Origin of the sequence: Nonomuraea wenchangensis, assembly GCF_900111685.1 — a bacterium.
Lineage (GTDB): Bacteria > Actinomycetota > Actinomycetes > Streptosporangiales > Streptosporangiaceae > Nonomuraea > Nonomuraea wenchangensis.
In genome coordinates, this window is record NZ_FOHX01000004.1 from 1 (window position 1) to 108,784 (window position 108,784).

At 70.2% G+C, this 108,784-nt stretch carries 115 protein-coding genes, 2 tRNA genes and 2 riboswitches (1 of these 119 cut by a window edge); of the genes, 55 read left to right on the forward strand and 62 right to left on the reverse strand.

Annotated elements, in window-relative coordinates; genetic code table 11:
- Positions 1-294, reverse strand: a 294-nt coding sequence (locus tag BMW85_RS12330) for a hypothetical protein (RefSeq protein ID WP_143082238.1), incomplete at its 3' end; no start/stop codon positions are given.
- 306 nt (positions 295-600) lie between these two features.
- Between BMW85_RS12330 and BMW85_RS12335 the strand changes: the two genes are divergently transcribed.
- Positions 601-1,158: a hypothetical protein gene (locus BMW85_RS12335; RefSeq protein WP_143082239.1), complete on the forward strand. Its 558-nt coding sequence runs from the start codon at positions 601-603 to the stop codon at positions 1,156-1,158.
- Between the two features lie 252 nt (positions 1,159-1,410).
- Here BMW85_RS12335 and BMW85_RS12340 read toward each other — a convergent pair whose 3' ends face one another.
- A complete protein-coding gene (locus tag BMW85_RS12340; RefSeq protein WP_091080769.1) occupies positions 1,411-2,034 on the reverse strand; it encodes an FMN-binding negative transcriptional regulator in 624 nt (207 codons plus the stop codon).
- Between the two features lie 25 nt (positions 2,035-2,059).
- On the opposite strand from BMW85_RS12340, the gene BMW85_RS12345 reads away from it, so the two are divergent.
- Positions 2,060-3,397, forward strand: a complete 1,338-nt coding sequence (locus tag BMW85_RS12345; RefSeq protein ID WP_245774749.1) for an aminotransferase class I/II-fold pyridoxal phosphate-dependent enzyme — start codon at positions 2,060-2,062, stop codon at positions 3,395-3,397.
- Between the two features lie 24 nt (positions 3,398-3,421).
- Here the strand turns inward: BMW85_RS12345 and BMW85_RS12350 are convergent, their stop codons facing one another.
- The 4 genes from BMW85_RS12350 to BMW85_RS12365 are packed head-to-tail and all read right to left on the reverse strand — an operon-like array spanning position 3,422 to position 7,212.
- On the reverse strand, positions 3,422-4,018 hold the full coding sequence (locus BMW85_RS12350; RefSeq protein ID WP_091080775.1) for a GTP-binding protein: 597 nt from the start codon (positions 4,016-4,018) through the stop codon (positions 3,422-3,424).
- A complete protein-coding gene (locus BMW85_RS12355; RefSeq protein ID WP_091080776.1) occupies positions 3,999-4,397 on the reverse strand; it encodes a DUF742 domain-containing protein in 399 nt (132 codons plus the stop codon). The genes BMW85_RS12350 and BMW85_RS12355 overlap by 20 nt, the downstream gene beginning before the upstream one ends.
- Positions 4,394-4,825 carry a roadblock/LC7 domain-containing protein gene (locus BMW85_RS12360; RefSeq protein ID WP_091080779.1) on the reverse strand — a complete coding sequence of 144 codons (432 nt, stop codon included), beginning with the start codon at positions 4,823-4,825 and terminating at the stop codon, positions 4,394-4,396. The genes BMW85_RS12355 and BMW85_RS12360 overlap by 4 nt, the downstream gene beginning before the upstream one ends.
- Positions 4,825-7,212: a sensor histidine kinase gene (locus BMW85_RS12365; protein ID WP_245774750.1), complete on the reverse strand. Its 2,388-nt coding sequence runs from the start codon at positions 7,210-7,212 to the stop codon at positions 4,825-4,827. Before BMW85_RS12365 ends, BMW85_RS12360 begins: the two co-directional genes overlap by 1 nt.
- Positions 7,213-7,393: 181 nt before the next feature.
- On the opposite strand from BMW85_RS12365, the gene BMW85_RS12370 reads away from it, so the two are divergent.
- Both BMW85_RS12370 and BMW85_RS12375 read left to right on the forward strand, forming a co-directional pair.
- Positions 7,394-8,677 (forward strand): FxsB family cyclophane-forming radical SAM/SPASM peptide maturase, encoded by a 1,284-nt coding sequence (locus BMW85_RS12370; RefSeq protein WP_091080780.1) that lies wholly within the window; start codon positions 7,394-7,396, stop codon positions 8,675-8,677.
- On the forward strand, positions 8,674-10,008 hold the full coding sequence (locus tag BMW85_RS12375; protein WP_245774751.1) for an HEXXH motif domain-containing protein: 1,335 nt from the start codon (positions 8,674-8,676) through the stop codon (positions 10,006-10,008). Before BMW85_RS12370 ends, BMW85_RS12375 begins: the two co-directional genes overlap by 4 nt.
- Before the next feature lie 22 nt (positions 10,009-10,030).
- Here the strand turns inward: BMW85_RS12375 and fxsT are convergent, their stop codons facing one another.
- The gene (gene fxsT / locus BMW85_RS12380) at positions 10,031-12,574 is read right to left on the reverse strand and encodes an FxSxx-COOH system tetratricopeptide repeat protein (protein WP_245774752.1); all 2,544 of its coding nucleotides are present in this window, start codon (positions 12,572-12,574) and stop codon (positions 10,031-10,033) included.
- A gap of 283 nt (positions 12,575-12,857) precedes the next feature.
- Between fxsT and BMW85_RS12385 the strand changes: the two genes are divergently transcribed.
- On the forward strand, positions 12,858-13,043 hold the full coding sequence (locus BMW85_RS12385) for an FxSxx-COOH-like cyclophane-containing RiPP peptide (RefSeq protein WP_143082240.1): 186 nt from the start codon (positions 12,858-12,860) through the stop codon (positions 13,041-13,043).
- Positions 13,044-13,079: 36 nt separating this feature from the next.
- Here BMW85_RS12385 and BMW85_RS12390 read toward each other — a convergent pair whose 3' ends face one another.
- Positions 13,080-15,032: a tetratricopeptide repeat protein gene (locus BMW85_RS12390; RefSeq protein WP_091080789.1), complete on the reverse strand. Its 1,953-nt coding sequence runs from the start codon at positions 15,030-15,032 to the stop codon at positions 13,080-13,082.
- Positions 15,033-15,245: 213 nt separating this feature from the next.
- Between BMW85_RS12390 and BMW85_RS12395 the strand changes: the two genes are divergently transcribed.
- Together BMW85_RS12395 and BMW85_RS12400 are read left to right on the forward strand one after the other, a co-directional pair.
- Positions 15,246-17,345 (forward strand): P-loop NTPase fold protein, encoded by a 2,100-nt coding sequence (locus BMW85_RS12395; RefSeq protein ID WP_143082241.1) that lies wholly within the window; start codon positions 15,246-15,248, stop codon positions 17,343-17,345.
- A 47-nt stretch (positions 17,346-17,392) separates the two neighbouring features.
- Entirely contained in the window at positions 17,393-18,664 is a 1,272-nt protein-coding gene (locus BMW85_RS12400) for a polysaccharide biosynthesis C-terminal domain-containing protein (protein WP_143082242.1), read from the forward strand.
- Here BMW85_RS12400 and BMW85_RS12405 read toward each other — a convergent pair.
- Genes BMW85_RS12405 through BMW85_RS12420 form a run of 4 tightly spaced genes read right to left on the reverse strand, consistent with a single transcriptional unit; the run spans position 18,649 to position 24,041 of the window.
- On the reverse strand, positions 18,649-19,806 hold the full coding sequence (locus tag BMW85_RS12405; RefSeq protein WP_091080795.1) for an NAD(P)/FAD-dependent oxidoreductase: 1,158 nt from the start codon (positions 19,804-19,806) through the stop codon (positions 18,649-18,651). The genes BMW85_RS12400 and BMW85_RS12405 overlap by 16 nt on opposite strands.
- A gap of 38 nt (positions 19,807-19,844) precedes the next feature.
- On the reverse strand, positions 19,845-21,599 hold the full coding sequence (locus BMW85_RS52520) for an amino acid ABC transporter permease/ATP-binding protein (RefSeq protein WP_091080798.1): 1,755 nt from the start codon (positions 21,597-21,599) through the stop codon (positions 19,845-19,847).
- Positions 21,600-21,636: 37 nt separating this feature from the next.
- Entirely contained in the window at positions 21,637-22,605 is a 969-nt protein-coding gene (locus BMW85_RS12415; RefSeq protein WP_091080799.1) for an ABC transporter substrate-binding protein, read from the reverse strand.
- Complete coding sequence (locus BMW85_RS12420; RefSeq protein WP_091080802.1) at positions 22,605-24,041, reverse strand: MmgE/PrpD family protein; 1,437 nt, start codon at positions 24,039-24,041, stop codon at positions 22,605-22,607. Before BMW85_RS12420 ends, BMW85_RS12415 begins: the two co-directional genes overlap by 1 nt.
- 134 nt (positions 24,042-24,175) lie before the next feature.
- On the opposite strand from BMW85_RS12420, the gene BMW85_RS48340 reads away from it, so the two are divergent.
- The 3 genes from BMW85_RS48340 to BMW85_RS12435 all read left to right on the forward strand — a co-directional run bounded on the left by BMW85_RS48340 (position 24,176) and on the right by BMW85_RS12435 (position 27,784).
- Entirely contained in the window at positions 24,176-25,216 is a 1,041-nt protein-coding gene (locus BMW85_RS48340; RefSeq protein ID WP_177240644.1) for a TetR/AcrR family transcriptional regulator, read from the forward strand.
- Between the two features lie 141 nt (positions 25,217-25,357).
- Positions 25,358-26,962, forward strand: a complete 1,605-nt coding sequence (locus BMW85_RS51915) for an N-acyl-D-amino-acid deacylase family protein (RefSeq protein WP_091080806.1) — start codon at positions 25,358-25,360, stop codon at positions 26,960-26,962.
- A gap of 63 nt (positions 26,963-27,025) precedes the next feature.
- On the forward strand, positions 27,026-27,784 hold the full coding sequence (locus BMW85_RS12435; RefSeq protein ID WP_091080809.1) for a class I SAM-dependent methyltransferase: 759 nt from the start codon (positions 27,026-27,028) through the stop codon (positions 27,782-27,784).
- 116 nt (positions 27,785-27,900) lie between these two features.
- Here BMW85_RS12435 and BMW85_RS12440 read toward each other — a convergent pair whose 3' ends face one another.
- Complete coding sequence (locus BMW85_RS12440) at positions 27,901-28,251, reverse strand: winged helix-turn-helix transcriptional regulator (RefSeq protein ID WP_091080811.1); 351 nt, start codon at positions 28,249-28,251, stop codon at positions 27,901-27,903.
- A gap of 48 nt (positions 28,252-28,299) precedes the next feature.
- Here BMW85_RS12440 and BMW85_RS12445 point away from each other — a divergent pair, with 48 nt between their 5' ends.
- Positions 28,300-29,190, forward strand: a complete 891-nt coding sequence (locus tag BMW85_RS12445; RefSeq protein WP_091080814.1) for an NAD(P)-dependent oxidoreductase — start codon at positions 28,300-28,302, stop codon at positions 29,188-29,190.
- Here BMW85_RS12445 and BMW85_RS12450 read toward each other — a convergent pair.
- Both BMW85_RS12450 and BMW85_RS12455 read right to left on the reverse strand, forming a co-directional pair.
- Positions 29,187-30,437: a hypothetical protein gene (locus tag BMW85_RS12450; protein WP_091080816.1), complete on the reverse strand. Its 1,251-nt coding sequence runs from the start codon at positions 30,435-30,437 to the stop codon at positions 29,187-29,189. The genes BMW85_RS12445 and BMW85_RS12450 overlap by 4 nt on opposite strands.
- 4 nt (positions 30,438-30,441) lie before the next feature.
- Positions 30,442-31,530, reverse strand: a complete 1,089-nt coding sequence (locus BMW85_RS12455) for a HesA/MoeB/ThiF family protein (protein WP_091080819.1) — start codon at positions 31,528-31,530, stop codon at positions 30,442-30,444.
- Positions 31,531-31,778: 248 nt separating this feature from the next.
- Here BMW85_RS12455 and BMW85_RS12460 point away from each other — a divergent pair, with 248 nt between their 5' ends.
- Both BMW85_RS12460 and BMW85_RS12465 read left to right on the forward strand, forming a co-directional pair.
- Positions 31,779-34,664 carry an AfsR/SARP family transcriptional regulator gene (locus BMW85_RS12460; protein WP_091080820.1) on the forward strand — a complete coding sequence of 962 codons (2,886 nt, stop codon included), beginning with the start codon at positions 31,779-31,781 and terminating at the stop codon, positions 34,662-34,664.
- Between the two features lie 59 nt (positions 34,665-34,723).
- Positions 34,724-35,062 carry a VOC family protein gene (locus tag BMW85_RS12465; RefSeq protein ID WP_091080823.1) on the forward strand — a complete coding sequence of 113 codons (339 nt, stop codon included), beginning with the start codon at positions 34,724-34,726 and terminating at the stop codon, positions 35,060-35,062.
- Here the strand turns inward: BMW85_RS12465 and BMW85_RS12470 are convergent.
- Entirely contained in the window at positions 35,059-35,454 is a 396-nt protein-coding gene (locus BMW85_RS12470; RefSeq protein WP_091080825.1) for a cupin domain-containing protein, read from the reverse strand. The two genes, BMW85_RS12465 and BMW85_RS12470, sit on opposite strands and share 4 nt — an antisense overlap.
- Before the next feature lie 52 nt (positions 35,455-35,506).
- Here BMW85_RS12470 and BMW85_RS12475 point away from each other — a divergent pair, with 52 nt between their 5' ends.
- Positions 35,507-36,523, forward strand: coding sequence for a GlxA family transcriptional regulator (locus tag BMW85_RS12475; RefSeq protein WP_091080827.1), 1,017 nt, complete (start codon positions 35,507-35,509; stop codon positions 36,521-36,523).
- On the opposite strand, the gene BMW85_RS12480 is transcribed toward BMW85_RS12475, so the two are convergent.
- Positions 36,453-37,109 (reverse strand): GNAT family N-acetyltransferase, encoded by a 657-nt coding sequence (locus BMW85_RS12480; protein WP_091080830.1) that lies wholly within the window; start codon positions 37,107-37,109, stop codon positions 36,453-36,455. The two genes, BMW85_RS12475 and BMW85_RS12480, sit on opposite strands and share 71 nt — an antisense overlap.
- Before the next feature lie 7 nt (positions 37,110-37,116).
- A riboswitch (SAM riboswitch) is annotated at positions 37,117-37,208 on the reverse strand.
- Positions 37,209-37,244: 36 nt separating this feature from the next.
- Positions 37,245-37,904 (reverse strand): TetR/AcrR family transcriptional regulator, encoded by a 660-nt coding sequence (locus BMW85_RS12485; protein ID WP_091080832.1) that lies wholly within the window; start codon positions 37,902-37,904, stop codon positions 37,245-37,247.
- Positions 37,905-37,981: 77 nt separating this feature from the next.
- Between BMW85_RS12485 and BMW85_RS12490 the strand changes: the two genes are divergently transcribed.
- Positions 37,982-38,455, forward strand: a complete 474-nt coding sequence (locus tag BMW85_RS12490) for an anthrone oxygenase family protein (protein WP_245774753.1) — start codon at positions 37,982-37,984, stop codon at positions 38,453-38,455.
- 7 nt (positions 38,456-38,462) lie between these two features.
- Here BMW85_RS12490 and BMW85_RS12495 read toward each other — a convergent pair whose 3' ends face one another.
- From BMW85_RS12495 to BMW85_RS12515, 5 genes are all read right to left on the reverse strand, one after another.
- Positions 38,463-39,302 (reverse strand): CU044_5270 family protein, encoded by an 840-nt coding sequence (locus tag BMW85_RS12495; protein ID WP_091080837.1) that lies wholly within the window; start codon positions 39,300-39,302, stop codon positions 38,463-38,465.
- Entirely contained in the window at positions 39,295-39,867 is a 573-nt protein-coding gene (locus tag BMW85_RS12500; RefSeq protein ID WP_091080840.1) for an RNA polymerase sigma factor, read from the reverse strand. Before BMW85_RS12500 ends, BMW85_RS12495 begins: the two co-directional genes overlap by 8 nt.
- 103 nt (positions 39,868-39,970) lie before the next feature.
- Positions 39,971-40,624, reverse strand: a complete 654-nt coding sequence (locus BMW85_RS12505; protein WP_091080843.1) for a DUF3626 domain-containing protein — start codon at positions 40,622-40,624, stop codon at positions 39,971-39,973.
- A complete protein-coding gene (locus BMW85_RS12510) occupies positions 40,621-41,070 on the reverse strand; it encodes a hypothetical protein (protein ID WP_091080845.1) in 450 nt (149 codons plus the stop codon). Before BMW85_RS12510 ends, BMW85_RS12505 begins: the two co-directional genes overlap by 4 nt.
- Before the next feature lie 37 nt (positions 41,071-41,107).
- Positions 41,108-42,325, reverse strand: a complete 1,218-nt coding sequence (locus tag BMW85_RS12515; protein WP_091081851.1) for a benzoate/H(+) symporter BenE family transporter — start codon at positions 42,323-42,325, stop codon at positions 41,108-41,110.
- Between the two features lie 112 nt (positions 42,326-42,437).
- On the opposite strand from BMW85_RS12515, the gene BMW85_RS12520 reads away from it, so the two are divergent.
- Positions 42,438-42,980 carry an XRE family transcriptional regulator gene (locus BMW85_RS12520; protein WP_091080848.1) on the forward strand — a complete coding sequence of 181 codons (543 nt, stop codon included), beginning with the start codon at positions 42,438-42,440 and terminating at the stop codon, positions 42,978-42,980.
- 28 nt (positions 42,981-43,008) lie between these two features.
- Here BMW85_RS12520 and BMW85_RS12525 read toward each other — a convergent pair whose 3' ends face one another.
- Together BMW85_RS12525 and BMW85_RS12530 are read right to left on the reverse strand one after the other, a co-directional pair.
- Positions 43,009-44,439 carry a CLIPPER-2 domain-containing protein gene (locus BMW85_RS12525; protein WP_091080850.1) on the reverse strand — a complete coding sequence of 477 codons (1,431 nt, stop codon included), beginning with the start codon at positions 44,437-44,439 and terminating at the stop codon, positions 43,009-43,011.
- Positions 44,440-44,727: 288 nt separating this feature from the next.
- Positions 44,728-46,230 (reverse strand): Ig-like domain-containing protein, encoded by a 1,503-nt coding sequence (locus BMW85_RS12530; RefSeq protein WP_143082244.1) that lies wholly within the window; start codon positions 46,228-46,230, stop codon positions 44,728-44,730.
- Positions 46,231-46,402: 172 nt separating this feature from the next.
- Here BMW85_RS12530 and BMW85_RS12535 point away from each other — a divergent pair, with 172 nt between their 5' ends.
- The gene (locus tag BMW85_RS12535; protein ID WP_091080854.1) at positions 46,403-46,714 is read left to right on the forward strand and encodes a hypothetical protein; all 312 of its coding nucleotides are present in this window, start codon (positions 46,403-46,405) and stop codon (positions 46,712-46,714) included.
- 138 nt (positions 46,715-46,852) lie between these two features.
- Positions 46,853-47,281 (forward strand): hypothetical protein, encoded by a 429-nt coding sequence (locus BMW85_RS12540; RefSeq protein WP_091080857.1) that lies wholly within the window; start codon positions 46,853-46,855, stop codon positions 47,279-47,281.
- Positions 47,282-47,379: 98 nt separating this feature from the next.
- On the opposite strand, the gene BMW85_RS12545 is transcribed toward BMW85_RS12540, so the two are convergent.
- Entirely contained in the window at positions 47,380-47,730 is a 351-nt protein-coding gene (locus BMW85_RS12545; protein ID WP_091080860.1) for a hypothetical protein, read from the reverse strand.
- Between the two features lie 141 nt (positions 47,731-47,871).
- Between BMW85_RS12545 and BMW85_RS12550 the strand changes: the two genes are divergently transcribed.
- Positions 47,872-48,351: an HIT family protein gene (locus tag BMW85_RS12550; RefSeq protein ID WP_245774754.1), complete on the forward strand. Its 480-nt coding sequence runs from the start codon at positions 47,872-47,874 to the stop codon at positions 48,349-48,351.
- Positions 48,352-48,371: 20 nt separating this feature from the next.
- Here the strand turns inward: BMW85_RS12550 and BMW85_RS50330 are convergent, their stop codons facing one another.
- Positions 48,372-48,629: a VOC family protein gene (locus BMW85_RS50330; RefSeq protein ID WP_218155754.1), complete on the reverse strand. Its 258-nt coding sequence runs from the start codon at positions 48,627-48,629 to the stop codon at positions 48,372-48,374.
- Positions 48,623-48,778: a hypothetical protein gene (locus tag BMW85_RS50335; protein WP_218155755.1), complete on the reverse strand. Its 156-nt coding sequence runs from the start codon at positions 48,776-48,778 to the stop codon at positions 48,623-48,625. The genes BMW85_RS50330 and BMW85_RS50335 overlap by 7 nt, the downstream gene beginning before the upstream one ends.
- Before the next feature lie 55 nt (positions 48,779-48,833).
- Between BMW85_RS50335 and BMW85_RS12560 the strand changes: the two genes are divergently transcribed.
- On the forward strand, positions 48,834-49,280 hold the full coding sequence (locus BMW85_RS12560; RefSeq protein ID WP_218155756.1) for a MarR family winged helix-turn-helix transcriptional regulator: 447 nt from the start codon (positions 48,834-48,836) through the stop codon (positions 49,278-49,280).
- 44 nt (positions 49,281-49,324) lie between these two features.
- Here the strand turns inward: BMW85_RS12560 and BMW85_RS12565 are convergent, their stop codons facing one another.
- On the reverse strand, positions 49,325-49,630 hold the full coding sequence (locus tag BMW85_RS12565; RefSeq protein ID WP_091080863.1) for a hypothetical protein: 306 nt from the start codon (positions 49,628-49,630) through the stop codon (positions 49,325-49,327).
- Between the two features lie 393 nt (positions 49,631-50,023).
- Between BMW85_RS12565 and BMW85_RS50340 the strand changes: the two genes are divergently transcribed.
- Positions 50,024-50,362, forward strand: coding sequence for a hypothetical protein (locus BMW85_RS50340; protein WP_218155757.1), 339 nt, complete (start codon positions 50,024-50,026; stop codon positions 50,360-50,362).
- A complete protein-coding gene (locus BMW85_RS52525) occupies positions 50,362-50,535 on the forward strand; it encodes a hypothetical protein (RefSeq protein WP_218155795.1) in 174 nt (57 codons plus the stop codon). The genes BMW85_RS50340 and BMW85_RS52525 overlap by 1 nt, the downstream gene beginning before the upstream one ends.
- Before the next feature lie 110 nt (positions 50,536-50,645).
- On the opposite strand, the gene BMW85_RS12575 is transcribed toward BMW85_RS52525, so the two are convergent.
- From BMW85_RS12575 to BMW85_RS12595, 5 genes are all read right to left on the reverse strand, one after another.
- Positions 50,646-51,044: a DMT family transporter gene (locus tag BMW85_RS12575; protein WP_091080864.1), complete on the reverse strand. Its 399-nt coding sequence runs from the start codon at positions 51,042-51,044 to the stop codon at positions 50,646-50,648.
- A gap of 40 nt (positions 51,045-51,084) precedes the next feature.
- The gene (locus BMW85_RS12580; protein ID WP_091080867.1) at positions 51,085-51,405 is read right to left on the reverse strand and encodes a DMT family transporter; all 321 of its coding nucleotides are present in this window, start codon (positions 51,403-51,405) and stop codon (positions 51,085-51,087) included.
- Positions 51,402-51,926 carry a nucleoside deaminase gene (locus tag BMW85_RS12585; RefSeq protein ID WP_218155758.1) on the reverse strand — a complete coding sequence of 175 codons (525 nt, stop codon included), beginning with the start codon at positions 51,924-51,926 and terminating at the stop codon, positions 51,402-51,404. Before BMW85_RS12585 ends, BMW85_RS12580 begins: the two co-directional genes overlap by 4 nt.
- Before the next feature lie 2 nt (positions 51,927-51,928).
- Positions 51,929-52,564, reverse strand: a complete 636-nt coding sequence (locus BMW85_RS12590; RefSeq protein ID WP_218155759.1) for a DsbA family oxidoreductase — start codon at positions 52,562-52,564, stop codon at positions 51,929-51,931.
- Positions 52,565-52,643: 79 nt separating this feature from the next.
- A complete protein-coding gene (locus tag BMW85_RS12595) occupies positions 52,644-53,078 on the reverse strand; it encodes a MarR family winged helix-turn-helix transcriptional regulator (RefSeq protein ID WP_218155760.1) in 435 nt (144 codons plus the stop codon).
- 775 nt (positions 53,079-53,853) lie between these two features.
- Here BMW85_RS12595 and BMW85_RS12600 point away from each other — a divergent pair.
- Positions 53,854-54,633 carry a DUF8453 domain-containing protein gene (locus BMW85_RS12600; protein WP_091080874.1) on the forward strand — a complete coding sequence of 260 codons (780 nt, stop codon included), beginning with the start codon at positions 53,854-53,856 and terminating at the stop codon, positions 54,631-54,633.
- A 265-nt stretch (positions 54,634-54,898) separates the two neighbouring features.
- On the opposite strand, the gene BMW85_RS12605 is transcribed toward BMW85_RS12600, so the two are convergent.
- The 3 genes from BMW85_RS12605 to BMW85_RS12610 all read right to left on the reverse strand — a co-directional run bounded on the left by BMW85_RS12605 (position 54,899) and on the right by BMW85_RS12610 (position 57,328).
- Positions 54,899-55,405, reverse strand: a complete 507-nt coding sequence (locus BMW85_RS12605) for a restriction endonuclease (protein WP_177240647.1) — start codon at positions 55,403-55,405, stop codon at positions 54,899-54,901.
- Between the two features lie 37 nt (positions 55,406-55,442).
- Positions 55,443-56,378, reverse strand: coding sequence for a PDDEXK family nuclease (locus BMW85_RS48350; RefSeq protein WP_143082245.1), 936 nt, complete (start codon positions 56,376-56,378; stop codon positions 55,443-55,445).
- Positions 56,379-56,899: 521 nt separating this feature from the next.
- On the reverse strand, positions 56,900-57,328 hold the full coding sequence (locus tag BMW85_RS12610) for an ATP-binding protein (RefSeq protein WP_177240648.1): 429 nt from the start codon (positions 57,326-57,328) through the stop codon (positions 56,900-56,902).
- Between the two features lie 173 nt (positions 57,329-57,501).
- Here BMW85_RS12610 and BMW85_RS12615 point away from each other — a divergent pair, with 173 nt between their 5' ends.
- The 9 genes from BMW85_RS12615 to BMW85_RS12650 all read left to right on the forward strand — a co-directional run bounded on the left by BMW85_RS12615 (position 57,502) and on the right by BMW85_RS12650 (position 64,860).
- The gene (locus tag BMW85_RS12615; RefSeq protein ID WP_020547016.1) at positions 57,502-57,810 is read left to right on the forward strand and encodes a putative quinol monooxygenase; all 309 of its coding nucleotides are present in this window, start codon (positions 57,502-57,504) and stop codon (positions 57,808-57,810) included.
- A 2-nt stretch (positions 57,811-57,812) separates the two neighbouring features.
- Positions 57,813-59,009 (forward strand): helix-turn-helix domain-containing protein, encoded by a 1,197-nt coding sequence (locus tag BMW85_RS12620; protein ID WP_245774811.1) that lies wholly within the window; start codon positions 57,813-57,815, stop codon positions 59,007-59,009.
- Positions 59,010-59,332: 323 nt separating this feature from the next.
- Positions 59,333-59,662, forward strand: coding sequence for an SCO3933 family regulatory protein (locus tag BMW85_RS12625; RefSeq protein ID WP_177240649.1), 330 nt, complete (start codon positions 59,333-59,335; stop codon positions 59,660-59,662).
- Positions 59,655-60,989: an FtsK/SpoIIIE domain-containing protein gene (locus BMW85_RS12630; protein WP_091080883.1), complete on the forward strand. Its 1,335-nt coding sequence runs from the start codon at positions 59,655-59,657 to the stop codon at positions 60,987-60,989. The genes BMW85_RS12625 and BMW85_RS12630 overlap by 8 nt, the downstream gene beginning before the upstream one ends.
- 25 nt (positions 60,990-61,014) lie before the next feature.
- Positions 61,015-61,650: a DUF2637 domain-containing protein gene (locus BMW85_RS12635; RefSeq protein ID WP_091080885.1), complete on the forward strand. Its 636-nt coding sequence runs from the start codon at positions 61,015-61,017 to the stop codon at positions 61,648-61,650.
- 14 nt (positions 61,651-61,664) lie between these two features.
- A complete protein-coding gene (locus tag BMW85_RS48355; protein WP_143082247.1) occupies positions 61,665-61,931 on the forward strand; it encodes a hypothetical protein in 267 nt (88 codons plus the stop codon).
- A 130-nt stretch (positions 61,932-62,061) separates the two neighbouring features.
- The gene (locus tag BMW85_RS12640) at positions 62,062-63,396 is read left to right on the forward strand and encodes a replication initiator (protein WP_091080888.1); all 1,335 of its coding nucleotides are present in this window, start codon (positions 62,062-62,064) and stop codon (positions 63,394-63,396) included.
- Positions 63,386-63,568 carry a helix-turn-helix transcriptional regulator gene (locus tag BMW85_RS12645; RefSeq protein WP_091080890.1) on the forward strand — a complete coding sequence of 61 codons (183 nt, stop codon included), beginning with the start codon at positions 63,386-63,388 and terminating at the stop codon, positions 63,566-63,568. The genes BMW85_RS12640 and BMW85_RS12645 overlap by 11 nt, the downstream gene beginning before the upstream one ends.
- Entirely contained in the window at positions 63,568-64,860 is a 1,293-nt protein-coding gene (locus BMW85_RS12650; RefSeq protein WP_218155761.1) for a site-specific integrase, read from the forward strand. The genes BMW85_RS12645 and BMW85_RS12650 overlap by 1 nt, the downstream gene beginning before the upstream one ends.
- Before the next feature lie 43 nt (positions 64,861-64,903).
- Here the strand turns inward: BMW85_RS12650 and BMW85_RS12655 are convergent, their stop codons facing one another.
- The 4 genes from BMW85_RS12655 to BMW85_RS50350 all read right to left on the reverse strand — a co-directional run bounded on the left by BMW85_RS12655 (position 64,904) and on the right by BMW85_RS50350 (position 66,474).
- Entirely contained in the window at positions 64,904-65,395 is a 492-nt protein-coding gene (locus BMW85_RS12655) for a hypothetical protein (RefSeq protein ID WP_143082248.1), read from the reverse strand.
- Positions 65,396-65,520: 125 nt separating this feature from the next.
- Positions 65,521-65,593 (reverse strand) — tRNA-Ala (locus BMW85_RS12660).
- Positions 65,594-65,610: 17 nt separating this feature from the next.
- Positions 65,611-66,339, reverse strand: coding sequence for an HAD-IA family hydrolase (locus tag BMW85_RS12665; RefSeq protein WP_091080895.1), 729 nt, complete (start codon positions 66,337-66,339; stop codon positions 65,611-65,613).
- Positions 66,340-66,354: 15 nt separating this feature from the next.
- Positions 66,355-66,474 (reverse strand): DLW-39 family protein, encoded by a 120-nt coding sequence (locus BMW85_RS50350; RefSeq protein WP_020542320.1) that lies wholly within the window; start codon positions 66,472-66,474, stop codon positions 66,355-66,357.
- Between the two features lie 477 nt (positions 66,475-66,951).
- On the opposite strand from BMW85_RS50350, the gene BMW85_RS12670 reads away from it, so the two are divergent.
- The 3 genes from BMW85_RS12670 (at position 66,952) to BMW85_RS12680 (ending at position 70,394) form a co-directional block, all read left to right on the forward strand.
- Positions 66,952-67,167 (forward strand): heavy-metal-associated domain-containing protein, encoded by a 216-nt coding sequence (locus tag BMW85_RS12670; protein WP_091080897.1) that lies wholly within the window; start codon positions 66,952-66,954, stop codon positions 67,165-67,167.
- 275 nt (positions 67,168-67,442) lie between these two features.
- Positions 67,443-68,162, forward strand: a complete 720-nt coding sequence (locus BMW85_RS12675; RefSeq protein ID WP_342743400.1) for a DUF8832 domain-containing protein — start codon at positions 67,443-67,445, stop codon at positions 68,160-68,162.
- A 30-nt stretch (positions 68,163-68,192) separates the two neighbouring features.
- The gene (locus tag BMW85_RS12680; RefSeq protein ID WP_091080901.1) at positions 68,193-70,394 is read left to right on the forward strand and encodes a heavy metal translocating P-type ATPase; all 2,202 of its coding nucleotides are present in this window, start codon (positions 68,193-68,195) and stop codon (positions 70,392-70,394) included.
- Here BMW85_RS12680 and BMW85_RS12685 read toward each other — a convergent pair.
- Both BMW85_RS12685 and BMW85_RS12690 read right to left on the reverse strand, forming a co-directional pair.
- Complete coding sequence (locus tag BMW85_RS12685) at positions 70,377-71,603, reverse strand: MFS transporter (protein ID WP_091080903.1); 1,227 nt, start codon at positions 71,601-71,603, stop codon at positions 70,377-70,379. The two genes, BMW85_RS12680 and BMW85_RS12685, sit on opposite strands and share 18 nt — an antisense overlap.
- A complete protein-coding gene (locus BMW85_RS12690) occupies positions 71,600-72,049 on the reverse strand; it encodes a carboxymuconolactone decarboxylase family protein (protein ID WP_091080905.1) in 450 nt (149 codons plus the stop codon). Before BMW85_RS12690 ends, BMW85_RS12685 begins: the two co-directional genes overlap by 4 nt.
- Before the next feature lie 67 nt (positions 72,050-72,116).
- On the opposite strand from BMW85_RS12690, the gene pdxR reads away from it, so the two are divergent.
- The gene (gene pdxR, locus BMW85_RS12695) at positions 72,117-73,523 is read left to right on the forward strand and encodes a MocR-like pyridoxine biosynthesis transcription factor PdxR (RefSeq protein WP_091080907.1); all 1,407 of its coding nucleotides are present in this window, start codon (positions 72,117-72,119) and stop codon (positions 73,521-73,523) included.
- Here the strand turns inward: pdxR and BMW85_RS12700 are convergent.
- A complete protein-coding gene (locus tag BMW85_RS12700; protein ID WP_177240650.1) occupies positions 73,479-73,997 on the reverse strand; it encodes a universal stress protein in 519 nt (172 codons plus the stop codon). The genes pdxR and BMW85_RS12700 overlap by 45 nt on opposite strands.
- A gap of 97 nt (positions 73,998-74,094) precedes the next feature.
- Positions 74,095-74,811, reverse strand: a complete 717-nt coding sequence (locus tag BMW85_RS12705) for a hypothetical protein (RefSeq protein WP_091080912.1) — start codon at positions 74,809-74,811, stop codon at positions 74,095-74,097.
- 37 nt (positions 74,812-74,848) lie between these two features.
- Between BMW85_RS12705 and BMW85_RS12710 the strand changes: the two genes are divergently transcribed.
- Entirely contained in the window at positions 74,849-75,442 is a 594-nt protein-coding gene (locus tag BMW85_RS12710; protein ID WP_091080915.1) for a cadmium resistance transporter, read from the forward strand.
- Here BMW85_RS12710 and BMW85_RS12715 read toward each other — a convergent pair.
- Complete coding sequence (locus BMW85_RS12715; RefSeq protein ID WP_091080917.1) at positions 75,426-76,760, reverse strand: hypothetical protein; 1,335 nt, start codon at positions 76,758-76,760, stop codon at positions 75,426-75,428. The two genes, BMW85_RS12710 and BMW85_RS12715, sit on opposite strands and share 17 nt — an antisense overlap.
- A 153-nt stretch (positions 76,761-76,913) precedes the next feature.
- Here BMW85_RS12715 and BMW85_RS12720 point away from each other — a divergent pair, with 153 nt between their 5' ends.
- The 6 genes from BMW85_RS12720 to BMW85_RS12745 all read left to right on the forward strand — a co-directional run bounded on the left by BMW85_RS12720 (position 76,914) and on the right by BMW85_RS12745 (position 81,970).
- Positions 76,914-78,710, forward strand: a complete 1,797-nt coding sequence (locus BMW85_RS12720) for a flavin-containing monooxygenase (RefSeq protein WP_177240651.1) — start codon at positions 76,914-76,916, stop codon at positions 78,708-78,710.
- A gap of 28 nt (positions 78,711-78,738) precedes the next feature.
- Positions 78,739-79,536: an MBL fold metallo-hydrolase gene (locus BMW85_RS12725; RefSeq protein ID WP_091080919.1), complete on the forward strand. Its 798-nt coding sequence runs from the start codon at positions 78,739-78,741 to the stop codon at positions 79,534-79,536.
- Positions 79,537-79,608: 72 nt separating this feature from the next.
- Positions 79,609-80,175: a PadR family transcriptional regulator gene (locus tag BMW85_RS12730; protein WP_091080922.1), complete on the forward strand. Its 567-nt coding sequence runs from the start codon at positions 79,609-79,611 to the stop codon at positions 80,173-80,175.
- 117 nt (positions 80,176-80,292) lie between these two features.
- Complete coding sequence (locus BMW85_RS12735; RefSeq protein WP_091080923.1) at positions 80,293-80,685, forward strand: SgcJ/EcaC family oxidoreductase; 393 nt, start codon at positions 80,293-80,295, stop codon at positions 80,683-80,685.
- A complete protein-coding gene (locus tag BMW85_RS12740; protein WP_177240652.1) occupies positions 80,682-81,017 on the forward strand; it encodes a hypothetical protein in 336 nt (111 codons plus the stop codon). The genes BMW85_RS12735 and BMW85_RS12740 overlap by 4 nt, the downstream gene beginning before the upstream one ends.
- 11 nt (positions 81,018-81,028) lie before the next feature.
- Positions 81,029-81,970 (forward strand): GNAT family N-acetyltransferase, encoded by a 942-nt coding sequence (locus tag BMW85_RS12745; protein WP_091080926.1) that lies wholly within the window; start codon positions 81,029-81,031, stop codon positions 81,968-81,970.
- 9 nt (positions 81,971-81,979) lie between these two features.
- Here BMW85_RS12745 and BMW85_RS12750 read toward each other — a convergent pair whose 3' ends face one another.
- Positions 81,980-82,384: a hypothetical protein gene (locus tag BMW85_RS12750; protein WP_091080928.1), complete on the reverse strand. Its 405-nt coding sequence runs from the start codon at positions 82,382-82,384 to the stop codon at positions 81,980-81,982.
- 84 nt (positions 82,385-82,468) lie between these two features.
- On the reverse strand, positions 82,469-82,681 hold the full coding sequence (locus BMW85_RS50990) for a DUF397 domain-containing protein (protein WP_245774755.1): 213 nt from the start codon (positions 82,679-82,681) through the stop codon (positions 82,469-82,471).
- A 195-nt stretch (positions 82,682-82,876) separates the two neighbouring features.
- Between BMW85_RS50990 and BMW85_RS12760 the strand changes: the two genes are divergently transcribed.
- Positions 82,877-85,939: an NACHT domain-containing protein gene (locus tag BMW85_RS12760; RefSeq protein WP_091080929.1), complete on the forward strand. Its 3,063-nt coding sequence runs from the start codon at positions 82,877-82,879 to the stop codon at positions 85,937-85,939.
- A gap of 22 nt (positions 85,940-85,961) precedes the next feature.
- Here BMW85_RS12760 and BMW85_RS12765 read toward each other — a convergent pair whose 3' ends face one another.
- Both BMW85_RS12765 and BMW85_RS12770 read right to left on the reverse strand, forming a co-directional pair.
- Complete coding sequence (locus BMW85_RS12765; protein ID WP_091080932.1) at positions 85,962-87,041, reverse strand: Rv3169 family protein; 1,080 nt, start codon at positions 87,039-87,041, stop codon at positions 85,962-85,964.
- A 97-nt stretch (positions 87,042-87,138) separates the two neighbouring features.
- Positions 87,139-87,639: a hypothetical protein gene (locus BMW85_RS12770; protein WP_143082249.1), complete on the reverse strand. Its 501-nt coding sequence runs from the start codon at positions 87,637-87,639 to the stop codon at positions 87,139-87,141.
- Positions 87,640-87,795: 156 nt separating this feature from the next.
- On the opposite strand from BMW85_RS12770, the gene BMW85_RS12775 reads away from it, so the two are divergent.
- Together BMW85_RS12775 and BMW85_RS12780 are read left to right on the forward strand one after the other, a co-directional pair.
- Positions 87,796-88,332 carry a peptidylprolyl isomerase gene (locus tag BMW85_RS12775; RefSeq protein ID WP_091080938.1) on the forward strand — a complete coding sequence of 179 codons (537 nt, stop codon included), beginning with the start codon at positions 87,796-87,798 and terminating at the stop codon, positions 88,330-88,332.
- Between the two features lie 62 nt (positions 88,333-88,394).
- Positions 88,395-89,267 carry a rhomboid family intramembrane serine protease gene (locus tag BMW85_RS12780; protein WP_091080940.1) on the forward strand — a complete coding sequence of 291 codons (873 nt, stop codon included), beginning with the start codon at positions 88,395-88,397 and terminating at the stop codon, positions 89,265-89,267.
- Between the two features lie 55 nt (positions 89,268-89,322).
- On the opposite strand, the gene BMW85_RS12785 is transcribed toward BMW85_RS12780, so the two are convergent.
- Positions 89,323-89,568: a cell division protein CrgA gene (locus BMW85_RS12785; RefSeq protein WP_091080943.1), complete on the reverse strand. Its 246-nt coding sequence runs from the start codon at positions 89,566-89,568 to the stop codon at positions 89,323-89,325.
- Positions 89,569-89,712: 144 nt separating this feature from the next.
- Between BMW85_RS12785 and BMW85_RS12790 the strand changes: the two genes are divergently transcribed.
- From BMW85_RS12790 to BMW85_RS12800, 3 genes are read left to right on the forward strand one after another with little or no spacing between them, the layout of a single operon-like run.
- Entirely contained in the window at positions 89,713-90,336 is a 624-nt protein-coding gene (locus BMW85_RS12790; protein ID WP_091080945.1) for a class E sortase, read from the forward strand.
- A gap of 7 nt (positions 90,337-90,343) precedes the next feature.
- Positions 90,344-90,502 (forward strand): hypothetical protein, encoded by a 159-nt coding sequence (locus BMW85_RS49520; protein WP_091080947.1) that lies wholly within the window; start codon positions 90,344-90,346, stop codon positions 90,500-90,502.
- Positions 90,499-91,071, forward strand: a complete 573-nt coding sequence (locus BMW85_RS12800) for an anthranilate synthase component II (RefSeq protein ID WP_091080949.1) — start codon at positions 90,499-90,501, stop codon at positions 91,069-91,071. Before BMW85_RS49520 ends, BMW85_RS12800 begins: the two co-directional genes overlap by 4 nt.
- A gap of 142 nt (positions 91,072-91,213) precedes the next feature.
- Here BMW85_RS12800 and pknB read toward each other — a convergent pair whose 3' ends face one another.
- The 7 genes from pknB to BMW85_RS12835 all read right to left on the reverse strand — a co-directional run bounded on the left by pknB (position 91,214) and on the right by BMW85_RS12835 (position 99,917).
- Positions 91,214-93,070, reverse strand: a complete 1,857-nt coding sequence (gene pknB, locus BMW85_RS12805; RefSeq protein ID WP_245774756.1) for a Stk1 family PASTA domain-containing Ser/Thr kinase — start codon at positions 93,068-93,070, stop codon at positions 91,214-91,216.
- Between the two features lie 82 nt (positions 93,071-93,152).
- On the reverse strand, positions 93,153-94,532 hold the full coding sequence (locus tag BMW85_RS12810) for a serine/threonine-protein kinase (protein ID WP_091080955.1): 1,380 nt from the start codon (positions 94,530-94,532) through the stop codon (positions 93,153-93,155).
- A gap of 21 nt (positions 94,533-94,553) precedes the next feature.
- On the reverse strand, positions 94,554-96,014 hold the full coding sequence (locus BMW85_RS12815; protein WP_091080956.1) for a peptidoglycan D,D-transpeptidase FtsI family protein: 1,461 nt from the start codon (positions 96,012-96,014) through the stop codon (positions 94,554-94,556).
- Positions 96,011-97,393, reverse strand: coding sequence for an FtsW/RodA/SpoVE family cell cycle protein (locus tag BMW85_RS12820; protein ID WP_218155762.1), 1,383 nt, complete (start codon positions 97,391-97,393; stop codon positions 96,011-96,013). The genes BMW85_RS12815 and BMW85_RS12820 overlap by 4 nt, the downstream gene beginning before the upstream one ends.
- A complete protein-coding gene (locus BMW85_RS12825; RefSeq protein WP_091080960.1) occupies positions 97,394-98,692 on the reverse strand; it encodes a Stp1/IreP family PP2C-type Ser/Thr phosphatase in 1,299 nt (432 codons plus the stop codon).
- Positions 98,689-99,159, reverse strand: coding sequence for an FHA domain-containing protein FhaB/FipA (locus BMW85_RS12830; protein WP_091080963.1), 471 nt, complete (start codon positions 99,157-99,159; stop codon positions 98,689-98,691). Before BMW85_RS12830 ends, BMW85_RS12825 begins: the two co-directional genes overlap by 4 nt.
- Before the next feature lie 17 nt (positions 99,160-99,176).
- A complete protein-coding gene (locus BMW85_RS12835) occupies positions 99,177-99,917 on the reverse strand; it encodes an FHA domain-containing protein (RefSeq protein WP_091081864.1) in 741 nt (246 codons plus the stop codon).
- Between the two features lie 201 nt (positions 99,918-100,118).
- On the opposite strand from BMW85_RS12835, the gene BMW85_RS12840 reads away from it, so the two are divergent.
- Positions 100,119-100,201 (forward strand) — tRNA-Leu (locus BMW85_RS12840).
- A 229-nt stretch (positions 100,202-100,430) separates the two neighbouring features.
- Here the strand turns inward: BMW85_RS12840 and BMW85_RS12845 are convergent.
- Both BMW85_RS12845 and BMW85_RS12850 read right to left on the reverse strand, forming a co-directional pair.
- Complete coding sequence (locus BMW85_RS12845; protein WP_177240653.1) at positions 100,431-101,456, reverse strand: hemolysin family protein; 1,026 nt, start codon at positions 101,454-101,456, stop codon at positions 100,431-100,433.
- Positions 101,453-102,838 carry a hemolysin family protein gene (locus tag BMW85_RS12850; protein WP_091080968.1) on the reverse strand — a complete coding sequence of 462 codons (1,386 nt, stop codon included), beginning with the start codon at positions 102,836-102,838 and terminating at the stop codon, positions 101,453-101,455. Before BMW85_RS12850 ends, BMW85_RS12845 begins: the two co-directional genes overlap by 4 nt.
- A gap of 293 nt (positions 102,839-103,131) precedes the next feature.
- On the opposite strand from BMW85_RS12850, the gene BMW85_RS12855 reads away from it, so the two are divergent.
- On the forward strand, positions 103,132-104,448 hold the full coding sequence (locus BMW85_RS12855) for an LCP family protein (RefSeq protein ID WP_245774757.1): 1,317 nt from the start codon (positions 103,132-103,134) through the stop codon (positions 104,446-104,448).
- 30 nt (positions 104,449-104,478) lie between these two features.
- On the opposite strand, the gene BMW85_RS12860 is transcribed toward BMW85_RS12855, so the two are convergent.
- A complete protein-coding gene (locus BMW85_RS12860) occupies positions 104,479-105,135 on the reverse strand; it encodes a GOLPH3/VPS74 family protein (protein ID WP_091080973.1) in 657 nt (218 codons plus the stop codon).
- Between the two features lie 70 nt (positions 105,136-105,205).
- On the opposite strand from BMW85_RS12860, the gene BMW85_RS12865 reads away from it, so the two are divergent.
- From BMW85_RS12865 to BMW85_RS12875, 3 genes are all read left to right on the forward strand, one after another.
- Positions 105,206-106,084 (forward strand): Fpg/Nei family DNA glycosylase, encoded by an 879-nt coding sequence (locus tag BMW85_RS12865; RefSeq protein ID WP_091080975.1) that lies wholly within the window; start codon positions 105,206-105,208, stop codon positions 106,082-106,084.
- 39 nt (positions 106,085-106,123) lie between these two features.
- On the forward strand, positions 106,124-106,447 hold the full coding sequence (locus tag BMW85_RS12870; protein WP_091080978.1) for a rhodanese-like domain-containing protein: 324 nt from the start codon (positions 106,124-106,126) through the stop codon (positions 106,445-106,447).
- Between the two features lie 64 nt (positions 106,448-106,511).
- Positions 106,512-106,628, forward strand: a riboswitch (TPP riboswitch).
- The gene (locus BMW85_RS12875) at positions 106,619-107,962 is read left to right on the forward strand and encodes a purine-cytosine permease family protein (RefSeq protein WP_091080980.1); all 1,344 of its coding nucleotides are present in this window, start codon (positions 106,619-106,621) and stop codon (positions 107,960-107,962) included. It overlaps the preceding riboswitch by 10 nt.
- Here the strand turns inward: BMW85_RS12875 and BMW85_RS12880 are convergent.
- Entirely contained in the window at positions 107,928-108,497 is a 570-nt protein-coding gene (locus BMW85_RS12880) for a methylated-DNA--[protein]-cysteine S-methyltransferase (RefSeq protein WP_091080982.1), read from the reverse strand. The two genes, BMW85_RS12875 and BMW85_RS12880, sit on opposite strands and share 35 nt — an antisense overlap.
- Positions 108,498-108,584: 87 nt before the next feature.
- Here BMW85_RS12880 and BMW85_RS12885 point away from each other — a divergent pair, with 87 nt between their 5' ends.
- Positions 108,585-108,784, forward strand: the start of a protein-coding gene (locus tag BMW85_RS12885; RefSeq protein ID WP_091080985.1) for a sensor histidine kinase. Its footprint extends 1,669 nt past the window's final position; the window shows 200 of its 1,869 coding nt (coding positions 1-200); its start codon is at positions 108,585-108,587; its stop codon lies off the right edge, out of view.

Here is a 108,784-nt window from a genome sequence, read left to right on the forward strand (position 1 = left end):
CGGCGGCTCGAACCGGTGATCGCGGAACGACAAGGACATGGTCCCCGAGAAGTCCTCGATCGGACTGATCTCTTCGAAGATCTCTTCGAGGCCCGACTGGGTCGGGACGTCCCTGCGCCCGGCCTGGCGAGCCGCCTCTACCCGGGCCTTCCACTTGTCGTTGCCGAGCAGCCAGTCGAAAGACTCGGTCTGCAGAGCGAGAAGGTCAGGAACTTCGAGCGGCTCCTGGATACGCGCGAAAGACACGCGACGGGGACCAGCGGGTACGGCGGAGGCGTTGCGCGAGGCTGCCAACAGATGTCCTTCCGAGGGCTCGCGGCGGACTGACTACACGCACGCCAGACGACCTCGGGATGCGAGCGGGCAGCACGAGGCGTCACAAGGGGAGCGTGGAAGCATGAGCGTACTCGCTCAGTCCAATTTTGTCCACGCTAACGCAGACCCATCCAGCCGGTCGCATCTTCAGGATGACGGATGAGGGTGCGCTTGTCAACCCTCAAATCGAGAATCCGGATGTGCGGGTTCGGTGCGGAGGCGGTGAAAGTCCTGATCAGACGGTGGTGCGAGAGGAAGCGGGGCTGGGACGATCCGGTCGTGCGGATGTCCGTTCTCATGGCCGTACTGGGATGGGTGTTCCTGGTCGCGGCGAGCTGGCTGCAGATTCCCCTCCACCGGGAGATGGGGTGGTTCGGGGCGCTGCTCGTCGTGGCGTTCGGCTGGATGTGGGGCGGCTTGTGGACCTTCATCGCGGTCCTGCTGCGCCTGTCCGTGCGGGCGTACGCGCGGGCGGCGGTGGTGCTGGTCGTCGCGAGCGTGGTGGGGGCCGGGGTGTGGGCGGTGGATTGGCGGGCCGCGTTCGTCGACGGCGTCGTGTGGGCGCGGCGGGACACGTTCGCCGAGCTGGCCGCCGGATACCGGGACGGCCGGCCGATCGAGCCGCCCTGGTGGATGGCGTACGTGTCGGTCGGCGGGGAGGGCCGGGTGCTGGATCGCGGGCTTTATCTGCCGGTTCTCGTGGACGAGTGGCGGGCGGAGAGCGGTGCGGGGATCGCGTACCTCGGGCCGTCGCCGGGTGCGGATCGGCTCGTGCCGACGGCGGAGGGAGACATGGGGCGGCCGGTCCGGGATCTGGGTGACGGGTGGTGGTGGGTGGAGTAGGCAGGCGGGCGTCGTCCACAGGCTGTGTACGGACGAGCTTGCCCGGAAAGTGCGGCGTGGAAAGGGGTTCGGCGCGGTGTGCCGATCATCCTGTGGATAGCCACACGTCCGGTCTGTACTGGGAGGACGTGCGTGCGGAGCCGGTTTTGGGTGCGGTGGGCCGGGGTGGGGGGTTGGCTGGGGATGCGGCGTTACGGGGAGTGGTTATCCACAGGAAGGGTGAGTTATCCACAGTGTGTGGGAAAGCTCACCCTACTGCGCGCCCATCCTCCTGAGCTGGTGCGCCCGCGCGCCCGCGTCGCCCGGCAGGTCGCGCTCGGCCAGCCCGGCGGCGACCCGCTCGCGGAGCTCGACCGGCTTGTGGCTGTCGTACTTGAACTTGGCCCGGACGCCTGTCACCTGAAGCCGTAGTCCCCGGATGGCCGACAACATCTTCCGGTACGGCCCCTCGTCGGCGGCGACCACGCCGTAGCCGCCGTCCGGCTCGTGGTGGGCGAGCTGGCGGCGCAGGATGTCGGCCTTGCCCTCCTTGTCGTCCACGATCCGGGCCGTGCAGGTGAGCTGGACCGAGGCGTAGTAGCTGGTCGGGACGCCGGTGCCGGGGGAGTCCGCGCGCCAGGTGGACGGGATGAAGGCGTAGTCGTCGTGCACGCTCATCACGACGGCCGGGTTGGCCTCCAGCGCCGCCCAGATCGGGTTGGGCCGGGCCAGGTGCAGCACGATCTCCTCCCCGGCCTCCAGGAGGAAGTGGGTCGGCACCACCACGGGCGGGCCGCCCCGCACGCCGTTCGCGGTCAGCAGGCCGAAGTCGCGCGTACGCAGCCAGGACCGCCACTCGTCCGCGTCGAGGGCCGCGTCCCAAGGATGAATGAGCACCCAAACTCCTTTGTATTAGTACATAATGACTTTTGTGCTAGAAAAATATCGGATCGTCGGCGAGACGGCCAGTGAGTTGGCCGCCGGGGTCGAGACCGCCGTCTCCGAGGGACGGCTGTCGCCGGGCGCGCCGCTCCCCCCGATCCGCGAGCTGGCGCGGCAGGCCCGGGTCAGCCCCAGCACGGCGGCGGCGGCCTACCGGCTGCTGCGCGAGCGCGGCGTGGTCGAGACCGCCGGGCGGCGCGGCACCCGCGTCCGGCCGCGCCCGGCCAGCACCTCCCGCGAGGACATCCGCATCGAGGTGCCGCCGGGCGTACGCGATCTGTCCCAGGGCAATCCCGACGCGTCCCTGCTGCCGCCCCTGCACGACGCGCTCGCCGCCGCCGCCCGCGCCCATGAGGAGCGGCCCGCGATGTACGGCACCCACGACGACGCCGACCTGCTCGCCCTGGCCGCCGCCCGGCTGCGCCGCGACGGCGTGCCGCCCGGCGAGCTGGCGATCACCTCGGGCACCCTCGACGCCGTCGAACGGGTCCTCGCCACCGCCCTGCGCCCCGGCGACCCGATCGCCGTCGAGGACCCGGGCTGGTCGTCGCTGCTCGACCTGGTCGCGGTGCTCGGCCTGCGGCCGGTGCCGGTGGGCGTGGACGACGAAGGGCCGCTCCCCGACGACCTCGGCCGGGCGCTGCGGGCCGGCGTACGGGCCGTCGTGGTCACCGCCCGCGCCCAGAACCCGACCGGCGCCGCCGTCACCGCCGCCCGCGCCGCCGCCCTGCGCGAGCTGCTGGCCGCCCACCCGGACGTGCTGCTCGTCGAGGACGACCACGGCGACGGCTTCGTGGACGTGCCCCTGCACCCGCTGGCCGGGGTCACCACGCGATGGGTGCTGGTGCGTTCGACGGCCAAGGCGTTCGGCCCTGACCTGCGGCTGGCTCCGGTCACCGGCGACCGGGCCACACTGGACCGGCTGCGCGGGCGGCAGCGGCTGGCCGTCGGCTGGGTGAGCCACCTGTTGCAGCGGGCGGTGGCGCATCTCTGGCGTACGGGGGCTGTGGACACGGCAGCCGTGGCGGCGTCGTACCGGGAGCGGCGGGACGGCCTGGTCACGGCGCTGGCCGGGCGGGGCGTGCGGGCGCACGGCCGGACCGGGCTCAACGTGTGGGTGCCCGTCGCGGACGAGTCCGCCGCGATCACCCGCCTGCTGGCCCGGGGCTGGGCCGCCGCGCCGGGAGCGCGCAACCGGGTGCGCACACCGCCGGCGATCCGCGTCACCGTCTCCACGCTGCGCCCGGCCGACCTCGCGCCGCTCGCCGCCGACCTCGCCGCCGCCGTCGAGGCCCCTTCGCGCGGCCGGTACGGCTAGTCGCTCCAAGGCCGGCCGGTACGGCTAGGAGCCCGGCGTCGCCTGCCGGGAGTGCGCCGCCATCAGGTGGTCCACGAGCGCGAGCAGCACGTCACGGCTCGCCCTCCGGTCGCGGGCGTCGCACAGCACGAGCGGCACCTGCGGGTCGAGGTCGAGCGCCTTGCGGATCTCCTCCGGCGCGCGGTCCCTGACGCCGTGGAAGCAGTTCACGCCCACGACGAACGGGATGCGGCGGCTCTCGAAGAAGTCGATCGAGGCGAAGCTCACGTCCAGCCGCCGGGTGTCCACCAGGACGACCGCGCCCATCGCGCCGTTGACGAGGTCGTTCCACATGAACCAGAACCGCTCCTGGCCGGGCGTGCCGAACAGGTAGAGGACCACCTCGCGGCTGATCGTGATGCGGCCGAAGTCCAGTGCGACGGTGGTGCTCGTCTTGCCGTTGAGCCCGTCCAGGTCGTCGACGCCGACGCTGGCGTGGGTCAGGTACTCCTCCGTGCGCAGGGGCGCGACCTCGCTCACCGCGCCGACCAGGGTCGTCTTGCCGACCCCGAAACCGCCGGCGACGAGGATCTTCACTGCCAGGGGAGCGGTGTCCCCGTGGTCAGAGTTCGCGTAACCCATCCCGCACCGCCTTGAGGATTTCCATGTCGGGAAGGCCGTTCGCGTGCGCGAAGGCCATGGGAGGCCGGGCGCGCAGTTGCCCGGTCTCGATCAGATCGCCAATGAGGATCTTGGTGACGGACACCGGCAGGTCGAGCGCGGCGGCCACCTCGGCCACCGCCATCGGCCGGCGGCACAGGACGGCGATCCGGCGGTGCTCCGGCTGGAGCCGGCGCGGGCCGCGGCCGGGCTCGGGGAAGGCGTCGGACACCGTCGTCACCAGGGTGATCAGCGCGAGGTCGTCCCGTTCGGGAGTGGTGCGCCCGCCGGTGATCGTGTAGGGGCGGACGAGGGTTTCGTCGGCGTCGTCGTCGTCGAAACCCTCCGTCCAGTGTTTCATCCGTGGCCCCCGATGTCGCGGGCCTCCGGAGCGCGGGCGTCGGTGCCGAGCTTCTGGCCGACCTGCTGGATCAGGGTGTGCATGGCGACGCTCATCAGCTCGGCGTCGACCTCCTGGGAGGCGACCACGGCGAGGTGCGTGCCGCGTCCCGCCGCCGTGATGAACAGCCACAGCTCGGCCATCTCGATGATGACCTGATGCACGGGGCCGCCGCTGAAGAGCTGCCCGACGCCGCGGGCGAGGCTCTGCTGGCCGGTGGCGATGGCGGCGAGGCGCTCGGCGTCCGCCCGCTGGATGGACCGGGAGCGGCTGATCACCAGGCCGTCGTCGGACAGCACGATGGCGTGCCGGGTGCCCGCGACTCGATCGACCAGGCCGTCCAGCAGCCAGTCCAGGTCGGCGTTGGTGGCGGTGGTTCGCTGCGTCATCATCGATCTTCCGTCGTAGGGGAGCCGGGGCCGGGGGATCCGTTCGGCCGGTGCGGTGAGGTGTCGTCGTCGCCGCGGCGCAGGCGGGACTGCCTCTGGAAGGCGCCGATCGCGGCGCCGGATCGGCTGGGTCGGTCGCCCCAGGCCCAAAGCTGCTGTTCGTCTGATTCGTTCGGGTCCGGGGTGGCCGGTGTCCTGAGCTCGTCGGCCAGATTGGCCTGGCGTACGCGCTGCGGCAGCGGACGGCGGGCCGAGCCCGAGCCGGAGTCCGGGTCCGAATCCGGGCCGGGCGGTGGGGGCACGGGCGAGGCCGCCACGTTCGCCAGCGCGCGGCCCCTGGTACGGCTCGGCAGGCCGCCGCTCCCGACAGCCGCGTCCTCCCGCGCGGCCTCGTCCTGGGGGCGGGCCCGGGGGCCGGTCGCCGCCGGGCGGGGCTCGGGCTCGGCCGGCTCGGCGCTCTCCTGTGGCCGCTCCACCACCAGCGTCTCCGGCACCAGCACGATGACCCGGGCGCCGCCGAACGCCGACGGCCGGAACTCCACCCGCAGGCCGAGGCCCGCGGAGAGCCGGGCGACGACGTACAGGCCGAGGCGTACGTCGTCGGCGTGCGTCATCACGTCGAGCTGCGGCGGCGACTTCATCAGGGCGTTGGCGGCGGCGTACTGCTCGGGCTCCATGCCGAGGCCGCGGTCCTCGATCTCGACCGCGACGCCGCGGCTGACCGGCGAGGCCCGCACCTCGACGGGCGTCAGCGGCTTGGAGAAGGCGGTGGCGTTCTCCATCAGCTCCGCGAGGACGTGGACCAGCGGCCCGACCGCGCGCTCGGCCACCCAGGGCTCGCCCTCGACGTCGATCGTGATCCGCCGGTAGTCCTGCACCTCGCCCTGCGCGGCCCGCAGCACGTCGAGCAGTTGCACCGGCCGGCGCCAGCGGCGCTGCGGCTGCCCGCCGCCGAGGATGACCAGGTTCTCCTCGTAGCGGCGCAGCCGGGCGGTGAGGTGGTCCAGGTCGAACAGGCCCTCCAGGATCTCCGGGTCCTCGTGCCTGCGCTCCAGCTCGTCGAGCTTCTTGAGCTGGAGTCCGATGAGGATCTGCGTACGCCGGGCGATCCGCTGCAGCATGCGCTGGAAGCCGCGGTGCTGCTCGGCCTGCCGGACGGCGGTCACGATCGCGCTGCGGCTGGCCAGGTTGAGCGCCTCCCCCAGCTCGCCGAGCTCGTCGGGGGTGGGCTCGACCAGATGGACCTCGGCGTCCACGTCGACGTCCTCGCCGCGCTCCAGCCGGGCGACCACCTCGGGCAGGCGCTCCTGGAGCTCCTGGGCCTCCTCGCGCAGGCGGAGGATGCGCCGCCGCAGGACGGAGGTGAGCCGCCAGCTCGTGAAGATGACCAGGCCCAGCGCGAGCAGGCCGACGCTGCTGATGCTGATGAAGACCACGAACAGCATGCGGGCGTGGCCGTAGCCGACCTCGCGGACGTTCTCCAGCCGGAGGGCGAGGAGGTCCATCACCTGGGCGGTGACGGCGTCGGCCGACGTACGCCAGCCGGCCGCGTCGCCGCGCACCGCCACCTGGCCGCTCGTGTCGTCGCCGCCGGTGGCCAGGCGCGCTTCCTGGGCCACCATGGCGTTCCACGCCGGGCTCGTCATCAGTGAGCGGTGCCGCAGCTCGTCGCCGGTGAGCGCGGGCATGATCCTGGACTCCAGGAGATGCTTACGGGTCCCGACCGCGCCGGTGACGACGGCGTACTCGTCCCTGGTCAGCCGGCCCGTCTTCCAGGCGCGGGCCAGCACGGCGTCCTCGCGGCCGATCGTGTCCACGACCCAGAACAGGTCGATCATGATCTCCGAGCGGCTGTTCACCTGGCCCTCGTCGGTGTGGCCGAGCGCGGTGAGCACGCCGAGGTCCGCCTGCAGGAGGCCGCTGTAGTAGTCGAACGCCTTCCTCGCCGTGGACGTGCCGGTGTCCACGGCCCGCCGCTCCGCGCCAAGGGAGCCGAGCACGCGGTCGGCGCCGGCGACCGCCTCGGCCAGCCCCTCCTGAGCGTTGGCGAAGTCCAGGCCGGTGAGCGCGCGGAAGGCGCGTACGGACTCGTCGGTCGCCGCCCGCTGCTTGACAAGCTGGGCGCGGACGCCCGGCTCGGCGGCGGCCTGCAGCTCGGCGGTGAGCCTGCGCTCCTTCTGCAGGTTGAGGAACAGGGCCCCCGTGGGTCTGCCGACGGTCTCGGTCGCGAGGTCGAGCTGGGCCCGCTCCGCCCGCCACTGGGAGGAGAGCTGGTACATGCCCGAGGCCAGCAGCGGGGTGAAGGTCAGACTCGGCACGAAGACGATGATGAGCAGGACCGTACGCAGAGGGAGCCGGCGCGCGCCGGCCCTGCCTAATTCAGCCACGTGCCGGACTCTCCTCACACTTCGGATTGGTGCTCGATCGTAGCTATGTGACAGGTGTGGCGAAAAGCCCCGCCGTCAAGGGCTTGACACGGCCCGCGTGTAAGGGCCCCGACGCCTGCCCGTGAGCGCTAGGATCGCGGCGTTCCGCAGGTGCTCGAAGCTCCCCAGGGAAAGGGTGGGCGTGAGTTCGCAGTCCGAAGAGACGCGGCCCGAATGGCCCTCGGGGCTGGACATCGGCGCTCTGCTGGAGAGCGGCTGGCGCCCGACGCCCTTCCAGCAGTTCGTCCTCAAGATCCACAGTAGGTGCAACCTCGCCTGCACCTACTGCTACATGTACGAGATGGCCGACCAGGGCTGGCGGCGTCAGCCCCGGCGCATGTCGCAGGCCACGATCGACGCGGCCGCGACCCGGATAGCCGAGCACGCCAGGATGAACCGTCTGTCCCAGGTCGAGGTGATCCTGCACGGCGGCGAACCTCTGCTCGCCGGCGTCGACCGCCTCCGCTACGCGGTCAACGCCGTGCGCGCCGCGGTCGATCCCGGCGTGACGGTGAACGTCCAGGTGCAGACCAACGGCGTGCTGCTCGATCCCGCCTTCCTGGAGCTGTTCGACGAGCTCGGCGTCCTCGTCGCGGTCAGCCTCGACGGCGACCGCGAGGCCAACGACCGCCACCGCCGCGGACCGGCCGGTCAGGGCAGCTTCGACCGGGTCGACGCCGGGCTGACCAGGCTCGTCTCCCCCGCCTACCGCCACCTGTTCAGCGGGCTGCTGTGCACCGTCGACCTGCGCAACGATCCGGTGGGCACGTACGAGGCGCTGCTCGCGTACGGGCCGCCGGCGGTGGACCTCCTGCTGCCGCACGGCACGTGGGAGACCCCGCCGCCGGGCCGCCGGCCGGACAGCGCGGACACCCCCTACGGCGACTGGCTCGTCGCCGTCTTCGACCGCTGGTACCACGCGCCCGAACGGGAGACGCGGCTGCGGCTGTTCGACGAGATCATCCGGCTGCTGCTCGGCCGCCCCTCGCGCAGCGAGACCGTCGGGCTCTCCGCGGTCGCCGTCGTCGTGATCGAGACCGACGGCGGCATCGAGCAGGTCGACAGCCTCAAGTCGGCCTACGACGGAGCCACCCGGACGCCGCTGCACGTCGGCGACGCCGACGCCTTCGACACCGCGCTCATGCTGCCGACGATCGCCGCCCGGCAGATCGGCGAGCGCGCGCTCGCGCCGGAGTGCCAGGCGTGCGAGATCAGACGGGTGTGCGGGGCCGGGCTCTACCCCCATCGCTACCGTCCGGGCACCGGGTTCGCCAATCCCAGCGTCTACTGCCGCGACCTCTTCCGGCTCATCAAGCACGTCCAGCACGCCGTGAGCGACGACCTCGCCGCCGTACGCGAGCGCCGCCGGCGCCGTCAGGCGTCCGCGCAGCTCACCGATCCGCAGAGAGGCCACTCCACGTCATGAGGCTGACCCCGCACATGCTGCCCAAAGAGGTGTTCGCCGAGCTCGCCTCGGGCGGGGGCGGCCGTGACGCCGTCGGCCGCCTGTGGGCGGCGCAGGACAGCAAACGCCTGCTGCTCCTGCGCGGGGTCCGCGACCTGGCCCCCGAGGACGTCGCCGCGCGGGTCCGGCGGGCCTACGACCTGCTCGCCGACATCCAGGAGGCCGCGCCGGAGGTCACGCGGGCGCTGCTCCGCTACCCGACCGTCGGGTCCTGGGGGCTGCGTACGCTCCAGGCCCTCGCGGGCGAGGCGCCGCCGGCCGCCTGGCAGGATCCGGCGGCGATGGCGTCACTGGCGGCGGTCGCGGCGATCCGGGCCGGGCGCACCGCGACCGTCGAGGTGCCCGTGCTGGACGGCGCGGTCGTGCTCCCTTCGCTGGGGCGGGCGCTGGTGCCCGGCGGGGAGCGGACCGCCGTCGTACTGACCGCGGACGGCGAGGCGGAGATCAGCGTGGGCGGCGTCACCGTACGCGTCGGCGATGACCCCTCGTGGGAGGGGCTGCGCCGGATCCGCGCCGAGCATCGCGGGGTGGCGGTCGAGTTCGTCGTGGACGACGTCGATCCCGGCCGGATGCCGGGCGCGCAGCGGACGGAGGAGCGGCTGAGCGAGACCGACCTGCGGCGATGGGCCATGATTCTCCAACCCGCCTGGGAGATCCTCGTCGAACGGCATCCGCTGGCGGCTGAGGAGATCGACGCCGTGGTCACGGTGCTGACGCCGCTGATAGAGCCGGACCACGGCACCGCGAGTGCCACGTCCAAACTGGCCCTTGGCAACATCGGCATCTCGATGCAGCCGGATCCGCACTCGTTCGCGGTGACCCTGGCGCACGAGTCCCAGCACGCGAAGCTGAGCGGCCTGCTGGACCTGATCCCGCTGACGGAGCCGGACCACGGCGGCCGCTACTACGCCCCGTGGCGGAATGATCCGCGCCCGCTGGGCGGCCTGCTTCAGGGCGCCTACGCGCACTTGGGCATCGCCGCGTTCTGGGAGGTCGAACGCCATGAGCCGCATCCGGAGGAGCTGCTGCTCCGTGCCCATACGGAGTTCACTCTGTGGCGCGACGGCACGGAGGCGGTGATCCGCACGCTGCGGGCAAGCGGTCGGCTCACCCGAGAGGGTGAGCTGTTCACTGCCGAGATGGCAGACACGGTGGCCGCGATGGGCGAGAAGAACGTCCCGGCCGAAGCCGCTCGCCGGGCACGCCGCTCGGCCGGATGGCACCTGGCCGGGTGGCGCGAGCGCAACGGTGAGCCGCCGTCCCACCCGGTGCCGTCACTCACCGACTCGTAGCTCCAGGGCACCCGGCGCCGGATCAGATCGGTGGTGGGTCGAAGTCGAGGTCCAGGTGCCGTTCCTCCAGGAAGGCGATGGCGTCGGGGTGTTCGAGACCGAGCTGTTGCGCGTACCGGTCGTGAGTGTCCTCGCGCAGCCTCTCCGCCTCGGCCAGGGCTTCTGACGTGCCGAGCTGTCTGAGGTCGGCGGCGAGGTTGGCGGCGCAGGCGAGCGCCACCGGATGGCTCGGGCCGACGAGCTCCGTCAGCCGGCGGTGAGTGTCGCGGCCTCGTTCGACGGCCGCGTCGTGGTGACCGAGCGCGGCGAGGTCGCTGGCCAGGTTGGTCGCCACGGTCAGGTAGTAGTGGTGGTCGCGCCCCAGATGCTGCTCGATCGCGTCCAGGGTCTGTTCGTTGAGGGCGCGCGCTCTCTCCGGGTCCTGGCAGGTGCGGTGCAGGAGCGCCAGGTTGCCCGTGCAGGCGAGGATGTACGGGTGGTTGGTGCCGTACACCCGCGGGTAACGGGCGACGGTGTCGGCCGCCAGCTTCAGCCCTTCCTGTTCTTGGCCGTTGTTGCGCTGCACGTTGGCGAGCGACATCGCGGCGGCGAGTGTATCGGGATGGTCGAGACCGTACCTTCGTACGTAGCGGCCGTGCACCTCGGTGCACATGTCCAGCGCCCTTTCGAGCTCGCCGAGCCGCCGCAGGGCGATGGAGAGGTCCTTGGCAGTCGAGAGGTAGGCGGGGTGCTCGCCGCCGAGGTATTCAAGGCCGTAGGCGAGAGCCTCCTCGCCCAGGTCGCTCGCTTCGGCGTAGTCGCCGGTGAGGCGGACAGAGCGGGCGAGCGCGTTCCAGTGGAGCAGGACGGTCGCCGCGCCCGCCTGGGCGTCCTGGAGTCCGATAAAAGCGATTTCGTGTAGCTCTCGCGCCCGCTGGAAGCTGCCCGTGAGGCTGTAGTCCAGGCCCAGGTTGTTCTTTGCGCGCAGGGTCCGCGGGTCGTCCGGGCCGAAGGCGGCCTCATGGCGGCGTACCGATTCCTCGTCGTGCTGCAGGGCCGCGTCGAAGTCTCCTCGCGCGCGCAGATCGCCGCCGATGCCGCTGACCAGGAGCAGCAGTTCGTCGTCGCGAGTTCCCGCTTGCTGCATCTTGGAGAGAGTCTTCTGGTTGAGCTCGTAGACCTCGTTGTACTTGCCCAGCTGACGCAGGATGTTGCCCAGCTCCCGATATGCCCTGAGCACGTGGGGGTCGAGTGGGCCGGAGTCCTTCTCCCACTGGCTGATGAAGAGGTTGACGAACTCCTGGGCATATTCGTCACCTGACATGTACAGGTAGCGTGCCAGGTTCAGGGCAAGATCACGGACCTGCACGTCGCGGCTCTCCTGGACCCGGGAGGGCACGATGTGCCCCAGGATGCTGCTGTAACGGCCCCAGTTGACCGACTCTTCCGGGTTGCCAAGCTGGTGACCGGTCAGCAGGCGGTGGACGTCATTGAGCTGCTGAGTTCTCTCCTCGGGTTCGAGTTCGTCGCGTACGAGGGCTTGGATCAGTCGGTGCACCTGGATGGTCCGGTTGCCCGGATCGACGCGCGCGAGAGCGAAACGGCCGAGTTCTCCCACCGACCGGCTCAGCTTGATCGGGTTGGCGAGCAGCTCGGTGAGCTGCGGGCTCAGGCCGCGGACGCGCTGGCTGAACACATCGCGCGGGATCGGCTCAGGGCCGAAGAACGCGCAGCACCGCAGCAGGTGGATGGCTTCGGGGCGCCGCTCGCTCAGCCTGCTCACCGACAGGTTCCAGGCCGCCGTCATCGAGATCGGGTATTCCGTCGGCCTGCCCTCGTCGAGGAGCTGGGCGGTGTGCTCGTTCAGCAGCTCGATGTACTCGTCGACGCGCATGCCCGTCTCGGCCTGGAGCGCGCCGGCCTGTTCCAGCGCCAGGGGAAGATCTCCCAGCTGCTCGGCGAGCCGATCGGCGTCCTCGGGTGCGATCGCTCTGCGGACGCGCTTGCTGAGGAAGGCGATGCTCTCCTCGCGGGTGAAGACGTCGACCGGTACGGCTTCGACGACGTCCTCCCATCGGTGATTACGGGAGGTGATGAGCACGTGTCCCGGCCCGTCCGGGATGACGTCCCTGATCTCCTCCGGCTCGTCGGCGTTGTCGAAGATCAGCAGCCAACGGTCGTACGGCTCGCCGCGCCGCAGAGCGTCCAGCGCGGCGTTGGCGGCATCCTCGACCCCGATCGTCGCTGCCGTCGGCAGATCGAGATGGGGGGCCAGGGTCGCCAGCGACGAGCGGATGAGCACCCGCTGGTCGGCGGAAATCCACCACACGAGGTCGTACTCGTTGCCGTACCTGTAGGCGTACTCCACCGCCATCTGTGTCTTGCCCACGCCTCCCAGGCCGTGAAGGGCGTGGGGAAGCACTTGGGGGAGCACGACCGTGACCTGACCGCTGGTGCCGGCGGTCATCCCGGCGCGCAGTTTCTCGAGCAGCTCTTTCCGGCCGGTGAAGTTCTTGTTCCGAGGCGGGATCTTGCCCCACACCTGGGGGGCCGACCGTCGTACTTCACTCGGGTGGGTACCGGTCATAAGGCCACCTCCGGATCGCGGATTGCAATCCCAACGTTGAACAACGTGTCGATACAGTCAATGGCTCACCCGTACCAAGCCACTTCATATCCAACTCATCGCATAGATATAGAGAGCTAGCAAGGGCTCCTCAGCCTAAGGCAGCGGCAGGGTATTCGCGTCTCGGAACGGTAACCCTTCCCAAAGTATGGTCTGTCGAGTCGCCCCTATTACCCGAGGTGGACACGTACCTTGTATGCTGGCCCGGACACTGGACCAGGGTGCATCGAGCTGGGAGTCGGCCATGGAGTTGCAGAAGAGCGAGCTAGCAGGTCAGCTGCTTGATTGTTCGGATCTGTCTCTCCGTGATCTTGATGAGCTCGACGACTCTGTCTTCGCTTGGGCGATGAGAAGCCTGATGTCGCCCGACCGCCGTGACGCCGACCCTATCGCCCGGTTCAGTAACTCGGTTCCTCTCGCCGGCGATTGAGACATATCTCCACAACTGGGCATAAAACGCCCTTTATCACTGCTTCCTTATGATTTTCTCGGCCTGCCGCCGATGGTGGCTCGACAGGCATGGATTCCTCGCAAGGAGGGCTTCCTCGGCGAGTTCCGCCGCGAGGTCGCGGTTGCCGTTCCTGTGCGTCGTCTGAGCGAGGTACAGCAGGACCAGGCCATGAGAGCGCCCCTCCTCGCGAAGATCTTCGATCTCCCCCCGCGTGACGGGGACGTTGGCCGCCAGGATGTACGCCGCACGGGCTGACGGCGGCGCGGAGATGGCGACACTGCTCAGGTCGCGCACCGCTTGTTGTGACTTGCCCCAGTCCGCGTAGATCTCTCCGCGGATGCGCAAGGCCTCGCAATGCGTCGGGTCTCGCTCCAGTATGACGTTCAGTTCCTTGACCGCCGCCTGATGCCGGTTCGTTCGCCAGAAGGACTGCGCCACCTCCAACCTGGCGATGAGCTCCGCCGTCTGGTTCACCCGGCTGGCGCGGGCGACGCCGAGCGCGCGTTCCATGTCCCCCTGGAGCAGGTGGAGACGGGCAATCGCGGCGTACAAGTACGTGACAGTGGGAGACCCGGCGTCCACCAGCAGTTCGATCTCCAGCGCCTTCTCGTAGGCCTGGCATGCCGCGCTGTGATCCCCCAGCATGTAAGCGGCATCACCGAGAGTGATCCGGGCGGAGACATGAGCATCGCTGCGTGCCTTCCCTGCCGCGGCGAGCGCCGCTCGCGCGTACTTCTCCGCGAGCTTCGGATTGCTCGCGGTCATCGCCTCCTCCGCTTCGCGTAGCAGGTCGTCGGCGGTGGGCTCGGGCTGCGCCACGGGTGACTCGCCGAGCCGCTGGAGAGCCCGCGCCAGGAGCGGATGCTGAAGCTGAAGACCGTCCTCGTCCGGCAGTCGACAGTACTTCAGCAGGTGCCGGTCCTCCACCGCGCGGACCACCGCGTCTGTGACCTCCTTCGGTCGGGCGCTCCGGGGCGCCGGCACGGCTTCGTGCGGGGACGTCTCGTCGGGTGACCTGGTGAAGGTCCGCCGCATCCACCCGCCGATCTCGCAGGTCGGCAGCCCGTGGTCGCTGGTCAGCGTATACAGCGTTCGGGTGCAGAAGTCGGCCAGTGTGGCGTCCACGTCGTCGAGCACCCTCTTGGCGGCGGCGGACAACGTCCCGCCGCCGTGCAGGCCGGCCAAGAGTTCGGCGCACAGCATCTGCAGCAGGACGGGCTCCACGCGCGGGCCGCCCGGCGTGCCGTGCTCGACCTTCAGGACGTCGACCAACTGCTCCGCCACTTGATGGTCGAACTGCAGAGGGGTGCCGAGCAGGGGGCGAGTGAGCGCTTCGATCGCGGACGGCCGGTCGAGAGGCGACAGGTCGTACCGCGCGGGGGTTTCGTTGAGCGCCACACAGAGATCGAGCGCCGCCTTGACGGCGTCCGGCCGGATCGCGAGCAGCAGATGGACGTCCGGGAACGCCCGCAGAGCGGCTTCCAGCTCCGCGCGCAGGCGGCGGTGCTCCGGCTCAGCGGCGGTCGGGCGACGGAGCATCCGCTCGGCGCCGTCGATGGCCACCAGGAGCGGCGTGCCGCGCCCCGCCTTGCCGATCTTGCGCTTGAAGAACTCCTGGATCGTCAGCCCGATGCTGCGGGTGGGGTCCTCCGCGGGCTGCCATGAGGACAGGAGCGCGAAGAGGGGACGGCCGCGGGCCGTGATCAGAGGGGCGGGCAGGGACCTGCGATAGCTGAGGTCGCCTACGGGCACCACCTGCGCCCCGCTCGCGACCGCGTACGGAGCCGCCCCGGCATGCAGCAGGGACGTCTTCCCCACGCCGGAGTCGCCGACCAGCAGGGTCAGCCGATGCCTGGTCCAGAGCTCGGCCACCGCGCGCTTCTCGGCGTCGCGTCCGAAGAACCTGGCGTAGTCCTGCCTGCCGAAAGGCCGGAGACCGACCCAAGGGCCATCTTCGTACGCGGTCATGATCTCCCGTAACCTGTTGCCGCCTCCAGTCGAATCCGTAGTTTGCCTGGAGGTAGCGTGGCTCGAAAACCGGCTGGGTAATGCCGTAATCATCCAAGAAAGTCTTCTATCATGCTATGTCTAGCGTTAGAAGTCTCTGGAGGAGAAAATTTAAGGCGTACGAAACGTCTTTTGTCCTCCGACTCGCATCTGCATTTGTGGTGACCCAAATCGGTGTTACCGATCACGCCGGTGGGGGTGGCGATGGATGGCAAGAACGACCGGCTGTCCTCCGAGGAGTTGGAGCAGGTCGCACGCGAACTGCTGGAGAACGACGCCGAGATGGAGTACGACGCGGGCCTCCATCGCGAGATACTCGACAAGGTCCGGCTGAGATCCGGTCAGCTCTCCACGCTGCTGAGCGAGGAGATCGCGGTGGTCGACGAGGCCCGCCGCGCGATGCGCCGTTTCTGGGTCGTCGCCGCCCTCGCCCTCCTGGCGGCGGTCCTCTTCATCGCCGGGGCCGCCTTGTGGAGCGACGGCATGCCCTTCGCGTCGCGCACGGCCAACGTCACGTTCGCGTCCGGCCTGGCCGTGCTCGGGACGATCGCTGTCGCCGCGCGCTGGGTCGCGATCCGGCGGCGCGGCGTGAACGCCGCCCGCGAGCTGCGGACGGCGCTGCTGGCGCCGCTGCGCGCCCTCATCCGGCTCGTCATCAGCGAGCTGCAGGACGACGAGGTGCGCTGGGGCGGCACGCTGCGCACGTCCGAGGCTCCCGCGCTGGTGGAGCTCCACCTTCAGGACACCATCCCGTCGCGCACCTACGAACGGCTGCGCACCTTCATCGGCGAGCACGAGTCCTCCGCCGTCGGCCTGGCGGGCGCGCGCGGCTCCGGCAAGACGACCCTGATGCGGCAGCTAAGGCTGGACAAGGAGCTGGACTGCCACGTAGCCCTGGTCAGCGCGCCAGTGCAGTACTCCGCCGTGGAGTTCACCCGCCTCATCCACAACGAGCTGGCACAGGTTGGGCTCAAACCCGGCGAGGCGGCGCTCATCCGTCACCGCATGGTGGCGCCGACGCTTCGCGTGGTGCTGCGGACGCTGCTCGCGTCCGTGGTGCTGTTCTTCATGATCACGTTATGGATCTACGACAAGAACCGTCCCGTGCCGGACGCGCTCGACCTCGGCTGGACGGGCTTCGCCGCGGTCGTCCTGGGCGCCCTGATCATCGGGTTCATGCTCAGCCGGGGCTGGGTCCTGTTCCAGACCCGGACGAGACTGACGGTCCCGCCCCGGACCGTCCGTGAGCTCTGCTTGCAGCAACTGGAGTTCCTGCGCTGGTCCACGACGGTCGAGCGGAGCGCGAGCACCGCGCTCAAGATAGGCGGCACCGGCTTCGACGGCGGCGGCAAGCTCTCCAGGACCGAGCGGGAGATCACCCACGCCGAGTCGGTCCAGGCGCTGCGGCAGTTCATCGACCAGCTGCTCGCGCTCAGCAACAAGCCCGTGGTCATCTGCGTGGACGAGCTGGACAAGCTGGCGAACCCGGCCGAGGCCGTCGAAGCGATCAACGGGCTCAAGGACCTGTTCCACGTCGCCAAGGCGCACTTCGTCCTCTCGGTCTCCACGGACGCCATGCACAACTTCGCCGCGCGGGGGGTGCCGGTGCGGGACGTGTTCGACTCGGCGTTCGACACCATCATCGGCGTCGGCCCGCTGTCCATGAAGGAGTCGCAGACGCTGCTGTCCCGGCGGGCGCGGGACTTCTCCACCGTGTTCATGCTGTTCTGTCACGCCTGGTCCGGCGGCCACGCCCGCGACCTCATCAGGACCGCCCGCGCGTGCGTGGAGCTCAAGCGCGAGCTCAAGGACGGCGAGGAGGCCACCGTCGCGCTGCTGTCCCGGCGGGTGCTGCGCGCGGACCTGCGCGAGGTCGTGGACGCGACCGTCGAGAAGCTGCGCGGCGACCACGGCGCGGACGACCGGGTGGACGACCGGGGCAGGGACCTGCTGGACCAGGTGCTGGCCTTCCAGGAGTCGCTGGAGGACGAGTCCGCGCCCCTGCGCGACCTCGTCGAGGCGAGCACGTTCCCGTCGGACGCGGGACCGGTGGCGCCGGAGGCCCAGCCGGCTGCCACCCTGGCGTGGTACGCGCGGATCGCCGGCCTCTGCGAGCGCCTGTTCGCCGTCGCCCGCCCGCCGGCCGCCTGGCAGAGCGAGGCGATGGGCCAGGCCGTCGTCGCCCTGGCGGAGGCCCGGTCCTCGCTCGGCCGCCACCCGCGGGTGATCGAACGACGGCTCAAGAGAGCTGTGGACGCCTGCGACCGGGTGTAAAATGATCAGTGTCCCGAGCGGCGAGGCCGCCCGGGATTCTGCTTTTCATGCCTTCCCCTCATCGCACGATCCTGCGCGCCGCCGTTCCCCTGTTCGGGACCATGAGCGCCGGGATCGTCGCGCAACTCGTCGGCACGTCGCTGCTCGGGCACCAGGCGACCGCCCAACTGGCGGCGTTCACGCTGGCCGGCGCGGTGCTCAACCCGGTCACGGCGGCGGTCGCCGGAGGGCTGCGCGGGGCGGCGCCGTTCGTCGCCGTCCACCGCGACCGTCCGGCCGAGGCGGTCGGCGTGCTGAAGGACGCGCGGTGGCTCGCGCTCGGGCTCGGCGCGGCGGGCGCCGGGGTCATGCTCGCGGTGCCGTCCATCGCGAGGGCGGGCGGGGCGCCGGACGAGGCGGTGGCGGAGCTCGGCCGGCTGCCGCTGCTGCTGGCGCTCCACGTGCTGCTGTACGCGGCGGGGAGCGGCGCCAACGGGGTGCTGGTCGCGCTCGGACGCAGCCGGCTGGTGCTCTGGTCCGGCCTGGCGGGCACGGGCACGCAGGTCGCCCTGTCGCTCGCTCTCGTGCCGAGGATGGGGGTTCAGGGCGTCGGCGTCGCGTTGCTGGGGTCCACCGCTGTCGCGGTCGCCGTCTCCAACGGGGTGCTGTCGCGGCTGACGGGCTCGTCGCCGTGGCCGGGGCGGCCACGAGCGCGGCTGATCGTACGGATGGCCAGGGTGGGCGTCCCCATGTCCGCCACGCTGGTGATCAAGTTCACGGTCATGGGCGGGGTGGCGTACACCGCCGCCAGGACCGGGGTCCAGGGGGCGGCGGCGCACGCGATCCTCATCGCGCTGGACGGGTTCCTGGGGCTCGCGGCCTTCGCGGCGGCGCAGGCCGCGACGCCGGAGATCGCCAGGGCCGCCTCGCCTCGGGACGCCCGCCGGGTCAGCGGGGCGGCCGTCACGATCGCGGCGGCCGGGGTGCTCGTGGGCGGGCTCGTGCTGCTGCTCCCGGGCGGGGCGGTGCTCGGTGCGTTCACGCCGGACGCCGCCGTGCTCGGCCTCGCCGGTGGGCTGGTGCCGCTGCTGCTGGCCTTCTCCCTGGTGGGCAACTGCGGGATCGTGGTGGCGTACGGGCTGGTCGGGCTCAGGCGCTCGACCTGGCAACTGGCCTCGGCCGGCACCGGGTACGGCCTGCTCGCCCTCACCATGACCCAGGCGACCGAGGCCGGAGGACTGGCGGGGTTGTGGACGGCGATGGTGGCGAGCGCGGTGCTCATCGGCGCGATGCAGGTCGCCGGGTTCGTACGGTACAGCGCCCGTCAGTCGTCGCCGTAGCCGTACGGGGGGTCGATCGGGCGGCCCTGGGCGAAGCGGTCGGGGGTGAAGGGGGAGATGTCCACCGTGTGCGGCTCGCCCAGAGCCAGTTCGGCGAGGGCCCGGCCGACCGCCGGGCAGATCTTGAAGCCCATGCCGGAGAAGCCGGCCGCCACGATCAGTCCCTCGATGCCGGCCACCGGGCCCAGCATCGGCCGGGCGTCGGGCGACATGTCGTACACGCCGGTCACGCCGCGGCTGATGCCCGACTCGGCGAGCGCGGGAACGCGGCGCGCGGCCCGCCCGACCAGCTCCACCACGCTCTCCTCGCCCGGCGTCTGGGGGAAGTCGTCGGAGTCGATCCCGTCGCGCGGGCCGATGAAGTCGCCGAGCAGCAGACCGCCGCCCTCCGGCCGGAAGTACGTACGGGTCCCCGAGTCGATGCAGGCGATCCTGGACGCCGGCCCGCCGGGCCCGTCCCGCAGCACCGCCACCTCGTGGTACTCCGGCTCGATGGGCAGATCCACGCCCACGGCCAGGAGCAGCGGGCGGGTCCAGACGCCGGCGGCCAGGACGACCAGGTCGGCCATGAGGTCGCCCGCAGCGGTACGGACCCCGCGCACCCGGCCCCCGGCGTCGGTGAGCAGCGAGCGCACGGGGGTGTTGGGCCGGTAGGCGACGCCCAGCTCCCGGGCGCGGGACAGGAAGTCGCCCGCCACGACCGCGCCGTCGCCGTAGCCGGCGCGCGGCTCGTACGCGGCCGCGACCACGTCGTCCACCCGCCAGCCCGGCTCCAGCTCCAGCACGTCGGCCGCGCCGATCACCTCGGCCTCGGCCCCGCAGGCCCGCTGCATCTCGACGTTCTTGCGGAGCAGGTCGGCCTCGCCGGGCTGGACGACCCGGACGAACCCGCACTCGCGGAGCACAGGGGGCCGTCCGACCCGCTCCGGCCACTCGCGGAAGAAGGCGAGGCTGTCGACCGCGAGACGTACCTCCTGCTCGTACGTGTAGTGCATCCGGACGAGGGCCGACGAGCGGCTGCTCATGCCCTCCCCGGCGTGCCGGGCGTCGACGACCGTGACGGACCGCGCGCCGCGTTCGGCCAGGTGGAACGCGGTGGACGCGCCCATGACGCCGGCGCCGACGACGATGACCTCGGGCACTGCTCAAACCTCCGGGAGACGTGATGACGGGCGGGGGGTCAGGCGAGGACCTTCGACAGGAACGCCTTGGTGCGCTCCTCCTTCGGCGCCACCAGGCATTCCTCCGGCGGGCCCGACTCGATGACGACGCCCCCGTCGAGCATGGCGACGGTGTCGGCGACCTCCTTGGCGAACCCGATCTCGTGGGTGGCCACGATCATGGTCATGCCCTGCCTGGCCAGGTCCTTCATGACGTCGAGCACCTCGCCCACCAGCTCGGGGTCGAGCGCCGAGGTCGGCTCGTCGAACAGCATGACGTGCGGCTTCATCGCCAGGGCGCGCGCGATCGCGACCCGCTGCTGCTGCCCGCCGGACAGTTGCGACGGGTAGGAGTCGAGCTTGTCGCGCAGGCCGACCCTGGTCAGCAGCCGCTCGGCCTCCGCCTCGGCCTGCGCGCGGGACAAGCCCAGCACGCGCCGGGGACCGAGCGTGACGTTCTCCAGCGCGGTCATGTGCGGGAACAGGTTGAACCGCTGGAACACCATGCCGATGCGGACCCGCTGCCGGCACAGCTCGGCCTCGGTCAGCTCGTGCAGCCGGCCGCCGGCCTCGCGCAGCCCGACCCGGCTGCCCTCCACCTCGACCAGGCCGGAGTCCAGGCGTTCCAGGGCGTTGACGCAGCGCAGCAGGGTGGACTTGCCGCTGCCCGACGGCCCGAGCAGGACGAGCGTGCGCCTGGGGCGGACGGTGAGGTTCACGCCCCGCAGCACGTCGGTGGAGCCGAACCACTTCCACGCCTGCTCCACGCGGATGATGGGCTCGCGGTCGTCCACGGTCTCCCGCGCGGTGTCCGGCACGAGCGCGGGCGAGGGCTCGGCCTTGGCGCGGGCGGCGGCGCGCCGCCTGGCCCGTCGTTCGGCGGCGGCCGAGGGCTTCGCGCCGAACCCGCGGCCGAAGTAGCGCTCCACGTAGTGCTGTCCGACGCTGAGGACCGAGGTCAGCAGCAGGTACCACAGCGAGGCCACGACCAGCAGCGGTATGATCTTGAGGTTCTGCTGGTAGATCTGCTGCACGCTGGTCATCAGGTCCCGCCCGGAGATGACCGAGACCAGCGCGGTCATCTTCAGCATCGAGATGGCCTCGTTGCCGAGCGTCGGGATCAGCACCCGCATGGCCTGCGGCAGGATGACGAAGCGCATCCTGCGCCCCGAGGACATGCCGAGCGACATGGCCGCCTCGCTCTGCCCGCCGTCCACCGAGATGATGGCCGCGCGGACCAGCTCGGCGCAGTACGCGGCCTCGTTCGTGGCCAGCGCCAGCACCGCCGCGGTGGCCGCGCCGATGACCGAGCTCGTCGGCACCGAGCCGAACACGACGCCGGTGAGCGGGATCCCGAGGAAGAGGTTGGGGTAGAGCGCGCCCAGGAAGCCCCAGAAGATGATCTGGACCAGCAGGGGAGTGCCGCGGAAGAACCAGATGTAGCCCTTCGCGACGCCGGACAGCACCGGGTTGTCCGACAGCCGCATCACCGCGAGCAGCACGCCGCCGACGACGCCGATCACCATGGCGACGAGGGTCAGCTCGATGGTGACGGCGAGGCCGTGCAGGATCGAGGGCGCGAACAGGTACTGCCGGATCGAGGCGAGGTCGAGGTTGGGGTTGTGCCACAACGACCAGCCGAGGGCGAACAGGACGTACGCCACCAGTGCCGCCGCCGCCCAGCGGCCGTACCGGCGGACCGGCACCACGGCGACGGGAGGCGGCCGCTGCCCGGCCGGGGCCGAGGTGGCGTCGGCGGATGTCAAGGAGGTCATGACACTTCTCCTTCTCGCGGGTGCCCTGGTCGGTTCCCTAGTCGGTCCCCTGGTCGATCTCCGCCTTGGTCAGCGCGATGTTCTCCACGCCGTACCGGGAGAGGATCTGCAGGTAGGTCCCGTCGTCCATCAGCGACTGGAGCGCCTTCTGCAGCGCCGTACGGAGCTCGGTGTCCGCCTTGGGGACGCCGATGCCCTCCATGCCGCCGCCGAACTCGGCCGTGATCGAGGGCGACTCGACCAGCTCGAACGCGTTGCCGTCCTCGAAGGTCTTCGCGGCGTACGCCGCCGCCGAGGTCGCCTGCACGCGGGCCATCGCCTTGCCGCTCTTGATCGCCAGGAACGCCTCGCTGTCGCCGGGGAAGGCGAGGACCGTGACGCCCGGCTTGCCCTCCGACTCGAACCGCTTGCTCAGCTTGCTCAACGCGGCCTCCTCGGAGGTGGAGCTCTGCACCGCGACGGTCTTGCCCGACAGGTCGGCGACGTCCTTCATCCCTTGGGGGTTGCCCTTGACGACCAGCAGGGAGTAGCCGTCCTTGGCGTAGTCGACGAAGCTCAGCGACTCGCGCCGCTTGGGGGTGTCGAAGATGCCCGCCATGACGATGTCGGCCTTGCCGGCCAGGAGGGCGGGGATCATGCTGTCGAAGGCCGTCTGGTCGAAGGACGCCTTCACGCCGAGCTTGGCGGCGAGGGCCTGGGAGAGGTCGTAGTCGATGCCCGTGGGCTGCTGACCGCCCACCGTCGTGTACATCTCCCAGGGCGGATAGGGAATGTTGCTGGCCACCCGGATGACGCCGGCCGACTTGATCCGCTCGGGCAGCAGGTCGTGCAGTGCGGGGTCGGCCGCGGGCGTCGCGGCGGCGGGCGCGGAGGTGGGGGCGGCGCTCTCCTGGCCGCCGACCTCGGGGGCGGGCGGGTCACTGGCCAGGGCGCAGCCGCCGAGCGCGACGACCATCGCCACCACGCTCAGGAACGTCGACCGGCCGCGCGGGCGAAGTGCTCTCATCAGTTGGCTCCAACCGGTGTCAGGGACGACGCCAGGTCCCGTACGAGGACGGAGGCGTCGTCGGCGGATTCCACGCCCGCCAGGGCTTCCAGCAGCCGGGGAACCGACTCGGGCGCCACCCGGCCGGCGGCCAGCCAGGTGAACTTGTCCCGCATCTCGTCCAGGGTCCAGCCGGGCTCGGGGTAGAGGATGTGGTCGACCCGGCCCGACGACAGCACGGTGCCGTCGGTCAGCGTGACGGTGACCACGGCGGAGTCGCTGCCCTCCGGGTCGTTGACCTCCGAGAGGTAGTAGCGGCGGGTGAGGTCGTCGGTGACCACCACCTCGATCCGCCGGGACAGCTCGATGATCTCGGGCGCGCCGAGGCGGGCGTCCGCCATCTGGTCCGGCCCGACCCGGCCGTCGGCCAGCAGCGCCGCGACCGGCCAGGCCAGGTTGAACTGGGCCTCCTCGGTGGTCTCCGGCAGCCGGGTGCCGAGCCTGGCGGCGTCGGGGTAGGTCTCGATGACGACGCGGGCGATGTCCGCGGGCGGCAGGGGGTGCCCGATGCGCAGCTTCTCGACGGCGAGCAGGGCGGGGTGGGTCCAGGCGCAGCTGGAGTACCGCTTCCAGGTGATGCCGCGGGGCAGGTAGTAGTCGGCGCCCAGGTCGTCCACGTACGGGCGGAACCGAGCGAGGTCGAGGCCGGGCTCGATCCCGGTGAAGCCGCGCCGGGCGAGGTCGGCCGCCAGCAGCCCGGTGAGCGCGCCGAAGCCGACGCCGTGCTTGACCATGCCGGGGGTGTCGATGGCGCGCATCATCGGCAGGTCGGGGGAGTCGTACTCGGCGATGCCCAGCGCGTGCCGCGTGGTGGTCTCGTCCAGCCCGTGGACGTGGCAGGCGATCGCGGCGCAGGCCACCGCGCCCCACGAGCCGCAGGCCCGGTAGGTGCGGTCGGCCGAGTGGACGGCGCTCTGCTCGTGGTTGACGCAGCGGCCGGCGCGGAAGGCGATCTCGTAGCCGACGACGATCGCGGTGATCAGCTCGCGCCCGCTGAGGCGCAGCTCCTCGGCCAGGGCGAGCGCGGTCGGCACGACCTGGGCCCCGGGATGGCCCCAGGTGTAGATGCCGCAGTCGTCGATGTCCACGGCGTTGGCCGCGACCGCGTTGGCGAAGGCGGCGCCGCCGGTGGCCAGCGGGCTCCCGCTGACGATCGAGGTCGCCGGGCCGGTGGGCCACCAGGCGCGGGCGAGGTCGTCGGCCACGAGCGCGGACCGCGACGCCCGGCCGGCGAGCACGGCCGCGAGCGTGTCGATCAGGCACATCACGGCCCGGTCGATCACCTCACGCGGTAACCGCTCCCAGGTGAGCCCGGTGATGAAGGCCGCCGCCGGCGAATCGCCGCTCGTCCAGGCCGTGGGCGCGCTCCGGAGATCGTCACGAAACGGCGCCGCCATTTGTTTCTCCCATGTTTCTGCAGGTATATCTTTGGTGCCGGAAACAATTCCATTCGCCGCGATGCCTTGTCAAGGAACGTTCTGCCTTGTATTTACAGAGAGCCGGAAGTGTGAAAATACCTGGAGAAGCAAGTATGGAAGCGATGGCCACCGACCGGGAGGAGGCCGCGCTGGCGCTGCTCTGGAGCTCGGTCCACGCCCCCGACGGCCGGACGCCGCACTGCCGCCGGTGCGCGGCCGACCGGTCGTTCCACCGGGTCTCGCGGCGGCGGGCGTACGCCTGCGACAGTTGCGGCGCGCACGTCTACCCGGCCTCGACCACGCCTTTCGCCGGCTCCCCCGTGCCGCTCGCCGCCTGGCTCGACGCCGTCGTGCTGGTGCTGGACTCCCCCGGCAAGGCGCGCCCCAACCGGATCGCCGGGGCGCTCGGCGTCGACTACCGGCGCGCCTGGCGGATGACCCGGCGCATCGACGACGTGCTCCAGGCCGGCGGCGACGACGCCGACCTGCTGCGCAGGCTGGCCGGCCGCTGGAGGGAACAGGGCAGCACCGGGCCCGGCCTGACCCCCGACCCCGGGAGCCCCGAGGACCGCATCCGCGTCGCCGCCTGCCGGCTCATGGCCCAGCACGGCATCGAGGCGACCCGCATCGCCGACATCGCCCGCGAGGCAGGGGTGTCGAACGCCAGCATCCACTATTACTTCAGGAGCAAGGACGAGGCGCTGCTGGCCGCCTTCCGCTGGGCCGGCGACCAGTTGCACCTCACCCTGCAACGCCTGCTCGACGAGAACGTCAGCGCCATCGGCCAGCTGCGCCACCTGCTCGAACTCAGCATCCCCGGCGACCAGGGCACCTTCGAGGAATACCTGCTGTGGCTGGAGATGTGGGCGCGGGTCAGGCGGCACCCGGCCTTCCTCGACGAGTGCGTACGCATGTCGCGGCGGTGGGCCGACGCGGTGATGGGGGTGTTCGCCGCGGGCGTCGCGGACGGCACGTTCACGCCGGTCGCGCCGCTCACGGAGGTGTGCGAGCGGTACGTCGCCATCGCCGAGAGCCTGGCCGTGCGCAACACCCTCGGCTACAGCGACATGTCCGCCGAGACGGCGCGGGGCCTGCTCGCCCGCTTCACGGCGGAACAACTCGGCGTGCCGGCCGGACTGCTGCCGTCGCGCTGAGCGGGCGTACTTGGCTCGGGGGTCATTCTCCCGTCGCACAATACGACTTGCGCGCCCTGAGCTTTGCTTTTCTTGACAGCGCTTCGCCGCCGTGCCGACAATCCTGCAATTACCCCCGGACACCTCGGAACGGAAAATCGCATGCCTGATTCACCCCACGGCCCGGCGGACGTCGTCGTGCTCGACGCCACCGTGCTCACCATGGACCCGGCGCGGCCGCGCGCGGCGGCGCTGGCGATCACCGGGGGCAGGATCAGCCAGGTCGGGGACTGTGCCGAGGTGGCCGCGCTCATCGGACCCGGCACCGACGTGATCGAGGCGGGCGGGCGGGTGGCGTGTCCCGGCTTCGTCGACATTCACACGCACACCGATCTCGACCTGTTCCGCGATCCCGGGCACCTGCTGTTCAAGAATTACCTCATGCAGGGCATCACCACGGTCCTCGCCGGTAATTGCGGAATGGCGGAAATGGCGCCGGGCGAGCTTCTCGGCCGCCTGGACCAAGCCCCTCCCGCGGTCAATTTCGGCACGCTCGCCGGGCACGGGTACGTACGCGACGCCTGTGGCGTCCCCGCCGGTGCCGAGGAGCTCTCCGGCGAGCAGATCGACGCCATGCGGGACCTGCTCGGCAAGGCGATGGCGGACGGCGCGTTCGGCATGTCCACCGGGCTCGAGTACGTCCCCGGCCTGTCCTCCCGTACGGCGGAGCTGATCGCGTGCGCCGCCGTCGTCGCCGAGCACGGCGGCTTCTACGCCAGCCACATGCGCAGCGAGGGCGACCACCTGCTCGCCGCCGTCGAGGAGGGCATCAGGATCGGCCGTGACTCCGGCGCCCGCGTCCAGCTCTCCCACCTCAAGACCGACGGCGTGTGCAACTGGTGGAAGACGGACGCGGTGATCGGCGCGATCGAGGCGGCCCGCGCCGACGGCATCGACGTGGCCGGCGACCAGTACCCGTACACGTTCTTCGGCTGGAACCCCTCCATCTTCATCCCCGGCGAGCACCTGGCGGCCGGCCGGGCGACGCTGCTCGACACCTACCTGACCGACCCCCGCCACCGGCTCCGGATCAAGGAGGGCATCGTCGACCGGATCGTCCGCTACCACGGCGGCGACGGCGACCTGGTGGTGGTGTTCGACTGGACCGACGGCGACGGGCGCCGGTGGCAGGGGACGACGCTGGCCGGCATCCTGACCGCGCGCGGCCTCACCCCGGGCCCGGAGGCCGAGGCCGAGCTCATCCTGGAGATGCTGCCCGACGAGCGCTCCGACGCCGTCATGGGGAGCGACCTGAGCACGAGCGACGACGCCGTCCGGCGCTACCTGTCCCTGCCGTACGTCGCGGTCTGCACCGATGGGTTCAACCAGCCGTGGCTGGCCCCGTGCCATCCGCGCAGCTACGGGGCCTTTCCCAAGGTGCTGGGCGAGTACGTGCGGGAGAAGCGGGCGCTGCCGCTGGAGACGGCGGTCATGAAGATGACCTCGCTGCCCGCCTCGCTGATGGGGCTGACCGACCGTGGCGTGCTGCGGGCCGGGGCGTGGGCGGACGTGGTGGTGTTCGACGAGGCGACCGTGGGGGAACGGGCGACGTTCGACGCACCGGCGGCGCCGGCCGGCATCGACTTCGTGCTGGTCAACGGGGTGGTCGTGGTCGACAGGCGAGCGTCGGGCGACGGCTTCCGCCTCGACGCCGGCGCGTCCGGCGCGCTTCCCGGCAGGGTGCTCCGCCGCGGCCTTGCGGGGTGACGTCGCGCGGCATATCGTCGCGATGTATCGGGTCGATATATCGAGCGAGCACGGGGAGCCGCGATGAGACGGATCGACTACGACAGGGAGCAGCACCAGCACTACGCCCGCGGCCGGGCGCTCACCGAGCGGCAGCTCAAGGTCTGGATCGACGCCTTCGCGGCCGTGCTGCCCGGCCGCCGCCCCCTGACCGGCCTCGACGTCGGCTCGGGGACCGGCCGCTTCACCCCGGCGCTGGCGGGCGCGTTCGGCCCGGTCACCGGCGTCGAGCCGTCCGTCCGCATGCGCGAGGTGGCCGAGGCCCAGCCCGCGCGGCCCGGCGTGCGCTACGTGGAGGGCCGCGCCGAGAGCCTGCCGGTGCCGGCCGCGAGCGCCGACTACGCCCTCATGTTCCTGTCCTGGCACCACGTGGCGGACAAGCCGCGGGCCGTCCACGAGCTCGCCAGAGCGCTCCGCCCCGGCGGACGCCTCCTGCTGCGCGCGAACTTCAGCGACCACCACCCCCGGCCGTGGTGGCTGGACCACTTTCCCCGGGCCCACGAGATCGAGACCGCGCTCTTCCAGCCGCTGCACGAGGTCATCGCCATGTTCACCGCGACCGGCTGGCGCGTCACCGACTTCACCACGGTCACCGAACCCTCCTCCGGCACCCGCCGCGACGTGCTCGACCGGCTCCGCCTGCGCACCCTGTCGTTCTTCGCCCACCTCACCCCTGACGAGCAGGAGATCGGCCTGCGCAGCCTGGAACGGGCCGTCGCCGAGGACCCCGACGCCCCGGCCCCCGTGTTCGCCGAGCCGCTGCTCACGCTTGAGCGGGGATGACACGGGATAGCCACCTTTTTGTGGGTACTTGTCGGCCGGGCCCGGACGGGGCGAAGCTTGGTCGTGCGGGCCGGAGGGGTCCGTACAAGCAGGTGAAGCGGGGGGTCGGCGGTGGTTCAGGAGGCTGGGCGCGACTCGGCCAGCTTCTCCAGGCGGCGGTGGCCCCAGTCGGAGAGCGGCTCCAGGGCCTCGGAGAGCTCGCGGCCGAACGGGGTCAGAGAGTAGACGGTCTTCAGCGGGCGCACGTCGTGCACCTCCCGGTGGACCAGTCCGTCGGCCTCCATCTCGCGCAGCGTCTGGGTCAGCACCTTCTCCGTGAGCCCCGGCAGCAGCCGGCGTAGCTCGCCGGGGCGGTGCGGGCCGGACTCCAGCAGCCAGAGCAGCATCGTCTTCCACTTGCCGTCGATCACGGCGATCGCGGCGGTCACCCCGCAGACGTTCGGGTCCCGGGCGCGGCTGCGCGTCATCGTCGTCCCCTTTTTCATCTTTTATTGCTCATTTTGAGGAGCTGAGGCATGACCTCCAACACCCAACAGTCTGCCGTCACCGTGCTCGGCCTGGGGCCGATGGGCCGGGCGCTGGCCGGCGCCTTCCTGGCCGCCGGCGTACGGACGACCGTGTGGAACCGTACGCCGGGCAAGGAGCGGGAGCTGGTCGAGCGGGGCGCGGCCGTCGCCCGGTCGCCGGAGGAGGCGGCCGGCGCGAGCCCGTTGACCGTGATCTGCGTCGTCAACTACGACGCGGTGGACGCCGTCGTACGGCGGCCCGAGGTGGCCGACGCGCTCAAGGGACGCACGCTGGTGAACCTGACCGCCGACACCCCCGACCGGGCCAGGGACACCGCGGCCTGGGCGGGCGACCACGGCATCGGCTACCTGGACGGCGCCATCATGACGCCGACCCCGACCATCGGCACCCCGGCCGGGGTGTTCCTGCACAGCGGTCCCGAGGAGCTCTACCGCGCGCACCGGCCGACGCTGGACGCCCTGGGCGGCACCCACACCCACCTCGGCGCGGACGTCGGCAGGGCGGCCGCGTACGACATCGCCCTGCTCGACATCTTCTGGACGGCGATGGCCGGGTACGCGCACGCCCTGGCGGTGGCCAGGGCCGAGGGGATCAGCGCGCGGGAGCTGGCGCCGTTCGCCCAGGGGATCGGCGCGATCCTCCCGCCGCTCTTCGAGGAGGGCGCGGCGGACGCGGACAGCGGCACGTACTCCGGCGAGGGGAACCCCATCACCTCGGCGGTGTCGTCCATGGCCCACATCGTCCACACCTCCGAGGCCCACGGCATCGACGCGAGCGTGATGCGCGCGGCCGAAGGGCTGGCCCGCCGCGTCATCGGACAGGGCCACGGCGACGACGGGTTCCTCCGCGTCACGGAGCTGCTCAACCCGAGCGCCTAGCGCCGCACGCGCTCCCGTACCGCCAGGAAAAGGGCCAGCACGTACGGCCCGAGCAGCAGGGCGGCACACAGCAGCGCGTACCAGAACCGTGGCTCGAACGGCCCCAGCACGAGCCGGTCGGCCGTCCACGCCAGCGTCGCGACCACGACAGGGAGCACGAAGAAGACGAACCAGGCCAGCACCCCGGCGAACCCGGCCAGCCACACCCACCGGAACCACCGCCCGGCCCGTAGGTCGGCCGGCCCGGCCGCGACCAGCTCCGCGGCCTGGGCCGGGGTGAGCCGGCCGAACGCCCGCCGCAGCAGCAGGGTCTTGACCCGCCACAGGTCGCGGCAGCCGAGCGCGTTGACCAGCACCGCGTACAGATCGGTACGCAGGAACACCATGCACTGCCACAGCAGGCCCGCCAGCTTCACGAACACCCACACCGCGAGCGTCGCGTCCACGGCGGGAGCCGGCGACCACACCCCCTGCCGGATCAGCAACCGGGCGGTCAGCAGCAGGCTGAGCACGACCACGTCCACCGCGATCCCGCCGAGCAGCGGCCCGTAGCGGAGGCGGCGCGGCACCGTCCAGAGCTGGGAGAGGTCGGTCTCCAGGACGAGCAGCATCATCCGCCGGTCCACCCCGAACCGGGACCTGAGGCCGATCGCGCGGGCGGCCAGCCAGTGCCCGCCCTCGTGCAGAGCCGTCGAGACCAGGACGAACGGCATGAGCAGCAGCACGCTCAGCCCGACGTCGTCGAGCAGGAACGCGTCCCGTTCCGGGCTCGGGAACAGCGACGGTGAGGTGACGAAGACGGCCAGGCAGAACAGGGCGAGGGCGAGATAGCAGGCCCAGGCCGCCCGCCCGAAGAACGGGCGGGCGGCGCGCCGGCTCACCCCAGCGATCCAGCGCCGCATCTGGATCGGCGCGGTACGCACGGCCTGGCGTTCCGCGCCCGCCCGACCGTCGCCGGGTGGGACGTCGCCGGGCCGGTCGTCGCCCGGTCGGTCGTCGAGGAAGCCCAGCTCGGCGAGCGTCGCAACGAACGACGGCAGATCCACGGGCTCACCGGCGAACGCCTCGGCCTCGGCGGCGGCTTCCTCCTGGCTCGCGCCGCGCAGCAGCGCCGAGATCACCACTCCGCCCACGGCGGGCATGGCGACGAAGGTGCCGGTGGCGGGGTCGCCGACCAGGGCCTCGTCCCCCTCCTCGACCACGGTGAGCGGGCGCAGCCGTACCCCGCCGGTCATGGGGCCGGTCATGGGGTCACCGCCGGGCCAGCGCGCACGCCGGGCAGTCCGGGTCGCGGGGGAACGGCTGCCACACGGGGACGAGCCCGTTCAGCAGGTCGAGCACCACCCGGGACCCGGCCGCGCGCGGCGGCTCGACGCCGGTCAGGTAGCGCATGACCTCGTAGGCGACCAGCGACCCGACCTGCATCGCCATCGGCCCGGTGAGGCCGTTGGCGAGCCGCAGTCCGCGGCTGAGCCGCTGCGCGACCGCCGCGCTCGTACGTCCGTCGGCCGGCGGCAGGTCGGACTCGTCACAGAGCAGGCAGGCGCTCCGGCCCGGGTCCACGGAGAAGTAGATGAGCTGGGTCCGGGTCATCCCGCCGGCGACCAGCGGGACGCCGGCGCGCAACGCCGCCTCGTTCACCCACAGGTTCGCGTCGGGCGCGCCGTCGAGGCCGCCGGCGATCACGTGGACGTCCTCGGTCAGGTCCTTGAGGTCGTCGGGGCCGGAGATCCACCGGTCCACGGCGCGTACCTGGATGTCCGGGTCGTACTCGCGCACCCATTCTGCGGCGCGGTCCACCTTCGACCGGCCGACGTCGGCGTACCGGTAGAGGAACTGGCGGGCGAAGTTGCGCGGCGCGATGTCGTCGCGGTCCACCAGCGTGAGCGCGCCGACGCCGAGCCCGGCCAGGCACTGCACCAGGGCCGAGCCGCCGCCGCCCGCGCCGAGCACGAGGACGTGCGAGTCGCGCAGCCGCCGGACGAACTCCGCCCGCGACGTGTCCAGCCGGGCGAAGGCCCCGAAGAACGTCAGATTGGAGAAATGCCGCTCGTTGGCGTCCGGTTCGCTGAGGAATCGTTCTGCGGCGTCCTCGACCAGGCCGAGCGAGTCGAGCCCGGCGAGCCCCGCGCGGACGTCGTCCCCCGTGACGGCGACGCCCCGCGCGGCCAGCCGCGCGCTCAGCTCCTCGGCCGTGGCCGGCCCGCGCGCCAGCTCGTCGAGGAGCGCCGCGATCCGCCCGTCGGGATCGGCCAGCGTGTACGCCTCGCGCGGGTCGTGGACCACCACCAGCTCGTCGCCCAGGGGCTCCCAGGCGCACTCCTTCAACATCACCTGCATCGCGCTGTCCGCATCGTTCGTCGGGCCGGGGACTGGCCGGGAGGCGGCAGGACCGCCTCCCGGCCGACTGGGAGGCGGTGCCTCAGGTCATGAACTGGGTCGCCTTGACGGCCTCGACCTTGCGAACCTCGATCTTCACCGCGTTCACCTCCTTCCGTCGTTTCCGATCAACCTCCTCCACCGGCCCACACAAACCGCATAGGGTCGCCATAGAAGGACAGAACCGCTGATCGTGCCGGGAGACGAAGGTGGACTTCGCGATCCTCGGGCCCGTCCAGGTCACCGACGCGCGGCGGCCCGTCCGGCTGGCCGCCAAGGCGCGCGCGGTGCTCGGCGTCTTCCTGCTCCACCCCAACACCGTCCTGACCAGGGACCGGCTGATCGCCTCGGTGTGGGACGACCCGCCCCGGTCCGCGCTGCCGAACCTGCAGACGTACCTCACCGCGCTGCGCCGCGCGGAGATCGAGGTCGAGACCGTGCCGCACGGCTACCGCCTGTGCCTCGGCCCGGACCGGCTCGACGTGCTCGCCTTCGAGGAGGCCGTACGTGAGGCCAGGCTGGAGGCGGCGCGCGGGGAGCCCGCCACGGCGAACCGGCTGTTCGCGCGGGCGCTGGCGCTGTGGCGCGGCCGGCCCGCCGAGGACGTGACGCTGGCCGCGACGATGCAGGCGCGCATCGCCGAGCTGGAGGAACGCCGGGAGAGCGCCCGGCTCGGCTGGATCGACGTGCGCCTGCGGCTCGGCCTGTACGACGAGCTCGTCGGCGAGCTGACCGCGCTGGTGGAGGCCGCGCCGTTCAACGAACGCCTGTGGCACCGGCTCATGCTGACGCTGCACCGGGCGGGCAGGCGCGCCGAGGCGCTGGAGGCGTACCGGCGGGCCCGCGCGGTCCTCGTCGCCGAGCTGGCCCTGGAGCCCGGCCAGGAGTTACGCGAGCTGCACGCGGCGGTCCTCGACGACGCTCCCGTTCCCGCTCCCGAGCTGGAGACGGTACGGGAGCCCGCGTGGACGGGGATCTGCCTGCTTCCCGCCGACATCGCCGACCTGGCCGGGCGCGAGCGCGAGACCCGGGACCTGGTCGCCGCCCTGGAGGTCTCCGACGCGGCGGGCGGCAGGGCGCCGGCGATCGTGACGGTGTCCGGGCCGCCCGGGGTCGGGAAGACCACGCTGGCGGTGCACGTCGCGCACCTGGTCAGGGAGCGGTACCCCGACGGCCAGCTCTTCGTCCGGCTGCACGGCGCGTCAGCCTCGCCCCGCGACCCGTCCGACCTGCTCGCCGAGCTGTTGCGGGCGCTCGGCGTGGACTCGGCCGGGGTGCCCGCCTCCACCGAGGAGCGGGCGGCGACGTACCGGGCCATGATCGCCGACCGCGCGGTGCTCGTGCTGCTGGACGACGCGGCCGGCGAGGCCCAGGTGCAGCCGCTGATCCCGGGCACGCCGGGCTCGGCCGTCGTCCTCACCTCGCGCGGGCCGCTGCCGGCGCTGCCGGGCGCGGTGACGTACGCGCTGGACGTGCCCACGCCGGCCGAGGCCCGCGCGCTGCTCGCGGGCGTGGCCGGGGCGGACCGGGTGGCGAGCGACCCGGCGGCGGCGGAGGCGATACTCGACGCCTGCGGGCGGCTGCCGCTCGCCCTGCGCATCGCCGGGGCGCGCCTCGCCACCCGCCCGGCCTGGCCTGTGGCCGAGCTGGCGCGCCGGCTCGCACAGGGATCAGGACGGGGCTCGGCGCTGAACGAGCTGCGCGCGGGCCATCTGGACGTCCGGGCCACGTTCGAGGCGAGCTACGCGACGCTGTCGCCGCCCGCGCGGCGCGCGTTCCGGCTGCTCGGGTCGGTGGCCGCCGACGGCGTGGCGGCTTGGACGGTGGCGGCGCTGGCGGGGACGAGCGCGTACGACGTGGACGGCTCCCTGGAGGAGCTGGCCGTCGCCGGGCTGATCACCGCCGGCGCGGCCGACGCCGCGGCCCAGCCCCGCTACCGCATGCACGACCTGCTGCGCGGCTTCGCCGGCGAGCTGTTCCGCGCCGAGGAGAGCGGCGAACGCGGGACAGCCGCCCTGCGCCGGGTCGCCGCCGAGGCCCGCGCCCGCGCCGCCGGCGCCGCTGCCGAGCTGCCCCTCGCCTTCGCGCCGCCGCCACCGGACGTGCCGCCGAGGACGCCGCCCTGTCCGGAGGGCGGCGCCTGGCTGGCGGCGGAGCGCGGCGTGCTCGTCGCCGTGGCCGAGGCCGCCGCGCACGCCGGGCTGGTGCGGGAGGCGGCCGGTCTCGCGTACGCGCTGGCGCCGTTCCTCGTCGTGCGCGGCTTCCACGACGAGGCCGTACGCCTACTGGGAACGGTCGCGGGCGCCGCCGCGACGGCGGGGGACACCGGCACCGAGACGCGCCTGCGGCTGGTGAGCGCCGACGCCGAGGTGGACCGCCGGCGCGCCGGCACGGTCGCGGACGAGTTCCGCCACCTGCTCGGCCGCTGCTCGCGGGCGGGGGACCGGCACGCGGCGGCGTACGCGCTGCTCGGGGTCGCCGCCACCCTGGAGCACGACCTGGGCTCCGCGCTCACCGCCGCCACGCTGGCCGCCGAGCGCTTCCACGCGCTGGGCGACGGGCACGGCCTGCTGAGCGCGTGGTCCGAGATCGCCGGGATCCAGTTCTACCTGGGCCGGCACGACGCCGCCGGGGCGACCTGCCGCCGGGCCCTCGCCCACCTCGACGGCCACAGCGCCCTCCATCGGGCCCGTTTCCTGCGCGCCCTCGGCATCGCTTGCTACGAGACGGGCCGCGTCGAGGAGGCGATCGGCCACTACCGGACCAGCCTCGACCTCTGCCGCGAGCTGCGATGGGAGACCGGCGAACGGCTGTCGCTGCACCGGCTGGCCCAGGCCGAGGCCGCGCTGGGCCGCCACGACACCGCCGTCGTCATGCTCGCCCGGTGCGCGCAGCTCTTCGTGAACGCGGGGGACACGCGGGGGCAGGCGCTGATCTCGTACACGTTGGGCGAGATCAGCCGGTGGCGGGGCGACGAACGGGTGGCGCTGGCCCACTTCACCGCCTGCCTCGACCGGCTGGACCCGCTCAACGAACACCTCTGGTCCGCCCGCACCCGCGACCAGATCGCCCGCTCCCGCGCCGTGCTCCGATGAATCCCAGGCTCGGACGTGGTCTCCCTTTCGAGACGACCGAACTCATGAGGAGCGTTCCCGTGGACATGCACAGCGTGGTGTGCGTACGTGACCGGACAATCTCCCTGAAGTGGTACGAAGCCTTCTTCGGCCGACCGGCGGACGAGATCCTCGGCGAGGAACACCTGTGGCAGACCGGCGAAAACGCCTGGCTCGTCATCGACGACCGGCCGGTGCGGGCCTCCCGCGTGGGCGGCACCATGATCACGTTCGGTGTGACCGACCTCGACGACATCCTGGCCCGCCTGGCCGCGTACGGCATCGAGCACGAACCGGTGGAGACCTACTCCAACGGGGTGCGCCACGTCGAGATCATCGACCCCGACGGCAACAGCATGTCGCTCGCGCAGCTCTCCTAGAGACCGAGCGGGTGCCCCGTCGTCGCGTCGACGTGGCCGGGGACCTCGGCGTGGCGGTCGCCGACCGACGACGTCCCGGTGGGCTCGAACATGAGGATCGCCGCCCCGCCGGGCGCGGACGGCCGGTGCTCCGTGCCGCGCGGAACGGTGAACACCGAGCCCGTGGGGAGCCGGACCGTACGCTCCCCGCCGGGCTCACGCAGGGCGATGTCCAGCTCCCCTTCGAGCACCAGGAAGAACTCGTCGGTGTCGTCGTGGACGTGCCAGACGTGCTCGCCCTCGACCTTGGCGACGCGTACGTCGTAGTCGTTGACGCGCGTGACGATGCGAGGGCTCCACAGGGCGTCGAAGGAGGCCAGGGCCTGGCTGAGGGCGATGGGTTCGAGGTTCACGAGTGCATCCTGGCCCACCGGACCCGCACGGCGTGAGTGCTAGGAATAGCACATGGCGCAAGAATCCTCGCACAACGCCCGAGCCGGGGGCGCGCACCGGGTCGTCGTGATCGTGGACGAGAACTCCAACCCGTTCGAGCTGGGCTGCGCGACCGAGGTCTTCGGCCTGCGCCGGCCTGAGCTCGGCCGCGACCTGTACGACTTCCGCCTGTGCTCCCCCGAGCCGCGCACCCCGATGAGGGACGGGTTCTTCACCCTCACGGGCGTCGCTGGCCTGGAGGCGGCCGAATCGGCGGACACCCTGATCGTCCCGAACCGTCCCGACGTCGAGGTGCCCAGAAGAGCCGCCGTGCTCGACGCCATCCGCCGGGCCCACGTGCGCGGCGCCCGCCTGGTCGGCTTCTGCAGCGGCGCCTTCACCCTGGCCGAGGCCGGGGTGCTCGATGGGCGCCGGGCCACCGCGCACTGGCAGTGGGCGGACTCCTTCCGGGCCCGCTTCCCTTCGGTCCGGCTCGAGACGGACGTGCTGTTCGTGGACGACGGCGACATCCTCACCGCCGCGGGGAGCTCGGCCGCGCTCGACCTCGGCCTGCACCTCGTCCGCCGGGACCACGGCGCGGAGGTCGCCAACTCGGTGAGCCGCCGGCTGGTCTTCGCCGCCCATCGCGACGGCGGGCAACGGCAGTTCGTGGAGCGGCCCGTGCCCGAGGTGCCCGACGAATCGCTGGCGCCCGTACTCGCCTGGGCCCAGGAGCATTTGGACGCCCCGCTCACGGTGTCCGACCTGGCGGCGCGCGCCTCGGTCAGCGCGGCCACCCTGCACCGCCGCTTCCAGGCGCAACTGGGCACCACCCCGCTGGCGTGGCTGACGGGCGAACGCCTCGCCCTGGCGTGCCGGCTGATCGAACGGGGCGAGTCCCGCTTCGAGACGGTCGCCCGGCACACCGGCCTCGGCACCGCCGCCAACCTGCGCGCGCTGATGCGCCGCAGGATCGGCCTCACCCCCCTGCAGTACCGCCACCGCTTCGGCCCGGGCCAGGCATCGACGCCGAGGCCAGCCGGGTCGTGAGGACCTGCCGGACAGCCGGCCATTCGCCCGAGACCACCGCGAACATCGCCGAGTCCCGCAACATCCCCTCCTCGCCGGGCGCCCAGGACATCGACCAGTTGCGAAGGACACCCTCGAAGCCGATGCCGAGCCGCTCCAGCGCACGCCGGCACCGGTGGTTGCGGGCGTCGGTCTTCAGATCGACCCGCGCGACGCCGATGCTCTCGAACGCATGCCCCAGCAGCAGCAGCTTCGCCTCGGCGTTGATCCCGGTGCCCTGCGCCGACGCCGCGAGCCAGGTGAAGCCGATCTCGATCGCCCGCAGGGAGCCCGGCCGATCCGGCCAGGGCCGCGGATCCCAGAACGCGGTGCACCCCACGGCTTTCCCGTCACGTACGCGGATCTGCGCGAACGGCGTCAGCCCGCCCCTGGCCAGCTGCGCCGCGACATATCCCCGCATCCCTCGCCCATCCGGAACCAGCGTGAACCCGTAGGACGCCCTGTCCTCCTCGGCGGCCTCCGCCAGGTCCGCCACGTGGTCCGTCGTCAACGGCTCCAGCCGTACCAGGGAGCCGGCGAGCACGGGAACGTCGAGCCGGATGCTCATCAGACCTTCCTCATCGTTCCTGGCGTTGGCACCTTGCCCGAGCTGGGCAGGTTGCCGGACCGTCACAGGGCCAGGCCCCTCGGATCCTCTGGATGATCGTCGAAGATCGATCCTCCCCAATGACCGCCGGCGGCGTCAACCCTGGAGGAGGGTGGCCGCGAGGATCCCGGCGAGCCATTCCTCGTACTCGGCCTCGGTCCATGCGCAGACCTCGGTCAGCTTCTCGAAGTTCTCCGTCGAGGTGAGGACGTAGATCTGCTCGGCCGCCCTGGCCGGAGTGAGGCCCGGCCGCAGGGCCCCGAGCGCGTGCAGGTGGTGGGCCGGGCCGTGGCTGCCCTTCAGCCGCTCGCGTTCGATGTCGGCCAGGACCTCCTGGAGCCCCGCGTCGGCCGGGGAGGCGGCGGCGGCCGAGCGCAGGACGCGGTGCACGGGCTGGACGCGCCGCAGGATCCCGGTGGCCATGGCGGCGTACCGGGCCAGCTTGCGTAGGGGATCGGGTTCGTCGATGATCGCCTGCACCTCGGGGCGGTCGCTCTGCGGCAGGGGCCGGGCGTCGCCGGCCAGCGTGATGTCGTAGACGAGCTTGGCGAGGGCGGGCTTGCCGCCCGGGCAGGACGTGTACAGCGTCTGGAGCGCCACCCCCGCCTCCCGGGCGACCTCGGCCATGGTCGTGTCCGCGTAGCCCTTCCTGATCATCAGCTCCCGCGCCGCGCCCGCGATCCTCTGCCGCGTGGCCTCGGCCTGCCCCTGCCGTAGAGCGCTGGAGTAGGGGCGGCGCTTCTTCTGCTCAGTCATCGCCAGCCATGATTCCAGAACCATATTGACTAGAAGCTCTTCTAATGAAAGCGTCTGATTCTAGTCGAATTTTGGAGATGCCGGTGTCTGTGGTGCTGACCGCGTCCAGGACGCTCGCGCTGCTGCTGATCGGCCTGTACGCGGGCGGCGTCGTCTTCGTCGTGCTCGCCCCGTCCGTGGCCCGCCTGCCGGGACCTGCGTACGTCAGGTACTGGCAGGCGCTCAACGTCGACTACGGCAGGGCCATGCCGCCGCTGCTGCTGGTCGGCATCGCGGCGCTGGTCGTCGCCGCGGCCCTGTCGTGGCGACGCGGATGGTTCGCCTTCGGCCTCACCGCGGCCGCCCTGATCCTGGTGATCCTCACCGTGGCCCTCACCCTGACGGGCCTGGAGCCCCTCAACCGGCTGGCAGACGCCTGGGACCCCGACCTGCTGCCCGCCGACTGGGAGGAGAGCCGCCGGCGGTGGCTGAGCCTGCACCTCGTACGGACCGCGCTCGCGCTCGCGGCGTTCGCCTGCCTGCTCACCGTCCAGACCTTCGACCGCACCTGAACGCGTATCAGCGCGGGAGCTCGTCCGTCCACTCGGTGGTCACCGAGATGTACGACTTGCTCAGCGCCGCGCCTCCTTCGGCGGTCAGCAGGATGTTGGCGCGCGCCACCCGGGCGGTCTCAGGATCGACGACCATTCTGATCTCCAGCTCCCCGGAGAGCGGGATCAGCAGTTCCTGCCCGCCCTCGACCGGCCCCGCGTTCCTGACCCCCGGCGTCGTGGCGAGAGCCTCGAACGCCGCCGAACGCACCTGGGCGGGCGTCGGCAGCTCCGTGATCAGGGTGATCAGCGGAGAGACGAGACCGCCTTCCCGGTCGGCGGGAAGCATGGAGCTGTCATGGCGGGGCAGCCCGGCGATGCGCTCCTTCAGCTTCTCCGGATCCGTCGGAAGCCCTTCGAGCTCCTCGAACCCGATCTCGGCGCCCATCAGTCTGAACGGTGCCGGGTCCTCGACGACGGATTCGGGCGTGGCGTACTGCTCGTTCCTGGACCAGCGGCGGCCGTCGCGGGCGGTCCAGCTCTCCTGCGCACTGGGCCCGTCCGGGACCTGCCACGTACGGGTGACGTGCCAATAGGTCCCCGTGCCCTGGGGGATGTGCTCGGCGCTGGCCGCCGCCATGAGCAGGACGTCCCTGCCCGAGACCGGCGCCGTGGCGGGCTGGAACACACTGGTGACGATCACGGCGGCGGTCACCGCGGCGGCCACCGCCATGCCCAGCACCGGCAGGCGCCGGCGAGCGCGGCCCCGCCTCATCCTGTCCTGAAGACGTTCCCTGCTGCGGGCGACCGCCTCGGCGGGCGGTTCGGGCTTGGCGAGAAGGGTCGCGACGGCGTCCAGGTCATCCACGGGCGTTCTCCTTGTCCATGAGGGCGATGATCTTGCTGCGGGCCCGGCTGAGCCGGGAGCCCACGGTGCCGACGGCGACGCCGAGCGCCTGAGCCACTTCGTCATAGCTGAGCTGGCCCAGGGCCACGAGCAGCAGCACGTCACGCTCGCCGCCGGACAGGGCGGCCAGCGCCCTGGCCAAGTGCGGCTGCATGCGCTCGGCGGCCACAGAGGTGACGACCCGGTCCTCGTGGCCTTCCACGACGGGCTCGGGCCCCAGCCTGGCCAGCGCCTTGTAGTGGCGGGTCTCCTTGCGGCGGTGCCTGGCGATCAGGTTGGTGGCGATGCCGAACAGCCAGGGCCGAAGGTCGCCGCGTTCCGGGTCGTACCGGTCGCGCCGGTCGAAGGCCAGCAGGAACGTCTCGGCGGCGAGGTCCTCGGCGATCTGCGTGTCCAGGCGGCCCGCGACGTACAGGTAGATGTCGCGGTAGTAGCGGTCGTGGACGGCGGTGAACAGGTGGGGGTCGCGCCGGTACCGGGCGACGAGCTCGGCGTCGGTCACCTGCTCGCTCGCTTCGGCGCTCACGTTCTTGTCTCCGGCATGCGGTCTGCCTTCTGGGTCTGCGGTCTCGATCACCCATCCTTCGCCGCAGGCCGGAATCGTCTTCCCGCACGCACCTGAAAAGCCGTCACCGCCGGGTCGGGTGCTGAGGCGAGCCGAAGCGCGCCAGGCAGTGCCAGACCTTCTTCAGCGCCTGGAGGTCGTAGTGCCCGGTGCGGGCGGCGTCTCCGATGATCCGCGGATCGAGCAGGCCGTCGACCGCGATCTCCGCGCCGAGCGCCACGTACTCCTGCCCCCGGTAGTCAGGGTGGCGCCGCAGCCGCTCGACCGTGAGACGGAAGCCGGCATGCCATTCCACCGGGCACGGAAGCCGGCGGGCCGCGTCCTCCACGGCCGTGCCGCGATAGCCGGGGTCGAGGACCAGGGCCTCCACGTCCCGATCGAGCCTGACCGGCCCGTGCACCTGGGCCTCGATGTAGTCGTCCAGGAGGTCCGGGTCGTCGGCCTCGGCCAGCTCGATCAGCGCCATACGGGACGCGACGCCGAACGCCGAAGGCTCGCAGAAGCTGTCCGGGTAGCAGAAGGTGGTCCGGCGAAGAGTCTCGGCCGTCAGCCTGAAGTGAGCGGATCCGAACCGTGGCGCGGCGCGGTCGCCGACCAGGCGGTCGGGGTGGAAGTTGAGCGTCACCCGTAACCGGGGTTCGAGCGGGTCCCCTGACGACAGGGCTTCGACATGGCGAAGGGCTCGCTCCTGCGCCGATGTGACCGGGTCCACGCTCATCGGCGCCGCCTGCCTTTCACGGGGGCGGTCCGCGGATCGTAACCGGACCATCGCCACAAGACGATGGAGAGACCCACGAGGGTCGTGAACCCGCCGGAGGCAAGGGCCAGAAATGCCATGAACGACTCGCCGTCCGGATCGCCGAGACCGGAGGGGCGTCCGTCGACCCAGCTCATCGTGGGCAAGGCCTGAGTGGCCACGAGCACGCCGAACGCGGCGGTGATCGTACCCAGGACATAACCAGGGGTACGGCTCCACCGGCCCGTGGCGGTGAGCACGAAGCCGACCACCAGCCCGACGGAGACACCTACGAACTGGCCCATGTCCAGCGCCATCAGGGCCGCGAGCCGCGCGTGCTCGAAGCCTTCGCCGCGTTGGATCCACAGGAGCGGCACCGCGATCACACCGCTGAGCAGGCCGACCGCCAGTGAACGGAGCATCGCCACCTACAACATGATCACCGTCGATGCTCGGCCACGTCCACTACGAAGCCTGATCGGCCGGCACGCCGGCGCGTTCCGCCGGGGTTGTGGACGGCGATCGCTGTTCCACCGCTGGTCGCCGGTGCAGCAGGAGCGCGGTCAGGCCGCCCGCGACCAGGCCCCAGAACGCCGCGCCGATGCTCAGGATCGTCATCCCCGACGCGGTGACCACGAAAGTGACCACCGCGGCCTCCCGCCCCTCCGGCTCGGTCACGGCCTGGGCCAGCGACGAGCCGAGCGCCGACAGCAACGCGAGGCCGGCCACCGCGGTGACCAGCACGGGCGGGGACAGCAGCACCAGAGCCATGGCCAGGCCGGCGCCGAGGCCGAGCGCCAGCTGTCCGGCGCCGAGCGCCACCGTCGCGATCCATCGGCGGCCGGGGTCAGGGTGGGTGTCCGGGCCGGCGGTCATCGCCGCGGTGATCGCGGCCAGGTTGACGGCATGGCCGCCGAACGGCGCCGCCGCCGCGCTCGCCAGGCCGGTCACGACGAGGAGCGGACGCAAGGGTGGCGTGTACCCGTAGGTCGCCATGACGGCCATGCCGGGGACGTTCTGCGCGGCCATGGTGACGAGAAACAGCGGGACGGCGATGCTCACCACCACGGACGGGTTCAGCGTCGGGGTGGTCAGCTCGACCGCGGGCCGCAGCGCGGCGCCGGCCAGGCCGTCGCCGGTCCCGTGCAGCGCGATCGCGATGACCGCCACCACGAGCGCGCCGGGAACGGACCACTGCCGCAGGTACCGCTGCAACACCGCCCAGGTCAGGACGACGGGCACGGCCAGCAGCGGGATGTCGACGACGGCACGGACCGGTGCGGTGCACAGGCTGAGGATGACGCCCGCCAGCATGGCGCCGGCGATCGGACGCGGGATGGCGGCGATCGCCCGGGCCGGCCAGGGCGAAAGGCCGGCCAGGACGATGAGCGCGGCGCAGACGATGAACGCGCCGACCGCGGCCGGGAAACCGCCGGGCACGGGGCCGGTCGCCACCAGCAGCGCCGCGCCGGGGGTCGACCAGGCGATGCTGATCGGCATGCGGTGCCGCAGCCCGAGGAAGATCGCCGCCACCCCGACGCCGCAGCAGAGGGCGAGCAAGCCGGAAGCGGCCTGCCCCGGCGTCGCCCCGACGGCCCGCAGCCCGGCGAGCACGACGGTGAACGAACTCGCGTAGCCGACCACCGCACTGACCAGCCCCGCCATGACGGCCTGCAGCCGCATGCCCACCCCTCGATCCGTCCAGCGGCCCCGACGATCGTTCCGTTTACGGAACGAACCATAACCAGGTGGCCACCGCGGGACAAGCCCGGCGGAGGAATGCAAGGATTGCCGGGTGCACGGCCGTGAGACGGATATCGGGAGCCGGCTGCGGCGACTGCGGGAGGCCCGTGGCATCTCCCTGTCAGCGCTGGCCCGCAGCGCCGGCATCGGCAAGGCCACCCTGTCCGGCCTGGAACTGGGCACCCGCAACCCGACGCTGGAGACGCTCTACGCGGTGGCGGGAGCCTTGGGCGTGCCGTTGACGGCCCTGGTCCTGGAGCCCGGCGCGCCGCCCGCGGAGGCCGTCCACGTGCCCGGCGCCGCCGTGACGGCCACACTGCTGGAGGTCTTCGAGGAGCCGACCGCGACGTACGAGCTGCTGCGCATGCGCGTCCGCCCCGGCATCGTGCAACACTCGCCACCCCACGCCCCCGGCGTGACCGAACACGTCACGGTCTACGCGGGCGTGCTGCGCGCCGGCCCGGCCGACGCCCCTCTGGTGGCCGCGCCGGGCGAGCACATCTCCTGGCAGGCCGACGTCCCGCACATCTACAGCACTGTCGGCCCGGACGAAGCGCTGGCCACCCTGCTGATCCGTTCCCCCCGGCAGGGCTGAGCCAGCGCGTCGTCGTACGACGGCTCAGTCAGCAGCCGCCGCAACCTCCACCGCAACCGCACCCGCCGCCATGGGGCAGGCAGGGGGCCGGTAGGCGGGCACAGACGACGACTTCGTCGGTGACGGGGCCCTCGGTCTCGTTGGCGGTGGCGGTGGCGGCGTTGGTGAGCGAGCCGGGCTGGGTGACCTTGGCCAGCAAGGTGAGGGTGTGGGTGGTGCCGACATCCATCGCGCCGACGTCCCACACACCGGTGGCCGGGTCGTAGCCGCCGGCGGTGGAAGTGGCGGAGATGAAGGTCAGCCCTTCGGGGAGCTGGTCGACGACCGTGACGCCGGTGGCGTCATTGGGCCCGTCGTTGGTGACGGCCACGTGGTAGGTGACCGCCTCGCCGACGGCGGCCTTGGTACGGTCGGCGGCCTTGACGACGGCGAGCTCGACGACGCGCTTCACGGGCGTGGCGGTGGCGTTGGAGGTCGAGGTGAGGTGGTCCGGCGCGTTGCCGAGGGTGTTGTCGTAGGTGGCGCGGGCCTGGTTCTCGATCTCGCGGCCGGCTCCGGCGCGTTCGACGCGGACGCGGAACTCCACCGTGGTTCCGCCGGGCGCGTCCGCGGTCGAGGCCAGGTGGCCGCCCTGCTGGGCGGTGGCGCCGTCGCCCAGGTGGAAGACGACACGGCCGGTCTCGGCGTCGAAGTACGCCTGGTCGTCGTCGGCCGCGTCGCTCTTGCCGCCGCTGTTCGGGCCGTCGATGACGCGCAGGGATCCGGGGACGTAGCTCGTGCCCGCTGGGATGTCGTCGGTCAGGAGGAGGTTGTCGGCCGGGGCGCCGCCCTCGTTCTTGGCGTTCACCCGGTAGGTGATGACGTCACCGACCTCGACCTCGCCCTCGGGGATGGCGGTCTTGGTGAGCACGACGCAGGGGGCGGTGCCGAAGATGATGCCGTCCAGGAAGTTGCCGACTGCCGGGTTGCCTCCGGCGGCGGAGATGGACTTGAAGGCGAACCGGGTGATCGTCTGGCCGGGCGGGACGACGTACTCGCCGGTGTAGTGGCCCCAGGCGGTGTTGCCGTCGGTCATCCTCGCCTGTTCCACCGGGGCGTGCGGGGGGCCGATCTGCAGCGCCATGGTGTCGGCGCCCTGGCGGCCGCGGTGCGACAGTTTCCAGTACAGCTTGGTGCCGGGTGTGGTGGGCAGGTCCTGGTACAGCGTGGAGACCATGTTGGCGTTGAGCTCGGCGAACTGCTTGCCGTCGTCGGAGGGCACGTTCAGGAAGCCGGTGCGCCAGAGTTCGATCTGGCCGTCGGAGGCGGTGGTGCGCCAGCCGGGCACCGCGCGGGGGTCGTTGTGCGAGGCGTCGGGCCGGATCTCGAAGTCGGAGACGACGGGTGCTTCGAAGCTGCCGTTGATCAGGGCGATGCGCTGTCCGCATCCGCCGGGCGGGGGGTTTTGAGGAACGGCCATGAGGTGTCCTTCCGTCGAGGTGGCGGGGAGCCGGCCGGGGTCGCCGGCGTTCGTGGGCGCCATCTGGGGCCTGCGTGGTGAGCCGCTGCGGGTGCGGGGGCGCAGAGCGGACCAAAGACGGGCGGACCGGGATGGCTTGTCGGCGTGCACGAGCGAATGGCCTCGCGTGGTAGGCGGGCAGAGTCGAGGACGGGAGCGGCGCACCGAAGGGTGCGGTCATCCGCGGCGGCCGGCAGCGGGGGTGGCCCTCATGCGGCTCACCCCCTCTTTCGGTCTGGGCTGGGAGCCCTACGGACGGTGCGCCTTGGCGGTTTGCCTGGATGCGGCCTTGCTGGTCATGGGCAGGCAGGGCGGGGTCTGGAAGACGACGCCGTCGAGGAAGTTGCCGAAGGTCGGCCTTCCGCCTGCGGCCGAGACCGACTCGAAGGCGAAGCGGGTGACGGTCTGTCCGGCGGGGACGACGTAGGTGCCGCTGTAGTGGCCCCAGGCGGTGTTGCCGTCGGAGATGTCAGGGGAGGAGGCCCCGTTCGGGTTCTGGGGGGTGGTGGCGGCCGGGGAGCCGATGAGCACCCGCATCACGTCGGTGCCCAGGCGGCCGCGGTGATAGAGCGACCAGGTCATCACCGTGCCGGGGACGGTGGGGACGTCCTGGTAGAGCGTGGAGACCTCGTTGGCGTTCAGCTCGGCGAACTGCTGGCCGTCGGCGGCCGGGACGCCTTGGAAGCCGGTGCGCCAGAACTCCAGCTTGCGGTCGCCGGCGGTGGTGCGCCAGCCGATGGCGGGGTCGGTGGAGGCATCGGGCAGGATCTGGTAGTTGGTCACCGGCGGGGTCTCGAAGCTGCCGTTGACGAGGTTGATGGGCTTGCGGGTGCACTCGACGGTGACGGTGACCGTCGCGGTGCTGGTGCCGCAGGCGGTCTCGATGGTGTAGGTGAAGGTGTCGATGCCGGCGCGGTCCTTGTCCGGGGTGTAGATCACCTTGTCGCCGGAGATGGTCACCTTGCCGTGGGCGGGCTGGGTGACGGCGCTGATCGTCGGTGCCGTACCGGTGTCGTTGGCCAGGACGGGCACGGTGACAGGCGTGTCCTGAGTGGTGGAGGCGGTGTCGTCGGCGGCGTTGGTGGGCGAGATCGTGTTTCCGCTGACGATCTGGATGGGCGGAGCGGCGGCGTTGTTGCCGAGCTGGCCCGGGAGCGCGATGACGCTGCTGATGCCGCTCGGCCGGATGGTCATGCTGCGCCCGACGGTTCCGGGGTTGACGCGGAAGGTGATGACCGTCGGCCCGGGGTCGGTCTTGCCGCCCGGCGAACGGACGGTCAGGGTGTTGCCGGCGAGGGAGCCGTTCTGCACCTGTCCTACGACGGTGGCGTTGGCCACCAGGGACGACACGTCCCAGGTGGTGGTGTAGGAGCTGACGACCAGCGGCCACTTCGCGGTCTGGTGCCTCAGCGTGAGGGTGAACGTGCCGCCCGGCGCGATCCGCCCGCCCCAGAGGCTGGGTGAGGTGGTGACCGAGATGGTCCCGTTGCCCAGTCGCCAGCCGGCCACGTTCTTCCAGTAGTACTCGACGGGGTAGTTGGCCTGGCCGTGCTGGACGCAGGGGCCGGCGGCCCGGTGGAGGGCTTCGCGCGGCGAGGTGGCGCCGGCGGCCGTGCGGGCGTCGGCCTGCGCCGGTGAGGTGGCGGAGGGCGCGGCGAGCAGGGGGAGCAGGAGAGCGCCGGTGAGGGTTGCCGTCGCCACGGCTCTGGCCCGGAAGGCGCGGCGGTGTCGGGGACGCGATGTGGGGGTCATGGTGTCCTCACTATGAGTAGTCAATTAGTAACTATCCGTAGTTACGGGCGAGAGCGCAAGGGGTCTCACCGCGCCATCTCAAGCGCAGCCATCAAGGCCGTACGGCCACCTCTCGGCCTTCACACCCGCTTCGCCGCCGTCATGGCGGCCACCCTCGGAGGACCAAGCCCACATGACCTCTCGTGCCCTGCTCGCCCCGACGGGCGAGAACAGCAGGGTCGTGCCCGTTTCGGCGGTGCACCCGTACGAGGCGGAGGGCCAGCAGGTCCGCGCCCGCCTAAGGGAGGAGACCGGCACCGACCTCGATGTGGACGACTTCGTCGCCGACGTGTCGGACGCGGGTCTGGTGGCCGAGGTCGAGGGACGTCCCGTACCGAGCCCGCCGCCACTGCGACCGGCCTTCCCCCGGCTCCAGCCCAGGCGCGTGCGCCGGACGCCGCATCCCGCGCCGCACCTGGCCCTGTCGGTCCCGGCCGCGACATGAAGGCATGAACTGAACGTCCCGCTTGACTCGAAAATGCACGAGTTCTTGCCCGGTCTTGTCCAGGTGTAGTGATCCACGCCAGAATCAGTTCAGCCTTCAACTACTGGGTTGGAGCGTCACCGCACGGATAGGAGAGGCATGAAGCGCACCATCTCCGTTCTCGTCGCCACCGTCGCCCTCGGCGCCACGCTCACCGGCACCAGTCCCGCATCCGCATCCACCTCAGCCATCGACTGCGCAGCAGGCGGATACACCCGGGTCCTGAACAGCTACGTCCCCACCAACGTCGAGAGGCCCGCGATCGACGGCCGCAGCTACAACATCGGCGGCCCATTGGCGTACACGTACGAGATCTGCCTCGACATCCCGGACACCTCGACCTTCACGATCGAGGTACGGATCTGGAACAACGGCTCACAGAGCTCGTTCGTGGACGACCGGCCCGGGGACAAGATCTTCCGCTACTCGCTTGCCCCCAACAGCTTCTGGCAGGTCTACGGCACGCTGACCGGACCCGGCAGCACCTACCTCTACTACACCTGGCACGAGAAGCAGATCCCGGCCTGACGCGGGCCGTTACTGAATCCCACCCGCTACGTAGATGGCAAAGGCCACATCCCGCTTACGGGGATGTGGCCTTTGACCTGGAGTGGAGCCCACCGTGTTCAGTGATCGTCGAGCAGCGGGTCTGCTTCACGATTCCGTTCGCCGAGCCGGCTCTCGATCTCGGCGGCCAATACGACCATGTCTCGCCCATGTGTGTAGTACTTGATCGCATATTGGTCATCGATTACCAAGAGGACCTTCTCGAACGCCGACGTCAGCCGTGTCAGGTGAGAGCGACGCCGTGCGCTGAGCGGACCCTCAAGGACACCCGCAGCGAGGCCATAGGCGTCCGCGTCGAGCATCACCATGTCCTGGTCCTCGATATCGAGGCCACGGAAGCCCGGCGGGAACGGCATGGCCATGTGCTCGGTCATCATGTGCGAGAGTGCGGCAAGCTTCTCTGCCAACATGCAGTAAATCCTCCCAAGGCAAGGGACGACTGCGCGGGGCGAGGCCATTGCTGACCGTCCTTGATAGCACGACGATCATGTCGTGATCAGAGTTGAGAACTCTATCCAGAAAGGGCCGTGATGACTGGTCCGATCAAGCGAGTGCCGTTCGACGTGGAAAACTACAGCCGCCGTTCCCGTACGGGGCCGTGCTTCATCTGCGCGATCGTCAGCGGAGATCCCGCCCAGCCGGAGGAAATCGTCTACGACGACGGCGAGCACATCGCGTTTCTTGCCCGCTTTGCCGCGCTGCCGGGCTATGTCCTCGTAGCACCCAAAGCCCACATCGAACACGTCGTCCGAGACCTTACTGAGAACCAGTTCGTCGCGGTGATGCGGATTGTGCGCCAAGTCGCTCTGGCTCTGGAGGCGAGCGTGCCCTGCGAGCGAACGTACCTGTTGTCCTTGGGCAGCCAGCAGGGAAACGCCCACCTGCACTGGCACGTCGCGGCTCTGCCGCCTGGTGTGCCGTACGAACAGCAGCAGTACCACGCACTCATGGCAGAGAACGGGATCATCGAGCACACCCCCGAGGAAGCCGCCGCCCTGGCCACCACCATACGGAATGCCTTGGACGCATAGCTGGTGCGCGCAAATGGCCGTCAGTACGCCTGCAACTCCAGAAGATTGCCCTCCGGGTCACGCAGGTGTGCCGTACGAAGGCCGGCGCCCCACTCCGGCCGGTCCACCGGCGGTGCCACGCCCAGGCCACCCTGACGCAGGCAGAACCGGTAGCCGGCATCCACGTCCGCCACCCGGCTGACGAACATCACCACGTCCTGCGCCGCAGAGCCGTGCCCCGGCAGGTGTGCGGTGCCAGCCACCCGGGCCATGGCCTCGCGGTCGAACAGCGTCAGCACACCCTGCCCGCCGACGTCCCAGTGAGCGTACGGACGGCTTCGGTGCCCTTCATCCGCTCGGCGCCGATCAGCTCGGGGAGCACGGCGTCATAGAAGCGAAAGGCGGCAGCGAAGTCACCGGCCAGCAAACGAGGGTGGAACCCGTCCATTCCCGCTCCAATCGTAGGTCCACACCAATGATAGGTGTGAACCTACAATAACTTGGTGACCAAGACACCACCCCGCCTGGCGGCGCTGACCCCCTACCTGCTGTCCAAAACCGGCAAGGCCGTACGCGGCCGTGTCGCCTCCCGGCTCGCCCTGCGTGGAGTGCGCATGTGGCACATGGCGATCCTGGACGCCCTGGCCGACTCCGGCCCGCGCTCACAGCGGGACCTCGCCGTCACACTGGCGATCGACCCCAGCGACGTGACCAAGGTGCTGGACGAACTGGTCTCCGCCGGCCACGTCGAACGCACCCGCGACCCGCGAGACCGCCGCCGCATCCACGTCAAGCTCACCCCCGCGGGATCCGACACCCTCGCCGACCTGGCCACCGAAGTGTCAGCGGTCGAGGACGAGGTGCTGGCACCTCTGGACGCCGCGGAACGCGCCCAGCTCCACACTTTGCTGACCAGGGTCTTCCTCCACATCGAGGATGCCCGCGGATAGGGCCGGCCTCCGCCCCTGCGGAGGCCGATCTGCTGAGAACTTGATCAGTCGACGCACATCGCGTTGTGGGTGGAGTCGAAGACCCATGTGCCGCCACCTGGAGAGGAATAGATCAGCATCGCGCTGTAGGTCCCAGGGGTGCAGTCGTGGCCGACCGCGAGGACGGCCTGCCGGGCCCGCTGTTCGGCCGCCGCCAGCCCGGCGGCGTAGGTGCTGCCCGCCCCCCGAGCAGTGGCGCTGCGGGGAGTGTCATAGCCGTCGGCATGCGCGGCCACGGTCGTGGTTGCCAGGCCGAGCGCGACCACCGCTGAGACGAGGCCCAGCCGGTGGAGCCAAGTGACTTTCTGCATGCTTCTCCTTACGCGGGACGGGCAGTTGATCGATCAAAAGAGATTTAGCGCAGGTCGATATAGCGGCGATATTGACCACTTGGTCACAAAAATCTGGCGGCCGTTGTCCTCATGATGAAGCACATGGTTAAGCCCCAACGCTTTGACCTGCAGGTTGAAATCGCCGAGACATCTGAAATTACTGAATTACGCGGAACGCGGGCACGAGGAGCCTCGGTGCGCCAGGGGCACGGCGAATAGCCGCGATGAAACGACCGTGAGGGCACGACAACCAGGCTCCGAAGGTAACTCGACGAGAGACGTGAACACGTTCGCTGCCGCCCTCTCATCGTTTCCCTGCCTCTCGCCGCCTCTTGGCTCCCCGAAGCCTCGCAGTACTTCACCTATTACGACGTGAACGGCGTCGCGGTGGTGATGAGCACCGTGGAGAAGCAGGTTGACTCAGACGGTATGGAATGTGTCGGTGACGGCCCGTGGCAGCACTACTACATGGGTTCACATGAATTTGATTCTGACCTCTTGCAGAGGGCGGCCGATGTAGCCGAGTCACTGCTGGAACATGACGGCCTGAACCTGCCGGACATCTTTGCCCGCTTTCAACGGTGGGCCACTGATGAGCCCAAGGACGTCGGACTACAGACCGAAGATGTACTGACCCGCGGACTGCCCTGGGACCAGGCCGCCGCCGCCCACTACCCAGCGGCCACCGAGCCGCGGGTAATGGCGCTCTGATGCGGGCCTCGCTGTCGGCGGTGTACTTCGCCCGCGACGGACGGCAGGCCACCATGGACGCCGCTCGGCACATCGCCGCCCTCACCTACGGGGATCCGGCGGCATGGGAAGGCACCGCGATCCCAGGACAGGCCCCAGGCCAACTTTCCCGGCCCCCCGGTCTCACGGACTGAGCGGTCATGATGTCGTCGGCGCCGAACTCCGTCGCGTCCGGCCGGCCAGCGGGAACGTTCCTGGCGGGCAGCGGCCGAACGCGACCGCGAGGGAGTCGTCGTGGTGTGGTTCAGTTCGTTGCCCGGGCTCGTTCGAGTTTGGGACTGTCGGCGAGTTTGAGCCAGACGACTCCGGTGACGATCACGGCCAGCCAGAATCCCTTGAGGGGGGTGAGGGTTTCGTCGAAGAAGACCGGTCCGAGGAGCGCTGCTCCGATGGCACCGAGGCCGGCCCAGACGGCGTAGCCGATGCCGACGTCGATCCTCTTCAGGGCGACGCTGAGGAAGAACAGCGTGAACAGGAAGAAGACGATCGCGACGATCGACCAGGCAGGGTTGGTGAAGCCTTGGCTGCCGTTGACGCTGAGGGCGTAGCCAACCTCGAAGGCTCCGGCCAGGAGCAGTGCCGCCCAGGGGCCGGCCTTCTTTTCCGTGCCGGGCGGGGTGAGGGTCTGTGATGTGGTGGTCATAGGGATTCGTGTCCTTTTGCGGTGATCGGATGAGCAGGAACTAGACGGTTCCGGCGAGGTTGAGGCCGACGACTCCGGCGATCACGATGGCAATGCCGAGGAGCTTCTTCCAGGTCAGGCGCTGGGAGAGGAAGAGGGCGCCGATCATGACTATCCCGACGCCTGCCAGGGAGGTCCACAGGGCGTAGCCGACACCGACGTCGAAGGTCAGCAGGGCGAGACTGAGGAAGAAGGTGGCGATCGCGCCGCTGACCAGGGTGCCGATGGTCCACCACAGTTTCGTGAAGCCTTGCGCCTTGCCCGCCGCGATGCCGACGGCGATCTCGAAGATGACGGCGATGCCCAGGTAGAGCCAGCTCATGATGGTGTTCCTCTCGATTTGGTGGCCGGACGCGCGGGCGCGTTCCTGGCGGTGATGGTGGTGTGCAGGTAGCGGGTGAACGGCTCGTCGCCGCGCGCAACGGGCAATGGGCGCAGCAGTTCGGCCCGGTGTTCATCGGTGATGCCGAACGCTGGATAGCTGGCCCGGTAGTCGAAGCCGAAGGCGGCGACCTCATCGCGATCGACAGCGACATAGATCGCCTCGACGCCGTGGTCGATCGCGTACCGGTAGCACAGCCCGCACGGCTCCCCGGTAGCCAGCAGCGCGGTGCCGGTCAGGGTGTCGAGACCATGGGTGGTCATGGCGCCGCGCATCGCGACGACCTCGGCGTGCGCGGTCGGGTCGCCAGTCTCCTGGACCCGGTTGACTCCGAACTCCGAGATCACCTTCCCGATGGCCTCGACGACGACGCCGACGAAGGGCAGCCCACCGGCCGCGACGTGGGCGATGCAGGCCTCGACAGCCAGGTCCATGACCGCCTCCAGGTCGGCTGCGGACACGGTCATGGCCGGCTCTCCGCCCGCGGAGCGTGGTGTCCTGCCTCTTGCGCGGTGAACTGGTCGACGACCTTCTTCAACCGGGTCGCCGACGGAACCCCACGCAGGATGTGCCCCCCGATGACGATGCCGGGCACCGCGTCGATCCCGACGACGTTCACGGCATAGTCCTGGTCTCTACGCTGTCGAACCCGGCGCTCCTCGCTGTGGAGTGCCTGTTCCGCCTCGGCGCGGTCGAGGCCGACCGAGGTGGCGACGTCGATGATCACTTCGTCCTCACCGATGTTCCGGTCCTGTTGGAAGAAGGCCTTGAACATCGCCTCGGTGTAGACCTCGGCTTTGCCCCGTTCCTGGGCGAGCTGCAGCACCATGAACGGCTTCTCGGTACGGGGCTGCGGCGAGACCGAGGGCAGTGTCATCGGCACGCCGACACGCTCTGCCATCGGGTACACCGCGTCCTTCCACACCCGCGGCAAGTACTCGTCTTCCGGTCGCAAGGTGGGCACCGGGTCAGGGCGCAGCTCGAACGGGCGAATCGTCACCCTCACATCGCGCTCACGCCTGAGCTCTTCGATCGCTGGTTCGACGAGGAAGCAGAAGGGGCAGACGTAGTCAATGAACACATCAACCTGGGTGGTCAAGGCACGATCCTTTGAGACTAGATGTCTGTACATGCAGATACATTGCCGGCGAAAGACGCCGCGGTGCCGCTCCGCGGCGTCAGGGTCCGGCGAGGGCGCCCACCTCGGCGAGGGCGCCGGCGATAAGGCGTGCGTCCAGATGGGGGAAGTGGATGGCGGGCTTGCTCAGCAGCTCTTGGACGCGGTCCTCATAGGGACCGCGGACCTCCGCCAACAGCTTCTCCGCGCGCTCATCGATGACGGCGTAGACGCCCCGGCCGTCGTCGGGGCAGACGTCGCGGTGAGTGAGGCCCTTTGCCTCCAGCCGGCTGACCAGGCGGGTGGTCGAGCTGGGATTCAGGCCGACTCGCTGGGCGAGGTCGTTGACCCGCAACTCCTTGCCCGGCGCCTGGCTCAGGAAGGTCAGCGCACGGAACTCGGTCAGCCCGAGCCGGTAGGTGTGGGTGAGCCACTTGTCCAGGCTTGCGTCCACCGCGGAGGCGAACTCCGCCACTCGCGACCAGGCGACACTCACACTCCCTCTCGGGGAGCCGCTAGGTAGCTGCGTGTGCATGCAATAAAATTACCACGGGCCCATCGCAAGTCAAGCCAAGAGTCGGCGGCGCTGCCGCGCCGGTACATCGCCCGGTTCGGGGTGACCACCGAAGGCAGAATGACCCGTTCCAAGGGCGGCCGCCTCGCCCGGAGTCCGCCTGCTCCCGGCCGTGGACGGAGGTCAGGAAGCTCACGCTCACGCCCGAGCAGCTCACCACGCCGTCGGCGGGCGTGTCTGAGCCAAGGCTTTCCGGGAGCTGATGGCACGCATGGGCCACTCCAGCACCCAGGCCGCCCTCATCTACCAGCACTCCACCGACGAGAGACAACGCGAGGTGGCCCGCAAGCTCGGCGCGCTTGACAACGACCCATCGGGGTGGGCAACGGGCATGGCCCTGAAAACAGCCCTTGCAAAGATTGAAAGCCCAGGCCATTGACCCGGGCTTCCGTATGCGTGGAGCCTAGGAGATTCGAACTCCTGACTTCCTGCTTGCAAACGGGAGCCAGTCACAACGTCCAGCCGCCTTCCTCCTGGTCAAGCTGCAGGTGCCGGCTGATGGTGCCTGATCTTATGCGGCAGCGTTGCTGTACCCCGTTGCTGTACGACAGCGTACGTGGGAGACGACGGGTCAGCTCATTTGATTTCCTGTACCGCCTCAGCCCTACGCGGGCATGAGGAAGGGGGCGTCCTTGTCGTTGTACAAGACCGCTACGCTGTGCCACGACACAGTCCTCAGAGCGAGGGGCATCTGCGGATGGCGCCAGCCGACGGTCCCGACTGGACCGACATCGCCGCCTTCGTCGTGGCCGGTCTTGCTTTCGTGATCTCCATCTTGACTGCCAGATACGCCAAGCAGCAAGCAGGGGCCGCGATCGATCAAGCTGCGGATGCTCAGCGGTCGGCCGACGCAGCGCATGATCAAGCCATCTCGGCGCGAGATCAGGCCGAGACGGCTGCTCGCCAACTAGCATTGGAACAGAGAGCGCACATCGAGTCGCAGGAGCCATACGTCGTGGTCGATCTGCGACCTTCCGACTTTGTGCCGGAGGCTCTGATGCTGATCATCGAGAACGTGGGTCCCACGCTCGCGCGCAACGTACGGATCATTGCGAATCCTCCATTCCAGCGGACCCTTGACAGACCAGGAGAACCGGAGTTCGCCGAGACGCTGCTCTTCACGCAAGGCATCCCGCATCTGCCCCCCGGGAGAAGGCTGGAGGTTTTTATGGATCTTGGCTTTCGACTCTTCGCTACTGAACTTCCCCGCCAGTACGAAGTCACCGTCAAGGCGGATGGCCCTTTCGGACCGGTCGAGGACCTGAGCTATCTCATCGATCTGAATGTGTTTACGGCATCGCGCATCAATATCAAGACCGTGCACCAGGGTGTTCAGGAGCTTGAGAAGCTCCGGCACCAAGTGGAGAAGATCGCTGAAGAGCTCTCACGCCCACGCGCCATGGAGGAGGATGCCAAATATCAACGCATCCTTGAAGAGCGGCGCAGGACAATGTCCGAGGAAACCCGGGACGAGTAAGACAGACATTCGATGTGGCACGTTGCTTTTCGAGTGATTCTTTGGAAGCCACGGTGGGTGAGCACGCTTGCCGATGGCGGCACATGCGTCCGTGCGTACCGCAGACGACGTTGCTGTCGCCTCCGCCTCAGCCTTGGTCACCCAGTGGCGAGGCCCGACGAAGGAGGGCCTCGGCGTCGATCGCCCCAACCATGGTCGGCGAAGAGCGAAGTGAGCGATCGTCACGGCCTTAACCGGCATACCTACCCGACAGCATGCGGAGCTTCTAAGCAGGAAGCTCGAACGTTCCGCAGGCAACAACACCGAGAAGCCGCTGTACCAACAAGTCTGTTAGGTCATCCGAAGTCGTTAAGGCAGTTAAGTCTTTTAGTGACAGAAGTAGCAGCCTCCGCCCCCTCGCCTGAGCCATACTCGCTGTTTGATAAGCGCTTGTCAGTTCGGACGGATCTCCAGTAACGCCACTAGCGGCAACCAGTATGCCCAGCTCAATGGATCTATTTTCAAGCTTATTGATAAATGCTGAAATTGCTTTCGCGTCGACTGGATCGCTCCAGTTCTTGCATTCCACCAAGAAGAGATACGGAAAACATGCCAATCCATTATTCACTCGATCATTTGCTACGGCGACGTCGACTTCTTCGCTACGGTATGGATTCAGAATGTTGCGGCGTACCTTGAGACCTTGCACTCCTGCTAGTAGGTAGCAAAAAAGATCTTCAAGAGCTTGCCCGCGCTCTTTAGTGGTACGCGTTTTGTCCACTCCAACAGCCACGAATTGCTGTATTTTAGTTTTGGAGTAGCTAGTCATCCTACACATGTCCCGGCGAAGAAGACGCTATTCTCCCAATAACCTCAGTGAGCTCTCTGGTGCCAAGGCTTTGTATCAGTTCTTCAAGAGATACTCTCGCGACTTGTGACACTTCTTCGCGCGCAGGGAAAAGTCTTCCTTCTCGATCCCAGTATACGACTATCCCCAGCTTCGCTTGCCGCTCCCGAACGGCATGCTTAAGCTTCTCCTCCGCCTCGCGAAGACGCCCGGTGGACACATTTCCTGTTTGGACCTCAATTAGGATTATGTCTTGGGAGTCTCGCGAAGGAATGATGGCAAAATCAAATCCGCCACTTGGTCCCGGTCGCGGCTTTTTGACAAAGCTCGCGCCCGACTGTCTAAGGATTTCTTCTACAAGCTCCTCGGCAAGCCGATACATGGCGAAACCCGGTTGGGTGTGCTGGCGAAGGATCTTTAGGAGCCGATTAGCATTGATAAGTCGAAGGTCGCTGTCACGCCAGCTAAAGTCGCCTCTATGCATTTCGGGCAATGTTGCGAGGAAAGCCCACAGGTGTATCTTCAGCGTCTCTGAGTCATTTAGCTCGGAGGTAATCGCGATCAGAGATGGAAGGCTTTGAGAAACTCTGAAGGCCGGCGGCGCTATCAGCAGTGCAGGAACTCGGCGTTCAAGTAGCATCCCCACCCGCAATAGCACATCGGCGTTGGTGAATCCCGTGCCATCGGCCTGTTTAGCGCCTAGGAATTCGTCAGGGTCCAGAACGCCAATAGCTATGTCGGGTCTCACATCAGAATGCTCCGCCATACGGTCAGCCACGGAATTACTGATGACGCGCGCTTCGGTGACGCCGCTCTCATAACATATGTCGCTTAGAATATCCAGGTTGGCGTTACCTGCTCTGAGAATAACCGCGTCCATAGCGCCTGCCTGTGAGCTACCGGTCTTTGACTCAACCATGCCTAGCAGGATGAGACTTTAGAGGTCGAGGCTGCTCAGGTCCAACCATCAATGAATCATGACAGGCCGCCGCCCACTCTCGATCGGTACCATAGGGCGGTGCTGGCCGCGACCGGCCGGAGAGCCGCAGCGCGGCCAGTGACCGCCCAACGCGCGCGGGACGCCGCAGGCGGCACGTGTGCCTTGAAACCGTAGAGAAAGTTCTCATCCAGAGGCGATGCCGCGTCGATGATCTTGATCAGTCGCGCTGTTGTCCTACCGCGCTCGGCCTTGCAGTAGTGCTTGCCACACGGCCTGCCCTTCTCGGAGGCGCATGCGACGGGTCTCGCGGACCTCCTTCGCGGCGAGGTCTGTGCGGAGCAGGAAGAACTGTCCTCCTGCGGTGCAGAGTTCGTAGATGACCGGGTCGCAGTGGCAGGTCCAGGCGATGATTCGTCGTCGCTGCTCCGGACGAGCTGTGAACCAGGTCAGTCGCGCGTGGTTCGGCTGCGGCTCCGGGAGGTGGGGTGACAGGCAGTTGTTCATGTGGGCTGGCCGGCAGGGCTGAGAGGGATGAGCGCCCATACCGTGCGTCCGCCGTCGTTGCCGTGGACGCCCCAGCGTGTCGTCAGGCTTTCTACCAGGTGTAGCCCGCGGCCGTTCTGATCGGTGTTCTCGGCTTGGCATCGGTGCGGAGTTGAGGGGCCGCCTTCGTCGTGGACGGCGAGGATCAGCAGCGTGGTGCCTGCGTGGAGGGTGACGCCGAACCGGCCGCCGGCCTGGCCGCTGCGGGTGTGGCGGATGGCGTTGGTGGCCAGTTCGGATGTGACGAGTTCGGCGGTGTAGGTCTCGGGGCGGTCGCCGAGGTAGCTGTTGACGAACCGGCGGGCTTCGCTGATCTGGGCCTTGGTGCCGGGGAAGTTGCGACACCACCGGTGGATTTCTTGGCGGCTGTTCAGCGTTGGGTACATCGCCGTTTCCTTGCGTTCATGCAGGTCAACGCCCTGCGATCCGCTATCCGTACTTAAAGTACTGGTGCTATACTTCAAGTACAAGCGACTTGATGTACTTGCGCCGCACATTAAGTACTGATCGAGTGAAGACACCGAGATCCCAGACCGTGACGGCGACTCAGGAGGCGTACATGTTCGGACTCATGGTGCGATTCACCTGCAAGGACGAGGAGAGCGCCGCAGCGTTCGACGCCCTCGTCGGTGAGACAATCGAGGCGATCCGCCGGCATGAGCCGGGAACGATCGTGTACGCCTCGCACCGGGTGGACGGTCAGCCGCTCCAGCGGATCTTCTACGAGCTGTACCGGGACCGCGACGCCTTCGACGCCCACGAGCAGACCGAGCACACCAGGCGCTTCCTGGCAGCTCGCGAGGAGCTGCTGGCCTCGGTAGAGGTCGACTGGCTGGATCTGCTGAGCGGGAAGGGCACGACGTCGTGAGCATGGAGTATCAGCGGGCGCTCGGACGGCGCATCGCCCAAGAACGCAAACGGCGCGGCCTGTCACAAGCCGAGCTGGCGCGGCTGGTGGATCGGTCGGTGGCGTGGATCTCGCAGGTGGAGCGGGGCGTGCGCAAGGTCGATCGCATGTCCGTGCTGGAGAAGGTCGCCGAGACGCTGGACGTACCGCTCTCAGAGCTGGCCGCTGAGGCGCCGGTGGTGGCGGCCACGACCGAGGAGATGCCGGGGACGGCCGGGCTACGGCTGGTACTGTCCGGGGCGCACTCGTTGCAGGCCATGTTGCACGCCACGCCGGTGCCGCCGACCGATCAGCTCAAGCCGCGGGTGGATCACGCCTGGGAGCTGACGCATCAGAGCCGCTACGTCGAGCTGACGGAGCTGCTGCGTGGGCTCGTCCCGACGCTGGAGAACGCGGTACGGTCCGCGCCCGCCGAGCGCCAAGCCGAGCTGTTCGAGCTACTGGCGGTCACCTACCAGGCGTGTTCGGCGTCGCTGGCGAAACTGGGCGAGCCGGAGGCGGCGTGGATCGCAGCGGACCGGGCCATCAGCGCGGCCGAGCGAGCCGGTAACCCGTTGATGATGGCGGCCGGAGCGTTCCGGCTGGGGTTCGTGTTCCTGGGGGCGCGTCACTTCGATCAGGTGGAGGAGACGGCACGTACGGCTGCTGAGGCGCTGTGGTTCCTGACCGATCAGGGCAACGTGGAAGCGATGTCGCTGTGGGGCGGCCTGACGTTGCAGCGGGCGGTGGCGGCCTCGCGGCTCAATCAGGCCGATGTCGCCTACGAGCACCTCTCGCGAGCCCGTGAGATGGCCTCGCGGGTCGGTGAAGGACGCAACGACTACAACACCGAGTTCGGGCCGGCCAACGTGGCGCTGCATGAGGTGGCCGTAGCCGTGGAGGTCGGTGACGCCGGGCACGCGCTGCGGGTCGGGACCGCGGTGGACGCCTCGACGCTGTCGGCCGAGCGGCGGGCACGGCTCGCGGTGGATCTCGCGCGGGCGCATGCACAGCGTCGCCAGGTGGACGAGGCGGTGGCGCGGCTGCTGGAGGCGGAGGACGTGACGCCCGAGCAGATCCGTAACCATCGGGTAGTACGACAACTCGTCTCTGACCTGGTGTCGATGCAGGATCCGGCATCCTCTGAGCTGCGGGAACTGGCCGAGCGAGTGGGGGCGTAGAAAAAGTACGTGTCCACGTACTCTAAGTACTAGCGATTACTCTCAGTATCAGGTAGCGTTCGTGTTGTAGCTGGAACTCTCCGTAGTCGGAGGGTGGCAGCCCAGCACGAACGCTCTTCGCGTTTCAGGGGTGGATCAAGGAGGTCCGCTCACGGAAGGCGGAGAGAAGGCCACACATGAAAGTGGCCTGAGCGGGAGACCCGCCCAGGCCGGATGCGTTAGCACCCTAGTTGGCGCTTCGATGCTATCGCCTCCGAGCTGACGGCACGGCCTCCCTCGTCCTGAAACGCCTGATCAACAGGCTGACGAGAGGTGTATTCGCCATGCGTACCGTCCCCATCCCCGTGGACGTCAGCAAGCTCAGCATCACCTGCGTGAAGGCCCCGCGCCCTCGCGTGCTCAACCGCGACACCGGCGAGATCAAGACCGACAAGAATGGCAACACCGTCTACGAGGTCACCGTGTCCGTGGAGGACGAGTTCGGCCGGATCGAGCTCGTCAAGATCGGCATCACCGGAGAGCCGCCCATCAAGGCCGGCGACGCCGTCAACGCGGTCGGGCTGCTCGGCTACGTCTGGGAGATCGCCGGCCGGTGGGGCATCTCCTACCGCGCGACCGCCCTGCTTCCGATGCAGGAGGCCGCCGATGTCTGACCAGCTCTACACGACCCTCGGAGTCCTGGCCGCTCTCGCGGCCGGGCTCTGGGCCTGGCGTCGCTTCCACTACCCGTCCTTCTGGCTCGTCATCGGCTTCCCGATCACCGCCATCACCATCCGGGCGACCTGGCGCAAGGTCGCCCTCGGCTGCGGCCTGACCAAGAAGCGGCAGCGCTTCTGGTTCACCACCGTTCCCGGCCTGATCGCCTCGACCGGAGTTGTCCGGGTGCGGCGCAAGTGGCAGCGCATCGCCGTGGACACCAAGCCGTTCATGTGGCTGCCGCTGCCGACCCGTCACGGCTGGCGCGTCACCCTGCACACCCTGGAAGGACAGATTCCCGCCGACTACGCCGAGGTCGCCGAACGGCTCGCGCACTCCTGGGGCGTGCACGCCGTACGCGTGTCCTCCGACAAGCCCGGCCGGGTACGGCTGGCCGCCACCGTCCATGACCCCTTGGTCAAGGTCGATGAACTGCCACCGTCCACCGAGCTGCTCAAGGTCACCGTGGGCCGTCTGGAGACCGGCACACCGTGGGTGATCGACTTCCGTACCGTGCCGCACTGGCTGAACGCCGGAGCGACGCAGTCCGGGAAGTCCAACCTCGCCAACGCCCTCATCGTCGGCCTCGCCCCGCAACCGGTCGCCCTGGTCGGCTTCGATCTCAAGGGCGGCGTCGAGTTCACTCCGTACGCGCCACGGTTGTCCGCGCTGGCCACCTCCCGCGCCGAGTGTGGCGGACTGCTGGATGACCTGGTGGCGCTGATGACCGACCGGATGGGCGTGTGCCGGATGGCCGGCGCCCGCAACATCTGGCAACTCCCACCGGACATGCGGCCGGTTCCGGTCGTGGTCCTGGTGGACGAGCTGGCCGAGCTGTACCTGATGGCCGACAAGTCGGAGAAGGACGAGATCGCCAAGACCTCGACCGCACTGCTACGGGTCGCCCAGCTCGGGCGGGCGTTCGGCATCTACCTGTTCTGCTGCGGCCAGCGCATCGGCTCCGACCTTGGTCCCGGTGTGACCGCGCTCCGGGCGCAGTGCTCGGGCCGGATCTGCCACCGGGTCAACGATCCGGAGACCGCCACCATGACCCTCGGCGACCTCGACCCCGCCGCGCTCGACTCGGCTCGCACTATCGCCGCCGAGACGCCCGGCGTTGCCATCGTCGCCGGCCAGGACGGCCAGTGGTACCGCGCCCGCTCCTTCTACGTCACCGAGCACACCGCCGAGCACGCCGCCCGCACCTACGCACACCTGGCACCGCCCTGGTCCGAGGTGATGACCGCCCAACCCGTCGAGACGCCCGACCAGCAAACCGCCTGAACCGGTGCTACGAGGAGGAACTGAGATGCGCCGCATCACCGCCTGGCTCCTCGACACCGGCTCTGTCCTCGTCCTGGCGCTCATCGCGGGTGCAGGCTCGTTCACCCACATCCGCGACACAGCCAGCGAACACGGACAGACCGGATGGATGTCCTGGGCCATCGCCATCTGCATCGACCTGACCTGCGTCATGGCCGCCCGCGAACGCCAACGCGACAAGAAGACCGGCCGAACCCGGCGCGGCCCGATCTCCTGGCCCGTCCTCGTCCTGACCGGCGGCATCGTCCTGTCCCTGGCCGCCAACCTCGCCCAAGCCACTCCAACCGTCTGGGGCTGGATCACCGCCGCCACCCCCGCCGGCGCCTTCCTCGTCGCGGTCTCCATGCTCGAACGCCGCGCCATGAGCACCAGCGCCGACACACCACAGGACGTCCCGCAGACGTCCTCAGCCGTCTCCGCAGAGTCCCGTGACGTCCCGGCCCGCCACGACAGCCCGACACCAGCTCCGGCCCTCGTCGACTACGCCCGCCGCGTCGCCGACGAGCACCGCGCCAAGCACGGAGAGCACATCTCCGCAGACCTCATCCGTGCCCGCCTGGGTGTCTCCGAGCAACTCGCCACGGATCTCCTCCACGTCCTGCAACCCGCCCAAGCTCACTGAGAGGAACGCCGTCGATGTCCGCTCTTCACTCGCGGCCCGCGTTCATCGCCGGGCTACACGCCCTGGCCGAACTGCTGGAAACCCGTCCCGACGTCCCGATCCCACGAAGCACCGTCGTTCATCACGTCGTACCCGATGCCCAAGACGCCAATATGCCGACGGCCGCGGACGCGACGCCCCTCATCCACTACCGCTGCTGCACCTGCAACGGCACCGGCCTCTACGACGACCAGACCTGCGCCGACTGCCACGGCACCGGCATTGACAACCACGGCGCATAGCCGTAGCGCCCCCCGCCTGGCCACACATCCGCCAAGATCCGCGCCAGGCCGGGGGCCATCCACACCAGCGTCACTGGATAGGACGGAACCCATCTTGCCCCACCTTGCCCACAGCCACGCCGTGGCTGGAATGATCCACCGGCTCAACCAACCCGACTACGACCGCTGGGCCGGCCAGATCCGCCGTACCGGCGGCTGCCGCCAGCCCATCCACCTGCGGGGCAAGGTCGAACACTACGACCAGGCCACCGGCCACCTCCTGCACCGCTACAGCACCAGCACCGAACCGAACGGCGTCCTGCGCGTGGCGTGCAAGACCCGCCGTGCCTCCCGGTGCCCGGCCTGCGCTGAGGTCTACCGCGCCGACACCTACCAACTCGTCCGCGCCGGCCTCGTCGGCGGCAAGGGCGTCCCCGAGACGGTCAGTGCGCACCCGTGCCTGTTCGTGACCCTGACCGCGCCGTCCTTCGGAGCCGTACACGTCCGGCGGGAGAAGAACGGCAAGGTCCTGCCCTGCCACGCCCGCCGCGACGCCGAGACCTGCCCGCACGGACAGGTCATGTCCTGCACCGACCGACACAGCGCCGACGACCCGCGACTCGGCGAACCGCTGTGCCCCGACTGCTACGACTACGACGGCTCGGTCCTGTTCAACGCCATCAGCCCCGAACTCTGGCGACGCTTCACCCTCGCCCTGCGCCGCCGCTTCGCCCGCCTCAACGGCCTGGCCGTCAAAGCCCTACGGGAGCACGTCAGCATCGCCTTCGCCAAGGTCGCCGAATACCAGCGGCGTGGCATCGTCCACTTCCACGCCGTCATCCGCCTCGACGGACCAGACGGCCCCGACTCGCCGCCACCACCCTGGGCGACCGCCGACGCCCTGGCCCAAGCCGTCCAGCACGCCGCCGCAGTCGTCACAGCGGAGATCAAGCCGCTGAGCCGCACCTTCCGATGGGGCACGCAGCTCGACGTACGCCCCATCACCATGGACGGCGACCTCACCGAACAAGCCGTCGCCGCCTACATCGCCAAGTACGCCACCAAGGCCGCCGAATGCGTCGGCACCCTCGACCGCCGCATTCAGCCCTTGGACGACCTGGCCGCACTCCCGGTACGCGAGCACGCCCGCCGGCTGATCGCCGCCTGCATGCGCCTGGGCGGAAACCCCGGCCTTGTCGACCTACGGCTCACCCACTGGGCCCACATGCTCGGCTTCCGCGGCCACTTCTCCACCAAGTCCCGCCGCTACTCCACCACCCTCGGCGCCCTGCGCGCCGCCCGTGAAGAACACATGCGCGCCGAACAGATCACCACCGGACGCCTCCCACTCTTCGACGAGGACACCGTTCTCGTCGTTGCTCACTGGGCCTACGCCGGACAAGGGCTCTCCCTCGGCGAACAGCTCCTCGCCTCGGCCATCACCGGCCAGCACGCGCCACACCTCAGGGGACCAGATGACCGCTGAACTGCTCACCGTCCCGGAAGCGATGGCCGTCCTGAAGGTCAGCCGCTGGACGCTCTACAACCTCATCCGCTCCGGCGAACTCCGCTCGATCCTCGTCGGCGTCCGCTGCCGCCGCATCCCCGCCGCCGCACTGGAGGCGTACGTGACCCAGCTCTGCGAGGAGGCCGCCTGATGCCCACCAAGACCACCCTCGCTACACCCGACGAGCCCGAGCGCGGCCCTCGCAAGAGCCGGCGAACCCGGGCCAACAACGAAGGCTCGATCTTCCCGTACAAGAACGGCTGGGCAGGCTACGTATGGGTCACCACGCCAGAAGGCAAGAAGACCCGCAAGTGGGCGTACGGCAAGACCCGCGAGGAGACCCACGAGAAGTGGCTCAAGCTTCACGAACTGGCCCGCAGGGGGCCGGTGGTCACCAAATCGCCGAAGCTCTCGGACTACCTGACGTACTGGCTCACCAACGTCGTGGAGCCCAACCTCGCGCCCAAGACCGCCGCGAACTACGAGATGTTCGCCCGGCTCTACATCACGCCCGCGCTCGGCTCCAAGCGGCTCGACAAGCTGACCGTGCGGGACGTTCAGACGTGGGTGAACAAGATCCGCCGCTCCTGCCAATGCTGCGACCAAGGCAAGGACGCCGCTCGTCTAGAAATCCACAGCAACCCAAAGCGCCGTCAGCACTGCTGTGCGGTCGGCAAGTGCTGCAAGTCCGAACCCTCGGAGTGGACCGTCCACGACGCCTACATGACGCTGCGGGCGGCCCTGAGTAACGCCGTCCGCGAAGAAGCCCTGACGCGCAACGTCGCGGCCAACGTCAAGATGTCGGTCCCTCGGAAGCGCAAGGTCAAGCCCTGGTCGGTGGACGAGGCCAGGACCTTCCTGGAGTCAGCCCGTACTCGGGAGGACCCGATGTACCCGGCGTACGTCCTGGTGCTCGTCCTGGGTCTGCGGCTCGGCGAGGTCCTCGGGCTGCGTTGGGAGGACGTCGACCTCGACCAGGCCGAGATGACGATCGGCTGGCAACTCCAGCGAGTCGCCGGCAAGCTGCTGCACCGCCAGACAAAGACGGATGCCTCCGACGCCACTTTGCCCTTTCCCGAGATCGTCACGACGGCCCTCCGTGCCCGTCAACGGGTACGCGATGCCGCCAGGGATGCGGCGGGAGACGACTGGCAGGAGACCGGCCTCGTCTTCACCACCGCCAGTGGCCGGCCGATCGAACCGTCCAACTTCCGGCGCAGCTTCGCGAACGCCTGCGCCAAGGCAAACGTACGAAGAGTCCATGTCCACGCCACCCGCAAGACCTGCGCGTCTTTGCTCGTCGCCCTCGACGTTCATCCACGCGTGGCCATGCAGATCCTTCGTCACTCACAGATCTCCGTGACCATGAACGTATACAGCGAAGTCTCGTCCGCAGAGACGCGCCGAGCTCTGAAGAAGCTGGGTGATCATCTCGACTCCTAGCGAGACCCAGCACTGACGAAAATCGATTAGGCCATTCCTCGACTCACGGGGAGTGGCCTTCAACGTGTGACAAGGGCTGACGACTTCTCCTGCCGCCGCCACGCGACGACGGTTCCGCTTGCGACTCATAGCCAGTCCGTCGAAAGAGAAGGATGAGCACGCCGACAAAGGTCGTGATCACGCCAGAGAACAGGGCAAGGAAGGCCATGACAAACTCACCGTCTGGATCACCGACCCCGGAAGGTCGTCCTTCGACCCAGTTCATCGTGGCCCAAGCCTGCGTCGCGACGATCACACCGAACAGCATCGTGATCGAACCCAGGGCATAGCCAGGTGTACGCGTCCACGACCGTGTGGCGGTCAGCACGATGCCCACCAGCAACCCGAGTGGAACGGTTACGACCTGTCCAGCGTCCAGCGCCATCAAGGCTGCAAGTCGTGCGTGCTCGAAATTCTCGCCGCGCTGGATCCACAAGAACGGCAGCGCTACGACACCGCTGAGAAGGCCGATCGCCAGCAACCTGAGTAATGCCACGCGCATCATGATCGCGGGCTTGCTTGCTCCTGTGCTAGCCGAACTGGAGGTGTAGCTGTACTTTGCAGCTGTACAAGATCGAAAAGGCCACTTCCCGATCACGGGATGTGGCCTTCGACCTGCGGTGGAGCCTAGGAGATTCGAACTCCTGACTTCCTGCTTGCAAAGCAGGCGCTCTGCCAACTGAGCTAAGGCCCCTTCGAGACGAAGATAGCTTACCGGGCCGAGGATGCCACCTGCGTCGCGCCCAGGGTGTCGCTCAGGATCAGGCCGGGGAAGTCGACGATGGAGTCCAGGATGTGGGTCGCGCCGCCCTTGAGGAGGCGTTCGCGGCTGTGGACTCCGGTCATGAGGCCGGCCACGACGGAGGCGCCGGCGCGGCGGCCGCAGAGCATGTCGCTCTCCGAGTCGCCGATCACGGCCACGTTGCGTACGTCGGCCACGCCGAGGCGGAGGACGGCGTGGAGGACCATGTCGGGCCAGGGGCGGCCGCGGCCTCCCGCGTCTTCCGGGGAGATGGCCAGGTCGATGCGGTCGTGCCAGCCGAGGATGCCGAGGACGCGGCTCAGCGTGGTGCGGCTGAAGCCGGTGATCAGGGCGAGCTTGACGTCGTTGCCGCGGAGCTTGTCGAGGACTTCGAGCACGCCGGGCATGGGTTCGAGACCTGCCCGCTCCAGGGCGCCCTCGTAGGAGCGCTCGAAGGTCAGGTTGGCCGCCTGGGCCTGGGCCTCGTTCCCGGGGAAGATGCCGCGGAAGACGTCGATCTTGGGGCAGCCCCGGGACCGGTGCACGTGAACCATGGCTCGCGCGTACGCTCCGGTCCCGGGCACTATGCCCTGTGTCGCGATCGCCTCGGCGAAGGCGCGTTCGACCATGGCGATGTCACCGACCGTGGTGCCTGCGAGGTCGAGGCACACCAGCTTTATGGGGACGATGTCACTCATCGCCTCGCCGGTCGGTTAGTTCTCGCTGCCGGTCGCCTCGGTCCAGAGATCGAGCTCGGCGCGGTCGGCCTGCACCTTGCGCCAGATCAGCAGCCCCCCGAGGGCGATCAGCGCAAGAACGAGCAGCTTCTTCACGGTGTGACCCCACTTCTTCGACGGTCTCACCTGCCGGGGTGAGACCCAACGGTTGACATGCAGCCTAGCAAGGGATGGCTGCGGTCCTCGTGTTGTGCGCGGACCAGATGTGCGGATTGAGCGGTGGAATGTGCGGATTGGGGGATGGATAGGGATACGGGCAGGTGTCGAAACAACTGCTCAGGCAACTTTTCAAGCGAGCGAGTGCTCGGCGAGTCCTCGCGTGTTCAAGAGCTCACCATATCCAGGGGTGACGGTTCTCACGTGCCGACGGGGCCGCGTGTCCGGATTCGGGGGCTTGCAGGTACCCCCTAGGGGTATGTTAGGTTCGCGGTAGTCGGACGCTGTGAGCGAACGGGCCGTCGGTCGGCCGCCTCCACCCGTACGTCAAGGGGAGAGGCGGGGCATCGAAATACCCTAGGGGGGTACGGTGTTAGACTCGCAGAGGACGTATTTGAGCATGTTGAGGAGACCGTGATGACCATTACCGCCACCTACACCGTCAAGGGCATGACCTGCGGCCACTGCGTCAGCTCGGTGAAGGAGGAGGTCGGCGAGGTCGCCGGCGTCACCTCCGTCGAGGTCGAGCTGGAGAGCGGCCTGCTCACGGTGAGCAGTGACGAGCCCGTCGACCAGGCCCGGATCGCCGCCGCCGTGGAAGAAGCCGGGTACGAACTGGCGGGCCGGTCGTGAACGCGGCCGGCAAGCTGGGCGCCTACGTCCTGGGGCTGGCCGTCGTGTTCGGCGGGGCCCTGGGCGTGGGCCAGGTCACAGGCCCTGGCGGCGACGCCCCCGCCGAGAGGGGATCCGCGTCCCCGGCAGCGGCAGGTCACGCGGAGACGGCAGTGGCGGACCATGCGGAGACGGCAGCGGCCGACCACGCGGACTCGGGTGGGCATGGCACGGATGACGCCCATCAGGCCACCGCCACCACAACCACCAAGGCTGATACCCCCGGGGGGCTACAGGTGTCCCAGAACGGCTACACCCTCTCCCTGCTCACCACCCCGGTGACCGGCCGCCCCATGGGCCTGACGTTCCGCGTCACCGGCCCCGACCAGCGCCCGGTGACCGCCTACAAGGTCGAGCACGACAAGAAGATGCACTTCATCGTCGTCTCTCGCGACCTCACCAGCTTCCAGCACGTCCACCCCGAGCTGGCCGCGGACGGCACCTGGAAGACCCGCCTGACGCTGCCCGCCCCCGGCGCCTACCGCGCGTTCGCCGACTTCGTCCCGGAGGGCGGCGAGAAGCTGACGCTGGGCGCGGACCTCCAGGCCGCGGGCGACTACCAGCCGCAGCCGTTGCCGCACGTCAGCCGTACGGCGACGGTCGGTGACTACACTGTGAACCTCGCCGGCAACCTGGTGCCCGGCCAGTCGAGCAAGCTCACGCTCACGGTCAGCAAGAACGGCAAGCCGGTGACGGATCTCCAGCCATACCTGGGCGCCTATGGACATCTGGTGGCGCTGCGCGCGGGCGACCTCGCCTACCTGCACGTGCATCCGGAGGAGAGCGAGCAGGCCGGGCCGGAGATCACGTTCTACGCCGAGGCGCCGAGCGTCGGCAACTACCGGCTGTTCCTCGACTTCCAGCACGACGACCAGGTGCGGACGGCGAGCTTCACCGTCCCCGCCACCCTCGCCGACGGGCACGCGCCCTCGGCCACCCACGACCACGGCCACTGACGGCACGGACGCGACGAAGGGAGAGGTGACATGTCCTCCATGACCGAGGGAAAGGCTGTCGAGCTCACGATCGGCGGCATGACCTGCGCGTCCTGCGCCAACCGGATCGAGCGCAAGCTCAACAAGCTCGACGGTGTGACCGCGACGGTCAACTACGCGACCGAGAAGGCGAAGGTCACCTTCCCGGAGGGTCTCGATCCGCGGGCGCTGGTCGAGGAGGTCGAGAAGGCCGGCTACAGCGCGGCACTCCCCGCCCCTCCCGACGAGGAGGAGGCGGAGAAGGAGGAGCCGCCGGACGAACTGCGCCGCAGGCTGATCACCGCGATCGTGCTGAGCGTCCCGGTGGTGGCGATGGCGATGATCCCGCCGCTCCAGTTCCCGAACTGGCAGTGGTTGTCGCTGACGCTGGCGGCGCCGGTCGTGGTGTACGCGGGCTGGCCGTTCCACAAGGCGGCCTGGACCAACCTGCGCCACGGCGCGGCCACCATGGACACGCTGATCTCCATGGGCACGCTGGCGGCGCTCGGCTGGTCGCTCTGGGCGCTGTTCTTCGGCTCGGCGGGCACGCCGGGGATGACGCACCCGTTCGAGTTCACGATCGAGCGCACCGACGGCTCCGGCAACATCTACCTGGAGGCGGCGGCGGGGGTGACCGCGTTCATCCTGGCCGGGCGCTACTTCGAGTCCCGCTCCAAGCGGCGGGCGGGCGCGGCGCTGCGGGCGCTGATGGAGCTGGGCGCGAAGGACGTGGAGCTGGCCGACGGCACCCGGGTGCCGGTCGAACGGCTCCAGGCCGGCGACCGGTTCGTGGTGCGGCCGGGGGAGAAGATCGCCACGGACGGCGTGGTCGAGGAGGGCACCTCTGCGGTGGACGCCTCGATGCTGACCGGCGAGTCGGTGCCGGTCGAGGTCCAGCCGGGCGACGGCGTGACCGGCGCGACCGTCAACGCGGGCGGCCGGCTCATCGTGCGGGCCACCAAGGTCGGCGCGGACACGCAGCTCGCGCAGATGGCGAGGCTGGTGGAGGAGGCGCAGACCGGCAAGGCGCAGGTGCAGCGGCTGGCCGACCGGATCTCGGGCGTGTTCGTGCCGGTGGTGATCGCGCTGTCGGTCGCCACGCTGGGCTACTGGCTCGGCACCGGCAACGGGGCGGGGGCGGCGTTCACGGCCGCGGTGGCGGTCCTCATCATCGCCTGCCCGTGCGCGCTGGGCCTCGCCACGCCGACGGCGCTGCTGGTCGGCACCGGGCGGGGGGCGCAGCTCGGCATCCTCATCAAGGGCCCCGAGGTGCTGGAGTCCACGCGCAAGGTGGACACCGTCGTCCTGGACAAGACCGGTACGGTCACCGAGGGCCGCATGACGCTGACCGCCGTGCACCTGGCCGAGGGGGAGACCCGCGAGGAGGTGCTGCGGCTGGCGGGGGCGCTGGAGAACGCCTCCGAGCACCCGATCGCCCAGGCAGTGGCCCGCGAGGCCGCCTCGCAGGCCAAGGTCGAGGACTTCGCGAACGTCGAGGGGCTCGGCGTGCAGGGCATCGTGGACGGGCACGCGGTGCTGGTCGGACGCCCCCGGCTGCTCGCCGAGTGGTCACAGCACCTGCCCGAGGACCTGGCGGCCGAGCTGGAGGAGGAGCAGGCCAAGGGCCGTACGGTCGTCGCGGTCGGCTGGGACGGCAAGGCGCGGGCGCTGCTGGTGGTGGCGGACGTCGTCAAGCCCACCAGCAAGGAGGCGGTCGCGCAGCTCAGGGCGCTGGGGCTCACGCCGGTGCTGCTGACCGGCGACAACGAGGCCGTGGCCCGTACGGTCGCCGCCGAGGTGGGCATCGACGAGGTGATCGCCGAGGTGCTGCCCAGCGAGAAGGTGGACGTCGTCAAGCGGCTCCAGGGCGAGGGCAGGGTCGTGGCCATGGTTGGCGACGGGGTCAACGACGCCGCCGCGCTGGCCCAGGCCGACCTGGGCCTGGCGATGGGCACCGGCACCGACGCCGCCATCGAGGCCGCCGACCTGACGCTGGTGCGCGGCGACCTGCGGGTGGCGCCGGACGCGATCCGGCTCTCGCGCCGGACGCTGGCGGTCATCAAGGGCAACCTGTTCTGGGCGTTCGCGTACAACGTGGCGGCGCTGCCGCTGGCGGCGGCGGGGCTGCTCAATCCGATGATCGCGGGGGCGGCCATGGCGTTCTCCAGCGTGTTCGTGGTCAGCAACAGCCTGCGGCTACGCGCGTTCCGCTGAGCGCGAGGCCGAGCGGCGGGCCCAGCGGACGGCCGGCGCCATCGCGGCGCCGGCCGCCGCGAACATCGCGCCGAGGGCGAGCCAGCCGAGCGTCCCGCCGCCGAGGACGAGCGCGGTGAGCGCGACCGGGCCGAGCATGCGGGCGACGGCGGTGCCGGTGCCGAAGAAGCCCTGGTACTGCCCCTGGCGGTCGTCGGGGGCGAGGCCGAAGCTGATCTCCCAGGCGCCGGCGGCGAGCAGCATCTCGCCCCACACCAGCAGGGCAGCGCCCAGCAGCAGGTACGGCCACCCGTACGGGCTGAGCGCGAACACCGCGCAGGCCGCCAGCATCATCAGCCCGGCCCGGCGCACCGACGCGGACGCCTCCCGCAGGGTCCGCACCCGGCGGGCGACCCGCACCTGGAAGGCCAGCACGCTGCCGGTGTTCACCAGGAGCAGCGCGGCCACCACCCAGGACGGCGCGGACGTGCGCCCGGCGATCCACAGCGGCACGATGACGCTGAGCAGCGGCATGTAGAACAGCAGCACCGCGTTGATCAGCGTGACCAGCGCGTACGGCCGGTCCCGCAGCACGGTCAGCTTCCCGGAAGGAACGGCGCCGCCGGCCGGGCGGAGCGCGGGGAGCCGCAGCAGGAGGGCCGCGGCCACGAGGAAGCCGGCCGCGTCGAGGGCGAAGAGCGCCGTGTACGCGGCGGGCGTGTCCAGCCACAACGCGATCCCGCCGAGCCCGGCCCCGGCGGCGAGACCGCCGTTCAGCGTGGCCTGGAGCATCGCGCGGGCCGAGGTGCGCTCGGCGGGCGGCACCAGGCCGGCGAGCAGGGCCTGGCGGGCGGCCGACAGGCCGGTCTGCGCGATGCCGTACAGGCAGGTGACCAGCAGGAACGGCACGAACGAGCGGACCAGCGCGAACGAGGCCACCGCGACGGCGGTCGCGACCGCCAGCGTCACGGCGACGCCGCGCGGGCCGCGCCGGTCGGCGAGGTGCCCGAGCGGGACCCCGGCCACCATGCCGACCGCCCAGCCGGCCGTGAGGCCGATGCCGATCTGGGCCGGGGGCAGGCCCACGACCTTCGCGAAGTAGAAGGCGGAGGCGACGAGGTAGGCCCCGTCGCCGACGGAGTTCGCGAACTGCGCCTGGGCGAGCAGCCGCCGCCCGGCGCCCCTGTGGCCGGCGGCGGCCGCGGGGGCGGCCAGAGTGAGGGCGGTCATGGCTGGTACGACTCCGGAGTCATGCGGGTGGAGACGCCCATCCGGTTCCAGGCGTTGATCGCGGCCACGGCGACCACGAGCGCGGCCAGCTCCGCCTCGCTGAAGTGGGCGGCGGCCTCGTTCCAGACCGCGTCGGTCACGTCGTCGGTGGACAGCCGGGTGGCGGCCTCGGCGAAGGCGAGCGCGGCCCGCTCCCGCTCGGTGAAGAACGGCGCCTCCCGCCAGACCGCGACCGCGTGCAGCCGCGCGTCGCTCTCCCCTTCCTTCTTGGCGTCGGCGCTGTGCATGTCCACGCAGTAGACGCAGCCGTTGATCTGGCTGGCCCGCAGGTTGACGAGGTGGACGAGGGACGAGGGGAGCGGGCTCGCGGCGACGAAGCGGTCCAGGCCGGCCATGCCGCGGTAGGCCTCGCGGGCCAGGGATCCGAGGTTCATGCGTTCGGTCATGACCTCATCCTCGCGCTCGGCTTGTCCCAGGATAAGCTCCAATTTCCAGCCAATTGATTGGGCCAAGATGGACGTGCACATCACCCTTCAGGAGGGCCGCGGCAACCTGGCCGCCCAGGTGTACCGGCAGCTCATGGACGCCATCCTCGACGGCCGGCTGCGCTCGGGCGAGCGCCTGCCCCCGACGCGCGAGCTGGCCCGCCGGCTGGACATCTCCAGGAACACGGTCGCGCTCGCCTACGACCGCCTGGTGGCCGACGGTTTCCTCGTGGGGCGGGCGGGGGCGGGCACGTTCGTCTCGGCCGCACCGGTACGCGGCCGGGCCGCCCCGAAGGGCGTCATCCGCCCGCGCGCGCCCTGGGCGGACCTCAGCCCGCCCCCGCAGGTCCCGCCCGCCCCGTACGACTTCCGCGTCGGCATGCCCGACCCCCGCCTGTTCCCCATGCAGACCTGGCGCCGCCTGGTGGCCCGCGAGCTGCGCGCCGGCACCGGCGGCTACGCGGATCCTGCCGGGCACCCGGCGCTCCGCGAGGCGATCTCCCGGCACATCGGCCTCAGCCGCTCGGTCCACGCCGGCCCCGGCGACGTGCTCATCACGAACGGCGCCCAGCAGGCCCTCGACCTCATCGGCCGGGTGCTGATCGAGCCCGGCGCCTGTGTGGCCGTCGAGGAGCCCGGCTACTGGCCGGCCCGCCTGCTGTTCCGCTCGCTCGGCGCGCGCGTCGCGACCGTGCCGGTGGACGCCGAGGGCATCGACGTCGCGGCCATCCCGGGCGCGGCCCGCGTCGTGTACGTGACGCCGTCCCACCAGTTCCCGCTGGGCACGCCCATGTCGCCGGCCCGCCGCGCCGCGCTGCTCGCCTGGGCCGAGCGCCGCCGCGCGGTGGTCATCGAGGACGACTACGACAGCGAGTTCCGCTTCGGCGAGCGCCCGCTCGCGCCCCTCCAGAGCCTCGACCGGGCGGGCCGGGTCATCTACGTGGGCTCGTTCTCGAAGACGCTCCTCCCGATGCTGCGGCTCGGCTTCCTCGTCGCGCCCGCCTCGCTCGCGCCCGCGCTGCGCACCGCGAGGCAGCTCTCCGACTGGCACGGGGAGCTGCCGGCGCAGGCGGCGCTCGCCCGCTTCATCGACGAAGGGCTGCTGGCCCGGCACATCAGGAAGGCGACCCGCGAGTACGCCGCCCGCCACGCGCCCATCGCCGAGGCGCTGGCCGCCGACGAGCGGCTGCGGCCGGTGCCCTCCAGCGCGGGGCTGCACCTGTGCGCCCGGTTCGCGCCCGGCGTGTCCTTCGAGCCGGTGCCGGGGCTCGCGGTGGAGCGGTTGGAGGCGTACTGCGCGGAGGGCGCCCCGCAAGCCGGGCTGGTGCTCGGCTACGGCGGGATCACCAGGGAGCTGGTCCCGGAGGGCCTGCGCCGGCTGCGGCGTTCGCTACGGGTGCCGGCGGCCCCAGGACCGCCGGCCGCGGTCACCTGACAGCTCGGGGTCGTCCGGCGCGGCCGGCTGCTGCACGATCACCACCGTCGTACGCGCGTGCCGGGCGCAGTACATGCTGGTGGAGGGCAGGAAGATGCGGCTGAACAGCCCGCGTCTCCCCCGGCCGAGCACCAGCAGGTCGCCCTCGCGGGCGAGATCGACGAGATGGTAGCCGGGGTCGCCGACCCGGCCGATGGCGGCCGTCGTGAGGTCGTCGGGCACCCCGCCCGCCACGTCCTCGAACGCCGCCGTGATCACCTCGGTGCAGCGGGCCTCCTCGCCCGCCCGCACCGCGTGCTGCACGGGCAGAGCCTCGGGGAAGGGATGGACCGGCGCGCGACTGACGTGCACGGCGACCAGGGCCATCCGGTGCAGCCTGGCCGCCCCGATGGCCCAGGCCAGCGCCCAGCGCGAGGCCGGGGACTCGTCCACTCCCACGATCAGCCTCGCACCGCCGGGCAGATCCTGTTCCACGGTGCCTCCTGGTGAGAAGTACGACCATAGTGCGCCACTCGGCCGGTTACCGGGAGGTGGCACTTTGCGAACTTCGGAGTCGCCGGGCAGGGGCGGGTCAGATGAGCGTGAGCAGGCCGTCGTGGAGCGTGTCGCGCTCGGCGGGGGACAGCGCGGCGTACGCCCTGCCGGCCCGGACGTTCGTCGCCGCCTCGACCTCCGCCCGCACGGGGCCGTCGCGCAGGCCGACGATCTCGGCCGCGGACAGTCCCGCCGCCTCCCAGGCCGCGGCGTGGGCGTCGGCGCGGTGGTAGCGGAGCGCGGCCAGGCGGTTGAACAGCAGCACGCCGGGGGAGGCGCCGCCCGGCTCGTACGGGGGCGCCACCAGCTCCAGCGCCCCGCCGGGGACGCGCTCGGCGTGCTCCAGGACGCGGCCCGCCAGCCCGGCCAGGGCCGGCAGGTCGCGGCCCGCCCAGGCGCGGGCGGTGGCGGCGGCGTGGACGTCGTACAGGCGGTGGACGTACGCGAGGCCGCGGGCGGTCAGCCGCAGGCCGTCGTCCCCGTCGCTCAGCGTGCCCTCGCGCAGGTGCTCCCGCACGGCGTCCTCCAGGGCGGCCGGGTCGTGGTAGCGGTGGATCGCGGCGAGCCCGGCGCGGGTCAGCGGGCGCAGGGGAAGCACGAAGCGCAGGTCGAGCAGGAGGCCGGGGGTGATGCCCGAGGTCTCGGCCAGCTCGGTGGCGGCGCGGAGAGCCGTGGCGTGCACGTTGACGTGAGCCGCGTCGATGATCGGGGCGATCGCCGCCGCATACTCCCCCAGAGCCTGAAATTTCGGCATTTGGCGGTCATTATGCCAACCCGGGATCATGGTGCCCATGCAGACCGGGAACGGCATCGGAGGCGTCGTCGCGCAGGCCGCCGGGCTGTTCGCCGTCACGAACGTCGACGACCTCGTGCTGCTCGCACTGTTCTTCGCCCAGACCGCCGGGCACCGGGGCGGCGCGGCGCGCGTCGTCCTCGGCCAGTACCTCGGCTTCGCCGCGATCCTCGCGGTGTCCGTCGCCGCCGCGCTCGGGGCCACGCTGCTGCCCGAGCCGGTCCTGCCGTACCTGGGCCTGCTCCCCCTGGCGCTCGGCGTCCGCGCGGCCTGGCGGGCCTGGCGCGAGCGGAACGGCGGGGACGAGGAGGAACCCAGCGGTCCGGGCGGGCCCGCCGCGCTCGCGGTCGCCGCCGTCACCTTCGCCAACGGCGGCGACAACGTGGGCGTCTACGTCCCGGTCTTCGCCACCTCGGGCCCGGCCGGCATCGCCCTGTACGCGGCCGTCTTCCTCGTGCTGGTCGCCGTCTGGTGCCTGGCGGGCCGGCTCTTCGCCGGCCGGCCGCTCGTCGCCCGCGCGCTGAGCCGCTGGGGGCACGTGCTGCTCCCCCTCGTGCTGATCGCCGTCGGCCTGGTCATCCTGCTCGGCTGAGCAGCGGGGACTCCTCCTCCGCGGCCAGCTCCGGGGCGCGCCTGGCCAAGGTGAGGCCGAGGGCCAGGAAGATCAGCGGGATCGCCGGCACCACGTACCGGACGTCGAAGGCGGCGAGGAACGGCGGCGAGACGACGAGCGCGAGCGCGACGAGCGCAGGGAGCAGCGCGTCCCAGCACCGCCGCCACACCATGAGCCCGAACGCCGCCAACAGCGCGACCATCAGCAGCGGGAACGGCACGTACCCGAAGCGCTGGTAGGCCCGCAGCCAGCCGGCGTACGGCTCGACCACCCGCGTGGCGGCCGGCCCGGCCTCGTACGCCTCCGCGATGCCGCGCACGGACTCGCTGATGGGCCGCTCGGCGGCGGGCAGCTTGTAAGGAGTCTTCTCGTCCACGGCCGTGCGCTCCCAGCGCAGCAGCTGCCTGAGGTCGGTCGCCACGGCGGCGAGGTAGTCGACCGGCTGGGCGAGGATGGCCTGCCGGGCGAACTCCCCGGCGAGCTGGTTGCGGTTGGCCGTGCCCGGCACCTTGAGCAGCGGCGAGAAGTCCTCCCACAGCCAGTGGGGCGGGTAGGGGCGCTGCTCGACGGGCATGTCCGGGCAGAGCACGGCGAGGCGCTCCGGCGGGTCGATCACCGCGCAGTCGGCGAAGCTCATGGTCCTCGACCAGAGGAAGTTGCCGTCCGCCTCGGTGAGCGCGAACTTGCCCTTCTCCGCCTTGGTCCAGGTCGCGTACGCGCCGAGCGGGATCGCCCCGGCCACGACCAGCGCCACGAGGGGGCGCCAGCCGTACCTGCGGACCAGCAGGTACGCGGCCGTGAGCAGCAGCAGCGGCAGGCCGACCGTCCTGGTGATGCCGGCCAGGCCGAGCAGCAGCCCGGCGGTCGCCGCCGTGGCCGGGGTGACCCGCCAGACCACGAGCACGACCGCTCCCGTCACGAGCGCGACGAAGACCGCGTCCGCCATGATCATGTGTTCCAGGAGGATCAGGAACTCGTCGTACAGCAGCGGGGTGACCAGCAGCGTCGCACCCCAGCCCGGCAGGCCGCGCCGCCTGAGGAGGGCGTACACGCCGATCGCGAGCGCCAGCCCCAGCAGGTGCTGCAGGACCGTCACGAGCGTCAGACTGTGGGCCGGGCGCAGCAGCGCGAGCAGCAGGGAGTAGCCGGACGGCCGGGCGGTGCCCGGCGTCAGCTCCTCGCGCAGGAACGCGAACGAGTCGCCGTAGAACAGCAGCGCGGGCGGGAACCCGAGCACGGCGAGCACGCGCAGCCCGATGGCGGGCAGGAGGGCGATGACCAGCGCGCGATGGGCCAAGGCGGTGCAGCTTCCTCGGGCAGCTTCTTTACGTACGGATTAATCACCATAGCGGCCCCCACTCGCCCGACGGCCGCGGCGGGCGAGGCCCTTGTCGGCGACCGGCGCCGAATGTGATTCTGGAATCGCCTCGGACAATCCAGCGGAGGACGCATGACAGCCGCGATCGGCAGACTCGACGGAACAGCCAAAGAGGCCCTGCGCCGCAAATACCGCGAGGAGCGCGACAAGCGGCTCCGCCCGGACGGCAACGACCAGTACCTCCGCCTGCCCGCCGACTACCTGGACGACCCGTACACGCCCAGGACCGAGCGCGCACCCAAGACCGACCACGTCACGGTCGCGGTCATCGGCGGCGGCTTCGCCGGGCTGCTCACCGGGGCCAGGCTCAAGGAGGCCGGCGTCCAGGACGTACGCATCCTGGATAAGGCCGGCGACTTCGGCGGCACCTGGTACTGGAACCGCTACCCGGGAGCGCAGTGCGACACGGCGTCGTACGTCTACATGCCGCTCCTGGAGGAGACCGGCCACATGCCGTCGGAGAAGTACGCGCACGCGCCCGAGATCCTGGAGCACTGCCGCCGCATCGGCAAGCACTTCGGCCTCTACGACGACGCCCTGTTCCACACCGAGGTCACCAGCCTGGAATGGCTCGGCGGCCGGTGGCTGGTGCGCACCGGCCGCGGCGACGCCTTCACCGCGCAGTTCGTCGTCATGGGCATCGGGCCGCTGCACGTGCCGAAGCTCCCCGGCATCCCCGGGATGGCGGACTTCCGCGGCCACGCCTTCCACACCAGCCGCTGGGACTACGCCTACACCGGCGGCGACCCGGCCGGCGCCCCCATGGACCGGCTGGCGGACAAGCGGGTGGCGATCATCGGCACCGGCGCGACCGCCGTCCAGTGCGTCCCCCACCTGGCGAGGTCCGCCGCCGAGCTGTACGTCTTCCAGCGCACCCCGTCGAGCGTGGACGTACGCGACAACCGCCCCACCGACCCCGAGTGGTTCGCCGGCATCGCCACGCCCGGCTGGCAGCGGCGCTGGCTGGAGAACTTCACCGCCATGCAGACCGGCGCCCAGGCCGAGGAGGACCTGGTGATGGACGGCTGGACCGACCTCGCCCGCCGGGTCAGGGCCAGGATCGCCGAGCTGCCCGAGGTCACGCCGCGGACGCTGCTGGCCGCGTTCGAGGACTCCGACTTCGAGAAGATGGAGGAGATCCGCGCCCGCGTGGACGCCGTCGTGCGCGACCCGGAGACCGCGCGCGGGCTCAAGGCGTGGTACCGCCAGCTCTGCAAGCGCCCCTGCTTCCACGACGAGTACCTCCAGGCGTTCAACCTGCCCGGCGTCCACCTCGTGGACACCGACGGCAAGGGCGTCGAGCGCATCACCGAGGGGGGCGTCGTCGTCGCTGGCCGCGAGTACGAGGTCGACTGCGTCATCTACGCCTCCGGCTTCGAGGTCGGCACGGACTGGACCCGCCGCGCCGGCTACGACCTGACCGGCCGCGACGGCCGCCGGCTGTCGGAGCACTGGGCGGACGGCATGCGCTCGCTGCACGGCATCCACGTGCACGGCTTCCCGAATGCCTTCCTCATCGGCCACACCCAGGGCGCCAACCTGCTCTCCAACATCCCCCACAACCTCACCGAGGCCGGCCGCACGGTCGCCACCGTCGTCGCGCACGCCCTGGCGCACGGCCACACCGAGGTCGAGGTCACGAAGGAGGCCGAGAACGGCTGGGTGGACCTGCTGCTGTCCGGCAACGGGCCGCTGCTCGGCTCGCCCGACTGCACGCCCGGCTACTACAACAACGAGGGCCAGGACCTGGGCGTACGGGGGCGGCTGAACGGCGGCTATCCCGGGGGCGCGGCGGCGTTCTTCACCTACATCGACCAGTGGCGGTCCTCCGGGACGTTCGAGGGGCTTCGGTTCACCCATGTGCCATAGATGGGGGTGAAAAGTAGGGTTCGGTGCCATGGACGAGAAGTGGCAGGAGATCGGCGACCGGGTCTACGTCCGCCGGCACCGGTCCTACGACATGAACACCGGCCTGATCGTGGGCGACGACGGGCACTGCCTCGTGCTCGACACGCGGGCCTCCCACCGCCAAGCCGCCGACCTGATCGAGGCGATCAGGACGATCACCCACGGCCCCTGGACGGTCGTCAACAGCCACTCCCACTTCGACCACTACTTCGGCAACGCGCTCTTCCGCCCCGCCGAGATCTGGGGCCACACCCGCTGCGCGGAGGAGATCGAGACGTACGGCGAGCAGCAACGCGCCCTCCTCGCGGAACGCGATCCGGAGCTGCGCGAGGAGCTGGAAGAGGTCACCATCGTCGCGCCGGACTGCACGTTCAGCAGCGCCGCGAGCCTCGACCTCGGCGGGCGCATGGTGCATCTGCGGCACTTCGGGCTCGGGCACAGCAGCAACGACGTCGTGGTGCAGGTGCCGGACGCGGGGGTGGTGTTCGCGGGTGACCTGGTGGAGGAGGGGGCGCCGCCCGCGTTCGGGGACTCGTACCCGCTGGACTGGCCGGTGACGCTGGCCGCGATGCTCAGGGAGATGCCCGAGCCGGTGATCGTGCCGGGGCACGGCGCGGTGGTGGACCGCGCGTACGTGTCGGGGCAGCAGGCCGAGCTGGCGCTGGTGGCCGACCTGGCGAGGCGGGCGCACACGGAAGGGCTGCGTGACCTCATCGGCCGCTTCCCTTACCCGGAGGAGACCAGCAGGCAGGCGATCGACCGCGCCTTCCTGCAGCTCGACGCCTGATCGCCGCCGACCCTCTCGACTTTCGGTACTGCACATGCCTATAGTGCAAATTGCACTATGGAAAGGAGCATCATGGCGCGCCGCCACGATCTGGTCGGGCTCACCGTCCTGGCCCTGCTCACGCTGCGCGCCGCTCACCCGTACGAGCTGCACCGGCTCATCGTCGACTGGCACAAGGACTACATCACCGGCCTGCCGCGCAGCCTCTACCACGCGGTCGAGCGGCTGGCCAGGGACGAGTTCATCGTGCCCGCGAAGACCGACCGCGAGGGCCGCAGGCCGGAGCGCACGGTCTACGAGATCACCGACGAGGGCCGGGAGGAGCTGGCCGCCCGGCTGCGCCTGCTCCTCGAACGGCCGGACCCCGACCGGCGCGCGTTCGTCGCCGCGGTCTCGCTCATGGGCTGCCTCCCGCCGCCCGAGACCGTACGGGCGCTGCGCGCCCGCGCCGCGACGATCGAGGGCACCCTCGCCGGGATGGACGCCCACCGGCGGGCCATGGCAGAGGACGGCCTGCCCGCCGTGCTCGCGCTGGAGCTGGAGTACGAGCAGGCGCTGCACCGGGCCGAGCTGGCCTGGCTCGGCGACCTGCTCGACCGGCTGGACAAGGGCGAGCTCGACTGGAGCCCGCCCACCTGAGAAACAACGGCCGCCGAGGTGCGCCAACACCCCGGCGGCCGGCAACCGACCAAGGCGCCTGCCCTGTCCGGACTCGCATCCCCAAGGATAGGCGCCGCGACCGAGAGGAACCGCGTCATGTCCACCACCGAAGCCACGACCGAGATCAACCGCCTGCTCGCCCGCCTGACCGAGACCTGGAACGCCGGCGACTCCGTCGGCTACGCGGAGCTGTTCACCGCGGACGCCGACTACGTCACCTTCTTCGGCCTGCACCTCAAGGGCCGCGAGGCCATCGAGGAGACGCACAGGGGGTTGTTCAAGACCGCGATCAAGCTCGACGAGAGCGACGTCGAGCCGAGCATCAGGTACATCACCGACGACGTCGCCGTGGTCGTGGTGGGCGGGGCGTCGTCCGTGAACGGCGTCCCCGACCCGAGCCGGACGTCCACCGTCACCTTCACGGCGCTGCGCACCCCTGAGGGCTGGCGCTTCGCCTCCTTCCACAACTCACGGGTGGTCAAGCCGTGAGCCGACGGCTCGTCACGGCGGTCGCCGGGGTGGTGACCGCGCCCGTCGAGCGGGTGTGGCCGCTGCTCCGGCGGCAGGTGCCCGCCACGGAGGGCGGCGAGCATTTCCTGGCCCACCAGGGCGGCTGGTGGTACCGGGGCGAGTGGACGGTGACCGCCCATCCCGAGGGCACGCGCGTGGACCACCGCGTCTACTGCGTGGCCGGCCCGTTCTGGGCGGTGGCCCTCGCCAACCGGCTGTTCATCGGGTTCGGGGCGCGTACGCGCCGCGCGTTCGGGGACCGCCTGGCCGCGATCGCCCACCAGTCGGGAGGCTCCGCGCGCCTGACCTAGGCTCCCATGTCATGAAATGGGAGCATTTGACCCTGGCGGACGCTCGGCCGCTGGCCGAACTGCTGGGCGCGATGGAGACCGTGGACCACACCGGCGTGGTTTACAGTGCGGACGAGGTGGCCGGCCACCTCTCCAGCCCGCTGCTCGACCTGGCCGAAGGCACCCTCGCGGCCCGGGAGGGCGACCGCCTGGTCGCCTTCGCCCAGCTGCCGGTCATGCAGTCCGCCCCCGAGACGCACGCCATGCGGCTCTGGGGCGGCGTGCATCCCGACCACCGCCGCCGCGGCCTCGGCCGGCGGATCGTGGACTGGAGCCTGCGCGCCGCCCCGGCGCTGAGCGCGCGGGCCTTCCCCGGCGTTCCCGCGGAGATCCACCTCACGGCGCACGCCACCGATCCCGGGGCGGTGGCGCTCGCGGAGGCCGCCGGGTTCGTCCAGGTGCGCACCTTCGCCCGGATGGCGTGCGAGCTGCCCGCCGACCTGCCCGCCGTCCGGCTCCCGGCCGGCGTGTCCCTCGTCCCCTGGTCGCCGGACCTGGACGAAGGCGCCCGCGCCGTACGCAACCAGTCCTTCCGCGACCACTGGGGCAGCGTGCCGCACACCCCGGAGAGCTGGCACGCCGCCATCACCGGCCCCTCGAACTTCCTGCCGGGCTCGTCGTTCGTGGCCCTGGCGGACGGGCGGGCCGTCGGCGTGCTCATGACCCACCACCGTGAGACGCCGGCCGGTGAGCGCGTCGCCTGGATCCAGATCGTCGGCACGCTGCGCGAGTGGCGCGGCAAGGGCGTGGCCGGCGCGCTGCTCACGCACGCCCTCGCCGCCTTCGCCGCCCAGGGCTACGACACGGCCGGGCTCGGCGTGGACGCCGCCAACCCGACGGGCGCGGTCGCCGTGTACGAACGCGCCGGCTTCTCCATCGCCCACCGCAGCACGGTGTACTCCTGCGCGGTATGAAGCGACCGCTCACGAGGGTCCGGACGTGACGGGGCAGGGATGCGACACGTGCCGGTTCGGGCAGCAGACCATCCCCAGGGTCACGAACCTGCCGGCCTTCAGCCACTCGCCCCACTGCACGTCCACGCCCCGGGGCAGGGCGTCCCTGGCACGGGCCAGGCGCTCCTCCAGGGTGATGCGCTCCGGCCGGATGAGGGACGCGCTCGCCTTGCCGTACTCGCGGGCCAGCCAGCAGGCGGCGTCCTCGACGTCGTCGAAGCTGCCGGCGATCCGTGAGGCGGGCTTGGCCAGCCAGTCACCGGTGCGCATGGGCGGCAGCGGCGAGGTGGGGAAGCCGGGCGAGCCGGGCCGTCTCCCGGACTCGTCGCCTCGGTCAGCCCCGTTGCCGGTCCACTGGTAGGCGTGCCAGTGCATGATCAGACAGCTCCCGTAACCTTGAGGCGAGCGGCTCCTGCTTGCTGTGATCAGGCAGGGGCCGCCGCCCGTCTTGGGGTCTCGCTAGATGGTGGTCACGCCGGCCGCGCGAAGTTCGGCACCGGTGAAGCGGAGAGTCCCCGCATCCGGGTTCTTCCCGTCACGCAGGGCGAACGCGTCCGGAGCGCCCGGGATCGGGGCGATCTCGACGCAGGACTCCATCTCCTCCTCGTCCTGGTTGCCTCCGCACAGACGGCGGAAAACCGGCTGGTTGAGCGAGTGCTCGTACAGATCCACGTCATCGCCTCTCTTGTCTACTAGTTGTCTCTCCTCGTCTAAATAGCAGATTGTAGTCGTGCGACTACGGAAATAGGTCGCGGCTCGCCGTTCAGGAAGGCAGCGCCAGGCCGTGGCCGACGTGGACCGATCCCGGTAACGCTCCCTGCGGATGCCGCGTTGTCCAGGTAGTCGACTACGCAGAGGATTGATCTCGTGACGCAAGATTTTCTGGATCAGATCGCGTGGATCCTGTCCGCCGTTGCCGCCGTGGCGGCGGTGATCGGCCTGCGGTTCGACGCCTACAGCCACGCCCAAGGCCGTGAAGAGGCGTTTCGGAAGATCAGTGGGCGGTCGTTCGCCGCCGTGGGCCTGCTGCTGGTCGGGCTCGACGTTTTCGCCTGGCTCAGGAGCGCCGGGATCCCGCCGCGCCTCTGGCCTGATGTCACGTCGATCGTGACGGCGGGTGTCGGCTGCACTGTGCTCGTCCTGGGCATCGTACGGGTGGTCCGGACGGGGCCGGAGCCTTACGTGACCCAGCTGCGGCACATCTCCAACACCGCCATCGGGAAATTGGGCGAGCCGAACCAGCTCACCGAGCCGCTCGTCACCATCGGCAAGAGGGTCCCGCGCCGCCGGTTGGCCTCTCGGCAGCTGCTGCGTTCCCGCGCCAAAGTCACCTTCGTCGTCGGCGAAGCAGGCTCGGGGAAGACGCTGGCGCTACGGAAGGCGTTATGGCGAACGCACCAGCACGTCACAACCACGAAGAAGCCACCCTGGATGGCGGTGTACATCAACCTGGCCAACGTGACGGCGCCCATCACCGCGGAGGCGATCCGCAGCCATGTCTACGAGTTCGTCGCCGACGGGGACTCTGTCATCCAGACCGACCTGCGCAACCTGCTGGACGGACGGCGGAACCTGAGGTGGCTCTTCCTGTTCGATGCCTTCCACGCCGCCGATTCGGACGAGACGACCCTGAAGGCCATTCGCCAGTTCGCTGACAGCAGGCCTGCATTCGCGGCGATCGTCGTGACCCAGGACGAGCCGGACGTCCTCGCGGGCGAGAAAGTGCTGCGTCTTTCGCCGCTGACCTACAGGCAGCAGCAAGACATAGCGGCGGACAGCGGCATCACCGACACCCTGCTCAAGAGACTCTTGACGCATCTGACCCAGCATCCCGAGCTGGCACGGCGCGCGGCGAATCCGCGCTTTCTGCAGTTCCTCTGTGACCACATGCGGCAGGCCGAGGCGAACTGGTTTCCCAGCAGCTCCTACGAGCTGTTGGAAGCGGTCGTCGCCCAGCGGCTGAGGAGAGCGGCAAATCCGTCCCAAATCGCCGAGGTCGCGGAATCGCTCGCCGCTCGGGTGATCGACCGCGGCCTCGCGGCGGACCTCGAACGACCGGATCCCGCGGCGATCGACGCGCTGATCGCCGTGGGCATTCTGCAGGCGTATCGCAACGACATGGCCGTGTTCGCCAGCGGCATGTTCTGCGACTACTTCGCCGCTCGATGGCTCGTACGCATGCGCGAGCGCATCGACCCGCAAGAGCTGATCACGGCTCCGGCATGGCGCGATCCTCTGGCGCTCTGCCTCGGCCCATCTACTGGCGAGCTGAGGGAGCCGCTGGTCACAGCGGCCCGTAAGGTGCTCGACGAGCAGCTGACGAAGGCGGCTTGGGCGATCGGCGACGTGACCCCGTACCTCACAGCCGCGCCGAACGCTCCCCTCACCGGCATCGCGCGACCGGATCTAGCCTGGCCCGCGCCGGTGAGGCACGTGCTCGACCTGCTGAACAAAGTGGAAGGCGACGTGCCTGCGTCCGCTGAGCTGACCCGCCTCATCGACCGCATCGTCGTCAGCGCGTTCGTACGTGGCCGGCCGGCAGAGCAGAAACGCGCCATGGCTCTGTTGCCGCTCGCGTCGCCAGAGGTCGGAGCTTGGGCAGTGACCTGGCTGGTGCGGACAGACAGCCCCGAAGAGCTGACTCTCGACGCGGCCGAGCAGCTCAACGCGTCGCCGGAGACGTTTTCACGCCTGCCGGGACACGTCCGCCTGCTGCTCCTCACCTGGGTGCTGAAGTCCCCGCCACTGGTCAGTCTGCTGGTCCCCCGGGCCAGAATCCGCCTCGAGGATCGCGTCATCGGCCTGGCAGTCCTCGCCCGTGCAGCAGTGCGCCTGCTGCAGGCGTGGGCGGTCATCGGCATTATCCGCTTCAGCTCGCTGCTTTTCGGGGACGTGAGTCTGAGGTGGCCCAGTGCCGTGATGCCACTGATGTGCGGCGTTTTTCTCCTCGGCTCGGGTCCGCGGCTGAAAGCCGTCTCCCGGAGGGCCTATGCCATGGCCTGGTTCCCCGCGTTGCTGGGAGGCCTGCTGACCCTGGACGCCGTCGTGCAGGCCGCACAGGCGTTCGTCTTCCTCCTGTCGGGAGAAATAGGAAACGGGCTCCTGGAACTGTTCAGGGCTACGGCCAATTCGTGGCCCGTCGCGCTGGTGGCCTTCATGGGCTGGACGGGGCGGCTGCCCCAAGGGCCGCGGGACTGGATACTGCCGCATCTGCGCCCGCTGCACGACCTGTTCACGCAGTACATCGCCGCCCGAGACCCGGATGAGATCGTTCATGCCATCCGGCGCAACCTGACGCTGCCGAACAAGGCGCTCCTGCTTCGCTGGCTCAACGGCGGCCTCTTCCTCGCCCTAGCGATCCTCGTCTTTGGCCTACCGGTTGAGATCCCGAATGTTTCCCCTGGTGAGCAAACCGACGCGCGCGCCGCGACGGCCACGGGGCTGATCCTCCTGGCCTTTCTCGTCAACAGCATCCTGTCCAAGTGGCAACAGCGGATCAAGTGGCAAGGCATCTCCGAGCGCATGGCAAGTGGCCACCTCACCGCCGAAGAGCTACTCGCGATGCTGTACAGCGCCGGCCGTGCCGATCATCCGGGAAGTTCCGTCTCCCGAGTCCGGAAGTGGGAGACGCCCGAGACGGATTTCCTGGTCAGGGCTCTGACCGAATGCCCGCCGAATTCGTTGACCCATGTCGTGGACGTGCTGCGGGATCTGGACGCGGCGCTGGGGCACATCGCCTACATGGTGGACAAGAACAGTACAGAACCGATCCCGCAGGGAGTATGGGACTCTGTGCCGCAGCTCCGGCACCCAGGACTGCGTTCGTCGCTCATCCAACACGACAAACGCTGTCCGGGGCAGCTCGAACGGCTCGCCGCCGCGCACCAGGACCGGATCAGGCGCGTCATAGAGCGGGTGCCCGAGAGCTGACGGCCTGCGATTGCGTGGCGCGCTAGCCCCGCTCGAACGACGGGTGCGGGCCCAGGGCCCAGTATTCGAACAGGCCGTGGCCGACGTGCCCGTCGTACTCGAAGCGCCCGACCGCGTCCACGAGGCCCCACATGCGGTTCGCGTCCTCCGGCAGCCGGTACGTCACCCCCTGCACCACCGGCTCCGGCCCCTGGTACATGCCGTGCCGCCAGTCCGGTTCGAGGCCGTAGCCGGTGCCGGCCATGAGGTGGACCGGCAGGACGGGGGTGCAGCGCACGTCGAAGGGCTTGCCCGTGGGCGGGGTGAAGGTGATGACGGCCTCGACGACGTCCCGGGTGCCGGGGGCGTACACGGGCCGGTAGTCGGGGCGGCCCAGGTACTCCTCCTCGCGCCCGTCCGCCCACACCCGGACGGCCTCCTCCAGCAGCCGGCGGCCCCGCTCGTCCTCCTGGACGATGCACAGGATCGCGTGGTCGCCGAAGCTCATGGGGGCGTACAGCCAGTAGAAGGTGCCGGCGTTCCTGGACTGGATGCCGGGCGGCTCGGCCTCGCCGACCGGGCGGATGCCCCAGGAGCGGTCCCTGGTGCCCAGCCAGCGGTCGGGGGTGACCGGGATCTCCTCATCGCCGATCCGTACGTGCCCGGTCCAGCGGCCGGTCTGCGCGAGCCGGACGGAGTCGAACATCACCCGCTCCTGCCACCGCAGGAAGTGCCGGGGCTCCAGGGTGGCCGGGATCGTGCCCTCCCAGCTCAGGTCGAAGGACAGCCCGTACGCGTTCGGCTCCAGGATCACGCGCAGCCGCTTCAGCCCTTCGAGGACCTCGACCCGGAACGGGCCGACCCCGGTGTCCATGCGGTCCGCGCCGAGTTCGCGCGAGGCCCGTACCACCCGGTGCAGGTTCCCCCGGCGGGCCAGGGCGAAGGCGTCGGTGACGCCCAGGTTGGGGTACTGGCCGAGGCCGACGATGAGCATGAGCTCGTCGGTGCCGGCATGGCAGTTGAAGTAGTAGCGGTCGTAGAAGTTGCGGTCGGAGGTGGTCACGTGCCGCATGACCTGGGCCGCCTGGTGGACGGGGTAGTCGTCGAGGGGTGACAGCGCCATGGTCGGTTTGTAGCAAGCGCTTGGTAAGCGGTCAAACCCCGGGAAAGGAGAAGCGCCCCCGTGCCGGAGCACGGAGGCGCCTACCCTGGTCGCCGGATCAGGACATCTTGCGAGATGTCTCGTCCGCCCGCTCCGACACGCCGCTCGCCATCCGGTTCGCGGAATCGGCGGTACGTTCCGCCTTCTCGTTGACCCAGCGTGAGGCATCGGAGGCGGAGTCCTTCATGTGCTCGGTCCACTGCTGGGCATTGCGGCGGTAGGCCATGTAGCCCATCGCCCCAACCGCGAGTCCGGTCATCAGAACGAGCATCGGCCACCTACGCGACCGCGTCCGAGCCGGCTCGATCTTCCTGGCCGCCGCGGTCAGCATGGAGCTGACGTACGGAGCGACCTGGTCCTCGATGCCGTGCGCCGCGGACTCCAGCCGCGGTGCCGCCCAAGAGCGGGCGTCCTCGATACGGTGCGTGGCGGCCATCTTGGCCTGGCCGGCCATCGGCGACATGCGTTGGCCGGTGTTTACGGCCCGGGTCTTCACACGACCCATCCACGTGGCGGGTACCTCTATGACCACGCGGCGCTTTCTCAGTGTCAGGGACACGACAACCTCCCCTGTCGTTGGGATCCCGAGGCTGACCTTCCCTGGGGGAGGCGGTCCATTCATTGCGGTCCGTGGGAGGATGGTCACAGCGCCTTAAGGCCATAGTTCGCAAAAGATCACAAACCAACCCTGTATATAGAGGGGGGCAGCTGTCTCGTGGCTGAGAAGCTGATCGCTAACCTGCAGACCAACCGCGGCCTGATCAAGGTCGAACTCTTTCCCACCAAAGCGCCGAAGACCGTGCGCAACTTCGTGGAGCTGGCTGAAGGCACCCGCGAATGGACGCACCCGGGCACCGGCGAGAAGAGCACGGGCCGCTACTACGACGGCACCATCTTCCACCGCGTCATCTCGGGCTTCATGATCCAGGGCGGCGACCCGCTGGGTCAGGGCGTCGGCGGCCCCGGCTACGAGTTCGACGACGAGATCCACCCCGAGCTCTGGTTCAACCGGCCCTACCTGCTGGCCATGGCCAACGCGGGCATCCGCTTCGGCAAGGGCACCAACGGCTCGCAGTTCTTCGTCACGGTCGCCCCGCAGCCGCACCTCAACGGCAAGCACACCATCTTCGGCGAGGTCGTCGAGGGCCAGGACGTCGTCGACGCCATCGCGAAGACCCGCACCGACGCCCGTGACCGGCCCGTGGAGGACGTCATCCTGGAGTCGGTCACCTTCGACCGCGTGCAGGGCTGAGCCCGCGTTCCTGAGGGGCGGGCGAAGCGCAGCAAGCCGTAACAGGCCATAGGCTTTCGGTCATGACCAGCTTGCCGCCCAGCCCGCCCCCTCAGCCGGAGCAGCCGGCCGAGGCCGTCCCCACGTGCTACCGGCATCCGGAGAAGGAAACCTGGGTCCGCTGTCAGCGTTGTGAGCGCCCGATCTGCCCCGACTGCATGCGTGACGCGGCGGTCGGCTTCCAGTGCCCCGAATGCGTGGCCGACGGCAACCGCGGCATCCGTCAGGCCCGCTCCACCTTCGGTGGCAACGTCGTGCGCACGCCGATCGTCACCTACACGATCCTGGTCATCAACCTGCTGATCTTCGGGGCCCAATATCTCATCGGCGACCGCGTCACGGGCGAGCTCGCGATGTGGCCCGCCGGGGTCGCGCTCGGCGAGCAGTACCACCGGCTGATCACCGCCGCGTTCGTGCACGGCGGCGTGATGCACATCCTGTTCAACTCCTGGGCGCTCTACGTCGTCGGCCCCTACCTGGAGCGCTCCTTCGGCCACGCCCGCTATCTCGCGATCTACCTGCTCAGCGCGCTCGGCGGCAGCGTGCTCGGCCTCTGGCTCGACCCGCTCAGCCAGCCGACGGTCGGCGCCTCCGGCGCCATCTTCGGCCTCTTCGGCGCGGTCTTCGTGGTCGGCCGCCGGCTCAACATGGACGTGCGCGGCATCGCCGTGCTGATCGCGATCAACCTGGCGATCACCTTCGTGGTCTCGGGCATCAGCTGGACCGGGCACATCGGCGGACTGATCACCGGTTCGCTGCTGGCGGCGGCCATCGCCTATGCCCCCAGCAGGAACCGGACCCTGTGGCAGGCGGCGACCGTCGCGGGCGTGCTGATCGTGCTGATCGCCCTGGTGCTGGTGCGCGTGTCGGCCATTCAGGCCGCCGTGGGCGTCTGAACGAGGGCCGCCGCGTGACGGCGCCCACAGGGTGTGGAAAAAACTGTGGAAAGAACTAACGCCAGCGGGTGGAAAGAACCACACCGAAGATGATGAACACGAACCCGATCAGCAGATTCCAGTTCTGGAGGTCGCCGATGAAGGGCGTGCTGGGCGCGACGTAGTAGACCGCGATCCAGAGGATGCCGATGATCCACGCGATGACCATCGTCGGCGCCAGCCACCGCGGGCTGACCTTGACCTGCTGCGACCTCTGCGGCGGCGTGTAGACCGCCTTCTTACGAGCCTTGGACTTGGGCACTGGGTAACTCCTGCTGAGGGCCTGGGGCATCCGGATCGTCCGCAGGCTCTTCGGTTAGCCTAATCGAGACGGGCCCAGGATAGTCGCCACGCGCACGTCCTGGCGATCCCCGGTCGCCGTGGCTCCCCCGCTTACCCTGATCGAGTGCGGGCTGCGCTCCGGGCCCTGGGGGAGACGAGCATCACCGCGGGCCTCATCCTCATGTTGTTCTGCGCCTACCTGCTCTGGGGCACCGGCTCCTACACCCAGAGCCAGCAACTGCTGCTCCAGCGCGAACTCGCCGCGGCGCGGGCGGCCGGCGAGCGCGGCCGCCTCGACCGCATCGACCTGGGCCGGGCCGTCGCCCTGCTGAGCATCCCCAGGCTCGGCCCCGGCTTCCGGTACGCGATCGTCGAAGGCGTCGGCGCCGACCAGCTCAGGAAGGGGCCGGGCCACTACCCGGGCAGCGCCCTGCCGGGCCAGATCGGCAACTTCGTGGTCTCCGGGCACCGGACGACGTACGCGGCCCCGTTCAACCGGCTCGACGAGCTGGAACGCGGCGACGAGATCGTGGTGGACGCCCGCGAGGCCCGCTACACCTACCGCGTCACCTCACAGGACGTCGTGGAGCCCGACGAGGTGGACGTGCTCGCCCCCGTGCCCGGCAAGCTCGACATCCGCCCCATCCGCGCCTACATCACGCTGTCCACCTGCCACCCGGAGTTCTCCGCCGCCCAGCGGCTCATCGTGTACGGCGTGCTCAAAGAGACGCAGCTCAGGAAGGAATGAGCCCCAGATGTACGCCTGGCTCTGGCGCAAGCTGCCCGGCCCGCTGCCCCGCCGGATCCTGACCGCCGCCGTGCTGGTCACCGCCGTGGTGGCCGTACTGTGGTTTGTCGTCTTTCCGCTACTGGAGCCGCTGGTGACGCTCGACGAGGTGACGGTGAGGGAATGAGCCGGGTGCTGGTGGTGGACAACCACGACAGCTTCGTCCACACGATCGTGCAGTATCTGCGCGTCCTCGGGGCCGAGTGCGACGTACGCCCGCGCGACGAGGTGCGCGAGGCCGACGCCGACGGTTTCGACGGCGTGCTGGTCAGCCCCGGCCCCGGCACTCCCGAGGCGGCCGGCGTGAGTGTCCCGCTCGTCCGCCGCGCGGTCGCGAGGCGGCAGCCGCTGCTCGGCGTCTGCCTCGGCCACCAGGCCATCGCCGTCGCCTTCGGCGCCACGGTCACCCGCGCGCCGGAGCTGTTCCACGGCCGGACGAGCGACATCCTGCACGACGGCGAGGGCGTGTTCGAGACACTGCCCTCGCCGGTGCGGATGACCCGCTACCACTCGCTCGCCGTGCTGCCCGGCACGGTGCCCGAGACGCTGGAGGTGACCGCACGCACCGCCGACGGCGTGGTCATGGGCCTGCGCCACCGCGGGGCGCCGGTCGAGGGCATCCAGTTCCACCCCGAGTCGGTCCTGTCCGAGCACGGCTACACGCTGCTGGGAAATTGGCTTCGGCGAACCATGTAACAAATGTCGTGCTGCCACCGACTTACCAGTGAACGTCCCCGCCGTTGCCCCCGAGCGGCGGGGGCGTTCTTTTCGTTCGGCAACGCCGAGGGCCGCCCCTCCCGGAAGGGAGAGACGGCCCTCGGCGCTTCTGGACCCGTCGCTAGAACCCGTCGGGCTCGTCGTCGATCGGGTTGTCGTTCGTCGGCGGGTCGTCGATCGGGTTGTCGCTGGTCGGCTCGTCGCTGGGCTGCTGGGGGAAGTCTTCGTTCGGCTGCTGCGTCGGCTGCTGCGGCCCGGTGGACACCACGATCGTGATCGTCGTGTTGGGCGCCAGCTTGGCCCCCTCGCCGGGGTTCTGCTGGATGACCGTGCCCTGCGGCTGGTCGCTCGGCTGCGGGACGACCTTCACCCGGAAGCCGGCCGACTTGATCTGCGCGGAGGCGTCCTCCTGGGTGAGCCCGATGACGCTCGGCACCTCGCCCAGCTCCTTGGGCACGTAGAGGGTGACGGTGCCGTTCTCCTCGATCTCCTCGCCGGCCTTGGGCCTGGTGTCGATGACCGTGCCCTGCTTCTTGCTGGAGACCTTGGTCTTGACCGTGCCGCGCAGGCCCTCCTTCTCCAGAGCGGCCATCGCGTCCTCCTGGGACAGGCCGATGAGGCCGTCCGGCACCTTCTTCTTGGCCGGGCCCTTGGAGACGTAGAGCTTGACCGCCGAACCCTTCTCGACCTTGGTGTCCTCCGGCGGGTCGGTCCGGATCACACTGCCCTTGTCGATCTCGGAGCTGTTCTCCTGGACGACCTCGACCTTGAGCTCAAGCGTCTTGAGCTGCTCCTCCGCGTACGCCCGCTCCTGCGAGACGAGCGAGGGGATCGTGACCTGGGTGTCGGAGGTGGCGCTGTTGCCGCCGCCGAAGACGATGTAGCCGACCGTCACGAACGCGCCGATGATCAGCAGCGGGATGATGATCCACAGGGCGGTCTTGACCCCGTTGCCGCCGCCTCCGGAAGCCCGGCGCCGACCGCCACGGCCGCCGCCCTCGCCGTCGCCGTACTCGTAGGGCGGGACGGCGTTGGTGCGCTGCGTGGCCGGGCCGGCCGCCGCGTGCGTGGCCGTCATCATGCGCGTGCCCTGGCCGTAGCCGCCGGCGTTCATCGCCATCGTCTGGGCGTCGGTCGGCATGCCGGACATCGCCCGCTGGATGTCGGCCCGCATCTCGCCCGCGCTCTGGTAGCGCTGGGCGGGGTCCTTGGCCATGGACTTGAGCACGATCGCGTCGGCCCAGGCCGGGATCTCGGGGTCGATCTGCGACGGCGGGATCGGCTCCTCGCGTACGTGCTGGTAGGCGATCGCGACCGGCGAGTCGCCGGTGAACGGCGGCTGGCCCGTCAGCAGCTCGTAGAGCAGGCAGCCGGTCGAGTAGATGTCGCTGCGCGCGTCGACCCGCTCGCCCCGCGCCTGCTCCGGCGAGAGGTATTGGGCCGTGCCGATCACCTGGGCGGTCTGCGTCATCGTGGCGGCCGAGTCGGCCATCGCGCGGGCGATGCCGAAGTCCATCACCTTGACGTCGCCCGCACGGGTGATCATCACGTTGGCCGGCTTGATGTCGCGGTGCACGATGCCGCCGCGGTGGCTGTAGTCGAGCGCCCGCAGAATGCCGTCGACCAGCTCGACCGCGCGCTCCGGCAGCAGCCGGCGATCCTGGCGCAGCAGGTCGCGCAGGGTGCGGCCGTCGACGTACTCCATCACGATGTACGGGACCGGCGCGCCGTCGGTGACGTCCTCGCCGGTGTCGTAGACCGCGACGACGGCGGGGTGGTTGAGTGAGGCCGCGGACTGCGCCTCGCGGCGGAAACGGGCCTGGAAGGTGTGGTCGCGTGCGAGGTCGGAGCGGAGGGTTTTGATCGCGACTATGCGGTCCAGCCGGATGTCTCGGGCGCGATACACCTCGGCCATGCCGCCGCGCCCGACGACACCGTCGAGCTCGTAACGACCTCCGAGTAGCCGAGGCTGAGTCATTTCCTGCACTGTCCCTTACCGTTCATCTTGGGTACCGGCCTGCTCGGGGGCCGCCGGTGTCCATCATCGACCCCCTGGCGCGTCACGTCTCCTCCTCGGGCGGGTTTGTCGCACCCTGATCCGGCGAAGTGGGCGGTGTCGGAGTTGTCAGGGTTGGGGTGGGCTTCGGGGTTGTGGGGGCGGGCGTCGGGGTCCGCGTCGTCGGGGTTGCCTTCGGTGTCGGCTTTCTCGTGGGAGTAGCCGACTTGCTTACCGTAGCCGACCGCGAGGGTGTAGGCCGCGACGACCTGACCGCAACCACCGGGGGGCGGTGGGTCCGCGGTTTGGTCCTGATCGGCCTCACCTGGGCGGGCGAGGGCGCCGGGGGCGTCGGCTCCGCGGTGCCGGGCGCGGCCGTGGTGGGGGTCCTGGCGGCGAGGGTCATGGCGCTGAGGCCCACCGCGGCGACGCAGCCGGCCGTGGCGACCACGGCCAGCGTACGGGCGCCCCGGCGACGCCGCCTCGCCGGCGCCGGCCCGGTGGTGTGCTCGTCGGGCGCGGTGGGGGTGACCAGGTCGGTCTCCCGCTCCTCCTCCGGCGACGGCTCGCGTACGCGGAAGCCGCCGGGGTCGGTGAGCATGCTCAGCTCGGCCGGCTGACCCGCCGAGCGCTCGGCGGCGACCAGCGACTCGCGCAGCACGTACGCCCGGTCGGCCACCGCCATGGCCGTCCCCGGCCGCAGCCCGGGATCCTTGGCCAGCAGCCTCATGACCAGCTCGCGCACCGGCGCGGGCACGTCCACGCCGAGCGGCCTGGGCGCCTCGTTGAGGTGCTGCAGCGCGATGGCCACATGATTGTCACCCAGGAACGGGGTGCGCCCGGCCAGGCACTCGTAGGCCACCACGCCGAGGGAGTAGAGGTCGGTCGCCGGGGTGAGCGGGAAGCCCTGCGCCTGCTCGGGGCTGACGTATTGGGCGGTGCCCAGCACGGTGCCGGTCTGCGTCACCGGCGCCGCCTCCATGGCCCGCGCGATGCCGAAGTCGGTGACCTTGATCATGCCTTCGGGCGTGACGAGCAGGTTGCCCGGCTTGATGTCGCGATGGATGACGCCCGCCGCGTGCGCCGCGTGCAGCGCCCTGGCGGTCTGGTGGACCACGTCGAGGGTCACCTCGGCCCCGATGGCGCCGTTGCGCCCCAGGATGGCCGACAGCGGCTCCCCGTGGACCAGCTCCATCACGAGGTAGGACAGGTCGCTCTGCTCGCCGTAGTCGAAGACCTGGGCGATCCCGGGGTCGGCCAGGGAGGCGGTGATCCTGGCCTCGTTCCTGAAACGTTCGCGAAAGGCCGGGTCGACGTGGATGTGACTACGGAGGATCTTGACGGCCACCTCGCGGCCCAGGAGCTCGTCCCGGGCACGCCACACTTCTCCCATACCGCCCATGGCGATGCGGGAGACCAGGAGGTAGCGGTTACGGAGCCGCATGATCCAGCAGGTTACCGTCGGTCACTTGGTGAGCACCGCCTCCAGCACGGCCTTCGCGATCGGGGCGGCCGTGTGGCCGCCGGTCGCCTCCGCGCCGACGTTGGCCGCGCCGGACTCGACGATGACCGCGAGCGCGATCTTCGGGTCGTCCGCGGGCGCGAAGGAGATGAACCAGGCGTGCGGCGGCTTTCCGTCGGCCGTCTCCGCGGTGCCCGTCTTGCCCGCTACTTGGACGCCCGGGACCTGCGCGAGGTTGGCCGTGCCGTTCTGGACGACGCTGACCATCATCTGCCGCAGCTTGCCGGCGGTCTCCTCGCTGACCGCGTCCGTCAGCTCGTCGGGGTCGGCCTCGTCGATCGTGTCGCCCTTGGCGTCGGTGATCTTGTTGACGAGATAGGGCTTCATGACCGTGCCGCCGTTGGCGATGCCGGCCGCGATCATGGCCATCTGCAGCGGCGTCATCCGGTTGCTGCGCTGCCCGATGGAGGCCATGGCGAGCGCCGCCTTGTCCTCCTCCTTGCCGAAGTCGCTCTGCTCCACCCTCATCGGCACGCCGATCTGGGTGCCCATGCCGAACTTCTCGGTCTGCTCGTTCATCTTGTCGTAGCCCAGCTCCATGCCCATCTTGCCGAAGGGCGTGTTGCAGGACCTCTCCAGCGCGTACGTGAGCGTGACCGAGCCGGAGCCGCAGGCCGCGCCGCCGTAGTTGGGCAGGCTGATGTTCGTGTTGGGCAGCGGGAGGTTCTGTGGCGCGTCCACGGTCGTGTCGGGCCCGCGCGAGGAGTCGTCCTCGAGGTAGGCCGCCATCGTCACGACCTTGAACGTCGACCCCGGCGGGTAGGTCTGCCCGATCGCCCGGTTGAGCAGCGGCTGGTCCTTGTCCTTGGCCAGCTCGTCGTAGCGACCGAACACCTTGCCCTTGTCGGTGCCCGACAGCTCGGTCGGGTCGTAGGTGGGCAGCGACACCATGGCGAGGATCGCGCCCGTCTTGGGCTCGATCGCGATGACCGCGCCCCGCTTGCCGCTCTGGCGCAGCGCGTCGTAGGCCGCCTTCTGGGCCTTGGGGTTGATCGTGACCTCGACGTTGGCGCCCTTGGTCGGCTCGCCGGTGAACAGGTCGATGCTACGGCGCAGCAGCAGGTCGGCGCTGGAGCCGTCGAGCAGTTTGTTCTCGCTGGCCTCGATCGCGCTCGCGCTCTCCGGCGAGAAGAAGCCGGTGACGTGCGCGTACAGCTTGGCGTCGGGGTACTGCCTGATGAACCTGAACCGCTTGCTGTCGGTCTCCACGGACTGCGCGATCACCTTGCCGCCGGCGATGATCCGCCCGCGCTCGATGGAGTAGCGCTCGTAGAAGTTGCGGACGTTGCGCGCGTCGGCGCGCAGCTCCTCGGCCCGCACCGCCTGCAGGAAGTTCACGTTGATCATCAGGAGCGCGAACATGGCCAGGCAGGCCACGGACACCCGCTTGAGTGTGCTGTTCATCGCTGGAACACCTGCGTCAATCCTTCGTTCTGGATCGCCTGGGGTGGGGGGCGCCGGGCGGCGTCGGACGTACGTACCAGCAGCGCGATGAGGATCCAGTTGGCCAGCAGGGCCGAGCCGCCCTGGGACATGAACGGAGTGACCAGGCCGGTCAGCGGGATGAGGTTGGTCACGCCGCCGACGATGATGAACACCTGCCACGCCAGCAGGAACGCGAGGCCGCCCGAGAGCAGCTTGCTGAAGGGGTCGCGGGCCGCCAGCGAGGTGCGCAGACCCCGCTCGACCAGCAGCGCGTAGAGCATGAGCAGCGCCATGAGGCCGGTCAGGCCCAGCTCCTCGCCTGTGGCGGCGAAGATGAAGTCGGAGAACGACAGCGGGATCAGCTCGGGGTGCCCCTGGCCGAGCCCGGTGCCGAGGATGCCGCCGGCGCCGAAGCCGAACAGCCCCTGCATGATCTGGTAGCTGCCGCCGATCTCGCGGTCGTAGAACTCGGAGCTGCCCGGGTTGAGCCAGATCTCGAACCGGTCGCCGACGTGCGAGAACGCGAGCCCGGCGAGATAGGCGCCGCCGACGAAGAGCAGCAGGCCGATCAGCACCCACGAGGTGCGCTGGGTGGCGATGTAGATCATCGCGATGAACGTGCCGAACAGCAGCAGCGAGGTGCCGAGGTCCTTCTCGAAGACCAGCACGAGCAGGCTCAGCCCCCACGTCGCGAGGACGGGGCCGAGGTCGCGGGCCCGGGGCAGGTCGATGAAGAGCAGCCTGCGGCCCGCCAGCGCCAGCACGTCGCGCTTGGCCACGAGGTAGCCGGCGAAGAAGACCACGAGCGCCAGCTTGGCGAACTCACCCGGCTGGATCGAGAAGCCGCCGATGCGGATCCAGATCTTGGCGCCCTGGACCTCGCTCAGCGAGCCCGGCAGCAGCGCGGGGATGGCGAGCAGCACCAGCCCGATCGCGCCCGCGGTGTAGGTGAGGCGCTGCAGCATGCGGTGGTCGCGCAGCACGACGAGGGTGGCGGCGAACATCACGACGCCGAGGCCGGTCCACATGATCTGGTTGGCCGCCGACGCGCCCGGCATCTTGGCCGACTCCAGCCGGTAGATCATCACCAGGCCGAGGCCGTTGATCAGCGTCACCAGCGGCAGGATCAGCGGGTCGGCCCAGGGCGCGAACTTGGCCAGCACGAGGTAGGCGACCAGCATGATGCCGCCCAGGCCGAGACCGTAGGCCAGCATGCCCGCGGGCACCCGGCCGTCCACGGCTAGGCCCACGTTGGCGTAGGCGCCCATGACGATCAGGACCGCGAGCGCCAGCATGACGAGCTGGGCCACCCGGCGCTTGGCCGGCATGGGGACGGGGGAAGCTGCGACTTCGCTCATCTATTGCGGTTTCGTCTTGGTCTTGGTCGCGGACGCCGACGGCGTGGGGGACGGGGACGCCTCCGTCGAGCCGTCGTCGGCCTGGCTCGCGGAGAACTTCAAGCTGTTGATCTTCTCCACGCCCGCGTCGGCGTTGGTCACCGGTATGCCGCTCTTGACCAGCGCCTGATCGGCCTCGGACAGCCGGGAGAGCTGCCGCCCGGTCATCCGGGAGACGCTGAAGAGCTGGAAGGGACCCACCTCCTTCTGCACCCCCTGGTAAACGACCACTTCGTCGCCCCTAGCGCCGACGAAGAACTGGTCCTGGGTCCACTGGTATCCGAAGTAGCCGCCGGCGCCGACGGCCACGCCGCCCACGCCGAGCACGGTGACCAGCACGGGCCACATCCGGCGACGACGCCGGAGCGCCGGCCGCTGGGCGACCGGCTCCTGGAAGTCGTCGTCAGTGAGGACCGGCTGGGGCGCGGTCACCGCCTCGGCTCGCCCCGGCTGGGTGTCCTGGGGGGCGCCGCCCCGCAGCCTGGCCATCCCCGCCGCGCCGACGACGGCGGCCTCGGCGGGCACCGCCTGCCCGTCGTCGAGGTCCAGGACGTCGGCCAGCACACAGGTGATGTTGTCCGGCCCGCCACCGCGGTTGGCCAGGTCGATGAGCTGCCGGACGACCTCTTCGGGGTCGTCGATGTTGGTGAGCGTGGCGTGCAGCGTCTCCGCGCTCACCACCCCGGACAACCCGTCGGAGCACAGCAGGTAGCGGTCGCCCACCTGCGCCTCCCGCAGCGTGAGGTCGGGATCGACCTCGCCGCTGCCGTCGAGCGCGCGCAGCAGGATCGAGCGCTGCGGGTGCGTGGCGGCCTCTTCCGGCGTGATGCGCCCGTCGTCGACGAGCTGCTGGACCAGGGTGTGGTCATGGGTGATCTGGTAGAGCTCGCCGCGCCTCAGCAAGTAGGCGCGCGAGTCTCCCACGTGGACGAGGGCTACTTGGGTGCCGCTCCACAGCATGGCCGTGAGCGTCGTGCCCATGCCCTTGAGGCTGGGATCCCGCCCCACCATCTCGTGCAGCCTGCGGTTGGCATCGCGTACCGCTGCCTCAATGGCGTTGAGCAGGTCACCCCCCTTGGGGGCCTCTTCGAGAGAGGCCATGGCGGCGATGGCGACTGAGCTCGCCACCTCGCCGTGTGCGTGCCCGCCCATGCCGTCGGCGACGGCGAGCAGGCGGCCGCTGGCGTACGCCGAGTCCTCGTTACCTTCGCGGAGGAGGCCGACGTCCGAGCGGGCGGCGTAGCGGAGTGCGATGGTCATTTGCGCAATTCAATGACTGTTTTGCCGACGCGGATCGGAACACCGAGCGGCACCGGGGTCGGGCGGGTGACTTTGGATCGGTCGAGGTACGTGCCGTTGGTGGATCCTAGGTCTTCCACGATCCACTGGCCGTCCTGTGGGAAGAGCCGGGCGTGCCGGCTGGATGCGTAATCGTCGCTGACTACCAGCGTGGCGTCATTCGCCCGGCCAATGGTGATGGGCGTCTCCGTGAGGTCGATGGTGGTGCCTTGCAGCGGGCCACCGGTGACGATGAGCTGGCGTGGCTCGCCCTTCTTGCTCTTGGGCTTCGCCGGTGCCTTCGCGGGCCTTGACGCTTTGCGCGGGCCCGCGGGAGCCGTGCGTGAACCGAACAAGTCAGTCCGGATCACGCCGACTGCGGCAATGACGAAAAACCACAGCACCGCCAGGAAGGCTAGCCGGATCAGCAGCAGCGTGAGCTCGGACATGGACCGTCTGTTTACCTCTAATCGCGCCGGAAAACCAGAGTCGTGCGACCCAGCGTCACTCGCGTGCCGTTCTGGAGCTCGATCCTGCGTACCGGCTGGCCGTTGACGAAGGTTCCGTTCGTCGATCCGAGATCCACGAGGGCCACTGTCTGGCCCTCGACGCGCAGCTCGGCGTGGTGCCGGGAGACGCCCGGATCGACGAGACGAAGGTCGCAGTCGGTGCCCCTGCCGAGCAAGGTCACCGGAGTGGTGAGCTCGTAGGAGCGGTCGCCCTGCGGGTCGTCCTGAGTGGACACGAGCAGCCTGGGCCGCCCGTTGAACGCGTTGGGCCGGGACGGGGGCAGGTCGCTCGCCGGCTGGCGGATCTCGTCCTGCTCGACCGTCGCGCCGCGGATGACCCCCGACCGGATGCGGAACAGGCCCACAGCCAGATCGCCGGCGGTCTCGAAACGCACCCGGACCGGTCCTACGAAGGAGTAGCCCTGCTCCTTGGCGTACTCCCTGGCGAGGTTCGCCAGCTCGTGGCTGATGCTGTCGGCGTAGACCTCAAGCCGTTCGCTGTCGGTCGTGGACAGCTCCACCACGAAGTCGTTGGGCACGAGCGTCCTACCCTGGGCCACGATCGCCGCGCGCTCGTCCATCTCCCGCTGAACCGCGCTGGCGACCTCGACCGGCTGGAGATCGGATTTGAACGCCCGCGCAAAGGCTCCCTCAACCAAGCCCTCGAGCCTTCGCTCGAAGCGCTGAAGGACTCCCACCGGGTACCTCCCTTCCTCCGTGCATATGATCGCGGCCACCCGGCGCGCCCGGCGCCTGGTTTCCGCTTGTTCCACAGTGGCGGCGTTCCTCGGCGCCCGTCGGCTGTCGCGCCCAGCTCCTCCGCTCCCGTGTCTTATGCGATCGTATCCGGGTTCAGTACCACTGGCTGTTCCGTGCTAATGTTCTTTCCGCACCCACAAGGGCGGGTGGCGGAACGGCAGACGCGCACGGTTCAGGTCCGTGTGTCCGAAAGGACGTGAGGGTTCAAATCCCTCCTCGCCCACTCAGGTCCACCGATGAAATCGGCAGACCCACATTGACGAAAGCAGCCCCGGTTCGCAAGAGCCGGGGCTTTTTCTTTGTCGGGCCCTGGTGTGCGCGGCCGCGCTCCGCAAGGAGGACGGTAGATGCCTCCGCTTGCAGATCACTTTCGGGCGGCTTGCGTGATTTAGCTCACAAAAGGGGCTTTCTCGTGCCGGCTCGGTGACCGGCCGGCACGAGGCAACCCGAGCTCAGCCCGCCGTGGCCCCGGCCGCCCTGGTGTCCAGGAGCTCGCCCAGGAGGTCGGTCAGGCTCACCATGCCGATGACGGCGCCCGCGGCGTTCGTCACCAGCGCCAGGTGCGCCCGCGCGTCCTGGAGGGCCGTCACGGCCTCCGGCACCTGCGTGACGCACGCCAGCCTCGGCAGGGGGTGTTTCAGCGACTCCGCGGTGGCCTCGGGCCGCAGGAGGGCGTCCCTGGCGTGCAGGGCCCCCTCGACGCCCGACGGGCCCTCCACGAGCAGCCTCAGGTGCCCGCTGCCGGCGGCCGCCTTCCTGATCTCCCGCGCGGTCGCCTGCACGCCGACCTTCACCGCGCGCTCGATGGGGACCATCAGCCGCTCGATGCCCTCCGCCTGGAGGCGGAGCGCACGGGTGAGCAGGTCGTGCTCCTCGCGGTCGAGCAGGCCCATGCGGCCCGACTCGCCCACCAGCATGGCGAGCTGGCGAGGGGTGCGGGTGGTCGCCAGCTCGTTCCTCGGCTGGACGCCGAACAGGCGCAGGATGGCGTTCGTCAGGCCGTTGAGCGAGCGCAGGAGCGGGCTCATCAGGCTGGTGAACGCGCGGAACGGCAGCGTCAGGAGCAGCGCCGCCCGCTCGGGGTGGGTCAGCGCCCACGACTTCGGCGCCATCTCGCCGACCACCATGTGCAGGAACGTCACCAGCGCCAGGGCGATGGTGAGCGAGATCGGCAGGCGCAGGCCCTCGGGGACGCCCAGCGCGGCGAACAGCGGCTCCATCGCGTGCTCCAGGGCCGGCTCGGTGACCTGACCGAGGCCCAGGGTGCACAGGGTGATGCCGAGCTGCGCGCCGGCCAGCATGAGGGAGAGCTGCCGCCCGCCGCCGACCGCCGACTTGGCGGCGATGCGGACCAGGCGGTGGCCGCCCCCGGCCATCTCCTCCAGCCGGTGACGGCGGGCCGAGACGAAGGCGAACTCCGCCGCCACGAACAGGGCGTTGAACGCGAGCAGGGCGAGGCTCAGGAGCAGCAGCGTCATCGGGCCGCCTCCGCCCACTCGCCCCGCTGCTCAGAAGCTTGTTCCGCCGGCTGCTCCTCCGGGGACACGCGGACCCACTCAGGCACTCGTCTGTTGAGCGACATCACCGTCAGGCGGGCCGTACGGCCGCCCTCGTCCTCCTCGAAGGGGTCGTCCGTGTCCGCGGTGACCGGCACGGACACCGCGTCGCCCGGGTCGGGCAGCCGGCCCAGACGGGCCAGGACCAGACCGGCGAGCGTGTCGTAGTCGTCGCTCTCGGGCAGGCTGAGGCCCGTGGCGCGCTCGACCTCGTCTAGGCGCAGCCGCCCGGGCACCTCCCAGACGCCGCCGGGGCGCTGCACGGCGCCGAGCGGCTCGGGGTCGTTCTCGTCCAGCAGCTCGCCCACCAGCTCCTCGGCGAGGTCCTCGACGGTGATGACGCCGGCCAGGCCGCCGTACTCGTCGATGACGCAGACGATGTCGTCCTTGGCGCCGCGCATCCGGTCGAGCACGAGCGGGAGCGGCAGGCTGTCGGGCACCAGCAGCGCGGGACGGGTGACCGTGCCGACGCGCCCCTCCTCAAGGCCGGAGGCCAGCAGCTCGCGCACGCCCGTCACGCCCAGCACGTCGCCGTCCTCGGCCAGCACCGGGTAGCGGGAGTGGCCGCGCTCGCGCATGACGCCGAGCAGGTCGGAGATGGGCTGCGACTCGCGCAGCACGACCACGCGGGGGCGCGGCACCATGGCCTCCTCGGCGGTGCGGTCGCCGAACTCCAGCGCCCGCTCCAGCAGGTCCGACAGCCGCGGAGGCAGCTCGCCCGCGCGGGTCGACTCCTCGATGATGCGCGACAGCTCCTCGGGGGTCGCCCCGTGCTCGACCTCCTCCACGGGCTCGATGCCGACCAGGCGCAGCAGGCCCGTGGCGGCCGAGTCGAACAGCCGCACCACCGGGCCGACCACCGTCAGGTACGCCAGCGTCGGCCGGGCCAGGAACTTGGCCACCGGCTCGGGCCTGGCGATGCCCAGGTTCTTGGGCGCCAGCTCGCCGAGGACCATCTGCACCACCGTCGCCACGAGCACGCCGGAGGCCACGGACACACCGGTGATCATGGCGTCGGACATGCCCGTGCCCTCCAGCCAGGGCCGGACGATCACGGAGATCGCCGGCTCGGCCAGGAAGCCGACCAGCAACGCGGTGACCGTGATGCCGAGCTGGGCGCCGGAGAGCATGAACGACAGGCGCGAGGTGACTTTCAGTGCCTTGTCGGCGGCGGCGTCACCGGCGGCGGCCTGCTCGCGCAGAACACCCCGGTCGGCGGCGACGTAGGCGAACTCCTGGGCGACGAAGAACCCGGTCGCCGCGGTCAGGAGGAACAGGGCCAGTAGCCCCAGATAAGCGCTCACCGTAGTGAGCCCTCAGAGGAACCCGTGCCCCAGCACGGGCATGGACTCCACGGGTCCGGAGCGGACACGATCATCCCTTCGATAGAGGTTGTCCTTTACGTAACGACGCGGGTGGCGTCTATGTTTCCGCCGCCGCCTTCGTCACACCCGTCTCAAGGGTCATTCGTGCGCGTCCACGCCGCTTACGATCTTTTGGTTCCCGGTACTTTTCCGTGGAGCAACCTTGGCGGCACTCCGCACAGTCGGGGGGTTCGACGTACCGTCTATGACATACCGAAGGGGAAGAGGGCGAAGTGTCTGAGGACGACCGGACGCGAGCCATGCGCTCGCCGGGCGACGGGCGCCCGCTGCCGCCCAGGCCGGACGACGGCCTCCGCTCGGGCGGCGCTCCCGCCCACCAGGCGCCGCCCTTGAGAGGGGCGAACGCGCCCACCCACAAGCTTCCCACCGTCCCGCCGGCGCCCGAGCCCTCGTCACCCCGCGCCGCGGACGACGGCGGGCCGTCGCAGGGGCGCTCGCGCGTCTACGGCCGGGAACGTTCCGGCGGCGGCGGCCCCGTCCGGCCGCTGCGCTCGCCGTCGGGCGGCAGCGGCGGACCGCCGGAGCAGCCCCGCGGCGGGGACCCGCGGGGGCCGCGCGGGCCGCGCAGGCGGCCGTCCGGCCGGCTCATCGTCAAGATCATCGCCGCTTTCGTGGTGGCGCTGCTGGTGACGGGCGTCGGCCTGCTCTTCTGGATCGACTCGCGGCTGAGCGGCATCGAGGGCGTGCTCGACGACTACGAGGGCCGTCCCGACGACACCCCCGGCACCAACTGGCTGCTGGTCGGCTCCGACAGCCGCAAGGGCCTCTCGGCCGCGCAGCGGAAGAAGCTGGCGACCGGGCGGGCCGTCGGGCAGCGTACGGACTCGATGATGCTGCTGCACATCCCCGACGGGAGCGACAAGCCCACGCTGGTCAGCCTGCCGCGCGACTCCGCCGTCACGATCCCCGGCAGGGGCCGCGACAAGCTCAACTCCGCCTACGCCTTCGGCGGGCCCAAGCTGCTCGTCCGCACCGTGGAGACGGTCACCGGCCTGCACATCGACAACTACATGGAGATCGGGTTCGCCGGGTTCGTGGACATCGTGGACGCGGTCGGCGGGGTCGAGATCAACGTACGGGCCGCCGTCGACGACCCCAAAGCCGGGCTCAAGCTGAAGAAGGGCACCCAGGTGCTCAACGGCTCGCAGGCGCTCGGCTACGTACGCACCAGGAAGGGCGGCGCGCTGCCCGACTTCGAGCGGACCAAGCGGCAGCGGCAGTTCCTCGGCGCGGTCGTGAAGAAGGCGGCGAGCCCCGGCGTGCTGATCAACCCGTTCACGTCGATCCCGCTGGCCATGAGCGCCACCGACGCCGTCGAGGTCGACACCGGCACCGGTGTGTTCGACATGCTGTCGCTCGGGCTGTCCATGGGCGACAGCCCGGTGACGACCGTGGTGCCGTTCGGCGGGGAGGAGAGCGTGGCCAGCGGGGGCACGGCGATCAAGTGGGACCGCACCAAGGCGGTGGCCCTGTTCGACGCGCTCAAGGAGGACAAGCCGGTGCCGAAAGAAGTGATCGACGCCAACTGAGGCTCACGGACCGGCCGGCCGGTCCGTCTGTCAGCCGCCGCCGCCGGCGGTGGCCGCGACCGTGGCGGCGGTGATCGTGGCGATGGTGGCGGCGTTGATGGAGGCGATCGTCCTCGCCACCGCGTCGCCCGCCCAGGCGCCCTCGGCGAGCTCCTTCACCCGTTCCTTGCTCGCCCCGGGGAACGCCTTGCGGTCGAGCTTGGCCGCGTGCATGATCGCGATCAGTACGGCGGTGCGGGCGTCGGGCTCCGCGCCGCCGAGCACGCTCGCCACCCGCTCCCTGACGTCAGCCTCCACGCTGGGATCGGCCTCCGGCCAGCGCGTGACGGGGAAGATCCCGAGCACCTTGCTCCGCTGCTCGGTCAGCACCCCGGCCTCGGCGAGCCTGGTCAGCAGGCGTGTCCGCAGCTTGTGCGACTGCAGGCGCTGCACCCACCAGGCGGGCTTGCGCTGCTTGCGCTCGTCGCCCAGGCGGCTCAGCACGGCGTCCAGCTCGGCGTCCCCCAGTGGCGCTGAGCCGGTGAGAACGAGCTTGTCGTCCGACAGCTCGACGCGGCCCTCGACGGTGAGCTCGGCGAGGAGCGCACCGGCCAGCGCGGGGTCGAGTTGCACGGTGCTGATGAGCTGCTTGCCCTCGTCCTCGCTGTACGCGAGCAGGAGGAGTTCTTCGGCGATCGTCACCTTCATGCCCCGACACTAATCGCCCGGCGCTTTCCACAGGCTGTGGATGGTCCGGTGCGCATCGTACTCTGGGGGCATGCCGGAACTTCCCGAAGTGGAGTCTCTGGCCCACTTCCTGCGCGAACGGGCGGTGGGCCGGTCCATCATGGCCGTCGACGTGGTCGGCATCCAGGCGCTCAAGACGTTCGATCCGCCGGTGACGTCGCTCGGCGGGCTGACCGTGACCGGGGTGGCGAGGCACGGCAAGTTCCTCGACCTCGACTGTGACGGCCTGCACCTGGTCTTCCACCTGGCGCGGGCCGGATGGCTGCGCTGGCGCGACGACATGTCGGGGGCCAAGCCGGTGCGGCCGGGCAAGGGCCCGCTCGCGGCGCGGGTGCGCTTCGCGCCCGACGACGAGGGGCTGGCGCCGGGGTTCGAGCTGACGGAGGCGGGGACGCAGAAGCGGCTCGCGATCTATGTCACGAAAAATCCGGACGAGGTGCCCGGTGTCGCCGCCCTCGGCCCCGACCCCCTCGACCCGGCCTTCACCGTGGACGCGCTGAAGCGCATCGTGGGCGGCAACCGTACGCAGATCAAGGGCCTGCTCCGCGACCAGAAGATCATCGCGGGCATCGGCAACGCCTACTCCGACGAGGTGTTGCACGCGGCGCGGATGTCCCCGTTCAAGATCGCCGGGACGCTGACCGACGCGCAGGTCGCCGACCTGCACGAGGCCATCGTCACCACGCTCGCCGACGCCGTCGAGCGGGCGCACGGCCTGGCGGCCAAGGACCTCAAGGCGGAGAAGAAGTCGGGCCTTCGCGTGCACAACCGGACGGGGCAGCCCTGCGACGTGTGCGGCGACACGATCCGCGAGGTGTCGTTCGCCGACTCCTCGCTGCAGTACTGCCCCACCTGTCAGACGGGCGGCAAGCCCCTCGCCGACCGGCGGATGTCCAAGCTGCTCAAGTGACCTGCTCAAGCGACTCCGCGGGGGCGGGACAATGGAAGCATGACCGTTCCTGAGACCGAGGCCAGCGCCGTCCCCGCCGACGCCTACCTGCTCGACGTGCGCGAGCAGGACGAATGGCTCGCGGGCCACGCGCCGGACGCCGTGCACATCCCCATGACCCAGATCCAGGGCCGGGTCGAGGAGATCCCCGCCGACCGCACCGTCTACGTCGTCTGCCGGGTCGGCGGCCGGTCGCTGCAGGTCGCGGCCTGGCTCAACCAGCTCGGGCGCGACGCCGTCAACGTCGGCGGCGGCATGCAGTCGTGGGAGGCCGCGCGCCGGCCCATGGTGAGCGAGACCGGTCAGGAGCCGTTCGTGGCCTGATCGGCCGAGGGGGAGCCTCATATAGCGCTTTCCGCGCCATTGGGGCATCATGAGGGCGAAAACTACAGATCGTCGCGGGAGCTCGGGGTTCGCCGGGCTGAGAGGGCAGCTTTTCCAGCCGCTGCCGACCGCCTGAACCTGTCCGGGTAATGCCGGCGTAGGGAGTGTGCGATGGCGCAGGTCGCCGACGAAGTTCCCCTGACCCTCGACGGCGCTCCGCCGAAGACGCTGGGCGTCCTCGACCAGGGCGCGCTCTGGGCCAATCTCGGCGTCAGCCTCCTCGGCTTCTCCGGGGCGCTGTTCCTGCTCGACCCCCTCGGCAACGCCCCGCTCAGCCTGGCGGGCGCGCTCGCCGCGGCCCTGGTCGGCAGCCTCATCGGCACGGCCATGGTGGGCCTGTCGGCCGTCCCCGGCACGCGGACCGGGCAGCCCGCCATGGTGCTGCTGCGCGGGCTGTTCGGGGCGAAGATCTCCTACGTCCCCACGGTGCTCAACATCGTCCAGATGCTCGGCTGGGGGGCGTTCGAGCTGTGGGTGATCGCCAAGGCCGCCACCGCGATCTTCGGCGGGGTGCCTTACCAGGTGTGGGTGATCGCCGCGGGGGTGCTCACCACCGCGCTGACGATCTGGCCGCTCGGCGCGATCCGGCTGCTGCGCCGCTACGTCACGGTCGGCGTGATCGTCTCGATGCTCTGGTTCACCTGGTACTTCCTGAACGAGGCCCCCACGTACGCCGGTGGCTCGTGGACCGCGTTCCCCGCCGCCGTCGACTACGTGATCGCCCTGTCGGTCTCCTGGGTGCCGATGGCCGCCGACTTCGCCCGGCACTCCCGCTCCAGCCGCGCCGCGTTCACCGGCGTCGTCGGCGGCTACACGCTGGCCCAGGTCGCCTGCCTGGGGCTCGGTGTGTACGCGGTCGCCATCGCCGGCTCCGCCGCCGTCACCGCCGACAGCACCGCGGTCTTCGCCCCGTTCGTGGCGGCGCCGCTCGGCGCGCTGTTCTTCGGCATCCTGGTGCTGCGCGAGACCGACCAGTCGTTCGCGAACGTCTACTCGACCACGATGTCCCTGCAGAACCTCATGCCGCGCGTGGACCGGCGGGCGTTCTCGGTCGCGATCGGCCTCCTGACCGTCGCGATCGCCCTGATCGTGGACGTGACCTCCTACGGCGCGTTCCTCGGCGTGATCGGCGCGGTCTTCGTGCCGATGTTCGCCGTGCTGGCCGTGGACTACTTCGTCTTCGCCCGCGCCGGCCACTGGAACACCGCCGAGGACGCCCCCTCGCGCTGGAGCATGCTGGTGCCGTGGGCGCTCGGGTTCGTCGCCTACTGGCTGACCACCTCGACGCCCACCGTCGCCGCCTGGGACGGGATCTGGGAGGGCCTGCGCGACGCGATCGGCTTCACCCGCCAGCCGTGGATGAACGGCGCGCTCGGCGCCGCCCTGGTGGCGGCGCTGGTGACGCTGCTCGCCGGGGCGCTCACGGGCCGGTCGAGACGCGCCGTTCGACGTTGAGCAGGTGCTGCTTGGCGGCTACGCCCCCCGCGTAGTCGCCGAGCCCGCCGTCCTCGCGCACCACCCGGTGGCAGGGGACGATCACGCAGACGGGGTTGGAGGCGAGCGCGTTGCCGATCGCCCGCAGCGCGCGCGGCCGGCCGATGCTCTCGCCGATGCGCTCCAGCGTCGTGGTCGTGCCGTAGGGGACCGCCATCGTCTTCTGCAGCACCGTGCGCGCGAACGGCGTGGCGAGCGCCAGGTCGACCGGCGTGGCGAAGGCCCGCAGCCGTCCGGAGAAGTAGGCGTCCAGCTCTCTGCGCAGAGGGTCGAGGCGGCGCGGGTCGGGGCCGATGAAGCGGCCCACGGTGCGGCTGATCAGCTCGAAGACGTCGTTCTCCGGCTCGAAGGAGCAGGCCACGGTGCCCTTGGAGGTCGCCGCCAGCACCAGGCGGCCCACGGCGCCGTCGTAGGTGCCGAACGCGATGTCCGGTGAATCCCCCCGGTAGGTGCTGGAGGTCACGCGCAGCAGGGCGTCCAGTTCGCCGCTCGTCATGCCCTCGCCCCTCCAGGAATCGTCGTGACCGCAGCGTATCGGACGGATCGCCCGACGCACCCACCGCGCCACGTGCACTATGGAGGAGTGGGGGACCAATGGGCCGGTAGTGACGATGAGCTCGCCCGCGCGGTGCTCGACAGCTCGCCCAACGCCGTCGTCGCGGTCGACAGGGACCAGACCGTGCTGGTCTGGAACGAGGCGGCCGAGCGGCTGTTCGGCTGGAAGGCCGCGGAGATGCTGGGCCGCCGGGCGCCGATCGTCCCGGCGGAGCTGATCGCCGAGCA

Excerpts from the sequence above, each read along its gene's own strand:
- BMW85_RS12335 (WP_143082239.1), top strand. The coding sequence starts at position 601 with ATGTCCGTTCTCATGGCCGTACTGGGATGGGTGTTCCTGGTCGCGGCG.
- BMW85_RS12345 (WP_245774749.1), top strand. The coding sequence starts at position 2,060 with ATGACTTTTGTGCTAGAAAAATATCGGATCGTCGGCGAGACGGCCAGT.
- BMW85_RS12350 (WP_091080775.1), bottom strand. The coding sequence starts at position 4,018 with ATGGGTTACGCGAACTCTGACCACGGGGACACCGCTCCCCTGGCAGTG.
- BMW85_RS12355 (WP_091080776.1), bottom strand. The coding sequence starts at position 4,397 with ATGAAACACTGGACGGAGGGTTTCGACGACGACGACGCCGACGAAACC.
- BMW85_RS12360 (WP_091080779.1), bottom strand. The coding sequence starts at position 4,825 with ATGACGCAGCGAACCACCGCCACCAACGCCGACCTGGACTGGCTGCTG.
- BMW85_RS12375 (WP_245774751.1), top strand. The coding sequence starts at position 8,674 with ATGAGGCTGACCCCGCACATGCTGCCCAAAGAGGTGTTCGCCGAGCTC.
- fxsT (WP_245774752.1), bottom strand. The coding sequence starts at position 12,574 with ATGACCGGTACCCACCCGAGTGAAGTACGACGGTCGGCCCCCCAGGTG.
- BMW85_RS12385 (WP_143082240.1), top strand. The coding sequence starts at position 12,858 with ATGGAGTTGCAGAAGAGCGAGCTAGCAGGTCAGCTGCTTGATTGTTCG.
- BMW85_RS12390 (WP_091080789.1), bottom strand. The coding sequence starts at position 15,032 with ATGACCGCGTACGAAGATGGCCCTTGGGTCGGTCTCCGGCCTTTCGGC.
- BMW85_RS12400 (WP_143082242.1), top strand. The coding sequence starts at position 17,393 with ATGCCTTCCCCTCATCGCACGATCCTGCGCGCCGCCGTTCCCCTGTTC.
- BMW85_RS52520 (WP_091080798.1), bottom strand. The coding sequence starts at position 21,599 with ATGACCTCCTTGACATCCGCCGACGCCACCTCGGCCCCGGCCGGGCAG.
- BMW85_RS12415 (WP_091080799.1), bottom strand. The coding sequence starts at position 22,605 with ATGAGAGCACTTCGCCCGCGCGGCCGGTCGACGTTCCTGAGCGTGGTG.
- BMW85_RS12420 (WP_091080802.1), bottom strand. The coding sequence starts at position 24,041 with ATGGCGGCGCCGTTTCGTGACGATCTCCGGAGCGCGCCCACGGCCTGG.
- BMW85_RS48340 (WP_177240644.1), top strand. The coding sequence starts at position 24,176 with ATGGAAGCGATGGCCACCGACCGGGAGGAGGCCGCGCTGGCGCTGCTC.
- BMW85_RS51915 (WP_091080806.1), top strand. The coding sequence starts at position 25,358 with ATGCCTGATTCACCCCACGGCCCGGCGGACGTCGTCGTGCTCGACGCC.
- BMW85_RS12435 (WP_091080809.1), top strand. The coding sequence starts at position 27,026 with ATGAGACGGATCGACTACGACAGGGAGCAGCACCAGCACTACGCCCGC.
- BMW85_RS12440 (WP_091080811.1), bottom strand. The coding sequence starts at position 28,251 with ATGACGCGCAGCCGCGCCCGGGACCCGAACGTCTGCGGGGTGACCGCC.
- BMW85_RS12445 (WP_091080814.1), top strand. The coding sequence starts at position 28,300 with ATGACCTCCAACACCCAACAGTCTGCCGTCACCGTGCTCGGCCTGGGG.
- BMW85_RS12450 (WP_091080816.1), bottom strand. The coding sequence starts at position 30,437 with ATGACCGGCCCCATGACCGGCGGGGTACGGCTGCGCCCGCTCACCGTG.
- BMW85_RS12455 (WP_091080819.1), bottom strand. The coding sequence starts at position 31,530 with ATGCAGGTGATGTTGAAGGAGTGCGCCTGGGAGCCCCTGGGCGACGAG.
- BMW85_RS12475 (WP_091080827.1), top strand. The coding sequence starts at position 35,507 with ATGGCGCAAGAATCCTCGCACAACGCCCGAGCCGGGGGCGCGCACCGG.
- BMW85_RS12480 (WP_091080830.1), bottom strand. The coding sequence starts at position 37,109 with ATGAGCATCCGGCTCGACGTTCCCGTGCTCGCCGGCTCCCTGGTACGG.
- BMW85_RS12485 (WP_091080832.1), bottom strand. The coding sequence starts at position 37,904 with ATGACTGAGCAGAAGAAGCGCCGCCCCTACTCCAGCGCTCTACGGCAG.
- BMW85_RS12490 (WP_245774753.1), top strand. The coding sequence starts at position 37,982 with ATGCCGGTGTCTGTGGTGCTGACCGCGTCCAGGACGCTCGCGCTGCTG.
- BMW85_RS12505 (WP_091080843.1), bottom strand. The coding sequence starts at position 40,624 with ATGAGCGTGGACCCGGTCACATCGGCGCAGGAGCGAGCCCTTCGCCAT.
- BMW85_RS12515 (WP_091081851.1), bottom strand. The coding sequence starts at position 42,325 with ATGCGGCTGCAGGCCGTCATGGCGGGGCTGGTCAGTGCGGTGGTCGGC.
- BMW85_RS12525 (WP_091080850.1), bottom strand. The coding sequence starts at position 44,439 with ATGGCCGTTCCTCAAAACCCCCCGCCCGGCGGATGCGGACAGCGCATC.
- BMW85_RS12530 (WP_143082244.1), bottom strand. The coding sequence starts at position 46,230 with ATGACCCCCACATCGCGTCCCCGACACCGCCGCGCCTTCCGGGCCAGA.
- BMW85_RS12535 (WP_091080854.1), top strand. The coding sequence starts at position 46,403 with ATGACCTCTCGTGCCCTGCTCGCCCCGACGGGCGAGAACAGCAGGGTC.
- BMW85_RS12540 (WP_091080857.1), top strand. The coding sequence starts at position 46,853 with ATGAAGCGCACCATCTCCGTTCTCGTCGCCACCGTCGCCCTCGGCGCC.
- BMW85_RS12545 (WP_091080860.1), bottom strand. The coding sequence starts at position 47,730 with ATGTTGGCAGAGAAGCTTGCCGCACTCTCGCACATGATGACCGAGCAC.
- BMW85_RS50335 (WP_218155755.1), bottom strand. The coding sequence starts at position 48,778 with ATGGACGGGTTCCACCCTCGTTTGCTGGCCGGTGACTTCGCTGCCGCC.
- BMW85_RS12565 (WP_091080863.1), bottom strand. The coding sequence starts at position 49,630 with ATGCAGAAAGTCACTTGGCTCCACCGGCTGGGCCTCGTCTCAGCGGTG.
- BMW85_RS52525 (WP_218155795.1), top strand. The coding sequence starts at position 50,362 with ATGCGGGCCTCGCTGTCGGCGGTGTACTTCGCCCGCGACGGACGGCAG.
- BMW85_RS12575 (WP_091080864.1), bottom strand. The coding sequence starts at position 51,044 with ATGACCACCACATCACAGACCCTCACCCCGCCCGGCACGGAAAAGAAG.
- BMW85_RS12580 (WP_091080867.1), bottom strand. The coding sequence starts at position 51,405 with ATGAGCTGGCTCTACCTGGGCATCGCCGTCATCTTCGAGATCGCCGTC.
- BMW85_RS12600 (WP_091080874.1), top strand. The coding sequence starts at position 53,854 with ATGGCGCCAGCCGACGGTCCCGACTGGACCGACATCGCCGCCTTCGTC.
- BMW85_RS48350 (WP_143082245.1), bottom strand. The coding sequence starts at position 56,378 with ATGGTTGAGTCAAAGACCGGTAGCTCACAGGCAGGCGCTATGGACGCG.
- BMW85_RS12610 (WP_177240648.1), bottom strand. The coding sequence starts at position 57,328 with ATGTACCCAACGCTGAACAGCCGCCAAGAAATCCACCGGTGGTGTCGC.
- BMW85_RS12615 (WP_020547016.1), top strand. The coding sequence starts at position 57,502 with ATGTTCGGACTCATGGTGCGATTCACCTGCAAGGACGAGGAGAGCGCC.
- BMW85_RS12620 (WP_245774811.1), top strand. The coding sequence starts at position 57,813 with ATGGAGTATCAGCGGGCGCTCGGACGGCGCATCGCCCAAGAACGCAAA.
- BMW85_RS12625 (WP_177240649.1), top strand. The coding sequence starts at position 59,333 with ATGCGTACCGTCCCCATCCCCGTGGACGTCAGCAAGCTCAGCATCACC.
- BMW85_RS12630 (WP_091080883.1), top strand. The coding sequence starts at position 59,655 with ATGTCTGACCAGCTCTACACGACCCTCGGAGTCCTGGCCGCTCTCGCG.
- BMW85_RS12635 (WP_091080885.1), top strand. The coding sequence starts at position 61,015 with ATGCGCCGCATCACCGCCTGGCTCCTCGACACCGGCTCTGTCCTCGTC.
- BMW85_RS48355 (WP_143082247.1), top strand. The coding sequence starts at position 61,665 with ATGTCCGCTCTTCACTCGCGGCCCGCGTTCATCGCCGGGCTACACGCC.
- BMW85_RS12640 (WP_091080888.1), top strand. The coding sequence starts at position 62,062 with ATGATCCACCGGCTCAACCAACCCGACTACGACCGCTGGGCCGGCCAG.
- BMW85_RS12645 (WP_091080890.1), top strand. The coding sequence starts at position 63,386 with ATGACCGCTGAACTGCTCACCGTCCCGGAAGCGATGGCCGTCCTGAAG.
- BMW85_RS12650 (WP_218155761.1), top strand. The coding sequence starts at position 63,568 with ATGCCCACCAAGACCACCCTCGCTACACCCGACGAGCCCGAGCGCGGC.
- BMW85_RS12665 (WP_091080895.1), bottom strand. The coding sequence starts at position 66,339 with ATGAGTGACATCGTCCCCATAAAGCTGGTGTGCCTCGACCTCGCAGGC.
- BMW85_RS12670 (WP_091080897.1), top strand. The coding sequence starts at position 66,952 with ATGACCATTACCGCCACCTACACCGTCAAGGGCATGACCTGCGGCCAC.
- BMW85_RS12680 (WP_091080901.1), top strand. The coding sequence starts at position 68,193 with ATGTCCTCCATGACCGAGGGAAAGGCTGTCGAGCTCACGATCGGCGGC.
- BMW85_RS12685 (WP_091080903.1), bottom strand. The coding sequence starts at position 71,603 with ATGACCGCCCTCACTCTGGCCGCCCCCGCGGCCGCCGCCGGCCACAGG.
- BMW85_RS12690 (WP_091080905.1), bottom strand. The coding sequence starts at position 72,049 with ATGACCGAACGCATGAACCTCGGATCCCTGGCCCGCGAGGCCTACCGC.
- pdxR (WP_091080907.1), top strand. The coding sequence starts at position 72,117 with ATGGACGTGCACATCACCCTTCAGGAGGGCCGCGGCAACCTGGCCGCC.
- BMW85_RS12705 (WP_091080912.1), bottom strand. The coding sequence starts at position 74,811 with ATGCCGAAATTTCAGGCTCTGGGGGAGTATGCGGCGGCGATCGCCCCG.
- BMW85_RS12710 (WP_091080915.1), top strand. The coding sequence starts at position 74,849 with ATGCAGACCGGGAACGGCATCGGAGGCGTCGTCGCGCAGGCCGCCGGG.
- BMW85_RS12720 (WP_177240651.1), top strand. The coding sequence starts at position 76,914 with ATGACAGCCGCGATCGGCAGACTCGACGGAACAGCCAAAGAGGCCCTG.
- BMW85_RS12725 (WP_091080919.1), top strand. The coding sequence starts at position 78,739 with ATGGACGAGAAGTGGCAGGAGATCGGCGACCGGGTCTACGTCCGCCGG.
- BMW85_RS12730 (WP_091080922.1), top strand. The coding sequence starts at position 79,609 with ATGGCGCGCCGCCACGATCTGGTCGGGCTCACCGTCCTGGCCCTGCTC.
- BMW85_RS12735 (WP_091080923.1), top strand. The coding sequence starts at position 80,293 with ATGTCCACCACCGAAGCCACGACCGAGATCAACCGCCTGCTCGCCCGC.
- BMW85_RS12745 (WP_091080926.1), top strand. The coding sequence starts at position 81,029 with ATGAAATGGGAGCATTTGACCCTGGCGGACGCTCGGCCGCTGGCCGAA.
- BMW85_RS12750 (WP_091080928.1), bottom strand. The coding sequence starts at position 82,384 with ATGCACTGGCACGCCTACCAGTGGACCGGCAACGGGGCTGACCGAGGC.
- BMW85_RS12765 (WP_091080932.1), bottom strand. The coding sequence starts at position 87,041 with ATGGCGCTGTCACCCCTCGACGACTACCCCGTCCACCAGGCGGCCCAG.
- BMW85_RS12780 (WP_091080940.1), top strand. The coding sequence starts at position 88,395 with ATGACCAGCTTGCCGCCCAGCCCGCCCCCTCAGCCGGAGCAGCCGGCC.
- BMW85_RS49520 (WP_091080947.1), top strand. The coding sequence starts at position 90,344 with ATGTACGCCTGGCTCTGGCGCAAGCTGCCCGGCCCGCTGCCCCGCCGG.
- BMW85_RS12800 (WP_091080949.1), top strand. The coding sequence starts at position 90,499 with ATGAGCCGGGTGCTGGTGGTGGACAACCACGACAGCTTCGTCCACACG.
- pknB (WP_245774756.1), bottom strand. The coding sequence starts at position 93,070 with ATGACTCAGCCTCGGCTACTCGGAGGTCGTTACGAGCTCGACGGTGTC.
- BMW85_RS12810 (WP_091080955.1), bottom strand. The coding sequence starts at position 94,532 with ATGCGGCTCCGTAACCGCTACCTCCTGGTCTCCCGCATCGCCATGGGC.
- BMW85_RS12815 (WP_091080956.1), bottom strand. The coding sequence starts at position 96,014 with ATGAACAGCACACTCAAGCGGGTGTCCGTGGCCTGCCTGGCCATGTTC.
- BMW85_RS12820 (WP_218155762.1), bottom strand. The coding sequence starts at position 97,393 with ATGAGCGAAGTCGCAGCTTCCCCCGTCCCCATGCCGGCCAAGCGCCGG.
- BMW85_RS12825 (WP_091080960.1), bottom strand. The coding sequence starts at position 98,692 with ATGACCATCGCACTCCGCTACGCCGCCCGCTCGGACGTCGGCCTCCTC.
- BMW85_RS12830 (WP_091080963.1), bottom strand. The coding sequence starts at position 99,159 with ATGTCCGAGCTCACGCTGCTGCTGATCCGGCTAGCCTTCCTGGCGGTG.
- BMW85_RS12845 (WP_177240653.1), bottom strand. The coding sequence starts at position 101,456 with ATGACGCTGCTGCTCCTGAGCCTCGCCCTGCTCGCGTTCAACGCCCTG.
- BMW85_RS12860 (WP_091080973.1), bottom strand. The coding sequence starts at position 105,135 with ATGAAGGTGACGATCGCCGAAGAACTCCTCCTGCTCGCGTACAGCGAG.
- BMW85_RS12865 (WP_091080975.1), top strand. The coding sequence starts at position 105,206 with ATGCCGGAACTTCCCGAAGTGGAGTCTCTGGCCCACTTCCTGCGCGAA.
- BMW85_RS12870 (WP_091080978.1), top strand. The coding sequence starts at position 106,124 with ATGACCGTTCCTGAGACCGAGGCCAGCGCCGTCCCCGCCGACGCCTAC.
- BMW85_RS12875 (WP_091080980.1), top strand. The coding sequence starts at position 106,619 with ATGGCGCAGGTCGCCGACGAAGTTCCCCTGACCCTCGACGGCGCTCCG.
- BMW85_RS12880 (WP_091080982.1), bottom strand. The coding sequence starts at position 108,497 with ATGACGAGCGGCGAACTGGACGCCCTGCTGCGCGTGACCTCCAGCACC.